This is a genomic window from Desulfurivibrio modestus (assembly GCF_044068625.1).
Lineage (GTDB): Bacteria > Desulfobacterota > Desulfobulbia > Desulfobulbales > Desulfurivibrionaceae > Desulfurivibrio.
Map to the genome: position 1 here is coordinate 1 of NZ_JBIPKH010000012.1, position 93,906 is coordinate 93,906.

65 protein-coding genes and 3 tRNA genes are annotated in these 93,906 nt (G+C 62.6%); 41 read left to right on the forward strand and 27 right to left on the reverse strand.

Annotated elements, in window-relative coordinates:
- The first annotated feature begins 520 nt into the window (after positions 1-520).
- A complete protein-coding gene (locus ACHHRT_RS08535) occupies positions 521-2,155 on the forward strand; it encodes a hypothetical protein (RefSeq protein ID WP_395499346.1) in 1,635 nt (544 codons plus the stop codon).
- Positions 2,156-2,190: 35 nt separating this feature from the next.
- On the opposite strand, the gene ACHHRT_RS08540 is transcribed toward ACHHRT_RS08535, so the two are convergent.
- The 4 genes from ACHHRT_RS08540 to ACHHRT_RS08555 form a co-directional block, all read right to left on the reverse strand.
- Entirely contained in the window at positions 2,191-4,182 is a 1,992-nt protein-coding gene (locus ACHHRT_RS08540; RefSeq protein ID WP_395499347.1) for a fibronectin type III domain-containing protein, read from the reverse strand.
- A 28-nt stretch (positions 4,183-4,210) separates the two neighbouring features.
- Positions 4,211-9,610, reverse strand: a complete 5,400-nt coding sequence (locus ACHHRT_RS08545; RefSeq protein WP_395499348.1) for a hypothetical protein — start codon at positions 9,608-9,610, stop codon at positions 4,211-4,213.
- A gap of 80 nt (positions 9,611-9,690) precedes the next feature.
- Entirely contained in the window at positions 9,691-10,923 is a 1,233-nt protein-coding gene (locus tag ACHHRT_RS08550) for a hypothetical protein (protein ID WP_395499349.1), read from the reverse strand.
- A 24-nt stretch (positions 10,924-10,947) separates the two neighbouring features.
- Positions 10,948-13,200 carry a hypothetical protein gene (locus ACHHRT_RS08555; protein WP_395499350.1) on the reverse strand — a complete coding sequence of 751 codons (2,253 nt, stop codon included), beginning with the start codon at positions 13,198-13,200 and terminating at the stop codon, positions 10,948-10,950.
- Positions 13,201-13,595: 395 nt separating this feature from the next.
- Between ACHHRT_RS08555 and ACHHRT_RS08560 the strand changes: the two genes are divergently transcribed.
- The 4 genes from ACHHRT_RS08560 to greA all read left to right on the forward strand — a co-directional run bounded on the left by ACHHRT_RS08560 (position 13,596) and on the right by greA (position 20,539).
- Positions 13,596-14,603: a sigma-70 family RNA polymerase sigma factor gene (locus ACHHRT_RS08560; RefSeq protein WP_395499351.1), complete on the forward strand. Its 1,008-nt coding sequence runs from the start codon at positions 13,596-13,598 to the stop codon at positions 14,601-14,603.
- Between the two features lie 5 nt (positions 14,604-14,608).
- Positions 14,609-15,817 (forward strand): DegT/DnrJ/EryC1/StrS family aminotransferase, encoded by a 1,209-nt coding sequence (locus tag ACHHRT_RS08565; RefSeq protein WP_395499352.1) that lies wholly within the window; start codon positions 14,609-14,611, stop codon positions 15,815-15,817.
- Entirely contained in the window at positions 15,814-19,911 is a 4,098-nt protein-coding gene (locus tag ACHHRT_RS08570) for a tetratricopeptide repeat protein (RefSeq protein ID WP_395499353.1), read from the forward strand. The genes ACHHRT_RS08565 and ACHHRT_RS08570 overlap by 4 nt, the downstream gene beginning before the upstream one ends.
- 142 nt (positions 19,912-20,053) lie before the next feature.
- Positions 20,054-20,539 carry a transcription elongation factor GreA gene (gene greA / locus ACHHRT_RS08575; RefSeq protein WP_395499354.1) on the forward strand — a complete coding sequence of 162 codons (486 nt, stop codon included), beginning with the start codon at positions 20,054-20,056 and terminating at the stop codon, positions 20,537-20,539.
- Here greA and ACHHRT_RS08580 read toward each other — a convergent pair.
- The gene (locus ACHHRT_RS08580) at positions 20,517-21,119 is read right to left on the reverse strand and encodes a TetR/AcrR family transcriptional regulator (RefSeq protein ID WP_395499355.1); all 603 of its coding nucleotides are present in this window, start codon (positions 21,117-21,119) and stop codon (positions 20,517-20,519) included. The genes greA and ACHHRT_RS08580 overlap by 23 nt on opposite strands.
- A gap of 252 nt (positions 21,120-21,371) precedes the next feature.
- On the opposite strand from ACHHRT_RS08580, the gene purD reads away from it, so the two are divergent.
- Genes purD through ACHHRT_RS08605 form a run of 5 tightly spaced genes read left to right on the forward strand, consistent with a single transcriptional unit; the run spans position 21,372 to position 26,335 of the window.
- A complete protein-coding gene (gene purD, locus ACHHRT_RS08585) occupies positions 21,372-22,664 on the forward strand; it encodes a phosphoribosylamine--glycine ligase (protein ID WP_395499356.1) in 1,293 nt (430 codons plus the stop codon).
- Positions 22,657-23,361: an L-threonylcarbamoyladenylate synthase gene (locus ACHHRT_RS08590; RefSeq protein WP_395499357.1), complete on the forward strand. Its 705-nt coding sequence runs from the start codon at positions 22,657-22,659 to the stop codon at positions 23,359-23,361. Before purD ends, ACHHRT_RS08590 begins: the two co-directional genes overlap by 8 nt.
- A complete protein-coding gene (locus ACHHRT_RS08595; protein ID WP_395499358.1) occupies positions 23,361-23,687 on the forward strand; it encodes an Hpt domain-containing protein in 327 nt (108 codons plus the stop codon). Before ACHHRT_RS08590 ends, ACHHRT_RS08595 begins: the two co-directional genes overlap by 1 nt.
- A 19-nt stretch (positions 23,688-23,706) precedes the next feature.
- Positions 23,707-24,552 carry an HDOD domain-containing protein gene (locus ACHHRT_RS08600; RefSeq protein WP_395499359.1) on the forward strand — a complete coding sequence of 282 codons (846 nt, stop codon included), beginning with the start codon at positions 23,707-23,709 and terminating at the stop codon, positions 24,550-24,552.
- On the forward strand, positions 24,545-26,335 hold the full coding sequence (locus tag ACHHRT_RS08605; RefSeq protein WP_395499360.1) for an ATP-binding protein: 1,791 nt from the start codon (positions 24,545-24,547) through the stop codon (positions 26,333-26,335). Before ACHHRT_RS08600 ends, ACHHRT_RS08605 begins: the two co-directional genes overlap by 8 nt.
- 32 nt (positions 26,336-26,367) lie before the next feature.
- Here the strand turns inward: ACHHRT_RS08605 and tsaE are convergent, their stop codons facing one another.
- From tsaE to ACHHRT_RS08620, 3 genes are read right to left on the reverse strand one after another with little or no spacing between them, the layout of a single operon-like run.
- Entirely contained in the window at positions 26,368-26,847 is a 480-nt protein-coding gene (gene tsaE, locus ACHHRT_RS08610) for a tRNA (adenosine(37)-N6)-threonylcarbamoyltransferase complex ATPase subunit type 1 TsaE (RefSeq protein ID WP_395499361.1), read from the reverse strand.
- Positions 26,848-26,872: 25 nt separating this feature from the next.
- Complete coding sequence (locus ACHHRT_RS08615; protein ID WP_395499362.1) at positions 26,873-27,145, reverse strand: hypothetical protein; 273 nt, start codon at positions 27,143-27,145, stop codon at positions 26,873-26,875.
- Positions 27,129-28,190 (reverse strand): NAD(P)/FAD-dependent oxidoreductase, encoded by a 1,062-nt coding sequence (locus ACHHRT_RS08620; RefSeq protein WP_395499363.1) that lies wholly within the window; start codon positions 28,188-28,190, stop codon positions 27,129-27,131. Before ACHHRT_RS08620 ends, ACHHRT_RS08615 begins: the two co-directional genes overlap by 17 nt.
- 232 nt (positions 28,191-28,422) lie before the next feature.
- On the opposite strand from ACHHRT_RS08620, the gene ACHHRT_RS08625 reads away from it, so the two are divergent.
- The 11 genes from ACHHRT_RS08625 to ACHHRT_RS08675 all read left to right on the forward strand — a co-directional run bounded on the left by ACHHRT_RS08625 (position 28,423) and on the right by ACHHRT_RS08675 (position 45,030).
- Entirely contained in the window at positions 28,423-29,799 is a 1,377-nt protein-coding gene (locus tag ACHHRT_RS08625; protein WP_395499364.1) for a M23 family metallopeptidase, read from the forward strand.
- 3 nt (positions 29,800-29,802) lie between these two features.
- On the forward strand, positions 29,803-31,653 hold the full coding sequence (gene mutL / locus ACHHRT_RS08630; RefSeq protein WP_395499365.1) for a DNA mismatch repair endonuclease MutL: 1,851 nt from the start codon (positions 29,803-29,805) through the stop codon (positions 31,651-31,653).
- Between the two features lie 57 nt (positions 31,654-31,710).
- On the forward strand, positions 31,711-33,912 hold the full coding sequence (locus ACHHRT_RS08635; protein ID WP_395499366.1) for an HAD-IIB family hydrolase: 2,202 nt from the start codon (positions 31,711-31,713) through the stop codon (positions 33,910-33,912).
- Positions 33,913-33,928: 16 nt separating this feature from the next.
- Complete coding sequence (locus tag ACHHRT_RS08640) at positions 33,929-36,319, forward strand: sucrose synthase (protein ID WP_395499367.1); 2,391 nt, start codon at positions 33,929-33,931, stop codon at positions 36,317-36,319.
- Positions 36,319-37,224, forward strand: a complete 906-nt coding sequence (locus ACHHRT_RS08645; protein WP_395499368.1) for a carbohydrate kinase family protein — start codon at positions 36,319-36,321, stop codon at positions 37,222-37,224. Before ACHHRT_RS08640 ends, ACHHRT_RS08645 begins: the two co-directional genes overlap by 1 nt.
- A 97-nt stretch (positions 37,225-37,321) precedes the next feature.
- On the forward strand, positions 37,322-38,215 hold the full coding sequence (locus tag ACHHRT_RS08650; RefSeq protein WP_395499410.1) for a phosphoribosylaminoimidazolesuccinocarboxamide synthase: 894 nt from the start codon (positions 37,322-37,324) through the stop codon (positions 38,213-38,215).
- A gap of 16 nt (positions 38,216-38,231) precedes the next feature.
- Positions 38,232-38,735 carry a hydrogenase maturation protease gene (locus ACHHRT_RS08655; protein ID WP_395499369.1) on the forward strand — a complete coding sequence of 168 codons (504 nt, stop codon included), beginning with the start codon at positions 38,232-38,234 and terminating at the stop codon, positions 38,733-38,735.
- Between the two features lie 23 nt (positions 38,736-38,758).
- Entirely contained in the window at positions 38,759-42,502 is a 3,744-nt protein-coding gene (locus ACHHRT_RS08660; protein WP_395499370.1) for a response regulator, read from the forward strand.
- On the forward strand, positions 42,487-43,332 hold the full coding sequence (locus tag ACHHRT_RS08665; RefSeq protein WP_395499371.1) for a CheR family methyltransferase: 846 nt from the start codon (positions 42,487-42,489) through the stop codon (positions 43,330-43,332). Before ACHHRT_RS08660 ends, ACHHRT_RS08665 begins: the two co-directional genes overlap by 16 nt.
- A gap of 38 nt (positions 43,333-43,370) precedes the next feature.
- Positions 43,371-43,991 (forward strand): chemotaxis protein CheB, encoded by a 621-nt coding sequence (locus tag ACHHRT_RS08670; protein WP_395499372.1) that lies wholly within the window; start codon positions 43,371-43,373, stop codon positions 43,989-43,991.
- A gap of 22 nt (positions 43,992-44,013) precedes the next feature.
- Positions 44,014-45,030 (forward strand): diguanylate cyclase, encoded by a 1,017-nt coding sequence (locus ACHHRT_RS08675; protein WP_395499373.1) that lies wholly within the window; start codon positions 44,014-44,016, stop codon positions 45,028-45,030.
- A 13-nt stretch (positions 45,031-45,043) separates the two neighbouring features.
- On the opposite strand, the gene ACHHRT_RS08680 is transcribed toward ACHHRT_RS08675, so the two are convergent.
- Positions 45,044-45,997, reverse strand: a complete 954-nt coding sequence (locus ACHHRT_RS08680; protein WP_395499374.1) for a DnaJ C-terminal domain-containing protein — start codon at positions 45,995-45,997, stop codon at positions 45,044-45,046.
- Positions 45,998-46,104: 107 nt separating this feature from the next.
- Positions 46,105-46,929, reverse strand: coding sequence for a septal ring lytic transglycosylase RlpA family protein (locus tag ACHHRT_RS08685; protein WP_395499375.1), 825 nt, complete (start codon positions 46,927-46,929; stop codon positions 46,105-46,107).
- Between the two features lie 238 nt (positions 46,930-47,167).
- On the opposite strand from ACHHRT_RS08685, the gene ACHHRT_RS08690 reads away from it, so the two are divergent.
- From ACHHRT_RS08690 to ACHHRT_RS08710, 5 genes are all read left to right on the forward strand, one after another.
- Complete coding sequence (locus ACHHRT_RS08690) at positions 47,168-48,823, forward strand: CTP synthase (protein WP_395499376.1); 1,656 nt, start codon at positions 47,168-47,170, stop codon at positions 48,821-48,823.
- A gap of 4 nt (positions 48,824-48,827) precedes the next feature.
- Positions 48,828-49,673: a 3-deoxy-8-phosphooctulonate synthase gene (gene kdsA / locus ACHHRT_RS08695; RefSeq protein WP_395499377.1), complete on the forward strand. Its 846-nt coding sequence runs from the start codon at positions 48,828-48,830 to the stop codon at positions 49,671-49,673.
- Positions 49,670-50,338, forward strand: a complete 669-nt coding sequence (locus tag ACHHRT_RS08700) for a KdsC family phosphatase (protein WP_395499378.1) — start codon at positions 49,670-49,672, stop codon at positions 50,336-50,338. Before kdsA ends, ACHHRT_RS08700 begins: the two co-directional genes overlap by 4 nt.
- Positions 50,335-50,901 carry an LPS export ABC transporter periplasmic protein LptC gene (lptC, locus tag ACHHRT_RS08705; protein WP_395499379.1) on the forward strand — a complete coding sequence of 189 codons (567 nt, stop codon included), beginning with the start codon at positions 50,335-50,337 and terminating at the stop codon, positions 50,899-50,901. Before ACHHRT_RS08700 ends, lptC begins: the two co-directional genes overlap by 4 nt.
- A gap of 71 nt (positions 50,902-50,972) precedes the next feature.
- Complete coding sequence (locus ACHHRT_RS08710) at positions 50,973-52,019, forward strand: rod shape-determining protein (RefSeq protein WP_395499380.1); 1,047 nt, start codon at positions 50,973-50,975, stop codon at positions 52,017-52,019.
- A 29-nt stretch (positions 52,020-52,048) separates the two neighbouring features.
- On the opposite strand, the gene ACHHRT_RS08715 is transcribed toward ACHHRT_RS08710, so the two are convergent.
- The 3 genes from ACHHRT_RS08715 to ACHHRT_RS08725 are packed head-to-tail and all read right to left on the reverse strand — an operon-like array spanning position 52,049 to position 58,278.
- On the reverse strand, positions 52,049-52,750 hold the full coding sequence (locus ACHHRT_RS08715; RefSeq protein WP_395499381.1) for a response regulator transcription factor: 702 nt from the start codon (positions 52,748-52,750) through the stop codon (positions 52,049-52,051).
- Positions 52,751-52,791: 41 nt separating this feature from the next.
- Positions 52,792-54,432 carry a sensor histidine kinase gene (locus ACHHRT_RS08720; RefSeq protein ID WP_395499382.1) on the reverse strand — a complete coding sequence of 547 codons (1,641 nt, stop codon included), beginning with the start codon at positions 54,430-54,432 and terminating at the stop codon, positions 52,792-52,794.
- Positions 54,433-54,447: 15 nt separating this feature from the next.
- Positions 54,448-58,278: a DEAD/DEAH box helicase gene (locus ACHHRT_RS08725; RefSeq protein WP_395499383.1), complete on the reverse strand. Its 3,831-nt coding sequence runs from the start codon at positions 58,276-58,278 to the stop codon at positions 54,448-54,450.
- A gap of 283 nt (positions 58,279-58,561) precedes the next feature.
- On the opposite strand from ACHHRT_RS08725, the gene ACHHRT_RS08730 reads away from it, so the two are divergent.
- Positions 58,562-58,969 (forward strand): bacteriohemerythrin, encoded by a 408-nt coding sequence (locus tag ACHHRT_RS08730; RefSeq protein ID WP_395499384.1) that lies wholly within the window; start codon positions 58,562-58,564, stop codon positions 58,967-58,969.
- 56 nt (positions 58,970-59,025) lie between these two features.
- Here the strand turns inward: ACHHRT_RS08730 and ACHHRT_RS08735 are convergent, their stop codons facing one another.
- Positions 59,026-59,937: a hypothetical protein gene (locus ACHHRT_RS08735; RefSeq protein ID WP_395499385.1), complete on the reverse strand. Its 912-nt coding sequence runs from the start codon at positions 59,935-59,937 to the stop codon at positions 59,026-59,028.
- A 186-nt stretch (positions 59,938-60,123) separates the two neighbouring features.
- On the opposite strand from ACHHRT_RS08735, the gene ACHHRT_RS08740 reads away from it, so the two are divergent.
- The 5 genes from ACHHRT_RS08740 (at position 60,124) to ACHHRT_RS08760 (ending at position 66,419) form a co-directional block, all read left to right on the forward strand.
- On the forward strand, positions 60,124-60,711 hold the full coding sequence (locus ACHHRT_RS08740) for a hypothetical protein (protein ID WP_395499386.1): 588 nt from the start codon (positions 60,124-60,126) through the stop codon (positions 60,709-60,711).
- A 7-nt stretch (positions 60,712-60,718) separates the two neighbouring features.
- Positions 60,719-61,657, forward strand: coding sequence for a GTP cyclohydrolase, FolE2/MptA family (locus ACHHRT_RS08745; RefSeq protein ID WP_395499387.1), 939 nt, complete (start codon positions 60,719-60,721; stop codon positions 61,655-61,657).
- A 15-nt stretch (positions 61,658-61,672) separates the two neighbouring features.
- The gene (locus tag ACHHRT_RS08750) at positions 61,673-63,229 is read left to right on the forward strand and encodes an HDIG domain-containing metalloprotein (protein WP_395499388.1); all 1,557 of its coding nucleotides are present in this window, start codon (positions 61,673-61,675) and stop codon (positions 63,227-63,229) included.
- A gap of 76 nt (positions 63,230-63,305) precedes the next feature.
- Positions 63,306-65,810: a glycogen/starch/alpha-glucan phosphorylase gene (locus ACHHRT_RS08755; RefSeq protein ID WP_395499389.1), complete on the forward strand. Its 2,505-nt coding sequence runs from the start codon at positions 63,306-63,308 to the stop codon at positions 65,808-65,810.
- A 27-nt stretch (positions 65,811-65,837) separates the two neighbouring features.
- On the forward strand, positions 65,838-66,419 hold the full coding sequence (locus tag ACHHRT_RS08760) for a flavodoxin family protein (protein WP_395499390.1): 582 nt from the start codon (positions 65,838-65,840) through the stop codon (positions 66,417-66,419).
- Here the strand turns inward: ACHHRT_RS08760 and cydC are convergent.
- The 13 genes from cydC to ACHHRT_RS08825 all read right to left on the reverse strand — a co-directional run bounded on the left by cydC (position 66,411) and on the right by ACHHRT_RS08825 (position 86,223).
- The gene (gene cydC / locus ACHHRT_RS08765; protein ID WP_395499391.1) at positions 66,411-68,051 is read right to left on the reverse strand and encodes a thiol reductant ABC exporter subunit CydC; all 1,641 of its coding nucleotides are present in this window, start codon (positions 68,049-68,051) and stop codon (positions 66,411-66,413) included. The genes ACHHRT_RS08760 and cydC overlap by 9 nt on opposite strands.
- Positions 68,026-69,702 carry a thiol reductant ABC exporter subunit CydD gene (gene cydD / locus ACHHRT_RS08770; protein WP_395499392.1) on the reverse strand — a complete coding sequence of 559 codons (1,677 nt, stop codon included), beginning with the start codon at positions 69,700-69,702 and terminating at the stop codon, positions 68,026-68,028. Before cydD ends, cydC begins: the two co-directional genes overlap by 26 nt.
- An 11-nt stretch (positions 69,703-69,713) precedes the next feature.
- Positions 69,714-70,739, reverse strand: a complete 1,026-nt coding sequence (cydB, locus tag ACHHRT_RS08775) for a cytochrome d ubiquinol oxidase subunit II (protein WP_395499393.1) — start codon at positions 70,737-70,739, stop codon at positions 69,714-69,716.
- Between the two features lie 56 nt (positions 70,740-70,795).
- Complete coding sequence (locus ACHHRT_RS08780; protein ID WP_395499394.1) at positions 70,796-72,118, reverse strand: cytochrome ubiquinol oxidase subunit I; 1,323 nt, start codon at positions 72,116-72,118, stop codon at positions 70,796-70,798.
- A 129-nt stretch (positions 72,119-72,247) separates the two neighbouring features.
- Positions 72,248-73,018: a DNA repair protein RecO gene (gene recO, locus ACHHRT_RS08785; RefSeq protein ID WP_395499395.1), complete on the reverse strand. Its 771-nt coding sequence runs from the start codon at positions 73,016-73,018 to the stop codon at positions 72,248-72,250.
- A 43-nt stretch (positions 73,019-73,061) separates the two neighbouring features.
- Positions 73,062-74,102, reverse strand: coding sequence for a helix-turn-helix domain-containing protein (locus ACHHRT_RS08790; protein WP_395499396.1), 1,041 nt, complete (start codon positions 74,100-74,102; stop codon positions 73,062-73,064).
- Positions 74,103-74,144: 42 nt separating this feature from the next.
- Complete coding sequence (locus ACHHRT_RS08795; protein ID WP_395499397.1) at positions 74,145-75,158, reverse strand: peptidylprolyl isomerase; 1,014 nt, start codon at positions 75,156-75,158, stop codon at positions 74,145-74,147.
- A gap of 39 nt (positions 75,159-75,197) precedes the next feature.
- Entirely contained in the window at positions 75,198-78,728 is a 3,531-nt protein-coding gene (gene mfd / locus ACHHRT_RS08800) for a transcription-repair coupling factor (RefSeq protein ID WP_395499398.1), read from the reverse strand.
- 57 nt (positions 78,729-78,785) lie between these two features.
- Positions 78,786-81,551: an outer membrane protein assembly factor BamA gene (gene bamA / locus ACHHRT_RS08805; RefSeq protein WP_395499399.1), complete on the reverse strand. Its 2,766-nt coding sequence runs from the start codon at positions 81,549-81,551 to the stop codon at positions 78,786-78,788.
- A 109-nt stretch (positions 81,552-81,660) separates the two neighbouring features.
- Positions 81,661-82,389, reverse strand: coding sequence for an ABC transporter ATP-binding protein (locus ACHHRT_RS08810; RefSeq protein ID WP_395499400.1), 729 nt, complete (start codon positions 82,387-82,389; stop codon positions 81,661-81,663).
- On the reverse strand, positions 82,382-83,611 hold the full coding sequence (locus ACHHRT_RS08815) for a lipoprotein-releasing ABC transporter permease subunit (RefSeq protein ID WP_395499401.1): 1,230 nt from the start codon (positions 83,609-83,611) through the stop codon (positions 82,382-82,384). Before ACHHRT_RS08815 ends, ACHHRT_RS08810 begins: the two co-directional genes overlap by 8 nt.
- A 1-nt stretch (position 83,612) precedes the next feature.
- The gene (gene lysS / locus ACHHRT_RS08820) at positions 83,613-85,091 is read right to left on the reverse strand and encodes a lysine--tRNA ligase (protein WP_395499402.1); all 1,479 of its coding nucleotides are present in this window, start codon (positions 85,089-85,091) and stop codon (positions 83,613-83,615) included.
- 43 nt (positions 85,092-85,134) lie between these two features.
- Entirely contained in the window at positions 85,135-86,223 is a 1,089-nt protein-coding gene (locus ACHHRT_RS08825; RefSeq protein ID WP_395499403.1) for a uroporphyrinogen decarboxylase/cobalamine-independent methonine synthase family protein, read from the reverse strand.
- Positions 86,224-86,415: 192 nt separating this feature from the next.
- Here ACHHRT_RS08825 and ACHHRT_RS08830 point away from each other — a divergent pair.
- The 9 genes from ACHHRT_RS08830 (at position 86,416) to ACHHRT_RS08870 (ending at position 93,890) form a co-directional block, all read left to right on the forward strand.
- Positions 86,416-86,498: transfer RNA gene (locus ACHHRT_RS08830), tRNA-Leu, on the forward strand.
- A gap of 59 nt (positions 86,499-86,557) precedes the next feature.
- Positions 86,558-87,886 (forward strand): trigger factor, encoded by a 1,329-nt coding sequence (gene tig / locus ACHHRT_RS08835; protein ID WP_395499404.1) that lies wholly within the window; start codon positions 86,558-86,560, stop codon positions 87,884-87,886.
- A complete protein-coding gene (clpP, locus tag ACHHRT_RS08840; protein ID WP_395499405.1) occupies positions 87,886-88,488 on the forward strand; it encodes an ATP-dependent Clp endopeptidase proteolytic subunit ClpP in 603 nt (200 codons plus the stop codon). The genes tig and clpP overlap by 1 nt, the downstream gene beginning before the upstream one ends.
- 2 nt (positions 88,489-88,490) lie before the next feature.
- Positions 88,491-89,753, forward strand: a complete 1,263-nt coding sequence (gene clpX / locus ACHHRT_RS08845) for an ATP-dependent Clp protease ATP-binding subunit ClpX (RefSeq protein ID WP_395499406.1) — start codon at positions 88,491-88,493, stop codon at positions 89,751-89,753.
- A gap of 1 nt (position 89,754) precedes the next feature.
- Entirely contained in the window at positions 89,755-92,190 is a 2,436-nt protein-coding gene (gene lon, locus ACHHRT_RS08850; protein WP_395499407.1) for an endopeptidase La, read from the forward strand.
- Between the two features lie 86 nt (positions 92,191-92,276).
- Positions 92,277-92,352, forward strand: a tRNA-Val gene (locus tag ACHHRT_RS08855).
- 12 nt (positions 92,353-92,364) lie between these two features.
- Positions 92,365-92,441: transfer RNA gene (locus tag ACHHRT_RS08860), tRNA-Asp, on the forward strand.
- Positions 92,442-92,725: 284 nt separating this feature from the next.
- Positions 92,726-93,118, forward strand: coding sequence for a helix-turn-helix domain-containing protein (locus ACHHRT_RS08865; RefSeq protein WP_395499408.1), 393 nt, complete (start codon positions 92,726-92,728; stop codon positions 93,116-93,118).
- Complete coding sequence (locus ACHHRT_RS08870) at positions 93,111-93,890, forward strand: hypothetical protein (protein ID WP_395499409.1); 780 nt, start codon at positions 93,111-93,113, stop codon at positions 93,888-93,890. Before ACHHRT_RS08865 ends, ACHHRT_RS08870 begins: the two co-directional genes overlap by 8 nt.
- The last annotated feature ends 16 nt before the right edge of the window (positions 93,891-93,906 follow it).

Here is a 93,906-nt window from a genome sequence, read left to right on the forward strand (position 1 = left end):
AAAATTTATTTATTTTTTTGCCGACAGCTTTCAGTTGGGGCAGAATGTTAAAGTGTGAATTTCTAGTTTTTTGCCTAGGGCATTTTTTCGAAAAAAAGATGACGATTGATAATCCTAAATAACCGTTGTTTTTTTCACCCAAGTTCGGTTTCCCGAAAACCGAACTTAACGCAGTGGTATCCTGTAATCTTTAACCTCTGAATTAACCTCTTGTTTTCGGCAAGCTATTCCCAGTTGCGTGGCTGGACCGATAATTGCATGCGGGGACGTGGTTCGCAGATTCAAGGCCGGCTGCTGGTCTGGGGAGACGGTGGCAGACGGCATCATTGCGCGTGCTACCAGGTTGTATTTCCCCAGTGCTACCTGGTCGCAGCCAGATCCTGGGGGACTGCCATGACGGCTCCATGGCCGTTTGGCTTGACCCCATGGAAGTATGTGTCGTTAAAAGGTCTTTGAGTCTGGGAGGCGTGCCAAGAGGTAACTGGAGAGATTTTATAACAAAAAAGAGGAGGTTATTGCAATGAGTTGGGACAGTGGCAGGAAATTAACTACAGCGGTTTGCATGCTATCATGCTTGCCCGTCGTTGGCATTGGTTGGTCGCCGGCATCGGCGGAACAGGCCAATACGGTTGCCTATATTTCTCCGCAACACATTTTCTCGCTCAATGACGTCCAGGGAGATGGGTCTGGCTCCTACTATGGAGTCGATTGCCTGGAAATGAGCAAGGGGGAGCGGGATACCAAGGATGGCTTGATCTATTATGCCATTGATTCCGCCTATGGTTTTGATGTGAAAGATTTTGACCCCAGTGTGGCCATGGAGCCAAGAGCGGTTGATGGCAAACATGAAGAGGGCTGGGTAGCCAATATCTATGATGGAAGCGGTAAGATCATTGGGGTGAAGGCTAAAACCCCCGGGACTCCTTTTTTCAAAACTGGGGCCTTGAAAGGGGAATGGCTTGGCGGTCTGGGCGGCAACATGGTTAAGGCGTCTTCGGAGCACTATGTCGTCATGGACCACGTCCTCAACTCCCCCTGGATGCCGGATCTTGTTGAAGGTATGGACTATACCATCAGGTGGAAAGATGAGGGCCCTCTCTATAAATGGGGTAATTACACCAAGAAGCCCACCACAATACGTTTTTATGCCAATATTCCGCTGCCTGCAGCCTGGAAGGCTCCCGGAGCCAGCTATACGGTTACAGCGGCCAAACTAAGCATTAAACACACCACCACCAATAGCCCCAATGACCAGATTCGCCCGGAAGGTTTTGGTAACCACAACGCCACCGGCATTCTGCCCCGGTATACCATCGGCCCCGACGGGAGTTGGTTGTCGGCGGTTGCTGCCTACGAGGGTGACGGGCATTTTATCCCAGAGGGTACGGTGCTGCGCGACGCCAACGGTCAGTACACCAATGCCTGGTATACCACGCTGGACCGCGATCCTTTTGCCGGATCCAATCCGAGATGGCGGTTGAAGTCGGCGAAATATGGGCAGGATTTACCAGGGGTTGAGCTGCCGCAATATACCGTGGGGCAAATTACCACCACAACCATTGATTTGTTGGCGGATATGTCGGACCCCGAAACCGGGGAAATGATTCCGTCGGTCCTTAGAGACAGTAGAAACTGGAATGCCTATCTGGACCACTCGGGTGATGGTCTGGATGATGAAAATGGTATGAAATTGACGCCGGATTTTGACCTTAATGTCTATATCAAGGGCGAATACAATGGAGCGGAGCTTTACCACGCAACGCTCTATATTGAATATGAGGACCCCAACCTGGAAGGACCACCGCTTGCCGGCAATGATGTCACTATTGCGGAGCTTGATGCCCCGGTCACCATTAGAGAGGGTGACAGCGCCGATATAAGAGTGAGCGTAAAAAACAACCTTAGCGGTGAGGCTTCCGGGGTCTTGTTTCTCAAGGGGACGGTAATAAGGGGTAACAGAATCGAGGTGGTGGAGAGCGTGGAGATCGAGTTTACCACCCCTGCTGACTCTTCTGCCGCGGTGTTAAGCCATGGCTGGACAGCCCCAGACAGCCCTGGCGATATTCACTGGTCCGCCGTTGTGGTGGCCGATGATGATCGTGATTCCTCCAACAACGCCGCGACCGCCGTTACCAAGGTAACCAGGCTTAAATAACAGGGATAAACTGGATCTAATCTCATCGAGTCATTCTACCAGCGTACCTCCACCGGCTCCGAAGGATTGCCTTCGGAGCCGTTTTCCGTTTGCCAGACCAGGCGGTAGCGGGAGCTGCGGTGTTGGGGTGGGTTGGCGTCCACCAGCCGGCCGCTGCCGCTGACGCCGCTGCTGATGGTCAGCCAGGGGGCGTCGCTGCTTTCCTGGCGTTGCAGGGCCACCGTAAATGGCTTGGGCGGGGCCTTGAAGGTGATCTCCACGTGGGTAAAGGGGGTGGTCAGGGCTTTGGCTCTCGGTTTAGCGGGGGTGGGGATCTCGGGGGGGGCGACCATTACCAGGAGTCGCTGGCTGGCCTGGCTGGGCCGCTGCCTGGCGTCAACCGCCACCAGGGCATACCAGTAGCCCTGGCCCGGTTTGACCTCGTTGTCCACGTAGCGACGGGCCTGGGCCGGGAGATTCTCCTTGATCACCACCCCTTCCTGGCGGGATTCCAGGCCGCGCAGCAGGGTAAAACCGGCGGTTTTTTGCTCGGGGGGACCGGGTTCAAAGGTGATGATCACCTGCCCGTCGCTGCCGTCCAACCCGGTGACCCGGGGGCTGGGGGGTGGCGAGAGATCCTCCACCTCCACCACCACCTCCCGGCTGGGGGGGCTGAGCTGATTGTCGTAAGCCACCGCGATCACCCGGTAGAGGAAGGTGCCGTGGGTTTCGGGGCTGAGTTGATCACGGTATTCCCGCTCCGAGATGATCCGGGCATTGAGCCGCGACCAGCGGTCACTCTCCCGCTCGCGCTTTTCCACCAGGTAGCCGGCCACCGGGTATTGGGCGGCCTCCCAGCGCAGAATCACCTGGATCGGGTTGACGGCGGCGGTCACTTTGCCGGGGGCCGGTGGCGGCCGGCGGTTGAGGGGGGCGGCGATGGCCGGGGCCGACGGTTCCCCCAGGTTGCCCCGGGGTCCCACGGCTCGCAGGCGGTAGTGGTAGTTGACTCCGCCGATCACCGTGGTGTCGATGAACCTTTTGCTGTCGGGTTTTAAGCCTTGGGGGGTCAGGTTGCTGTAGAGCCCGTCATAACTGGTTGAGCGTTCCACGATATAGCCGGCGGTGTTGGGGGTGCCATCCGGGCGCCAGTTGATCACCACCCGTTCCGCCTCGGGGTGGGCCGTGATCTCTGAAGGAGGCTTGAGGGCCGCCAGGTCGGGGACGAAAAAAGAGGTGGCTGCCGGCTGGCTGCGGCGGCCAAAGAGGTCGAGACTGGCCACCTGATAGGTCACCTCCTGCTCCACCGGTACCAGGGGGTCCCGATGGGTCGGGTTTTCCAGATCCCACTCCAGACCGAGGATCAGGGTGGACTCCGGCAGTGGGGCCGGGATTCTGCCGCCGTCGAACCGTTCCAGGTGGTAGGCGATCACCGGCACCAGAGGATCCTGGGGGGGCGGCTGCCAGAAGAGCGCTACCCCGTCCGGTTCCACCTGGCCGCGCAGTTGCGCCGGTGGAGCGGGCAGCGGCGAGGCGACCCGGCTGTCCACCGGTGGGGAGGAGAGTACGGTCCGGCCGGCTGCGCCCTCCCCGGTCAAGCCGGTTACCCGGTAGGACTTAAGGCCGCCGGGGACATCCCGCAGCACCCAGCCCAGGCCCAGGGCCTGGGCCCGTTCAAAGGAACTCATGGCGTTGAGGCCCAGGATGGCATAGAGCAGATCCCGGCCCTCCGCATCGGTGGGGCCGGGCAGATTGGCGACCAGCTCCCTGATCTCTTCGATCTCATCCCGGCTCAGCACGGCCAGGGTGGTTTCCGCCAGAGGGACGATGCGCTCCACCAGCACCGTTTGGTCTTCACCCGTGAGCCGCCAGCCTCCCTCCGGCCATTGGCCCAAAGGGGGGAACCAGAAGAGGCGGACCTCGCCGCGGCCGTCGGAGACCGCCAGCAGGCCGCCGTCGGGCTCTTGCTTGGCCTGGGCCAAACCGCCAAAGGCCAGGCTTATGATCAGGGCCAGGCAGCAACAGATCAGATTATGCCAAAGCTTCATGGGTTGTCCCTCAGGTTACGATCCTTTTTTAAATACTGAAGCAGACATTGAGATCCCGGGTCAGCGGGAGCGGAATGGAGGTGCAGACGTCCAGTTTGACCGGCGGCGCTTCGACGTGGATCCTGAGCGAGCGGCCGATGGTCCCTTTTCTGCCGCCGCAGGGCACCCAGTAGCGCAGGCCAGCCGAGGCCTGGAAATCGGCGCTCAGGTGGGCGGAAGGCGAGATTCTGATTCCCACCAGGGCGTCGGCGTAGAGCTGGCCGGCCGCCACCTCGACGAAGCAGATCTTGGGGGTTTCAAAGGCGATCCCGCCGCCCACCGCGTAGCCCACCTTGGAACCAATATGCAGATAACCGTAGGTGTCCAGGATCAGCAGATGGGCTTTGACGTAGGGGCCGCCATAACGGCCGGCATAGATCTCCCAGTGGCTTTTGCTGAAATAGAGGCCCACGGTCCCCAGGTCGTTTTCGTTGCCCTGGGGAATCGAAACCTTGACGGTGCCGCCGAACATGCTGAAACCGCCCCAGACCTTGCCGTGGAAAATTCCGTTGCCGTACTGGAAATAGCCGTCGGCCAGGGCGATTCCCATCAGTTTTACCGGGCTGAAGCGCATGCGGTAAATGTTGTCGTTGGGGGAGACCGAAAGGCGGCCACTCATCTCAAAGACCCCCTGATCCGCCGAAACAACGGTGATCCCCGCCGAATAGACCTGATTGCCGCTCTGGTTGGGGATCGCTTTTAAGGGATCGCCTTCAAAGACCTTGACGTCGAAGCCATGGGCCAGGCCGCCGTTAACCATTTTCAGCACCACCCCGGGAAAGATGGGGGCGTTGACCGGCACCTTGTCGGCATGGGTCAGCCAGTACTCCTTGCCGTTGAAGGAGCCGTAGCGAAAGGTGGCCTCCACCGGACTGTCCATGCCAAACAGCTTGGCGCTGACCTTGCCGCCGAAACTGTCTTGGACCCCGCCGCCGGAATTGGCGGCCAGCAGCAGGGGCTCCAGGGAGGCGTAGCGAACCGGGCCCCCGGCCATGGCGCCGGGAGTGTGGAGCTGGGGGAGAACCTCGGTCTCCACCAGGGGATTGCCCGGGGGGAATGCCACCCCGACCTTGAAGGGGGTGTGGGTGGGGCCGCTGGCGGTAACCAGATAACCCGGCTTTTTAATTTCATAAAAGAGGGAGATGGTCGCTGAACTCAGCCCGGCCATGGTGATCCCGCCATCGAGCTTGAAGGAGAGCCGTTCCGCCGCCTGGACGTTCTGATGGGGGGTTACGCGGAGGCTGTTGAGCTCGAGTTTGGCGCCGCCAAACCCGGTACTCCGGTTCAGGGAAACCGTTTGCTGGCTCAGGTTGTGTTTAAGGGCGGCAAAACCGTCCATGGAGAAAAAGAGGTCGTCCAGCAGGGTCTGGGCAAAGGGCCGCTGGTCGTCCCGAAACTCAAAGGTGGTATCGGTGGTAATGCCCCAGCCCCAACTCCGGCGGCTGAAACTCTTTACCTGGCTGCTCATCTTGACGGGGCCGTAATCCTCCACCGCCACCAGGCCTTTGGTATCAAACTGAAAGTTGACTTCAGCACTGGCCTGGCCCTGGGCATAGGAGAGGGTGGCGTCCCCGCCGGTTATCTCGATCTCCGGCCAGGGCACCCGGACCCGCATGTTTTGGTATTTGGCGTCCAGCTGGTGGTTGGCGGCCAGCACCTCGATGGCCTCGAATTCGATGCTGCCGGCGCCCAGGGCATGGGAAAAGTTGCCGAAACGGGCCTGGCCGCAGACCCCCTGGTCGGCGATCCCCCAGTTGGCCACCGGCACGTTGAGATCGGCCAGATTGAAGAGGTAGGGATAAAGCCTGGCGTTCTCACCCAGGTGGACCCCCACCCATTGCCGGTTGGCCGCGGCGGCTGGACTCTCCTCGCCCCGGCCGGGTTTGGTGCCGGGGGAGGGAACAAAACCCCGGCGGCCGGCACTGCCGCAGGCCGCCTCGCCCTGCTCCCGGCTGAGATCGATCCGGACATCGTCGGACTCGATCTGAAAGAGGCTCCAACCGATCTGGGTCAGGGCCAGGGTCTGGCCGGCGGCGTACCAGCCGGAGTCGGGGATCAGCGGGGCGGTCAGGCCATTCCACCGGGGAGATTGGGCGCCGCCCATCCCCACCAGGCGGATGCCGCTGTCCGCCACCTGGATATCCAGGGTGGCCCGCAGCTCCTGACCGGCCTCTCCCGCCAGCCCCCGCAGCACCCCCTTGAGGCCCGGCAGGCCATCCAGCGGCTTGTTGAGGGAGGAGCTGTTGATGGTGCCGTGGGTCACGGTCAGGCCGTCGGGCACCTCCCAGTTGTTAAAGTCGATATCCACATAGTGCCGGCCCATGCCGCTGGGACCATCGGGCAGGGTGAAGAAAAGGGTGCCCCGACCGCTGTAGCGGCCGTTGTTGACCGCAATCCGCCCCTGCAGGCCGGAGATGATGAAATAGTTGCCGTCGGCCACCGGAAACTGGAAGGCGCAGGGCTCGCCGGGGTTGGGGGCCTTGACCAGATAGGTCTTGGGGGGGGCGACCACGCTTTCGGGCTGATCAAAGATGGGCACTTGCACCACCACCCCGCCCTGATGCTGCATTTCCCAACGGGTGATCACCCGTTCGCCGTCGCCGAGCAGGGCCTCCACGGTCAGGGTGCGTTTGACTCCCGCCGGATCCAGGGGCAGGGGGGGAGAGGTGAAGTTGATGCTGTCCGGCAGTGGGGCGTCGGTGTAGCTGCCCTCGGCATCGACCGCGGTTCTGATCGGGGAGGGACCCACCGTAAGCGAGCGCTCCTCGATCAGCACCCCATCCACCAGCCAGCGGAGAATGATGCCGCCCTGGCCGTAGTAGCGCAGCCGAGCCTGGGCGTAGAACGCCTCGTCACAGCTGGAGGCGGTGGCGTCGCCTTGGGCCATCAGCTCCCCGGCCAGGGAGGAGATGCCGGGCTCGGGGCTCACCTGCAGCTCCAGAGCCTCCAGGCCGCTTGGCTGCATTTGTTGGAGATGCTGGCCGCTCAGGGCCCCCGAAACCGTGCCGCCCTGGGGGGCAGCGCTCTGGTCCAGGCTGGTTTTGGCGGTGGGGCTGGGATCGGGCAGCGTCCCCCCCAGGCTTTGGACGTTGGGCAACGGCAGGGCCCCTCCGGTTTGGGGCTTATCCTGGCCGGAAAATTCGGTGATCTTCAGGTCCAGCAGGTAGAGAGGGCCGGTGGCGGCGGGATCGGCCTTGACGTCGATGATCTGGGCGTTGCAATAGACCAGGAAGGCCCGGCTCCCCGGCATTTTAAAACCCTGGAAAAAATCGGGACCGGAGAAATCTGCCACCACCGTTTCCAGGGAGGAAAGGAGCGGTTGTTCGGAGACGATCATGCCGCTGGCCGCCAGTAAAATCCCCTGGGGCCGGCCGCCGGCCAGCCCCGACCCGGCCGGCGGGGCCTGGGATGAGTGGGCCGAGGCTCCGCTCGCCTGGGGCATTTTGCCGGCCAGGACGATGGTGTCGATCATCCCCACATCCTCTTCCGGCAGAACAAAGAGCCGCACCGGGAACTTCTGGGAATAGAGATAGACGTGCTCCATGGCCAGGCTCAACATCCCCTGGGGCTTGAGATCGGAATGGGATCCCGCCGGGCCCACGATGGCCGGCGGGGTGGCGGTGGGGGGGGTGACGTAAGCATGGTCGTAGGTCCCGTCACCCCAGTCGACAAAGACGTTGCGTAGCCGCCAGCCCTTGACCGGGGTGCTGCCGAAATAGATGGAATGGTCGTCTTCGCTGCCGCCGCCGGGGGAGTAGGCGCCCCACTCCACATCATAGACCACCCCCCAGGGATTGCCGTCCAGAGAGAACTGGCCGCTGACTCGAACCCGATCCCCCACATAGATCGCGTGGTCGCTGATCGCGCCGCCCTGGTTGGTCTCGACCTTGCCGTAGGTGAGCTGGGTATTGGCGGCATCGCAGGCCAGGCCGGTGGGGCCGAAGGTGGGTAGCTTCAGGGGCCAGCGCTCGGAGGCGGCCACTTCGATCACGTGGCTGACAACCGCCCCGGTTTGGGGATCGGAGGAGCTGTAGCGCCTAAAACCGACCACCTCCCAGAAACAGTCGATCTCCTGCCAGTTATCGGCAATATACTGATCCCCGGGGGTCAGGGGGTGGACCTGCTCCTGCTGGCCCAGGGCCAGGGCCACCTGCGACCAGGAGACCAGGGACAGGCTGATGGCGCTGCCCTGCCCGGTGATGGCAGCCTGGCTGGCCGCCGCCTCTCCCCGCACCAGATCGAAAAGGGTCACCAGGAATTCCGGGTCGGGGATATAAAAGAGATCGGGCAGGGGCAGGCCGCCGATCTGCCGCTGGAGCAGCACCTGGCCCTGGTGGTCGAGGACGCGCAGCTCGAACCACTGGGAGGTTCCCGGGCTCTCCTCCCGCCAGCTGAAGCGGGTCTGATCGTTGCCCACCGGAATTCCATGGTCGCCGATGGCGTTTTCCATCATCAGGTATTTGCCGAACTCCGGCTTTTCCAGTTGGATTACCCCCGGGGCAAAAACAAGCTCGCCGAGGGCCGGGGCCTGGATGGTGGGGATGGTGGCGGTTTTCTTGGCCGGGGCCTGGACCAGGGCCTGGGTGGTGGAGGGCAGCCAGGGCTGGCCGCTGGCGGCCTGGAATTTGAGCGGGCGGACCCCGGGCAGGGCCTGGCCGGCCACGGTTACCTGCATGGTGGCCTTGGTCGGGGTTTCCACCAGAACTTTTTCCACCTTGATGCCGGGGCCGAAATCAAGGTTGAGGTTGGCGGGGAAGTTGCTGCCCACCAGGGCCACCTCATAGGTTTCGCCGGGATACCAGCGGTTGGGGTTGATGCTGAGCACGGTCACGGCGGGGGGGGCTTCCACTCCCGGCAATAACGGGGCCGAAGGAACCGGTACCGGGGTGGGAGTCGGCTTGGTGACGGAGGTTGCAATCACCACCGCCAGGGCCTGGCTCCGGCTCCAGGGGTGGTCCGGTCCGGGACGCAGCTCCAGCCGATGGGGACCCAGGGTGGCCTGGGCGGAAACGGTAACCTCCATGGTGGCCTGGCTGGCGCTTTTGACGCTCAGGTTTTTGATGTGAAAATCCTGGCCCAGGCGTACTTCCAGACCGGAACTCAGGTTGCTGCCCTGGATGGTCACCTGGTAGCTGGCTCCCTGCTCCCACTGGTTGGGAACCAGGGCGCTGGCGCTACTAACCGGCGGGGCCGTGGGCGGGGCGGGCCGTGGCAGGTCGATCAGGTCGCTGGCCGGCGGGGGGGTAATTGTGTCCACCGGGCGGACCGGGGCGGGGAGTTCGGGCAGCGGTTGTGACGGCATCCGTTGCGCCAGGGTCTGGAAAGGGGCAAAAATGAATAGTAGGGCGGTTAGCAATCCCGCCACCATCATGGTTGTGCGCTGGTCCATGGTTTACCCCTCTCTGCTGTTTCCGGTTAGCCGGAGAAAATGGTGTTGGGCTGAACTCCTTTTGAGCTGCCGCCGGGGGATCAGTCGGCCTGGATCGTCGGCTTAAGCTCTTCGGTCCCACCGCCACCGTGGTGCGCGAAGAAGATCAGGCGATGGTCGCTGGCGGCAACGAGCCGGTCGCCGGCGAAGGCCTCAACCTGCCAGGCATAAGGGGCCCCCGGGCTAATGCGGACTCTGTCGAATTCGGTCAGGGCGTAGGAGGTTTCTTTTGTTCTGGCGATGGTGAGCGGCGGTTGCTCTCCCGACGGCAGGGGGTTACGGGGGTCGAAGGCAAAGCGGTCGTCAAGGGGATGGAGGGTGAAGCGATAGATCAACCCCTCTCCCGCCGGGTGCCAGGAAAAGGTTGCTGGCTGTTCCGCAAGCAGCCGGAGCTGGGCCCCGGCCGTTGGGGTCTTGAGCTGCAGGGATTGCGGGAGCGGCTCCGGATGTTTCTCGCTGACGAAATAAAAGATCGCGGGCTGGGTAAAGCCGGGCTCGGGTGTAAGGAGTTCAAATTCCACCCGGTGCAGGCCGGTTTTGTAGGTGGGAAAACCGGGAAAGCTGGGGCTCTGGATTACCGCCACCCGCAGGCCGGGGGGGAGTTGCCTGGTGACGAAGTTTATGGGGCGGCCGTCAACTTTCCATTGTCCTTGCAGGATGCCGCCGCCGTTGTAGGTGATGGTGGCGGAGGCGGTAAGCCCGGGGGTGTTGCGGGGGATGGTGATCCGGCCGCCGCCGCTCCGGTTGTCGTCGGCCGCCAACTGGTTGAATCCCAGCTCCATGCGTACCAGGGAAAAGGTGCCGGCCGATGGGGGCACGATCTCCAGTACCACCGCCGTTTCGAGACCGATCTGGTCGAGATTGGGTTGAAAAAAACGGCGGAAGTAGATGCGGCCCTGCTGGGCCCGCAGGGCGGCGGCGATGATGGTGGGCGGCACGGTGAGGGCTTCGGCGGCCCGGCCCCGGCCATTGACATGACTGATGGCGACGGTTCGGTCAACCGTGCCCAGCAGCAAGCGGCCGTCGGCGCTTTCAAAACGGCCCTGGGTGGAGATGCTGGTGAAGGTGGCATCTCCCGCCATGGTTCCGGTGTAGAGCAGGCTGAGCACGTTGTTTTGGCCCGGCACAATCCGGGCGCTACCCGGCGCGACCCCGATCTCGTAAGCACCCACACCGGCCGGCAGAGCCAGCAGAGAGAGCAGGGCCAGCAGGAGCGTCAGCCGCTGGGGTGAAGCGGCAGCCGGGATCGATTTTTTTTGGCCATGATTTTGCATCGCAGCTCCAGATGGAAACTTTGGTTAGGGGATGGCCAACGGAATGCCGAGGGTGAAGAGCAGGTAAAGCGCATACTCCTCGGTGGCGGTGTCGGCGACCCGATCCCTGTTCCGGTCGTAGAGGCCTCTCAGGGAAACCGTTTTCTGTCCCCCCTTGGCCGAGGTGGTGGGCAGATGGTAGTTGTGCTGGCCGACGACATTGTAGGTTGAGGTGTGCAGCGAGCCATCTTCCACGCGGAGATCCAGCAGGGAGCAGGTCAGGTTGAAATTCTGGCTCTGGGTGAACAGCATGGTGGCGGCCAGGGTGCCCTGCCAGGTCTTGGTGACCAGTCGGTCGGCTTCGGTCCAGATCCGGCTGTAGGCGGCCAGGGGGCTGATGGAAAGTTTGTCCAGGGGTTGCCAGCTGATGGCCACGGAAAGATTGTGGATGTCGCTGTCGTTGTTCTGGTGGGCCCGGTCCTGGTGATTGGTGAAGGTATAGCTGGGAACCAGGCTCCAGCGGTCGCGGGCCAGGGAAAAGCCCCCTCCCAGGGTACTGGTGACATTCTCTATCCGCTCCAGGCCGGCGGGTTCGTTGCTGCTCTCCTGCCAGGTGTTGTTGCCGGTCAGGAAAATGATCGGCCAGGCGGCCCGATAAAAAGTGAGGGCCAAGCCGGCATCGCTGTTGCGGATCTCCGGCAGCAGGGGGTCCTGGGTCACGTTTTCCCGGTTGTGCAGCAGGTTGAGGGAGAGGCTCATCTCCTCGAAGGCTTTGGTGCCGTACAGGGTGTAATCTTCACGGTTGTTGGCGGCGGTGGGGGTGACGATGGACTGGAAGTCGCGGTCCAGATATTTGTAGCCCCCGCCATAGTCGTAATTGCCGGTGCGGCCCGAAAATTTCAGTAACCAGGCTTTTCCGCCGGCGGTGCCCGCCTCATCGTTGATGTCCGGGGTGTAGTCGCTGATTCCGTACTCGCCGATTATCCCCAGGCGCTCGCCCAGGGGACGGCTTTGGACCTGCAGGCTGTAGACTCGCCCCTTGACCCCGGCGGTCAGGGAACCGGCGTTGTAATCGTCGGGATTTTGGTTGCGGCCGCCGATGGCGGTGGCCCGGAGCAGCAGTCGGTCCGCCCCCAGCAGCTCCCTTTGGAGGGAGGCCCCCAGCAGACGTTGATCACCGTCGTCAACCGCCGCCATCCGGTCGAAGCCGGTGACCGCGTTGCTGCGCAACATAAAGGCCTGGGCTTCGGTTTCGGCGATATCCAGGGTTAACAGGCCCCCCCGGCGGGCAATGGATTCACCGGTGAGCTCGGTCCCGCTGACCTGGAGATCGCCGAAGGCGAAGCGCTGCTGGTTGTATTCCAGCTGCAAGAGGTAGTCGTTCAGGTTCAGTTTGTCGTCAAGGGGGTCCGGACCCTGCTGTTCGATATACCAGATGCCCGCGTCCAGAGAAGCTTTGACCCCGCCGGCCTCCACGACGCCGCTGATGGTGGTGTTGACCTGGGCGGTCCAGTGGGGGCTCTGGTCCTCCGAGCTGGAGAGTAGCTTCTGGCCGACTTCGGCGTCCACCCTGGCGCTGGCCGCGGCCTGGTCGAAATGTTCCGATTGGGGCACGACAAAGGTCCAGGATCTGACCGGCAGGATGGTGCCGTCGGCCCCCATCGCTTCCAGGGAGATCGAGTGGCGGCCGTAAGCCAGATCGGTTTCCGGAGTATAGATGATGGCCTGATCGGTCAGGGTGGAGAGGGGGGTGACATCCTCGCCATCCAGCAGCAAGCGCACGGTGCGTGGCGGTGGCGATTGGGGGGTGGGGGTAAGGGGGACCGTGATCAGCGGCCGGCGACCGCTGATCCTGACCTTGTCCATGGCCGGAAAGAGCAGGGACTCGGCGGCGGGATGGTCCAGGCGGACCTCCAGCCGGAGAGGGTTGGCGCGGGGGTCCTGGGGCGGATGGGTGAAGAGTCGGCGCTGGCCATCCTCGACCACGTAAAAATACTCGACTCCCGGGGGCAGGTTGTGGCGGCCTTCCAGAATGAGGGAGTGTTCAATTTCAGTGTCCCGATTCATGGCCAGGGCCTGGAACTCACCGGCTCCGATCCGGCGATAAAAGAGGGTGGCGCCGGTTGGCGGGATCATCCTTTGGGTGTTGACGCGGAAGATGATGCTCTGGCCGGCGTAAACCGGCCCCGTTGGCGAGATGGGCTGGATCGGGTCATTGGCCAGGGCGGAGGTCGCCAGGAGGAGGATGGCCAGGATGGTGAACAGAAAGATCAGGGCGTTGCGGGTCCGCATGGTCATCCGTTACCACATGTGGTGGCAAGGGTTTATGCGGCGGCGTCCGGGCCAACCGGGCGTGGGCGGCACAAGCCCTTAGATTTATGGGGGGCTTCATTAACCTGGCAACTATAACTCCCAGTAAATGAATCGGACGGTCGGTGTCAAGGTAAATTTGGGCTTGCGGCCCGGACCGCCTCCAGCGCCGCGTTGGGGCCGGCAGCCTGTTCCTTGGGCGCCAGTAGCGGCTTTCCCTGAGCTAAAAAAGCCGGGGAGGTTGTGGATGGTGGGATGCGCCTTTCAGGTAATCGTGGTAGAATTTCGCCAAATAAGGTAAGAGGGTGGGGCCCTTGGCGGGCTGAATTTTGCTTTTCCCCAGCTGCCTTTTTATCCTGCCATCGATCTAGGTTTGTGCGCCCATGAAGAAAGCTGATCCCGAACTGCTGCTGAACGGCGAGGAGCCGGAACTGCTCGAGGCCGGTCCGGATCCCGAGGAGGGGGCGCAGGATTTCCATCCCCTGGTCAGTCTGGGCGAACAATCCCATCTGCCTGTCGTCGGCAGTGACGCCTTGCACCGCTATCTGCAGGAGATCAGCCAGCACCGGTTGCTGAGCCGGGAGGAGACCGATGAGCTGGCCCGTCGGTTCAAGGAGACCGGTGATCCGGAAGCGGCCTATAAGCTGGTTACCGCCAACCTGCGGTTGGTGGTCAAGGTGGCGATGGATTTTCAGAAATACTGGATGCAGAATTTTCTCGATCTGATCCAGGAGGGGAATATCGGCCTGGTCCAGGCGGTGAAAAAGTTCGACCCCTACCGCCAGGTCAAGTTTTCCTATTACGCCGCTTACTGGATCCGGGCCTACATCCTTAAGTTCATCATGGATAACTGGCGGCTGGTCAAGATCGGCACCACCCAGGCCCAGCGCAAGCTCTTCTTCAGTCTCAACAAGGAACGGAAGTTGCTGGAGTCCCAGGGGTTCAGGGCCGAGCCCAAGCTGCTGGCCCAGCGCCTCAACGTCAAGGAGAGCGAAGTTATCGAGATGAGCCAGCGCATGGACAACTGGGATGTCTCCCTGGAGAGCCCCATGCGCGACGATTCCGGTGATGAGCGCAAGGATTTTTTGCCGGTGGCCGGCCCCAGCGTTGAGGAGCGGGTGGCCGAGGATGAGGTGCGGGAGTGGATGGGAGCGATTCTCGACAAACTGCGCCAGACCCTTAATGAAAAGGAGCAGTTGATTCTCGATAAGCGGCTGCTCAGTGATGAACCGCTCACCCTGCAGGATATTGCCGACCGTTTCTCGATCTCCCGGGAGCGGGTACGCCAGATCGAGGCTAATCTGCTGAAGAAGATGCGGCTCTATCTTGAAAATGAAGTGCCCGATATCAAAGATTTTCTCGACGATTTCTTTAATCCCTGGAGGGGATAGAACCCATGGCCGTGCCTTTACTTGATTTGCAGCCCCAGCTTGCCCCCCTCCGGGAGGAGATTCTGGCGGCGGTGACCGAGGTGATCGATTCCTGCGGCTATATTATGGGGCCCAAGGTGGAAAGCCTGGAACGGGCGGTGGCCGATTACTGCGGCGTGGAGCATGCCATCGGAGTTGCCAGCGGCACCGACGCCCTGCTGGTGGCGCTGATGGCCCTGGATATCGGGCCCGGAGATCTGGTCCTGACCACCCCCTACAGTTTTTTCGCCACCATGGGCAGCATTCTGCGCCTGGGAGCCAGGCCGCTTTTTGTCGATATTGATCCGGTGACCTTTAATATCGATCCGCTGGCGGCTCGAGAACTGCTGGAGAGCCGGCCGGAGCTGGCGGCCCGGGTCAAGGCGATTATTCCGGTTCACCTCTATGGGCAATGTGCCGAGATGGCCCCCCTGCTGGAGTTGGCCCAACGGTTTGGCCTGGCGGTGGTGGAGGACGCGGCCCAGGCCATCGGGGCCCTCTATCCCCCGGCCCGGGCGGCCGACAAAGCTGGGTGGCGCCGGGCGGGCAGCATGGGGGACGCCGGTTGTTTCTCCTTTTTCCCCAGCAAGAATCTGGGGGGGATCGGAGATGGGGGCATGGTGATTTGCCGGGACGCGGCCCTGGCCGAGAAGATTCGTATTCTCCGGGTGCATGGCAGCGCCCCCAAATATCATCACGGCCTGGTGGGCGGTAATTTTCGCCTGGATCCGATCCAGGCGGTGGTGCTGGAGATCAAGCTGGGCCACCTGCCGGCCTGGCATGCCGCCCGCCGGAACAACGCCGAGGGCTACCGGCGGCTTTTTGCCGACTCCGGCCTGCTGGAGGATGGTTCCGTTCTCCTGCCCGCCGCCGTTTATCGGGAGCAGGCCCAAGCGGCGGGGATCGATGACTACCATATCTATAACCAGTTCGTCCCCCGGTTTGCCCGCCGTGACCAGCTGCTGGCCCATCTGCGGCGGGTCGAGATCGGCTGCGAGGTCTATTATCCGGTGCCGTTGCATAAACAGGGTTGTGTGGCGGAACTGGGCTACCATGAGCAGGTCTTTCCGGAAGCGGAACGCGCCGCCGGCGAAACCCTGGCCCTGCCCATCTATCCCGAGCTGACCGAAGAGATGCAGCGGGAGGTGGTGGCCGCCATCAGCTCGTTTTACCGGGGGGAACGGCGGGGGGGATGATACGCCAGCGCTGGTCGCCATGGCCGTTGCCGGGAGGGAGTAGAAGGCTGGCGGTTTGGGCCTTGGCCCTGCTGCTCCCGGTCGGCGGAGGTTACTCCCCGGCTGGGGCGGCCGCCCCCCTGGTGCCGGAGCGGGAAATCGTTCTACTGGAGGCGATGATCCCGGCCTGGAAACTGCGCTGGGATGAGGCTCGCTCCCTGGTCCGCCAGGGGCGGCTGCCGCAGGCGGCCCAGCTTTATGAGGAGCTGCTGGCCGGGGAGATGCCGTCGCACCAGGCCCGCTGGGAACTGGCCCGGGTCTGGCAAAGTCTGGGGGAGCACGATCGCGCTCTCCAGCATTTTGAGTTGCTGTGGGAAGCCAATCCGGAAAATTCTGAATACAACCAGGGGTTGGCTTTTGCCTTGCTGGCCACCGGGCGTTTTGGTCGCTCCGCCGAGTTGCTGGCCGGCCTGTTGAGCCATAATCCCCAAGAGCCCCGGCTGCTGGCGGCCCTGGTTGAGGCCCAGCTGGCCATGGGCAATGGGGCCAAGGCCCTGCCGGCTTTGGAGAAGCTGGTGGGGTTGGCTCCGGATTATCCCGGTTTTGCCGGCGAGCTGGCCCCGGGGGCGACCGCCAGTGAGAGCCTGGCCCGGCTCTACCGCAGGCTGGGTCAGGTGGATCGGGCCCGGGATTTGAGCCGGCGATTGGCCGAACCGGTTGGGGCTGATCCCAGCTTGCTGATTCTGGCCGCGGATATCCACGAAGAGCTGGGCTTGCGCCGGCAGGCGGCGGCCTATTGGCGGCGGGTCGTGGCCAGCGGTTTGGCCTATCCCCGGGCCGCCGCCCGCCTGGATGCCTATCTCCTCGACGAAGGTCACGGTGAGGAGGCCCTATCCCGGCTGCTGCCTCGGTTGGCGGCCAATCCCGATGACCATCAGCTGCTTCGGCGCACCGCCCAGGTATATTTGGGGATGACCCTCTTTGAGCAAGCCCTGCCCCACCTGGAAAATTACCTCGAACTGAACCCCACCGACCGGGAGTCCCTGCTGCTGCTGCTGGATATCTATAACGCCCTGCATAAAGAGGCCGAGGCCCTGGTTACCCTGGAGCGGTTGTTGGCCCTGGAGGGGGAGACGGCCCCGGACAAACTGATCCAAGCGGCCCTGCTCTACGAGGAGCGGGGCGAGAAGCTGCGGGCCCTCGAGCTTTATGGCCGGGTTTTCGCGCAGCGGCCCGGGGAGCCGCGGCTGCTGGCCAGGCAGTTGCGCTTACTGCAGCTGCTGGGGCGGGACGCCGAGGTCCGGGAGATCATGGCTCGGTCTGAAAACGCCCGTCGAGCCGCCGATATTCTGGCGGCCTGGCACCAGCTGGACCCCGACAATCATCCGGTGACGCTCTCTTTGGCCCTGGTGTACCTGGAGGGGAGCCGGTTGGCGGAAAGCGCGGAGCTGCTGGCGGGCCTGGAGAGAGCCGGTTACGAACAGCCGCAATTTTTCTGGGCCCGGGCTTTGCTGCGGGAGCGGCAGCAGCTTCCCTACGCGGCCTGGCAGGATTATGAGCGGCTCCTGCTCCTGGTTCCGCAAAGAGAGGAGGCTCGGCGGCGGGCCCTGGTGCTGGCTGTCCGCTTGGGCTTGCCCGAGAGGGTGGCTGAGCATTCCCGGCATTTGGCCGCCACGGCGGCGACCGATCTCGCCGCCACCCTGGAACTGGTGACGGCGAGGATTGAAGTTTTGGATCTGGCCGGTGCCCATCAGGCCTTAATTTTCCTGCAATCGGAGGCGGCGGCCCCCGAAGAACGGGTTTGGCTGCTGCTGGCCCAGGCCCGACTTTTCGCTGTGGCTGGCCTGGTCCCGGAAGCGGAACAGGCCTTGCGCCTGGCGTTGCTGGAGGGGGTGGAGGAGGTGGAGGTTTACCGGGCCCTTTTTGAGTTGGCCCTGGCTGCTGGTCGCCCGGCGGAAGCCGTGATCTGGCTGACCGCCCTGGAGCAGCGGTGGCCCTCTTTCCCTCTTGATTCGCAGCAGATCGGTGATCGGGGGCTGACCATGGGGGAAAAGGAGGCCCTGCCCGAGCTGATGCGGGTACGGCTGGGGCTGGCTGAAGGGGATTACCGTCAGGCCTTGCGCCTGTTGCGCCGGTTGCCGCGAGAGGGCGCGGGCATGGAGCGATTGCTGGCGGCCGCGGTTGGCAGGCTGCTGTCTGACGATCTTTTGTGGCAGGCCGAAAGTTTGCTGCAGGAGGAACTGCTTAACCGGGAGGAGGCTGGGCCGGAGGCCCTGATTCTGGCCGCCCTGGTCAGCGAACGGCGGGGCCGGCTGGAGGAGCGGGAAGATTTCCTGGCCCGGGCCGGGGAGTGGGCCCTCCTTGATCCCGGACGGGTCCTGGCCTTGGCTGAAATCCTGGCCCGTTACGGGTTGCACCAGGAGGCGGTGACGGTGCTGGATTCATTGGCGGAGCCTTTGCCGCGTTCATTGCGGGGAGGGTTGCAGCTGGCCGATTCCCTTACGGCCGCCGGTCGGAAGAGCGCCGCCCTTGCCCAATTGGATCAGCTGCTGGAGGTCTATCCCGACCTCTTTGTGCTCCAGTCCCGGCGGTTGCGACTGCTGTTTGAGGCCGGCCGCCTGGATGAGGTGGTGGAGTTGGCGGATGGGTTGGCCCTCTCCCATCCCTGGGCCGGGGCTGATCTGGCCTTGACGAAAGTTCACGCCCTGTGGATGCAGCGGCAGTGGCAACCGGCTTTAAATGAACTGGCTGAGAGGCTGACGCCGACGGTGAACGCCCGGTTCGCCGCGGCGGCTGAAGAGGCGCGGTTATCGGTGCCGGCTGATGAGCCGCCGTCGCCTTGGGGCCGGCTGGCCGGAGCGATCAACCCCCTGAGCGCCTTCATTGACAAGATCATGACCCCGGTCTATGCCGCGGCACTGCAACCCGGTGATGATCAGGCGCGCCGGCTGGCGGCGCCCCTTTATGCCGAATACCGCCGTCAGCAGCGTTTCGCCATGGAGCTGCAGGCCCGGCAGGCCGTGGAGCGGCGGGAGTTTTTTGCCGCCCTGCGGGCCTTTGAGCGCTTGGCCCAGGAATATCCCGATGAGGGGCCGTTGCTTTATGATCTGGCCGGCCTCTACAGCCGGTTGGAGAGGCTGGAGCCGGAAGCGGCCATTTATCGGCAACTAACCGCCGATCAGGTGCAATACCCGGGGCTCACCGGGGCTCGTCTGCGCAACGAGTTGAAACGCCAACCCCGCTCATCCCTCCACCATGAGTATCGTCGGGAAGAGGGGAGGGACGGCCATAAAGCCCTGGTCAGCCACCGCTGGACCGCCTCCCACTGGTTGGCACCCTACCTGGGGCATGAGTTTGATCTGGCCGTCTCCTATTGGCGTTACCGTGATCCCGATACCCCGGAAACCGCGCGTGGGCGGCAGGCGGAGTTGCTTTATCGCCGGGACGCTTTTGCCGAAGTGGATCTGCTGCTCGGGATCGGAGCCTGGGGCCTGAATGATGGGCCCGAGTACCTGCTGGGCCGGGCCGAGATCGCCGGTGATTTCGGGGATCGCTTCTGGGGGAGGCTGGCCTACCGGCGGCAGCTGGTGGAGGATACCCTGGAAGCCGTTCGGCGGGGGATTCGAACCGAATCCTATTCGGCGGCGGCGGTAATCGATCTGTTGCCGCGCCTGGAGGCGGGGGCCAGCTACGGTTTTCTGGACTATTCCGATGGCAATCGCACCCACGGTTATGACCTCTGGGCCGGATACACCATTTTCACCGACCCGACCCTGCTGAGCGTCCGTTACATCTATGATTTTAAGGATTCATCACAAGGGGCACCCACGGGTGATCACCCCTATTGGGCTCCGGCCAATTATTGGCGTAAACTCGTGGAGTTCTCCTTCCGCCACCAATTGAGCGACGACCCGTTTCTGCGTGATATTCCCCGCTACTACACCCTGCGTTACGCCACCATCTACGACTCCGACGGCTATGCCCACCAGGAGCTGGCGGGTTCCCTCTTCCTGGAGTGGAGTCCCAAACTGATTCTGGAGGCCGGGGTGGAATTGTCCAGTGCCCCCAGCTATCGGCGGCGCCAGTTCAGTACCACGCTTACTTACCGTTGGTAGAGCCCCCGCCACACGGGGTTGCAATCCCTGATGTGGTATGGTAATAAGCTGGAAAGTCAGTTGGTTTGATCTGCGCCGTTTCGCCTGGCCGCTTGCCGGGGGAAACGGCGTGATTTTTTATGCATAAAGGAGAAAGAGAGTGATGGTTGAGCGCATCCCCATGACCCGCAGCGGCCACGAAAAGCTTCGTCTGGAACTGAACCATTTGCAACGGCAGGAGCGGCCCCAGGTGATCAAGGCGATCGAGGTGGCCAGGGAACACGGCGATCTCAAGGAAAACGCCGAATACCACGCGGCCAAGGAGCGGCAGAGCCATATTGAAGGCCGGATTATGGAGCTGAAGGATAAACTGTCCCGGGCTGAAGTGATCGAAATTGCCGATCTGGACTGCGAGCGGGTGGTTTTTGGCGTGGTGGTTAAGCTGGTGGATCTGGATACCGACGAGGAGGTCAGCTATCAGCTGCTGGGCCCGGAGGAGGCCAGGGTTGAGACCGGCAGCATTTCGGTGCTCTCACCGCTGGGGCGGGCGATGATCGGTAAGTCGGTGGGGGATGAGGTGACGGTGAAGACCCCCGGCGGGGTTAGGCAGTTTGAGGTGCTGGAGATTACTTTGCCGCCGGCTGAATGATCCCGTTGATGAAGATCGCCGAGATCTGCTCGGCAGTCTCCTGGATGGAGTAACTGTGGTCGGGGGAGAGGACCCAGAGTCGGGCGGTTTCGTCCAGGGCCCCGAAAAAGGCCCGCTTGAAAACCCCGGGCAGAACATCCGGCCGGAATACCCCCAGCTCCTGCCCTTTTCTGACAATGCCGGAGATGATGTCGAGATACTCGCTGAATTTGGTGTTGCGGTATTCTCGCATGAACTTGTTGCTTTGCCGCAACTCCATCTGCAGCACTTCCGCCAGCTCCCGGCGATCATCCATCATCTGCAGGTGATGGGTGGCGAAAATTCGCAGCATCTCCCGGGGATTGTCGTCGGCCTTCGACTCAAGCAGCAGCTTGACTTCCATGATTATCTTGCCGATCTCCTCTTCGAACAGTGAGATCAGGATATCGTATTTGTTGTTGAAGTACAGGTAGATGGTGCCGTCGGCCACCTGGGCTTCCTTGGCGATATCGGAGATCCGGGCATGGAAGAATCCCTTGCGGGAAAAAACTCTGATTGCCGCCTCAATAATTTTGGAATGCTTGTCTGCGGTGCGGATCATGGTTATTATGGCAGGGTTCAGGAAACGTAAAGGGGCGGCTCGCCGCCCCCCCGGATCAGCTAAAGTTGGCTGAATGCTCATTCATTATTCCCGACATCTTATTCGGAACTGCGGATCGGTGTCAAGGACAATATGTCACATCGTATATCCACTGATCCCGTTTGCACAGCTTGACAAAAGCGAGGCTAAAACGGTAACCTGCCGGTGAACATTTAGCCTTCCACCATCGTTAATATTCTGCAAGGGAAGAAGATGAAAATATTGATTGTCGGTTCGGGCGGGCGTGAGCATGCCCTGGCCTGGAGTATGGCCCGCTCGCCGCGGGTAAGCGCGGTCTATTGTGCTCCGGGCAATGCCGGAATCGCCGCAATTGCCACCCCGGTGGCGCTTGCGCCCAACGACAGCGGGGCTTTGGCCGATTTTGCCCAGCGGGAAGGGATCGACCTCACCGTGGTGGGCCCGGAGGGTCCCTTGAGTCAAGGCCTGGTTGACCTTTTCCAGGAGCGGGGCTTGCGGGTTTTTGGACCCACCCGGGGGGCCGCCGCCCTGGAGGGCAGCAAGGTTTTCATGAAGAACCTGTTGCGGAAATATGAGATCCCCTCGGCGGCCTACGCGGTGTTCGACCGCCGTGAACAGGCGGTTGCCCATCTGGACACCCTTGAGTTTCCGGTGGTGGTTAAGGCCGACGGTTTGGCGGCCGGCAAGGGGGTTATCATTGCCGCCGACCGGGCGGAGGCCGTGGCCGCCCTTGACCTGATCATGGGGGATCGGGCCTTTGGCGAGGCCGGCAATCAAGTGGTGCTGGAGGAGTTCCTGGCCGGTGAAGAGGCCTCCTTCATCGCCTTTACCGACGGGAAAACCGTGTTGCCTTTGCCCAGCTCCCAGGATCACAAGGCGGCCTTTGATGGTGATCAGGGGCCCAATACCGGGGGGATGGGGGCCTATTCCCCCGCTCCGGTGCTGACCCCCGAGTTGGAACGCCAGGTGATGGAAAAGGTGATGTACCCCACGGTGGCGGCCATGGCGGCGGAGGGGCGACCTTACAAGGGGATGCTCTATGCCGGGTTGATGATCCGCGATGGTGAGGCCAAGGTGCTGGAGTTCAACTGCCGTTTCGGCGATCCCGAGGCCCAGCCGCTGCTGCTGCGCTTGCGCGGCGATCTGGTGGAGGTGTTGGAGGCGGTGATCGATGAACGGCTGGATCAGGTCACTCTTGATATCGATCCCCGGCCCACTGTTTGCGTGGTGATGGCCTCCGGCGGTTATCCGGGGGAATACAGCGTTGGGCACGAGATCAGCGGCCTGCCGGCGGCGGCAGCGGTTGAAGGGGTGGAGATCTTCCATGCCGGAACCCGGCTGGAGCAGGGGAAGCTGGTCAGCGCCGGCGGCCGGGTCCTGGGGGTATGCGCCATCGCTGCAACCCTGGAGTCGGCCATCGCCCGGGCCTATCAGGCGGTGGATTTGATCTCCTGGCAGGATTGTCGCTATCGCCGCGACATCGGCCGCAAGGCCCTGCATCGATCGGGGGGACCCGCCGATGGTTGAGAGTGATCGCCCCCCCGGTGGCGACCCCCTAAGGTCTTTTCCGGTAGTGGAAAATGGAGTTGGGGAGGGTGAGCTTGCCCGGGCGGTGGCGGTGATCCGGGCAGGCGGCATGGTGGCTTTTCCCACCGAAACCTATTACGGGTTGGCCGTGGACCCCTTTAATCGAGAGGCCCTCTCCCGTCTCTTTGCCGTCAAGAGACGGGCGCCGGACAAGCCGATCCTCTGCCTGGTCCACGAGCGTGGTCAGTTGGAACTCCTGGCCCGACGGGTGCCCGCTTCTTACGAACCCCTGATCACCGCGTTCTGGCCGGGCCCCCTTACCCTGATTTTTGAAGCACGGGAGGAGGTGCCCTTGGTCCTCACCGGCTACAGCGGCACGGTGGGGATCCGGATCTCCTCCCATCCCCTGGCCACCCGCCTGGCCGCGGCCTTTGGCGGACCGATCTCCGCCACCAGCGCCAATCTCTCCGGTCTGCCGGCGGCGGCTTCCGCCGCCGAAGTAACCGCCCAGCTCGGGCCCGATGTGGACCTGGTGCTGGATGGCGGCGCAACCCCCGGGGGGAGAGGTTCCACCCTGGTTGGCCTGGCCGGTGACGAGCCGGTACTGATCCGGCCCGGGGTGATCTCCCAGGAAGAGCTCATGGAGAAAAGCGGTCGGGAGATCTGGCCCATGGTTCCCCAGGGAGGGGAAAAGTGATGGTTGAGTTTCAGTGGGACCGGGCCTTTGCCCTTGAGCAGGCGGGAGACGATGAAGAACTGCTGGCTGAACTGCTGGCCTTGCTCCGTGATTCGGCGGCCTCCGATCTGGAGCTGATTCGAGCGGCGGCGGCGGCCCGAGACGGGGTGGCCCTGGCGGACGCGGCTCATAACACCAAGGGGGCGGCCGCCAGCCTGGGCATGGAGAATCTGCGCCGGGTGGCCCACGAACTGGAGCAGGCCGGGCGGGGCGGAGATTTGGCCGGGGTGGAGAGCCGGATTCTCCTGCTGGAGCGGCTGCTGGCCTGTCTCCAGGATCTGCGTTGAGGCCGGCTTGCCCACTCCCATGATGGACGCCAAAACCATAGTCCGCAAGTTCAGCGATTTCAAAACCCTGCCCCATGTCGCGCTCCGGGTGGCCCAGCTGGTCAACCAAGAGCAGGCCACCATGCACGATTTTGAGGAGGTGATCAGGCTGGACCCGGTGCTGGTTACCCGGCTGCTGCGCCTGGTCAACAGTCCCTATTTCGGTTTGGCCCGCAAGGTGGAATCGATCTCCAAGGCCGTGGTCTTCTGCGGCATCAAGCAGTTGCGCAACCTAGTGGCGGTGGAGGCCCTGCGCAGCATGTTCAAAGGGGAAGACAAACGTTTTTCCCGGGAACAGCTCTGGCTCCACTCGGCCACCGTGGCCATCCTGGCCGAGATGATTGCCAAGCGGATCTTCGGTCTGGCCGGAGATGAGGCCTTCTTGGCCGGGATTATCCATGATGTCGGCCTGGTGGCCGAGGATCAGGTGGCCGGCGAGGAGTTGCGGCTGGCCGCCGATGATTTGCGCCAGGGCAAAGGTTCGCTGACTGAGTGTGAAAGGCGCCGCCTGGGGACCGATCACTGTGAGGTTGGGGTGCTGCTGGCCCAGGAGTGGAAACTCCCCCCCGAGGTACTCAAGGCGATTCGGTTTCACCATGATCCGGAGAAAAAGTTCGCCATCCCCAGTCTCTCGGCCATTATCGTGCTGGCCGACTTCATGGCCTTTAAAATGCAGCACAATCCGGTGCCCGGCGCCCCGGTGCCCGCTCTTCCCCCCCCTCTGGCCCGGCATGTCAAAAGTATGATGGTCAACTACAAGATCATCGTCCGTGATCTGCCGGCGGAGATGGCCAAAGCCAGGGAACTTTATCACAGCGATGATTGACTCCGGCTTTGACCAAATATTTGCCGATCTGATCGACGAGCTGCGGCCCCGGGAGCTTTTTCTGCGCACCCTCTCCAACATCGTCCCCGGTGGTGGTCTGCTGCTGCTCTCCCCCGGCGGTGAGCGGTTGCGGGAAGGGGTCGTTTTTGGACTGGACGCGGAGTTGGAGGAGGAACTGGCGGCGGCGGTCGCTGCCACTTCTACCCAGAGCCAGTTCCCAGGAGTGCCGCCGGCCCGGCGGGTTGCCGCCGGCTGGCTCTACGCCTTCGCGGTGCCGGAATTCAGCGCGGTTCTGTTCTGGTGGCTGCCCGGCGAGGTTGATCTGGGCCGCGAACCGGCCGGAGCGGCCCTTTTGGTTCACGCCTTGCACTATGCCTTGCGGGCGGAGGAGCGAGAGGAGGCGGTGGCCCAGGAGGAGCAGTATCGCCGCCAGATCGAAGTGCTCAAACGCCAGCATAGCGAGCTGATCGAGGACAACTACCGCCAGTACCGCATTCATCAGGAGCGGGAGCAGGAGTACGCCCGCAACCTGGAGAGCGAAATCGCCAGGCAAACAGCCGAGTTGCGTAAGACCAACGCCCGCCTGGAGGAGATCAGTCGCCATAAGAGCGAATTTCTGGCCAATATGAGTCACGAGTTGCGGACACCGATGAACGCGATCATCGGATTTGCCGAGCTGCTGGCCAATACCCCCTTAAGCGGGGAGCAGGATGAATATTGCCGGACCATCCGCCAGGCCTCCGCCTCTCTGTTGACCCAGATTAATGACATTCTGGATCTGGCCAAGATTGAGGCCGGCAAGCTGGAGCTTGCCCCGGCCCCTTTCAATCTCGATGAGCTGCTGGCCGGGGTGACGGCGATCTTCGCCCTGAGCGCCAAAAGCAAGGGGATCAATCTCAGCGTTTATCGTGATCCTGCCCTGCCGGTGCAGCTGCTGGCCGACGGTCACCGTTTGCACCAGGTGCTGCTCAACCTGCTGGGGAACGCGGTGAAGTTCACCGAACGGGGAGGGGTTGAGCTGCGGGTCGAGCGGGTCGGGGGTGACACCGCAGGCGGACCGCTGATCCCCCTTCGTTTTGTGGTCCAGGACAGCGGGATCGGGATTCCCGCCTCCCGCTTGCGGGCGGTGTTTGAAAAGTTTACCCAGGCCGATGGCTCCACCACCCGCCGGTTCGGTGGCACCGGTTTGGGGCTGGCCATCAGCAAGCAACTGGTGGAGTTGATGGGAGGTGGCATCCAGGTGGAGAGCCGGGAAGGGGTGGGCAGCACCTTCAGTTTCGCGATCAGCCTGGCTCCGGTGGCCCAAGTTGCCCCGGGCAAGGCTCCCCGGCGGCCCATTCCCGCCTCAACCGCCGTCCCCGCCATTGTAGGCGGGCGGATTCTGCTGGTGGAAGACAATCCGGTCAATCGCCGGTTGGCTTCCCTGTTGATCGGTAAGCTGGGTTATGAGGTGGAGACGGCGGTTGATGGAGTGGAGGGTTTGGAGGCCATGCGGGAGAGCCGGTTCGATCTGGTCTTCATGGATGTGCAGATGCCGCGCATGGATGGGATTACCGCCACCCACCGGATCCGCGCCCTGGAAAACGATCCGGCCGACCGGAGCCAATACGCCACCCTGGCCGACCGCTCTTCCCCGTTGCCCATCGTCGGTCTCACCGCCCATGCCCGCAAAGAGGATGAGGAGAGCTGCTACGCCGCCGGGATGAGCGCCTTTCTAAGCAAACCCATCGATCGCCAGAAAATGGCGGCCATTCTGGAGCGGTTGCTGGCCGGCCAGGGGTGACGATGGGCCGGGGTTTGCCGCTTGCTGTTGCTTTATAGCCCGGCCAGCCGCGAGCGCCAGGAACTGCCGAAAGCGATCAGGGTGAGCCGGCGGCCGCTGGCGCCATGGAACTCCAAGGCCACCTCCAGGCGGCGATTTGGGATGAGGCCGCCCAGGCGCCCCGGCCATTCGATGACACAGACCCCCTCACCGTAAAGGTACTCCTCGATCCCCAGTTCCAGCAACTCCTCCTCGCCGCCGTCCAGACGGTAGAGATCCAGGTGGTAAAGGGGCAGCCGGCCCTGATGTTCATGGATGATGCCGAATGTGGGGCTGGTGACGAACTGATCGGCCGGTACCGCCATTCCGGCGGCAATCGCCTGGGTCAGGGTGGTCTTGCCCACCCCCAGCGCTCCCTCCAGGGTGATCACATCTCCCGGTATCACCAGTTCCCCCAGACGCCGCCCCAGATCATTGAGGCCGGCCAAATCGGCCGGTTCCAGGACCAGTTTTGGGGCCCAGTTATCGTTCATCGCAGTTTTTCCCCGGGTTATCCCGCTAAAAATCCCGCTTGTGGCAGAGGAGGCAGCGGTAGGTGGGGGGGTGGGTTTCGGGCAGGGGCCTTATTCCATCGGGCTGGTGGCAGTTTTCACAGAACTTTTCCGCCTCCTTTTTGTCCATGGCGAAGAAGGGCTGGTGGTTGTCGTCATGGGGCAGCCGGGGCGTGGTTTCCGGCGGCGCGTTCCAGAGCAGGAGAAAGATGCCCAGGCAGACGACGACAAAGATGACGTTGAACAGCCAGATCTTACCTTTGCTACTTTTTGTTCCCATGGTGGTCTCCATTGTGTGCTTTTGGCGGCAGCAGCTCCAGGGTGCCGTGATCGAGCAGGCGCCAGCGTAAGGCCCAGGCCAGGGCGTTGATGATCACCCGACTGCAAAGGGGGCGATTGGCAGTGATGGTCGTCAAACGGCGATGCATGAAGTGACGCCGTAAAAGTGCGGAAAGTTCCGGCTGATGTTGCTCGCCGGCCAGAATCGCCCGGGCCGCCGCCCGCCCGGAGTAGAGGGCGGCGGCGATCCCCTCGCCGGTGAGTCCGGAAGCCAGGCCGGCTGCGTCCCCGGCCAGCAGGATATTGCCGAAGCGGGCTCCACGATAGTCAAAGCTGACCAGGGAGGCCCGGGGACGGTCCTGGGTCAGATCCAGGCCCCGCCGGGCGGACCAGGCCCGGAACCGATCATGCAGCAGGTGGGAGGGCAGCCCGCCCCGGTAGGCGTAGACCCCCACCGAGGCACTGTCGCGGTGGGGGAAGATCCAGGCGTAGCCGTTGCCGAAAAGATCCTGGTTTAAATGCCACTCCATCTCGGGAAAGTGGCCGGAAAGCTGATAGGTGATGCCGACTCCCGCCAGTTGCAGGGGCAGGCCCAGGTGGCGGCGAACCAGGGAGTTGCTGCCGTCGGCACCCACCAGATAGCGGAACTTGAACACCCCTTGGTCGGTGTGCAGCCGTTGTTCCGTGATCCGCCGGGCCCGGACCCCGCAGAGGATTTCGGCCCCGGCGGCTTCGGCCCGTTGCCGCATCCAGTTCCCCAACTTCTCGCGGTTGATGGTGGAGATGATGGGTGAGTCGGCAGTGAGCTGAAAGTCCTGGCAGCCGGTGACCACCCGCTGGCGCTTAAAACTACGTTCAAGCAGTTGGGGGGGCAGGGCGGGGTCGAGGCTGGTGCAGGGAATGCCGCCGGCGCAGGGTTTGGGGCCCACCTGGTCCTGCCGCTCCAGGACCACCACCTCCACTCCGGCTCCGGCCAGGGTGGCGGCCGCCGCCAGGCCCGCCGGGCCGGCGCCGACGATCAGGGTATGGACGGAAGTCGAGCTCATGGCGCAGGGTGGTAGTAGCTCTGGGCGACCAAAGTCGAATTTCACCAGCGAAAAATGACCGATCACCAATTTAAAAAGTGCATCAATACACTATTTCCCCGGCAACGCAAAAGGAAAATAGCCACTGCACCCTACCTTTTCATGGGCGGCTGTGTTAGAATCCTGCCAGTTTGTGCGTTAAACATTTTTTTCATCCCGCCCTCAACCTTTATTCCTTGTCCTGGAGTGTGTCATGAGTCTTGAGCCCATCGAAAAACGGGGGAGTAAAACCTACCCTTCCCTCGCGTTCTATATTCTGTTGATCCTGGCGGTTTTGTTGGTGCCCTTGCTGGTGCTGCTGGCTCGGCTGCATGAGGGGGAGCCGCCCCGGCCCGCCCTGGCTGGGGAGCTGACCCGCCTGGGCCTGAGCGGTGAAATTGCCGTGCAGGCCGACGATACCGGCCGGGGTCTGCGGCAGGTGACGGTATTTCTGCGCCAGGGGCAGCGAGAGGTTGAGTTGTTACGGCGGGATTTTCCCCGGCGCAGCTGGATATTTCAGGCCGGACCGGAGAGTTTCAGTGAGGTGATCGAGGTGGCGCCCCGCGAACTGGAGCTTGGCGACGGTCGGGCCGACCTGATTTTGCGGGCCGTGGATCACTCCTGGCGCAACTGGCTGGCCGGCAACCGCAGCGAGACCATCATTCCCCTGGTGATCGATACCCGACCGCCGGTGATCAGCGTGGGCCAGGCGACCCGCTATGTGCGGGCCGGCGGCAGCGGTCTGGTCCGCTACACCATCGACGAGGAGGTGGCCGGCCACGGGGTGATGCTCAACGGCCACTTCCACCCCGGCTTTCCGCTCTCGGCCGAACGCGCCGGCGAGTATCTGGCCTATATCGGCCTGTCCTATGATACCGAAGAGATCAGCGAAGCGGTGGTGGTGGCCGAGGATCTGGCCGGCAACCTGGGGCGGGCCGGCTTTGGTATCAACCTGCGCCGGGTGCAGCAGACCGCTGACCGGATCAATGTTTCTGAAAACTTTCTCCGGGCCAAACTGCCGGAATTTGCCGATCATTACCCGGAGCTTGCCGGCTCCTATCTGGAACAGTACCTTTATGTCAACCGGACGGTGCGGCAGATGAATGATCAGAGAATCGCGGAACTGTGCCGCGACTCCCATCCGGAACGGCTCTGGGAGGGAGGTTTTTCCCGGATGGCCCGCAGCAGTCAGCGGGCCGGCTTTGCTGATCGGCGCAGCTACTTTTATGATGGACGGAAGATCGACGAACAGGTCCATCTCGGGGTGGATCTGGCTTCGGTTCGCCACGCCGAGATCGAGGCGGCCAATAACGGCATCGTGGTCTTTGCCGAATATTTGGGAATTTACGGTAATGTCGTCATCCTTGATCATGGCCAGGGAGTTTTCAGCCTCTATTCCCACTTGAGCCGGATCAGTGTCGAGGTGGGCCAGCGGGTTGAACGGGACGATCTCCTGGGCTACAGCGGGGTCACCGGGATGGCGGGGGGGGATCATCTCCATTTCAGCATGCTGGTTAACGGAGTTTTTGTCGATCCCGTCGAGTGGTGGGATCGCAACTGGGTCAACAACCAACTTACCGTGGGGCGGTAACACTTGTCGGCGATCAGAATTCTGTCCGAACAGCTGGCCAATCAGATCGCCGCCGGCGAGGTGGTGGAGCGACCCGCCTCGGTGGTCAAGGAGTTGCTGGAAAACGCGGTGGACGCCGGAGCCCGGACCATCACCGTTCAGGTGGAGGGCAACGCCACCGCCTGTATCCGGGTGATCGACGACGGGGGCGGCATGGACGCCGACGATCTGCTGCTCTGTCTGGAGCGCCATGCCACCAGTAAGCTCCGCGATCAGGCCGGGATGACCGCCATCAAGACCCTGGGCTTCCGGGGCGAGGCTCTGCCCAGTATCGCCTCGGTCAGCCGGCTGCGGATCGTTTCCCGCCCTGGGGGGGCTGATCTGGGTGGCCAGGTGGAGGTCAGCTTCGGCACCGTGCGCCGGGTGTTGGAGGCGGGAGCTCCCCGTGGCACCAGTATCGAGGTGCGCGATCTCTTCGGCAACGTTCCGGCCCGCCGTAAATTTCTGAAAACCCCGCGCACCGAACTCTACCATGTGGAGGAGTGCGTTAAGAATTGCGGCCTGGCCTTCCCCGCCATTGGCCTGCACTATCAGGTGGATGGCCGCACGGTCCTGCAGTGGCCGGCGGAGGTTGATGACGCCGCGGCCCGGATTCGCCGGCTGCTGGCTGCGGGGGGAGGTGGGGACCTGATCACCGTCGAGGTGGGGGAGGAGATCGAGGTGTTCGGCTTGCTGCTCCTGCCCGAAGAGACCCCGGCCACCGGGGGCAGGCTGCGAGTTTTTGTCAACGACCGACCGGTGCGGGATCGGATGATCGGCCACGCGGTGGCTGAAGGGTTGCGGAATCAGCTGGCCCGGGGCCGTCAGCCGGCGGGAGTCATTTTTATCCGCCTTGATCCGGCCCTGGTGGATGTCAATGTTCATCCCACCAAGCAGGAGATCCGTTTTCAGCGGGCCCCTGCCGTTCATGACGCGGTCCGCCAGGCGGTGGCCGCCGCCGTCGGCCGCCATGAGCAACAGCGGCGTCGGACCCTTTTCGGCCCCCCCGGGGGTAAACCGGCCCCCGCCCGGCCCCTCGCCGAGGAGGTCGCGCCGGTGGACCAGGGACAAAAGGCGGAACCGCGGCCCCTGGTATCCCGCCACCTCCCCTGGTCGGCCTCCGTCCAGCGGACCGACGAACAGGTGGCGGAAAGCTTGCCCGATTTTGCCGTCGCTCCGGCGGCCCCGGCCCGTGGCACCCAGTCGGTACCGGCAAGGCAGGTTGTCGAGGTTGGGGAGCTGGCCGCGGATGCTGAGCAACCGGGGCCGCCCCGGCTACTGGGCCAGGTACTCGCCTCCTATATCCTTTGTGAAAGCGGAGGGGGGCTGTTGGCGGTGGATCAGCACGCCGCCCATGAGCGACTGCTCTTTGAGCGCTTGCGCCGCCAGTACGGGGAGCAGGGGCTGGCCCGTCAGGCCCTGCTCTTTCCGGTGGTTCTCGAGCTCAATCCCGCCGAGGCGGCGGTGGTGGAAAATCGGGCCGGGGAGATCACCCGCCTGGGCCTGGAGCTTGCCCCCTTTGGCGGCAACAGCTACCTGGTCAAGGCGGTGCCGGCCCTGTTGGCCAGGAGAGCGCCGGCGGAGATAGCGGCGGGAGTGCTGGCCGGTTTTCTGGAGGATGGCCCGGCCAAGCAGAGCGAAGCCACCCTGGAGCAGGTGCTGGCCGGGATGGCCTGTCAGGCGGCGATCAAGGCCGGGCAACGCCTGGAGCCCGAGGAGATGGAACGGTTGCTTCTGGAGATGCAGACGGCCGGAATCTTCTCCCGTTGTCCCCATGGGCGTCCGGTTTTTCGCCGCTTTGAACCCGAGGAGATGAAGAGATGGTTTCATCGCTGAGTTGAAAGGGGAGGGGCCAACGGCCGCCTACCCGACTTCCGCGGCAAGGAGCAGCTTATGACCGGAAAGCAGGAACTTTACGTCCAGATGTTCAGCGTCCACGGCTTGGTTCGGGGGGAAGCCCCGGAGCTGGGCAGAGATGCCGATACCGGCGGGCAGGTCAAATATGTGCTCGAATTGGCCCGGGCCCTGGGCCGACGGCCCGAGGTGGGGCGGGTTGAGTTGGTCACCCGGCTGATCGATGATCGGGCCATCTCCCAGGATTACGCCCGCCCGGTGGAGCCGCTCAGTGCCGAGGCTCGGATTGTCCGGGTTCAGTGCGGTGGCCGCAAATATCAGCGTAAAGAGCTGCTTTGGCCCCATCTTGACGAGATGGTGGACAAAACCGTCAAGTACATCAAAAAACAGGGTCGGATCCCCGATATCTTCCATGGCCATTACGCCGATGGCGGATATGTGGCCCGGGAGCTGGCCTCCTTTTTCGGTACCCCCTTCGTGTTTACCGGTCACTCCATGGGGGCCCACAAGAAGGGCAAGCTGTTGAGTGAGGGGCTGAGCAGCGACGAGATCAACCGCCGTTATCACATCGATCACCGGATCGGGGTGGAGGAGCGGGTGATCCGCGATTCGGAACAGATCATCGTCAGCACCCGCCATGAGATCGACAAACAGTACTCCCTCTACGAAAGTTTCGCCGCCGGCAGTTATAACGTGGTTCCCCCCGGCATCGATATCGAAATTTTTTACCCCTATTACCACAATCAGCTCGATCAGCAGAACGGCGGCGATGAGCTGGCCCGGCAGGTCAGGGCCATGCTGCTGCGGGAGTTGCAGCGTTTCTGGAACTCCACCCACAAGCCGATCATCCTGGCGTTGTGCCGCCCCGACCAGCGCAAGAATATCGCCGGCCTGATCAAGGCCTACGGTGAGGACAAGGATCTGCAGGCCATTGCCAATCTGGCGATTTTCGCCGGCATTCGCAAGGATATTTCCACCATGGAGGAGAATGAGCGCAATGTCCTGACCGAGATGCTGCTGCTGATGGACACCTATGACCTCTACGGCAAGCTGGCGATTCCCAAAAAACATAATTTTTCCCTGGAGGTGCCCGAGCTTTACCGGCTTTGCGCCGACAGCCGCGGGGTCTTCGTCAATCCCGCCCTGGTGGAGCCCTTCGGCCTGACCCTGGTGGAGGCGGCTTCCACCGGCTTGCCCATTGTCGCCACCCGGGATGGAGGGCCCTCCGATATCATCGCCAACTGTGAGAACGGTCTGCTGATCGACCCCACTTCCAGCGCGGAAATCGCCGAGGCCTGCAAGCGGATCCTGGTGGACCGGGAGCTGTGGGACAAGTTCTCCCGCAACGGGATCATCGGGGTCCGCAATCACTACTCCTGGGAATCCCATTGTGCCACCACTGTCGAGGTCTATGATCAGGCCCTGGCGGCCATGCCCCGGATCAGCCCCGAGGCGGCGGCCCAAAAACCCCGGGCCATCGGGAAGCGGCTGGCCGAGGTGGATCGCTTGCTGATCACCGATATTGACAACACCCTGGTGGGGGATGAGCCGGCCATGCGGGAGCTGTTGGAACTGCTGGATCAGCATCGGCAAAAAGTGGCCTGGGGTCTGGCCACCGGCCGGAGTCTGGAGGCCACCCGGCTACTGTTGACCGAACATGATATCCCGGCCCCGGATATCATCATCGCCGCAGTGGGAACCGAGATCTACTACGGCCCCGATTTCGGGGGCGACAATGGCTGGCAGCAACACTTGAGCCACCAGTGGAAACCGGCGGCCATTCGCAAGGCATTGGCCTCCCTCTCCTTCCTCGACCCCCAGGAGGGGGAGAGTCAGCACCCCTTCAAGATCAGCTACTTCATGGCCGATGACCGGGAACAGCTGGCCAGGGTCCATTTCGCCCTCCAAAAGAGAAAGTTGCACTACACCCTGGAGTTTTCCCACGGCCAGTTTCTCGACATCCTGCCCTACCGGGCCTCCAAGAGCAAGGCGCTGCGCTATCTCAGCTACAAATGGAACATCCCTTTGCCCGGCATCATGATCTGCGGTGATTCCGGCACCGACGCCCAGATGCTGCGGGGCGATACCTGCGGGGTGGTGGTTGGCAACTATAGCAAGGAGCTGGAGTCGTTGCGGGGCCAGCGCAAGATGTATTTCAGTAAAAAGGAGTATGCCGCCGGGATCCTGGACGGCATCCGTCACTACCAGTTCCTTCAGGAACCGGTCAGTAAAGAGAAATAACGGGAGTTAAAGATAGATGGCTGACGATCTAAGCAGTTTTGTCGAGGAGCAGGAGATCCCGCAGTTGCGCGAATTTTTGCTGGGCCTGGAGCCCCCCGAGCCGCCCCTGCTGCTGCGCAACGATATCCTGATGGCCTTCCACGCCTATTGCGAGCAGCATCCGGAGGCCGGTGACTTGGCCGGTTCCTGGCGTTTTTTGCGCAAAACCCAGGAGATCCTCTTTGCCGCCGATCTGCTGATCATCATCTATCGCCACCGGCGGGCCAACTGCCGGATCTTTGCCTTGAGCCCGGAGAACGATCAGCTCACGGCGCTCTCGGTCCTCGATTTTCTGACCCTCAAGGAGCGGTTGCTCCGGCCTGAACTGCCGCCCCAGCAGCGCACCCTGGCCCTGGATCTGGCCCCTTTCTACGATTATGGCCCCGGCTTGAAGGACCCCAACACCATCGGCCAGGGGATCAAGTTCCTCAATCGTCACATGTCGGGCAACCTGGCCAACCATCCGGAGAAATGGAACCGCTCCCTCTACGAATTCCTCAAGCTGCATCAGTTGCACGGGGTGCAGCTGCTGCTCAACGGAACCCTGGTGGGCAACTCGGAAGGGCTGGAAGCCGCCCTGGGGCAAGCGATGGATTTCCTCGAGCGTTGTCGCTATCCCGATGATCTGGCCAGAATCTACCAGCGGCTGGCCAAGTTCGGTTTTCTGGAGGGTTGGGGGGATTCCCTGCCTCGGATTCTGGAGACCATGCATCTGCTCCAGGATATCCTGGAGCAGCCCGATGAAGCCAATCTGGAGGAGTTTCTCTCCCGGATCCCCATGGTCTCCAAGGTGGTGCTGCTCAGCCCCCACGGCTGGTTCGGTCAGGATAACGTGCTGGGCCGGCCCGATACCGGCGGGCAGGTGGTTTACGTGCTGGACCAGGCCAAGGCCCTGGAAGAGTTCCTGACTGGGGACCTGAAGAGCGCCGGCCTGGATATCGAACCCAAAATATTGATCATCACCCGGTTGATTCCGGAAAACGAGGGCACCACCTCCGATCAGCGTCTGGAGAAGGTGAAGGGCACCGCCAATGTCTGGATTCTGCGGGTGCCCTTCCGCTATCCCGACCAGAGCGTGGTGCCCCACTGGATCTCCCGCTTCCGGATCTGGCCCTATCTGGACCAGTTCGCGGTGGATGCCGAGGAGGAGCTTCGTCGGGAACTGGGGGGGCGGCCGGATCTGATCGTCGGCAACTATTCCGATGGCAACCTGGTGGCCACCCGGCTCTCCAAAAGCATGGGGGTGATTCAGTGTAACATCGCCCACGCCCTGGAAAAATCCAAGTATCTCTATAGCGACCTTTACTGGCATCAATTTGAGCAGGATTACAACTTTTCCATTCAGTTCATGGTTGACCTGATTGCCATGAACCAGGCCAACTTCATCATCACCAGCACCGCCCAGGAGATCACCGGCACCGACAACAGTATCGGTCAGTACGAATCCTACCAGTTTTTCACCATGCCGGGACTGATCAACGTGGTCAGTGGGATCAACCTCTTTCATCCCCGGTTCAACGTGATCCCTCCCGGGGTCAGTCAGGAGATCTATTTCCCCTACAACCGCAAGCGTTCACGGCCGGCCAAGATGCGCAAACAGGTCAGCGATCTGCTCTTCAGCACCGAGGATGGTGATTGCCTGGGCCGGTTGGCCGAACCGGACAAACCCCCGATCTTCACCATCGCCCGTCTGGACCGGATCAAGAATCTCACCGGTCTGGTGGAGGCCTATGGCCAGGATCAGGAGCTACGGCAGCGGGCCAACCTGGTCATGGTGGCCAGCGTGGTGGATCCGGAGCGCTCCAAGGACGCCGAGGAGGCGGCGGAGATCCGCAAAATGCACGGCCTGCTCGACCAGTATCAACTCCATGGCCAGGTGCGCTGGATCGGCAAGTTCCTGGGCAAGCGGGAGACCGGCGAGGCTTACCGGATTGTGGCCGACCGGGGAGGGATCTTTGTCCAGCCCGCCCTCTTCGAGGCCTTCGGCCTGACCATCCTGGAGGCGATGCATTCGGGATTGCCGGTTTTTGCCACCCAGTTCGGCGGACCCCTGGAGATTATTGAGCATGAACACTCGGGTTTTCTGATCAACCCCGCCGATCCGGCCTCGATGACCGCCCGGTTGAACGAATTCTTCCGTCACTGTGCCGAGGATTCCCGCCATTGGCAGGGTTTTTCCCGCCGGGCCCTGGAGCGGGCCCAGTCCCGCTTCACCTGGCCCCTGCACTGTCGGAAACTGACCAGGCTGACCAAGGTTTACGGCTTCTGGCGCTACTCCATCTCCCAACAGGCCAAGACCCGGCTCAACCAGTACAGTGAACTTCTTTATCACCTCTACTTCAAGGAGCGGGCCGGGCGCCTGTCGTGATGATGATTGTCTCGGTTGGTGAAGTGGTGTGGGATATCTTTCCCGAGCGGGAGGTGCTGGGTGGCGCCCCGATCAATGTGGCTTACCATCTGGCCGTCCAGGGCTTACCGGTACGGGTGATCACCCGGGTGGGCCGGGATCAGCTGGGTGAGGCCACCGTTGCCCGCCTGGCGGAGTTGGGGCTCCCCCTGAAGGGAGTGCAGCGGGATGAGGGGCTCCCCACCGGCCGGGTGGTGGTGAGCTTCGGCCCGGACCGGGAGCCGTCCTATGAGATCGTCTCCCCCGCCGCCTGGGACAATATCGAGCCCGCCGCCGCCCTGGCCGCCGCCGGGCGGGAGCCCTTTGCCCTGGTGTTCGGCACCCTGGCCCAGCGCGATCCCTGTTCCCGTCGGGCCATCCAGGCCCTGGCCGCCGCCGCCCGCTTCTGTTTCTACGATGTCAACCTCAGGCCTCCCTTCACCTCCCGGGAGCTGGTGCTCGACTCTTTGCAGCATGCCGATCTGGTCAAGGTTAACGGTGCTGAGTTGGAACAGCTGGGGGCTTGGCTTGGGTTGGCCACCGCCGACTCCGTCGACCCTGCCGGCCGGCGGGAGCTGGCGGTGGCGATCCGGGAGCGCTACCGGTTGGCGGCCCTGGTGGTCACCGAGGGGGCGGAGGGGGCCTGGGTGGTGGCCGCCGCCGGTTTTTTTGCCGGAGCCGGGGAACCGGCGCGGGTGGTGGACACGGTGGGGGCGGGAGATGCCTTCTTCGCCGCCCTGATCGCCGATTACTCCGCCCATAACCCGGGTTGGACCGACTTGTCCGCCGCCATCCCCTGGTCGGAGATCCTGCGGCGGGCCAATCGCCGCGGAGCCTACGTGGCGTCGCGGCCAGGCGCCACGCCCCCCATGCCCGCCGATCTCTGACCGGTTTGGCCGGCGGTTAACTGTTTACGCCGCGGCGGTTTGGCGTTATCGTGCCCCAAACAGCCGTCGACCCCCCAAACAACCCATGGAACCAGTGATGAACGACCCCGTCTATGAAACCAGTTTTGCCGGCCTCAAACTGCTGCACCGGGGCAAGGTCCGCGATCTTTACCAGGTGGAAGAGCACCTGCTGATGGTTGCTTCCGATCGGATCTCCGCCTACGACGTGGTGATGAAGGAGCCCATTCCCGGCAAGGGCGAGATTCTCACCAGGATGTCCCTGTTCTGGTTTGATTACCTCAAGGATATCCTGCCCAACCACCTGCTCAGCGCCGATCCGGCCGCCTATCCCGCCGCCTGTGCCCCATATCGGGAGCAGTTGCGGGGCCGGAGCATGCTGGTCAAGAAGGCCCGGCCCCTGCCGGTGGAGTGTATAGTCCGGGGGTATCTCTCCGGCAGCTTCTGGCAGGCATATCGACAGAACCCCACGGTTTGCGGTTTTAAGCTCCCCGCGGGGATGGAGGAATCGGAGAAGCTGCCCGAACCGCTCTTCACCCCTTCCACCAAGGCCGCTTTGGGCAGCCACGATGAAAATATCTCCCTGCAACAGATGGAGGAGCTGCTGGGCCGGGAGCTGACCGAGCAGGCCCGGCGGGCCAGTCTGGCGCTTTACCGTCGGGCCGCGGAGTACGCTCTCAAGCAGGGGATCATTATCGCCGACACCAAGTTCGAGCTGGGGCTGGATGAAAATGATCGCCTGATCCTGATCGATGAGGTCCTCACCCCCGACTCATCCCGCTTCTGGCCGGCGGATCGCTATCGGCCGGGAGCTGGGCAGCCCAGTTTCGATAAACAGTATCTGCGGGATTATCTCAGCTCCCTTGACTGGCCCAAGTCGCCCCCGCCGCCGCCGCTGCCCGCGGAGATCATTGCCAAAACCGCCAGCCGTTACCGGGAGGCCCTGGAACGGCTTACCGGCGGGCGGCGGTAGGCTTTCCCGGCGGCAGATGGCGAATACCATCGTGATCGGTCTGGGCAATCCGCTGCTGGCCGACGATGGGGTTGGTCTGCAGGTTGCCGGGTTGCTGCGGGATTGTTTGCCTCCCGGTGCCGGCGTCCGGGTGGTCACCGCCGGGAGTGGCGGGTTGGGGCTGCTGGAATTGATGGTGGGTTACCAGCGGGCCCTGATTATCGACGCCATGTTGAGCGGAACCCGGGCGCCGGGGAGTGTGGCCCGGTTGGCGGTGGCTTCCGCCGGGCCGGCGCGTCATCTTGCCGGTAGCCATGGGGGGGATCTGGCCGCCCTGCTCCGTTTGGGCCGCTCCCTCGACCTGGCCCTGCCCGAGAGGGTCGAGCTGATCGGGATCGAGGCCGCCGAGGTGGACCGGTTCGCGGAAGAGCTGAGCCGGTCGGTGGCGGCGGCCCTCCCGGTGGCTTTGTCCCTGGTGCGTGAACTGCTTGCTTTGGAGCGACCGAGTCCTTGGGTGACCGGCCAGGTCGATCAACCGTAAACCAACGATCAGGGTGATGACGGATGAAGCTCTCCCTTTACTATCGGGTCTTGCTGGCCGCCCTGGTTTCGGCCCTGGTCGCCGTGTTGCTGGCGGTGCTGGCGGGTTCCTATGGCGCCGCTCCGGCGCCGCTGGTCTGGGTGGCGACCCTGCTGCTGGTTGCCGGTGCGGCCGGGGGGATCTCCTGGTTTTTCGTGGCCCCGGTTTTGGGGGATCTGCGGAAAATGGGCGACTGGCTGACCGCTTTTGCCCATGGTGATGAACCCGAGGAGCTGGCTGCGGTTGGTCTCGGGGACTGTGCCGGGGCCCTGGCCGGTTTTCACCGGTTGGCGGCCTGGCGGCGGGAACTGCTGGAGGTCTGCTGGGCGGCCCGGGAGGGGGATCTCAGCCGTCGTCTGACGCCGCTGGGAAGCGGGGATCTGCTGGCTGACGGTTTCAACGGGGTGCTCACCGATCTGCACCAGGCCAATCTCCAGTACGCCGAGGCGATCAGCTACCTGCACGCCATTCCGACCCCCATCCAGGTGGTGGGTCGGGAGATGAACATCCGGTTCATCAACCAGGCCGGCGCCCGTTCGGCCCGGTTGGCGGTGGGCCAGTGCATCGGGAAAAAGTGCCACGAGCTTTTCCGCACCCGGGACTGCAATTCCGATCGCTGCCGGGTGGCGCGGGCCATGGTGCAAAATCGGGCCCTGACCGGGGAAAATATAATTGTTACCCCCAAGGGCGATGCCCCCTACCGTTACACGGCCGCGCCCCTTAAGGATGATAACGGCCGGATCGTGGGGGCGGTGGAATATATCGTCGATATCCGGGATGAAATGCGGGTGGCGGCCATGGCCGAGGCGATCTCCCAGGGAGATTACCAGATCAGCATCGAGCCCCGTTCGGAAGATGATCGCTTGAGCCATGCCCTCAACCGGATGGCCGCCACCCTGCGGGAGCTGGCCGGCAAGCAGGTGGAAGATCGCTGGCTGAGCAATGGGATAACCACGGTGGGGGACCGTTTGCATGGGGAGCATGACGCCCTCAGCCTGGCCCACAACATCCTGGAGGCCATGGTCGAGGTGCTGGACGTCCAGGCGGCCGCCTTCTATCTGGCCCAGGACGCGGAAAATCTCCGTTTAATAAAGACCCATGGCGCCGGCGGCGAAGTCGCCGCCCGGCAGAAGGTGCATTGTGGCGAAGGCCTGATCGGCCGGGCCCTGCAACAGGGGCGGGTGCTGATCGTCAACGATCTGCCGCCGGGTTATCTCAAGATCTCTTCCGCGCTGGGGGAGGCCGATGCCACCGCTTTAGCGGTGATGCCGGTCTATTTTGAAAATGAACTCCGCTGCCTGATCGAGCTGGGAACCCATCGGGCCTTCAGCCCCCGTGAGGAACTGCTGCTCCAGCGGGTGGCGGAAAATATCGGGGTGGCGGTGCATACCACCGACGCTCGGCACCAATTGGCCCGGTTGCTGGAGACCACTCAGGAGCAGGCCGAGAGGCTGCAGGTCCAGCAGGAGGAGCTGCGCCAGACCAATGCCGAACTCCAGGAACAGGCCCGGGCCCTGGCCGCTTCCGAGGGGCAACTGCAGGTTCAACAGGAGGAGTTGCGGGTTACCAACGAGGAGTTGGAGGAGCGCGGCAAAGTCCTGGCCGAAAACAACCGGGAGCTGCAGCTGGCCCGTAAACAGCTGGAGGAAAAGGCCCGCGATCTGGAGACCTCCGGGCGCTACAAGTCGGAGTTTCTGGCCAACATGAGCCATGAGCTGCGAACCCCCCTCAACAGTATTCTGATCCTCTCCCAGCTGCTGGCCGCCAACAAGGAGCAGAACCTGCTGCCCAAACAGGTTGAGTTTGCCGCCACCATCCATAACTCCGGCTCCGATCTGCTCCACCTGATCAACGAGGTCCTTGATCTTTCCAAGATCGAAGCCGGGCGGATGGAGATCAGTCCCGAGGATGTAAACCTGAAGAGCATGCTCAACTCGCTGCTGGGGATCCTCCAACCCCTGGCCGAGCAGAAACGGTTGCGTTTGGTCAGTGAACTGGCGGGGGAGCTTCCCGAGGCCATCTTCACCGATGAGTCCCGGCTGCGGCAGATCTTGAAAAATCTGCTCTCCAACGCCCTCAAATTTACCGAAGCGGGGGAGGTCAGGCTCCAGGTCGGCCGTCCCCGCCCGGAGGAGCTGCCGTCGGGTTTGGAGTTGCCCGCCGAGCGGGCGCTCTTTTTCCGGGTGAGCGACAGCGGCATCGGGATTGCCGCCGATAAACTGGAGGTGGTTTTCGAAGCCTTCAAGCAGGCCGACGGCGCCACCAGCCGCAAGTTTGGCGGTACCGGCCTGGGGCTTTCGATCTCCCGGCAGTTGGCCCAGCTGTTGGGAGGGGCCCTGACCGTGACCAGTCAGGAGGGCAAGGGCAGCGCCTTTACCCTTTGGTTGCCGGAAACCCTGGAGTCGCGGCGGGAACCGGCCCCGCGGCAGGGGCCGACCCCGCGCCAACGGCCGGTCGAAGTGGTGGCGGCGGCCGGAGCCGGCGGGGAGGAGCCGCCGGCTCCGGCCGCCACTCCCTTGGTCCCCGATGACCGCCGTTCGGTGGCCCGAGGCGACAAGAGTCTGCTGATCATCGAAGATGACGAGGCCTTCGCCTCGCTGCTGCTCGATCTTGCCCGGGAGCGGGGCTACAAGGGGCTGGTGGCCGAGGATGGGGAGACCGGTCTCCATCTGGCCGATTACTACCGTCCCAGCGGGATCATTCTCGACATGGGACTGCCCGGCATCAGTGGCCGGGAGGTGATGGACCGGCTTAAGAAAAACCCTGAAACCCGGCACATCCCCGTCCATTTTATCTCCGCCAGCGATCAGAGCCACGACGTGATGCAGCTTGGGGCCATCGGCTTTCTCACCAAACCGGTGAGCGTGGAGAAGCTGGAGCAGGTTTTTGGCCGCATCGAAAAACTCCTGGAGAGCTCGGTCAAGAGATTGCTGGTGGTGGAGGATGATCCGGTCCAGCGTCAGGCCATTCTGGCCCTGATCGGTGCCGGGGGTGATGTGGAGGTGGTGGAGGCGGCCAACGGCGAGGAGGCTTACCGATTGCTGCAGAACGAGCATTTCGATTGCGTTATCCTCGACCTGGGGCTGGGCGACATGAGCGGTTTTGAGTTGCTGACCATGGTCAAGGAGAATGAGCGGATCTCCCGGATTCCCATCGTGATCTACACCGGGCGGGAGATCGACCCCGACGAGGAGGAGCGTCTGCAACAGTATGCCGACTCGATCATCATCAAAGGGGTGCGCTCGCCGGAACGGCTGCTGGATGAAACCACCCTTTTCCTCCATCGGGTGGAGAAGAGCCTGCCCAGCCAGCAGCAGGAGATCCTCAACTCTCTGCACTGTCGGGGGGCGGCATTCAAGGGCCGGACCGTACTGCTGGTCGATGACGACATGCGTAATATCTTCGCCCTTTCCAGTGTGCTGGAGGAGAACGGGCTGGAGATCGTGGTGGCCCGCAACGGGGTTGAGGCCCTGGCCAAGCTGGCGGAGCACCCGGAGATCGACCTGGTGCTGATGGATATCATGATGCCCGAGATGGACGGCTATGAAGCGATGCGGCGGATCCGCCTCGATCCCGCCCGGGGTGAGCTGCCGATCATCGCCCTCACCGCCAAGGCGATGCGGGGTGACAAGGACAAATGCCTGGCGGCCGGGGCCAACGACTATCTGGCCAAGCCGGTGGACACCGAGCGGCTGCTCTCCCTGCTGCGGGTATGGCTCTATCGATGAAGGATCAGGCCCAGGAGATAGAAGATCTGGAGATCTCCCTGCTGCTGGAGGGGATCTTTCGCCATTATGGCTACGACTTTCGCGACTACTCGTTGGCCCATCTCCGCCGGCGCCTGCGCCATCGCCTGGAGCTGGCCGGCCTGGCGGACCTGGGGGCCATGCTGCACCGGGTCCTCAGTGACCGGGGCTTTTTTGAACTGCTGCTGCGGGATCTTTCCATCAACGTCACCGAAATGTTTCGTGATCCCACATCCTACCGGCGGATTCGTGAGGATGTGGTGCCCCTGCTCAAAACCTACCCCTTTGTCAAAATCTGGCATGCCGGCTGCGCCACCGGGGAGGAGGTCTACTCCATGGCCATCCTGCTCCACGAGGAGGGGCTGCTGGAACGGTGCCGGCTTTATGCCACCGATTTCAACCAGGTGGCGCTGAAAAAAGCTGCGGCGGGGATCTATCCCCTGGAGCAGGCCCGCCTCTATTCGGCCAATTACCAGAAGAGCGGCGGCCGGGGATCGTTGAGTGATTACTACCAGACCGATCATGAAAACATCCTGCTCAAAAGCTGGTTGCGTAAACGGGTGGTTTTCGCCGACCATAATCTGGTGACCGACAGCGTTTTCAGCGAGGTACAGCTGGTGGTTTGCCGCAACGTGGTGATCTATTTCAACCGGGAGCTGCAGGAGCGGATTTTCCGCACCTTTCTGGACAGTCTCTGCCCCGGCGGCCTGCTCTGGCTCGGCTCCAAGGAGTCTTTGAAACTGCTGAAGATAGCGGATCGTTTCAAGGAGTTGTACCCGGCGGAAAAGATTTTCAAGAAACGCTTGCAATGAGGTCGGTGGTCCAGTTAATGAAAGATCAGGGGAGCTTGATGCTTGCCGGTCGGCCGCCCCGCTTTTACCGGGCGGTGGTGATGGGGGTTTCCGCCGGGGGCCTGGCGGCTCTGCGAACCATTCTGGCCGAGCTGCCGGCCGCTTTCCCGGTGCCGCTGGTGGTGGTCCAGCACCGGGGTCCCGAGGATGACGGCTTTTTGGCCCACTACCTGGACCAGCATTGCCCCCTGCGGGTCAAGGATGCCGAAGATAAGGAGCCGGCTGTTCCCGGCACGGTCTATCTGGCCCCGGCCAATTATCACCTGCTGCTGGAAGATGATGGTAGTTTCGCGTTATCTCTGGAAGGGCGAGTCAAATTCGCCAGACCCTCTATCGACCTCCTTTTTGAAAGCGCGGCGGATGTATATGGCGCGGCCCTGGTGGCCATTGTCCTGACCGGGGCCAACGATGACGGCAGCCGGGGGCTGGCGGCAGTCAAGCGCCGAGGGGGGCTGGTGGTGGTCCAGGACCCGGCCACCGCCGAAGCCGTCGCCATGCCGGAGGCGGCCATCAAAACGGTCGCGGTGGATTTTGTCCTGCCGTTGCCGGCCATTGGCCCACTACTGGTCAAACTTTATACCGCTGCCCGTGATAGTCAGCGGGGCTGGTCCAATCTTTAAGGTGAGCAGAGGGGACAACTCAATGCCGGATACCCCGAAAATCCTGATCGTCGACGATACCCCGGCCAATCTCCTGGTGATGGAGAGCTTGCTGGAGGGGGTGGGGGCGCAACTGCTCACCGCCACCTCGGGGCAGCAGGCCCTCTCGCTGATGCTGGAGCATGAGTTCTCCCTGGTGTTGCTCGACGTCCAGATGCCCGACATGGATGGCTTTGAAACTGCCACCCTGCTGCGGGGGCGTAAGCAGACCCGCCATCTGCCCATCATCTTCGTCACCGCCATCGGCAAGGATGATGGCCAGATCGCCCGGGGTTACGAGGCCGGAGCGGTGGACTATCTGTTCAAGCCGGTCAATCCCCATATCCTGCGCAGCAAGGTGGAGATCTTCCTGGAGCTTGATCGCCAGCGCCGGTTGCTGGCCAGAAAAAGTGCCGAGCTGGACCATAAGGTTAAGGAACTGCTGGCCCTGAAGAAGCAACTGGAGGCAGCCAATCGCCAGCTGAATGAGTTGTCCCTGACCGATGCCCTGACCGGCCTGGCCAACCGCCGCTGCTTCCAGGAGGCCCTGCAGACCGAGTGGCGGCGGGCCATGCGCTGCGGTCAGCCCCTGACCCTGGTGATGGCCGATATCGATTTCTTTAAACAATTTAACGATATCTACGGCCACGTGGCGGGGGATGAGTGCCTGGTCAAGGTCGCCGCTGTGGCGCGCAGCCCCCTGATGCGCCCCGCCGATCTGGCCGCCCGTTACGGGGGAGAGGAGTTCGTGCTGCTGCTGCCCAACACCGACCTGGAGGGGGGAGTATGCCAGGCCGAAGAGATCCGCCTGGCCGTGGAAAAACTGGCCATTGTCCACGAAGGTTCGACCATCGGGCCCCACCTGACCATGAGTTTCGGGGTGGCTTCGGTGGTGCCGCGTCGGGAACTGGACCCCATGGACCTGGTCTGCGTGGCCGATAAGGCCCTCTACACGGCCAAGGAGCGGGGGCGCAACCAGGTTGACGTCCAAGGGCGGGGGGCTTTCGGGTCCGGGGCTTGAGCCGGCCCCACCCTTACAGTCCCAGTTCCGCCAGCTCCTCCACCAGCTTTTTCTGCTCCTTGGTCAGCTTTTTGGGGAGCTGCAGGTTTACTTTCACCAGCAAATCGCCTTTGGAGCCGCGGGTTCCGGCGGGCAGGCCATGACCTTTGAGGCGCAAACGGCCGCCCGGTTGGATCCCAGGCGGGACCTTGACCTTCAGTTGCCGGCCCTCCAGGGTGGGCACCGGCACTTCGGTACCCAGCAGGGCGCTGCTGAGGGGAATCTCCTTCTCGGTTACCAGGTTGCTGCCTTCGCGGCTGAAGAGGGGATGGGGTTGCACGCTGATCAATAACAGCAGATCCCCGGGGGGCCCGGCCATGGGGGAAGGGGCGCCCTTGCCGGCCAGCCGCAGTTTTTTCCCGCTTTCGATCCCCGGGGGGATTTTGACCGCTACCTTGTCGGCCTGGCCGCCCCGGCCCAGCGAAATGGTCTTTTCGCCACCCCGCAGAACCTCCTCCAGAGTTATCGGCAATTCCAGGCTAAGATCGTTGCCTCTGACCATTCGCGGCTGTTGCGGGCCCTGGCGGAACTGGCGAAAATCGGCCTGCTGGCCGCCCATCCCGCCTCCCACTCCGAACAGATCGTCGAAAAAACCGCCCCCGCCGGGGCCGGTGCGGAAGGTGGTCCGGCCACCGCCCAGATTGATGCCGAACTCCCGCAGAATATCGTTGATATTGGTGTTGCGGAAAATATCCTCCTGGGAGTAGCGCTGCTGGAAGCCGGAGGCCCCGAAGGTGTCATACTGCTTGCGCTTTTCCGGATCGGAGAGGACCGCGTAGGCCTCACTGATCTGCTTGAACCTCTCCTCCGCCTCCTTGTTGCCCTGGTTGCGGTCGGGATGGTATTTCAGGGCCAGTTTGCGGTAGGCTTTTTTGATCTCCTCCGGTCCGGCGCCTTTGCCCAGTCCAAGTGTCTCATAGTAGTCCATGGTTGCTGAAGTTCCCCTTTATGCTGACAAATTCCATAGTGGATGGCTAAATCCCGGTCCGGGGCAGATTATAAGCATCTCTGCTCCCTTTGGCAAGGCGGTGGGAGCTAACGGGCAACCACGAAGGCATCGGCAAAGCCGGCCTCCATCATCACCCGCTCCAGGCGAAGAGCGCCGCTCATGGTGTCGCCGGCGCTGACCTGGACCCGATAGAAGAGCTGGCCGCCGTGGTCATATTCCCTGACCACGGCGCTCCTGCCCCAAGCATCGAGCTGTTGCTTGAGGCGGCTGGCGTTCTCCTGTTGGGTAAAGGCTCCCACCTGGACATAGAATTCGCCGTGTTCGAAGTCCGGGGTGGCGGCGAACCGCTCCCCGCTGCGCCCATCCTCCACGTAACGCACCGCCTGGCCCAAAGCGGTGATCTGGACCCGGGCCAGACCCTGTTCGGCCATGCCCAGCTCCCGGGCGGCCCGGTAGGAGAGGTCGATGATCCGACCCCGGACAAAGGGGCCCCGGTCATTGATGCGCACGGTGATCTCCCGGCCGTTTTCCAGATTTTTCACCAGCAGGTGGGTGTTCATCGGCAGGGTTTTGTGGGCGGCGCTGACGGCGTACATGTCGTACACTTCCCCATTGGAGGTGGGGCGACCGTGAAATTTGGCCCCGTACCAGGAGGCGAGACCGGTCTCGGTGAACCCGTGGGCCGAGGGGATGGGATAATAGGTTTTACCCTTGATCTGGTACGGCCGCTGGGTGGCCGGAATGCGGGTTGCCTCCGGGGGGCGCTTGCCGGTCTCCGGAGGCGGGGTTTCCGTCCGGGTTTTACCGGTGGGGGTCGCCAGGAGGGTGGGATGCTTGGCGCAGGCGGCGGGCAGCAGAGCCAGGGCCATGACCAGGGCGATGGCCGCCCGGCGGGTGGGGTCGAATTTCATGCTTCTCTCTGGGGTGTTGGGCCACAATTCCGGGGCCGGATCATGCGGTTGGCGGTCCTTGGTTTTCCGCTTCGCGCCTACTTTAGCCAGCTTGGGGGAAAAAGTCCCGGCTTTTTACTTTGCCTTCCCCCGACTTGGTGCTATAGTCGGCCCTTGGATGTTCACGGTTTTTTCGCCCGGCCTGTAAGCCGCTGGCCGCGAAACCAGTTATTAACCCCATACCCCACCTGAAAGACGCATGAAACCTGCCAAACAACAGAGATCGCGCACCAAGTTTATTTTTATCACCGGCGGGGTGCTTTCCTCGCTGGGCAAGGGGCTGGCCGCCGCCGCCATCGGTGCCCTGCTGGAAAGCCGGGGGTTGAAGATCACCTTCCAAAAGCTGGACCCCTACATCAATGTCGACCCCGGCACCATGAACCCTTTTCAGCACGGCGAGGTTTATGTCACCGACGACGGGGCGGAAACCGATCTTGATCTGGGCCACTACGAGCGTTACACTTCGGTCAGCCTGGGCCAGCGGAACAACTATACCTCGGGCCGGATCTACCATACGGTGATCAGCAAGGAGCGGCGGGGAGAGTATCTTGGCGGTACCGTCCAGGTTATTCCCCATATCACCGACGAAATCAAGAAGGCGGTCCGCCAACTGGAGGATGAGGTCGATGTGGCCATTGTTGAGATCGGCGGCACCATCGGCGATATCGAGTCCCTCCCTTTTCTCGAGGCCATTCGCCAGCTGCGCACCGATCTGGGTCGGGAAAACACCATCTATATCCATGTCACCCTGGTCCCCTACATCAAGACCGCCGGCGAGGTCAAGACCAAGCCCACCCAACACAGCGTCAAGGAGTTGCGGGCCATCGGCATCCAGCCCGATATTCTGCTCTGCCGTACCGAGACCACCTTGAGCGATGAATTGAAGGATAAGATCGGTCTCTTTTGCAACGTGGAACGGGACGCGGTGATCACCGCCCGCGATGTGGATGATATTTACGAGGTCCCCCTCTGTTTCCATGCCGAGGGTCTGGATGACAAGATCCTCAAACTGCTCAATATCTGGACCGGGGCCCCCCGGCTGGAGCCCTGGCAGGAGCTGGTGGCCAAGATCAAGAATCCGATTCGTGAGGTACCCATCGCGATCATCGGGAAGTATGTCGAGCTGAAGGAGTCCTACAAGAGCCTGCATGAGGCGCTGGTCCACGGCGGAGTGGCCAATGATGCCCGGGTGGTGCTGCACTACGTCAGCGCCGAGGATATCGAGGCCCAGGGGCCGAGCCAACTGCTGGCCCATTGCCACGGGATTCTGGTGCCCGGGGGCTTCGGTGGCCGGGGGGTGGCGGGCAAGATCATGGCCATCACCCATGCCCGGGAACAGAAGGTGCCTTTTTTCGGAATCTGCCTGGGCATGCAGCTGGCGACGGTTGAGTTCGCCCGGAACATTGCCGGGTTGGCCGATGCCGACAGCACCGAATTCAATCCCGGCTCACCCCATCCGGTGATCTACTTCATTAAGGAGTGGTACGACTATCGGACCAGCCGGGTTCAGATCCGGGAGGAGAGCGGTGAGCTGGGCGGTACCCTGCGCCTGGGTAGCTACCCCTGCACCCTGCGGGAAAAGACCTTCGCCCGGGCGGCTTATGGGGTTGAACAGGTTGATGAGCGCCATCGTCACCGTTATGAATTCAACAATGAGTATCGAGAGAGGCTGGTTGAGGCCGGTCTGGTAATCAGCGGCACCTCGCCGGATGACAAGCTGGTGGAAATTGTTGAGCTGGCCGATCATCCCTGGTTCCTGGGTTGCCAGTTTCATCCCGAGTTCAAGTCCCGGCCCATGCGGCCCCACCCACTGTTCGCCGCCTTTATCAAGGCGGCGCTGGACCACCAGGGGTAGGGCCATGCAAAGTGTCGCCGTGGGTGAGCGTTTTCGTGTCGGCCCGGGCCAGCCCCTGTGCCTGATTGCCGGACCTTGCGTGATTGAGGATCAGGCGGTGATGCGGGAGATCGCCGCCACCCTCAAGGATGTCACCAGCCGTTTGGGGATCTCCTTGATCTTCAAAGCCTCCTTCGACAAGGCCAATCGCACCTCACTGGCCTCCTTCCGGGGGCCGGGGCTGGCAGAGGGGCTTGAGATGCTTAGTGCCATCGGCCGGGAGTTCGACCTGCCCTTGATCTCCGATATCCATGAGGTTGCCCAGGTGGAGCCGGCCGCCCGGGTCCTGGACCTGCTGCAGATCCCCGCCTTTCTCTGCCGCCAGACCGATCTGCTGGTGGCGGCGGCGGCCACCGGTAAACCGGTCAACTTAAAGAAGGGGCAGTTCGCCGCGCCCTGGGATATGGCCCACGCGGTGGCCAAAGTTCGGGCCGCCGGCAAGGGCGGCCTGCTGCTTACCGAACGGGGCAGTACCTTCGGCTACAACAACCTGGTGGTGGATATGCGCTCCCTGCCCCTGATGCGGGAGTTGGGCTGCCCGGTGATCTTCGACGCCACCCACAGCGTCCAATTGCCCGGCGGGGCCGGCGGCAGCTCCGGCGGCCAGCGCCAGTTTGTTGCCACCCTGGCCCGGGCGGCGGTGGCTGTCGGGGTTGATGGTCTCTTTATGGAGGTCCATCCCGATCCCGATCATGCCCGTTGCGACGGTCCCAACTCCCTGCCCCTGGCCGAACTGGAAGGAGTTCTGCGCCAGCTCCTGGCGGTCAGGCAGGCGGTTGCCCCCTTCGTCGAGCAAGGGGCGGCCGGATGAGCTCCGAGGCCGGCTATCCTTCCGATTGCGAGATCACCGCCGGGTTGCGGCAGCGGTCGGCCCTGCGTGGCCAAGCCCGGGAAGAGCGCGGTTACGCCTGGAAGAACTGCCTGCCCCGGGCCCGGGAGATCAGTTTGCTGCTGCTGGATGTGGATGGAGTGATGACCGATGCCTCCATTCTTTATACCGACAGCGGGACTGAATTTAAGGCCTTTTCCACCCGGGACGGCCTGGGTATTCGCTTATTGCAGGAGGCCGGGGTGGAGGTGGGGGTGATCACCGCCCGCAGTTCGGAGGCGGTGCGGCGGCGGGCCGCCGATCTGGGCCTGACCCATGTGGTGCAGGGGGCCCGTGACAAGCTGGTGGCCTATGAGCGGATCTTGCGGGAGCAGAATCTGCAGCCGGCCCAGGTCGCCTACATGGGTGATGACTGGCTTGATCTGCCCCTGCTGGTCCGGGTTGGTTTGGCGGCCACGGTGGCGGACGCGGTGGCTGAGGTGAAGGCGGTGGCCCACTATGTTACTCGCCAGCCGGGGGGCAGGGGGGCGGTGCGGGAGTTGTGCGAACTGCTCATCGAGGCCCGGGGGGGGCATGAGCAGCTGCTGGCCCGCTACTGTCCCGAACATCCCTCCCTTGGCGGAGGCGGCGAGGGGGCAAGCCGATGATGGCTGGAGCCCGTAATCTGCTCTGGCTGATCCCCCTGCTGCTGCTGCTGGGCTGGCCCCTGTATGGCGGCGGGGTGCGGGCGTTTCTGGCCCCGCCGCCCTGGGATGAGGGCGGTGGATCCCGCCGGACCGAGGAGCCGCCGCAACGTTTTGTGCTGGAGGGGGTTAGTTTTTACCAGGATGAAGCCGGGGTCCGCCGGCTGCGGATCGACACCCCCAGCCTGCGTACCGACCCCCAAAGCGATAAACTGTTGCTGGCGGCCATCGCTGGCGTGCTGTTCCGGGAGAGGGGGGAGGATCTGACCTTTACCGCCGGCCGGGGCTACTATGATCCCCCCGGCGCAATGCTTTACCTGGAAGAGGATGTGCGGTTAAGCGAGGCCGAGGGCCTGCGGCTGACCACCCCGGCCCTTAGTTACCAGGAGCACCAGCGGCGGGTGAGCAGTCAGGCCGGGGTGGAGATCTTTGCCGAAGAGCTGGCGGTACGGGGCCAAAATTTCGATTATGATCTGGAAAGTGGAGATTATCTGCTGACCGGTCAGGTCCATTTTGTTGTCCGTTAAGCGGGCGGTGGCGACACTTGGGGGCCGGTCGCCGCTTTCTGACAGCGCCCCCTGATGATATTCGCGAAGATATGCCAGCCTTGCTGAACCAGATATTAGCCAGGCCAGCGGTGGCCATCGACCTAGGTACCGCCAATACCCGGGTGGCCTCCGCCGATGGCGACCGCCTGGTCGAAGGCCCTTCCCTGATCCGCCATGTCCAGCAGTGCCGGCCCGAGCAGGGTGAGGATGAGTATATCTCCTACATCAACAACAAGCTGGTCTCTTCCCCCCTGCGGGGCGGGGTGATCATCGATGTTCGCAATGCCGCCAATCTGATTCGTCCCCTGCTCAAAAAGGCCGCCGCTTCCTGGCGGGCCCCCCTGGTACTCTCCTGCGCGCCGACCGACAGCTCCGACAATGAGCGCCGCTTTCTGGTCGAGGCGATCAGCCGGGCCGGGGCCAAAAGGGTGGTCATTATTCCCGAGGTCTGGGCGGCGGCGTTGGGGGCGGGGATCAATGTTGATGGCAATGAGGCCAGCTTGTTGCTCGATATCGGCGAAGGGGTTACCGACATGGCGGTTATCCGGGAGCGGCGGGTGGTGTTCGCCACGGCGGTCCGTACCGCCTGCGCCGACCTGCAGCGGGCCGTGCGCAATGTCGCCATCATCGGCCACAGGGTCTCTCTTTACCCCCACGAGGTGCAGCGGCTCACCCAGGCGGTGGCCGGTCGGGCCATCGCCGATGAGCCCCCTGGGGAGGAAAAAATCAAAGTTATGGGGATGGGGATTGTGAACAGCCGCGAGGTGAGCGTGGAGATCTCCCAGCGGGAGTTGATTGGCGCCATGGAGCCGGTACTGGGCCGGATTCTGCTAATGATCGAGGTGGGGTTGCGGCGCTTATCTCCGGAGTTGACCGCCGAGATCGCCCGCTCGGGGATCTGTCTCAGCGGGGGAGGGGCCTGCATCAGGGGAATGGACGCCATGATTGCCCGGCGGACCGGGCTGGCCGTGCGCCTGGCCCCGGAACCGCTGAACTCGGTGATCGATGGGGCCCGGAGCGCTCTGGGGCAGTGGCGGCGGCAAGATGGCTGGTGGAAAAAAGTGGTCTGGCCCAACATCCCCCAGGTCAGCCCCTGACCTGTTCTCTTCCGGTCGTTCGACCGCTTTCACTCTTCGAAACGGTAACCTCGGCCCGGGACCGTGATGATATGACGGGGCTTGCTGGGGGTCTGCTCCAGCTTCTGGCGCAGGTGCTGGATATGGACGTCGATCACCCGGCTCCAGGAGTAGATTTTGGAATCGCTCCACAGCCGTTTGCGGATCTCATCCCGGGTCACCAGGTTGTTGCGGTTTTCCACCAGGCAGGAGAGCAGTTGGAACTCCTTGGCGGTGAGATAAACCTCTGCCCCGGCCACGGTTACCGTCTGATTGCGCTGGTCGATCTCCAGAGCGCCGGCCTTCAGGAGTTGTTTGCGCTCGGCGGGAACCACTGCCGAGCGCAGCCGGGCCTTGATCCGGGCCAGCAGTTCGCTGGTTTCAAAGGGTTTGACCATATAGTCGTCGGCCCCCAACTCCAAGCCCACCACTTTATCGGAGATCTTGTCCCGGGCGGTGAGCATGATCACCGGCAGTTGGGGGTGGAGCGATTTCAGGGAGCAGCAGAACTCCAGGCCATCGCCATCGGGCAGCATCAGATCCAGGATCACCAGGTCGGGGCGTCCCGCCTCCAGCAACTTGCGGGCTTCGGCCAGGGAGGCGGCGGTTTGCAGCTTGAAGCCGTGCAGCTCCAGGTTTGCTTTAAGCACTTTGAGAATGTCCGGGTCGTCGTCAATGGCCAGTAGCGTGGCCGGTAAGCTCCGTTCTTCCATGGGTTTGTCTCCCCTCTTATTCCCTTTTAGTTTATTCCCTTTTAGTTTCGTGGCAGTTTGAAGTAGAAGCAGGCGCCATGGCCGATGGGGTTTGTGCGCAACCCGATCTCTCCGCCGTGGGCTTCAATGATACTGCGGCAGATCGCCAGTCCCAGGCCGCTACCCTCCTTGTCTCCCAGTTTATAGAATTTTTCAAAGATCTTCTCCTCTTCGCCGGGGCGCACCCCCGGACCCTGGTCGCAGATCTCCACGGTCAGCCGGTTGGGCTCTTGCTCCAGGTTGATGGTGATTTCCGAATTTTCCGGGGCGAATTTGACCGCATTTGCCAGCAGGTTGGTCAACACCTGGCGCAGCCGGTCTTCGTCGGCCGTCACCGGCAGATTGGCCGGGGCGGTCTCCCCGATCACGATCCCGCAGGCGGCGGTGGTGGGGGCAAACTCCGCGATGCTCTCCCGGATCACCTGGGCCAGATCGCATTCGGTCCAGTTCAGCGAGGAGACGGTGCCCATTTCGATCCGCTCGATATCCAGCATGGTGTTGACCATGCGGATCAGCCGGTCGGTATTCTTACGGATTAGGTTAATAAAATCCAGCACCTCTTCGCAAAGCTCTTCCCCCTTGGGCTGCGACGGCATGGCGGTCAGCCGGGCGGTGACATACTCCATCCCCCCCTTGATCGAGGTCAGAGGGGTCCGCAGTTCGTGGGAGGCCCGGGCGATGAAGTCGGATTTGCGTTCACCGGCGGCCACCAGCAGGCGATTGGTTTCCGCCAGTTGCCGGTTGCTCAGGGCCAGGTCCCGGGTGGCGGCCTGGATCTTCTCCTCCAGTTCGTAATGATATTGGCTTAGTTTGGTCGCCATCTGGGCAAAGGAGCGGGAAAGGTCCTCGAATTCGTCGCCGGTGGCCAGCACCGTGGCGTCTTCCCGGTGGCCGCTGCTGGAAAAACGTTGCATGGAGTCCGCCAGGGTCCGCATGGGGGTCAGGACCAGAAAACGGATCATCAGCAACAGGGTCGCCCCCAGAATCAGCACCACCAGCGACATGGAGACAAAGAGGATCTGCCGGTTCTGGGCCGCCTCGGCGAAGGTTTTGCTCAAGGGCAGGGAGACACTGATCGCCCCCCGCAGATCGTCGACCTGGTAGTCCTGGTGGCAGCTGATACAGACGGTTTCGGTGTAGAGAGGCGATATATAGCGCAGATAGACATCGCGGCCAATGGTTTCCATGGCGATGAACTCGGTCAGACTCTCCTGCTCGAAGGCGGCCAGGGCTCTGATCTCCAGCTCATCGGGCCGGTTGGCCGGGTTGAGGGGGTTGAGGCTGGTGATATGAAACCAGTAGGCCTCCTCCTCCTTGGCGTAATCGGCCAAGGCCTTGGTGACCATGGCCGGAGTTTCACGGGTGAAAAGGCGGCCGTGCTGATCGATGATCTCGGCATCGCTGATAAAAGGAGTTGGTTGGGCGCCGGGTTGGGAGCGTCTCTCCACCAGAACTCCACCATGGTCGGCCACCCACTTGCGGGTGATGACGATCTGGCGAAAGATGGTGCGGGCCTCGTTTTCCGCCTGGCGGATGATCAACTGCTCCTGCCGGAGATTGATAAGGTGGAAGGCGGCCCCCATGGTGACCAGCAAAGTCAGGCTGCAGCCGATGACCAGTTTCCAGGTTAGACTTATTTTCACATTGCTCCTCCCGCGTCAGCGGTCTTGCAGCAGGGCCAGCAGTTCGGCGCTGCTTTGGGGTGGTCCCGGCCGGTTGCCGTCCAGCAGCTCGGTGGAGAGTCGTCGTTTCTGCCGGTGCAGGGCCAGGATTTTCTCCTCGATGGTGCCGGCCGTAATCAGCCGGTAGACGGTTACCGGTTTTTTTTGGCCGATGCGATGGGCCCGATCCGAAGCCTGCTCCTCCACCGCCGGGTTCCACCAGGGGTCCAGGTGGATCACATAATCGGCGGCGGTGAGATTGAGGCCCAGGCCGCCGGCCCGCAGGCTGATCAGAAACAGGTCGCCCTGGCCCTGCTGAAAGGCCCGCACTCGCCGTTGTCTGGTGGCCGGCGGGGTGGCCCCGTCCAGGTACTGGTAGGAGATCTCCCGGCTATCCAGCAGTTCGCGGACGATGGCCAGATGGTCGACAAACTGACTGAATACCAAAATTTTATGCCGGTTTTCCAGCAATTCCGTCACCACCTTGGCAAAAAGATCCAGCTTGGCGCAGGGCAACCGGCTCTCCGGCAGTACCAGCCGGGGATGGCAGCAGGCCCGGCGCAGTTTCATGATCTCGGCCAGAATCCGCAGGGGGGAGTCGCGGCGCTCATGGCCGGCTTCCAGGTTGACCAGGGCCCGCCGGCGCAGGGCCTCGTACAGGGCGCGCTCCTCCCGGTGCATCTCCACCCGCAGGGTAACGTCGGTACGGGGCGGCAGTTCCTTTAAAACCTCACCCTTGAGCCGGCGCAGGACAAAGGGGATCAGCAGCTTTTTCAGCCGTTTGCGGACGACGGCATCGTTGTGCTGTTCGATGGGGACGATGAAGCGCCGGTTGAAGTGGTCCAGGGAACCCAGCAGGCCGGGGTTGATAAAACGGAAGAGGGTCCACAGTTCGGCCAGATGATTTTCCAGGGGGGTGCCGGTGGTGATCAGCTTGAAATCGCCATTTAGCTTCATGGCCGCCCGTGAGCGTTTGGCCAGAAAATTCTTAATCGCCTGGGCTTCGTCCAGGACAATGGTGCCCCAGTGGGGGCCGGTGATCACTTCGGCGTCCCGCTGCAACAGGCCGTAGCTGCAGATCACCAGATCAAAGGGTTGGAAGTCGCGGGGCAGCCGATGGCGGTCCGGGCCATCGTAGCTGATGACCCTGAGGGTGGGGGCGAAGCGGGCCGCCTCCTCCTGCCAGTTGCGGCAGACCGAGGTGGGGGCGATCACCAGGCTTGGGCCCTGGGGAGCCCGGTGCAGCAGCAGGGCCAGGGCCTGAATGGTTTTGCCCAGGCCCATGTCGTCGGCCAGACAGGCCCCGAAACCCAGTTCGGCCAGGCGCAACAGCCAATGATAACCCTCAAGCTGGTAGGGGCGCAATTCGGTGTTGAGGGTGCCGGGAGGGGGCGGGGGCTGGAGATCGGTTCGGTTCAGTTCGGCCAGAAAATCCCGCCAGGAGTGATCGGTTTCCAGTTGCGGGGCCGGGCCGTTGCCGGGGGGGTTGTCGGCGCCCAGCAGCAGCCGCGCCGCCAGGGGGTGGAGCCGCACCTCGCCTCGACGAATCTCGGCGTAGGCTTCGATCTCATCCAGCTTGCGCCGGAGTTCGGCGCTTAAGCTAAGAAAACGGCCGTTTCCCAAAGGGATAAAGCGACCGGGGCTGGCGCTGGCGGCCCGCAGCAAGCGGCCCAGCTCCAGGATCAACCCATTGTCCAGGCGCAGGCTGCCTTCCAGCTCGAACCAGTTGTTTTTTTTGCCGATTCGAAGATGAAGTCGGTTAATCCCGGCGGTTGGGCTGAGGGAAAAACCTTCGCCCTCCGGCCACTCCAGGGGGGTGGCCGGGGAGCGTTCCCGAATCCGGGCCAGGAAATCCAGGCAGTGCCGGGGGGCGGTCAACAGCCAACTGGCGGGCTCTTCCCTGCTTTGGCCGGACTCTTGATTTTGCGGGGAGAGCCCCCCCAAGGCAGCCAGTTGGTCGGCGGCGGCTTTTTCCGCCGCCAGATCGCGGGTTACCCGGCGGCGCACCCCGTTGCTGGTGGCCCAGATCGCCGCGGGGCCATGGCCGGGCGGCAGGCAGGGCCCGTCGGGACCCAGGGGGCGCACCCGCAAGCGGAGCCGTAAGCCACTCCCGGTGGGCATCAGTTGGGCCACCACCTGCTCATCGGGAGAGGCTGGAGCCGCGGCCAGGGGGAGCTGGTCCAGCTGGGAAAAAACAGTCAACTCTTGAGGCAACTCCCCCAACTGATTGAACAGGTCCTTGACGCCGGCTTCGGCCGGCAGGTGCAGCCCGTTTGGCCCCAGCCGGGCGGCCAGGGCTTGTAGCCCCCGGTTGCAGGCAATGACCTGGAAGTCGGCCGGACCCTGGCGAACCAGGAGCTGGCGCTGGGGGTCGGGAAAGGGGAAGAGCCTGGCCCGCAGGGTATGGTGTTCGCCCTTTTCGATCAACAAAACCGGCTGGCTCGCCTCCAGTTTAACCCTGGTTTCAGGCTGGCCGGCCAGGAAAAGGTGGGGGTGGCCGACCAGCAGGATCAGGTCCGGGCTCAGCTGAAAGCTCTCCCCGCCCGGGCCGGCTTCCCGGGTGATGGCGGCCCGCAGCCCCCGATCGCGGCGGTCAACCAGGACCGAGCGGCGACCATCCTTGAGCTCGCCGCCGGCCAGCAGCCGTTTTAGCGCCAAAGGGCGCCCTCTGCTCCATTGGCCTCCCGGTCGACGGTGCTGAATCACCGGCTTCAAGCGGCAGGTCAGTTCCACCTCCCGGTAGTCCAGGTGCCAGGCCAGCCGCCGCTCCGGTTGGTCGGCAGAGGGCTCGGGGGGAGGGAACTCCTGGTCCATGGCCAGCAGGGCGTGTTGCCAGGGCTCCCGGCTTTGAATTGCGGTGGCCAGTGAGTTTCGAGTCTCACCGCTTTTGGGCCCGGCCGCCAAGGGATCGGGCTGCAGATCTTCGATGGTGGTTGCCAGCCAGTGGTGGGAGTGCTGACGGGCCTGTTTACCCAGGTCGCGCAGGGGTTCGGCCAGGCGGAGGGGGATGCCGCCGCTCAGCCAATGATGGGCCAGACCGTGCCAGACCAGGGCCACGGCATGATCCGACGGTGGAGGCAGGGAGAGGACGCGGCGGGCGGCCTCGGGACGGTTTTCCAGCATGGCGATAACCCCGTCCAGGACGTGGTAGGCTGGGAGCAAAGGGTTTTGGGGCTGATGTCGGTCCAGGGCGGCCAGGATCTCTTTGAGCAGCGGCAGATGGCGGTGGGTATGGTCGGCCAGCAGGACGATGGGGAACAGTAGGCCTTCGAAGCCGGTGAAATAGGCGGCGGGGGTGGCTTCCCGGCGGCGCAGGGTTTTGAGGTCGTTTTTGAAGGCCCGAATGGCCCCGGTCCCATCCCCGGCCAGAAACAGCAGCCAGCCCCGGAGGCCGTAGCCGGCCAGCTTGCGCTGCTGGTGCCGGTAGATCGCTTCCGCCGTTTGGGTCCGCCCCTGGAGCAGCAGCCCCACCACTCGCAGGTAGATGAAGGGAGGGTGGTGTTGGGGGGGGACATTGGCCAGGGCGGCGGGCTGGTCCAGAAACTCAAGCTGGGGGGTCAGGTCGGCAAGCCGGATGATCCCGTGGCGAAAGATGGCGTTCAAGGCGTAGAGCTTGATTGGGGGCGGCAGGGCGGCGAAAGCGGCCGGGACAAAGGGTTGGGCGCAGACCTCCAGGATGGGGTCTGCGAGTGGATCCGGTGAGGGGATCAGCTCCTTGAGATTGAACCAGGAGAGCAGAACGCTCTGAAAGCGGTCCAGATCCCCGGCCTGGACGGCTGCTCGCATCTCCTGGATAATTGTTTGGTATTCACTGAGGCTCTCTGCCAATGTCGCCTCCCTGGGGCCACGATTCCGCCCTGTTGCCTGGTAGCGGCTGGCGGGAAAACAACATATTATAGTATAGTTATCAGCGACAGGCGACGATAAATTGATTTTTTTGTTCTCGGCTCGCTGGAGTACAGGTATTTATCCTGTTTTCAGGAATGATTCTTCTTGCATGAGGGGAGTAGCTGACATAATATGGGTCACCACGGCCGGGGCGCAGGAGCAGCGATCGGCAGGGTGGATAAGTTCAGGGTAAACTCTCAATATTCCTAGAGGAGGTATCAGGATGGCACTTTTCAGCTGGAAGGAGGAGTACAGCGTCAACATCAAGGAGATTGACGATCAGCACAAGGAGCTGGTGGCCATGATCAATGAGCTGCATGAGGCGATGATGCAGCAGCGGGCCAAGGATGTTCTGGGTAAAATCCTCAACAAGCTGGTTGCATATTGTGCCGGTCATTTTGCCACCGAGGAACGGCTGATGCAGGCCAATGGCTACCCCGATTATGCCGCCCACAAGGTCAAGCACGACAAGATGACCGCCAAGGTGCTGGCCCTGCAAAGTGATCTGAAGGCCAACAAACTCAATCTCACCGTCGAGGTTTCCCAGTTTCTTCGGGATTGGCTGGATAAGCATATCCTGGGGACCGATAAAAAATACTCGGCCCATCTTAACGCCAAAGGGGTCAAGTAACCGTTTTATCCCGCCGCCGGAGCTGAAAGGGTCCGGCGGAGCCTGGCCTTTGCCGGTCAATGTCCGTATTGTCGTTGGTACTTGTCCTGGAGCTCGTTGAGGGTGGCAAGATATTCATCACGCATCCGCAGGGCCTGCTGGGGCAGCATCTCCGCCAGCAGGCCGTTGATGGTGGGCCGGATATCCAGGCCGTGGCGGTTCAGGCCGGCGTCGTTGGCCCGGTCCAGGGTCAGGGCCGAATAGTATTTGACCAGCGACCGCACCCGTGATTCACGGCGGAACAGGTAGGAGCGTCCCCCCAGGGTGTTGAGGAAAAAACCGGCGTATTCGTAGGTGGCCGGCAGGGGCAGGTGGATGCCGAGGCCGGTGGGGGGGCAGTCGTGGGCGATCTGGGACCAGCGGTAGAAGAGGGCCATGATCTTTTCCAGTTCGGTCCCTTCGTGGTCCAGGATATCCTTGATCAGCAGCAGGTCTTTTCTTTGCAGCACCCGGTAGAAATGGGCGGTGTTGTTGAGGATGGCGAAGAGACTGTCGGTTTCGCCGCTGACCACCGGGGGATTGGCCAGCAAACGGTCGATCAGGCGGCCCAGGATAACCTGGGTGCCGTCGGCCTCCTGGCGGGCCTGGATATAATCGCGCTGGTCCAGCTCCTGGAAAAAATCGGTCAGCTGCTGGCTGACCAGGGCGCATTCATCCACCGGCGGGACGGGCTCCAGGGTAATCTGGTCCTGGGAGGGCGGGGCGGCCAGGTCGGGTCGGCCCTCCTCCGGGTGGAGGGTGGCGGTGGGCGGGGCGGTTGCGGGCGGGGTGGCGACGGGTGGCTGGAATGATACCGCCGGTTCCCGGGGAGCCAGGGCGAACTTCCACAGCAGCAGGCCCATGAGGGCGGCCAGAACCACCAGGACCAAAATGATCGGCAGGGATGATTTCTGCCGCGGTTTAATCGCACGCTTCTCCGGATCAGCCATGGCCGCCCCCATTTTTTCCAATTGAAACCCTCAAACCATATCTTGGCCAGAATAGCGCGACATTTGGGGTCGGTCAATGGAAATCATTTTTTTACCCTGTGATTTCCGTATGTTGGATCTTTTCTGGCATAATTGGGGCAAGGATGGTAAAGAGTGGGTAACGGTTTGGTAAGGCAAGGAGGTTAGATGATGCAACCGGCGGCAAAACGGGGATCGAGATGGCTGGAACGTTATATGCCCTTTGTGGCCCGCAGCCCGGAGATGCAGGTGGAGTGGCTGCTGCAGGCCCTGCAGCGTCAGGTGTTGGCCTCCCACGAGATCACCCCCTATGTGCGGCTGCTGCTGGAAAACGAGGCGCCGGAGGTGGTCGCCCGGGTCCGGGCCGCCCTGGGAGAACTGCCCTCCTGGGCGGTAGAGCGGCTGGTGGAAGCGGCCGACATCTACGATACTCCCAAACTTTTTGCCCTGTTGCCCGAGTGCAGTGCCGAGCAGATGGTTTTGGCCCTGGGCAAGGAGGTCCCCCCCTATGAACAGAATCCCCGGCTGGTGAGGGATCGTCTCTTTTACGCGGTTTATTCCCGCGATCCGCAACTATTCGCGGTGGCGGTGGAGATGCTGGCCAGCCGCCAGGCTGCCCCCGCCGATTTTGCCGAAGCCCACGCCCGCTTCCAGGAGTTGCTGGAAGATGAAAAATTACTCAGCGCCCTTTATCCCAAGGCCCGGACCAAAGGTGATATCGACCTTAAGGATCTGGAGGCGCTCTCTATCCTGTGAGATCATAATGTCTTCAAACCCTTTTTTCTCCCCGGAAAGTCATCGGCGGGTGCTGGCTGACTGTCCCGATGTTCCCCGGCAGCGCCCCTCATTCCCCATCGCGCTGGACCGGGTGGGGATCGGCGCCAAGACCGTCTGGGTCAGGCTGCCCGCCGGTTTTCTCCCCTTTTCCCTCAAGCTTTCGGTGGCTCTGGCCGCCGAGCTGCGGGGGATTCACATGTCCCGCCTGGAAGAGGCGATCAGCGCCCTGCATCAAAGGGAATTTACCCAACTGCAGGAGTATGCCCTGGAGCTGACCGGGCTGATTATGGCCGGCCAGCAGGCTTCCCGGGGCCGGGTCGAACTGACGGGGAGCCTGCCGCGACTGAGCCAAACCGGGGTCAGTGAGTTGAGTTCGCTGGACGGTCTCGATCTTAAGGTAACGGTGGAGGGGGTGGCCGGAGCGGCCGGCCCTGATTGTGCCGTGCGTCTGGAGGTGGGGGTTTATCATATCACCGCCTGTCCCTGTACCCAGGCCTACAATCGGCTGCTCTTTCCCGGGGCCGGCGGCGCGGTTGCTCCGGGGCGGGATTCGGCGGGCGATCTGATCCTGCCCTTGCCTACCCACTCCCAGCGATCCCGAACCCGGTTGGCCCTGACGGTGCCCGCCGGGGAGCAATGGCCGGATCATGAACAGTTGCTGGCCTGTCTTAATGGGGCTCTCCACCTGAGCCAGGATCTGCTCAAGCGTCCCGACGAGGCGGAACTGGTGTATGCCGCCCACCATCGGCCCCAATTCGCCGAAGACGCGGTGCGGGAAACCGCCCGGGTTACCGGTGAGATGCTGGGATCGCGCCTTTCACCCGCCACCCGGGTGGAGATTGAAACCGTGGGTTTTGAAAGCATCCACATCCACGATGTCCACTGCCGCCTCGATACCACTCTGGCCGCTCTTTACCATGGGTGAGCGTAAAGGAAGACGATGGTCGCCCCCCTCGCTCACCCCGTCCTGCGCTCCTATCCGCTCCATCTGACGGAGGCCCTGCTCGCCACCCTGCAGGCCACCGCTTCCCCTCCACCGCCGCTCTTTATCGCCGGTGGGGCGGTGCGGGATTGGCTCTGCGGCCGTTTTAGCCGGGATCTCGATTTCACCCTCCCAACCGGGGCGGTGGCTTTTGCCCGCCGTCTGGCCGACCAGCTGGGCGGTACCTTGGTGCCGCTCGATGCCGAATATGATGTGGCCCGGGTGGTCTGGCGCGAGTTGAATCTTGATTTTTCCGGTTTTCGGGAAGGGGCACTCTCCATCGAAGAGGATCTGGGGGAGAGGGATTTTACCATCAACGCCATGGCGATCCCCCTGCCTTTGTCCGGGGCCGCTGCTTGCCAGGGGGAGGTGATCGATCCCCATGGCGGCCGGCGGGATTTGCAGGCCGGGGTGATTCGGGCGGTCAATGCCAGGGTGTTTGTCGCCGATCCCCTCCGCCTGTTGCGGGCCTACCGCTTCCTGGCCAGCCTGCCTCCGCCCTCCGGCGGGGAGGTGGCCGGCGCCGCCGTTTTTAAACTGGCGGCGGCAACCGTCGAGTTGATCGCCCAAGGGGTGGCCGCCGGCCTGATTGCCGGGGTGGCCGCTGAGCGGATCCGCAGCGAAATGGATGCCATTCTGGCCGGAGCCCGGGGGGCGGCGGCCTTGACCGCCATGGCCACCGCCGGAGCCGGGGCGCCACCGGGATCCGGCCTGCTTTTTCAGGTGCTGCCGGAACTGGCCGCCGGGGCAGGCTTGCGGCAGCCCGACAGCCACCATCTCGATGTGGCCGCCCACTGCATCGAGGCGGTGGCTACCTTGGAACGGGTACTTGCCGCCCCGGTCGATTTTTTCCCGGAATATCACCCCGAGCTTTCCGCCTACCTTGCCGATCCGGCCCACCCCGATCGGGCCCTGACCCTGCGCTGGGCGGCCCTGCTCCACGATCTGGGCAAGGCCGCCGCCTGCCAGGTGCGGGAGGGGAGGATCATCTTTCATAATCATGACCGGATCGGGGCCGAGCTGTGCCGGGAGGTGGCCCGGCGTCTGCGCTTCAGCCGTCGGCGCCGGGAGTTGCTGCAACGGCTGGTGGCCCATCATATGTGGCCCTTTCATCTGGTTAACGCCAGTCTGCGCCAGGGGATCGGGGTGCGGGCCTGTTTGCGGCTGGTCCGGTCCCTGGGAGATGATCTCCCCGCCCTTTTCCTGTTGGCCATGGCGGACAGCCTGGCCGGCCGCGGTCCCGGCAAGCCGGTGGCCATGGAACAGAATCTGGCCGCCCTTTACGCCCAAGTGACCCGGGTGGCCCGGGAGCGGATCGGGCCGGTGCTGAGCCTGCCCCCCTTGCTGGACGGCCATGACCTGCAGAAGCTTTGTGGCTTGTCGCCGGGCCCGGTCTTCAAAGAGATCCTGGCGGGGCTGGCCCAGGCCCGGGTGGAGGGCGTGGTCAACAGCCGGGAGGAGGCGCTGGCCTGGGTGGCCCGATTTACGGCCCGGCGGGGGCGGCCGGTTGGTTAAATCGATTGACCATGTTGTTAGGTCACGGTAACTTGGTCCTAAATAATAGAGAAAAAAGCTGGAGGAGATTCGACCAATGCCAAGCAAGGAACGTGATATCCCCCTGCGCGATCATCCCGCCCCCACCGGGCCCTACTGCAGTTTCGGCGGCAGCCTGGGCGATGACGACCTGCTCAAGACCATCCATCATCATCTGCTGAGCTTTTTGGGCCGCGACCCCATGCGGGCGGGCAATCGCGAGATTTACAAGGCCCTGGCCTACACGGTCCGCGATTTTCTGATCGAGCGCTGGGTCAAGACCCAGAAGGATTTTTACGCCCACAACCGCAAGCGGGTCTATTATCTCTCCCTGGAATTCCTGATCGGTCGTTCCCTGGGCAACAGCCTGATCAATCTCGGTCTCTACGATAAGGTGGCCGGGGTCCTGGAGCAGATGGGCTACGATCTTGACGAGGTGCGTGAGGAGGAGGAGGACGCGGCCCTGGGCAACGGCGGCTTGGGCCGGCTGGCCGCCTGTTTCATGGACTCGATGGCCACCCTGGGGATCCCCGCTTACGGCTACGGAATCCGCTATGAGTACGGTCTTTTCTACCAGCGCCTCCTGGATGGCTTCCAGGTGGAACACCCCGACAACTGGCTGCGTTACGGGACCCCCTGGGAGTACGACCGCCCCTGGAATCTGTACCCGGTGAAGTTCCACGGTCGGGTACACCGCTACCATGATGCCGAGGGCAAACTGCGCCATGAATGGGTGGACACCAGCGAAGTGATGGCCATGGCCAACGATATTCTGGTGCCGGGATTCCGCAACGATTCGGTGATCAATATGCGGCTGTGGTCCGCCAAGGCTTCCCGGGAACTGGATCTGATCTCCTTCAATCGCGGCGATTACGTGGCCGCGGTGCAGAGCGTGGTGGAGTCGGAGACCATCTCCAAGGTCCTCTATCCCTCCGACGATATCCGGGAAGGCCAGGAGTTGCGCTTCAAGCAGCAATATTTCTTCGTCGCCGCCACCTTCCAGGATATCCTGCGCCGTTACAAGAAGCAGCACGGCACGGACTTCGGGCGCTTTACCGCTGAGATCGCGGTCCAACTCAACGATACCCACCCGGCCATCGCCATCCCCGAATTGATGCGGCTGCTGCTGGATGAAGAGGGGATGACCTGGGAGGATGCCTGGGGGATCTGTGTGCAAACCTTTGGCTATACCAACCATACCCTGATGCCCGAGGCCCTGGAAACCTGGGCGGTCGATCTTTTTCACCGGGTGCTGCCCCGCCATCTGGAGATCGTTTACGAGATCAACCGCCGCTTCCTGGAGGAGGTGGCGGCCCTTTATCCCGGGGATGAGGAGCGGTTGCGGCGGATGTCCATGATCGATGAAGGTCCGGTGAAGAAGGTGCGGATGGCCCATCTGGCCATTGTCGGCAGCCACTCCACCAACGGGGTGGCCAAACTGCATACCCATCTGCAAAAAACCAGAATATTCAACGAATTTTACGAGATTTATCCCCAGCGGTTCAATAATAAAACCAACGGGGTTACCCAGCGTCGCTGGCTGCTCAAGAGTAATCCCGGTTTGGCCGCCCTGATCACCGAAAGCATTGGGGGTGACTGGGTGACCAAGTTGGAGTTTCTGCGCAACCTGGAATCCCTGGCCGGCAATCGCTCCTTTCAGCGGCGCTGGCTGGCGGTTAAGCGGCAAAACAAACAGCGGCTGGCGGCCTTGATCAAGAGCGATTGCGGGGTGGCGGTGGACCCCGACTCGCTCTTCGATGTCCAGGTCAAAAGGATGCACGAGTACAAGCGCCAGCTGCTCAACATTCTCCACATCATCATCCATTATCAGCGCCTGGTGCGGGGAGAGCGGCAGGAGGCACCGGCCCGGACCGTGGTTTTTGCCGGCAAGGCGGCCCCCTCCTACGCCCAGGCCAAGCTGATCATCAAGCTGATCAACTCGGTGGGGGAGACCATCAACCGCGACCCCCGGGTGGCTGACCGGCTCAAAGTGATCTTTATCCCCAATTATGGGGTCTCCCTGGCGGAAAAGATTATTCCCGCCGCCGATCTCTCCGAGCAGATCTCCACCGCTGGCACCGAGGCCTCCGGCACCGGCAATATGAAGTTCGCCTTGAACGGGGCCCTGACCATCGGCACCATGGATGGGGCCAATGTCGAGATGTGTGATGAGATCGGCCGGGAAAACATGTTCATCTTCGGGATGGATGCCGACCAGGTGGAAGCGGTCCGCCGCGATCCCTTGCGCACGCCCGAAACGGTCTATCAGAATAACCAGGAGGTTCGGGCGGCGGTGGACGCCATCACCGCCGGCGAATTCAGCCGGGGGGACACGGCCCTGTTCACCCCCATTGTCCGGGCCCTGCTCAGTCCCGATGATCCCTATCTCTTCCTCCTCGATCTGGAGGATTATCTCCGCTGTCAGGAGGAGGTGGATCGGGAGTTTCTCAACCGGACGGGCTGGGCCCGGAAATCGATTCTCAACGTGGCCCGGATGGGAAAATTCTCCACCGATCGGACCATTCGCGAATATGCCGAAGAGATCTGGGGGATCAAGGTTTAACTAGCAATAACACCAAGGAGGTGGCTGATGAAGGTTGTGGCTTTCAGTGGCAGCGCCCGCAAAGGCGGGAATACGGCAACCCTGCTTAACGGAGTGCTGGCCGAATTGACGGCGGCGGGGATCGAGACCGAATTGGTGGAGCTGGCGGGAAAGCCGGTTTCCGGCTGTATCGCCTGTTATAAATGCTTCAAGAACAAGGATCGCCGCTGCGCGGTGGGCAAGGATATCATCAACGACTGCCTGGCCAAGATGGAGGCGGCCGATGGCATCATTCTGGGTTCCCCCACCTATTTTGCCGATGTCTCGGCGGGGATGAAGGCCCTGATCGAGCGTTGCGGCATGGTGGCCCGGGCCAACAACGACATGTTCAAGCGTAAGGTCGGGGCCGGGGTGGTGGCGGTGCGCCGGGCCGGCGCCTATCATGTCTTCAGCTCACTTAACGCCTTTTTCCTGATCGGGCAGATGATCGTGGTGGGTTCCTCCTACTGGAACATCGGGATCGGCAGGGAGGCCGGCGAGGTCAGTCAGGACCTCGAGGGGATCAAGACCATGAACGATCTGGGCAGGAACATGGCCTGGCTGCTCCAGCAGCTGCATGGGTCAAAGTGAGATGGTGCGGTCCATATACTCCAGGCCGGCGGGCCGGTGGGAGATCAGGATCACGGTGCGCTGAGCCATCACCGGAGCCAGGGTTTGCCACAGGGCCTGTTCGGTGGCGGCGTCCAGCCCCTCGGTGGGCTCATCGAGAATCAGCAGGGGGGCTTTTTTGAGGATGGTCCGGGCCAGGGCCAGGCGGCGGGCCTGGCCGCCGGAGAGTTTGAGCCCGGCTTGGCCCACCTGGGTGTCCAGGCCGGCCGGAAGCCCGCGGACGAACTCCTCCAGCCGGGCGCTGGCCAGGGCCCGGTGGAGCAGCTCTTCGTCGGCATCCGGGTCGGCCAGCAGCAGGTTTTCCCGGATGCTGGCGTTGAAGAGATAGGTTTCCTGGGAGATCACCCCCAGCCAGGACCTTACCTGTTCCGCCGGGTAACGGCTGATCGGTTCGCCGCCGATCAGAATCTCGCCGCCGTTCAGGGGGTAAAATTTGAGCAGCAGGTTGACCAGACTGCTCTTGCCCGAGCCGGTGGGTCCGATAATTCCCAGTTTCTCCCCGGCCGCGACCCGAAAATCAAGGTTCTCCACCACCGGTCGCGCTCGCCCGGGATAGGTGAAGGTTACCCGGCAAAACTCCAGGCTCCACTCCCGGGGTGGAGCGGCGCCCGGGGGGGGATCGGGCAGGGGTGGGGCCTGGTCGATCAGGCTGAAAAGGCGTTGGGCGGAGGTCCGGATCCGTCCCCAGGCTTTGAGGGCCACCGGGAGTTGTTGAACTCCTTCGAAGCTGATCAGGGTCAGGATCGCCAGCATCGGCAGGTTTGCCCCGGCCAGGCTCCCTCTTTCCACCAGCGGGATCAGCAGGAGCAGGCCACCGGCCATGGCCAGGCCGATCCCCAGGGTCATTGCCGCCTCCGCCAGGGCCGCGAGCCGGACAAATCCGGTTTGGATCGCAGCCTGTCGCCGACTCTCTCGGGCCAGTTCCCGGCGCAACTTAGCGTTTTGACCAAAGATGACCAGTTCCTCCAGGGCCCGCAGGAGGTCGATGGTGATGCTGCGCATCCGGCTCAGGGAGTGGACCTGGTTGACCCCATCCTGATAGCCCAGTTGTAGCAGGACCAGGGGCAGGGCGATGCCGGTCAGACTCCACAGCAGGGCCAGGTAAAGGGCCAGGGGGGGGCTGAAGTGATAGACAAAGGCGAAAATCAGGGATAAGCCCGCGGTGGCGGTGACCAGCGGCAACAGAAAACGTAGATAGAACTCGTCCAGATGGTCGATGTCGGCCTTAAGCCGGGAGAAGAGGTCTCCGCTGTGCAGGTGGCCGAGGCCGGCCGGGGCCAGGGGCTCCAGGCGGCGGAAAAACCAGACCCTGAGTGAGCCGAGCAGCCGGAAGGTGGCGGCATGGGAGAAGTAGCGCTCGGCGTAACGGCCCAGGGTGCGGATGATGGCCAGGGTGCGGATGCCGGCGGCCGGCAGATGATAGTTGTAGGGCGTTCCGCTGATTCCCGCCAGGGCCATGCCGGCCAGAAACCAGGCGGCCAGGCTGAGCAGGGCGGCGTTGGCCAGCAGGGTGAGCAGGGCGCAGCCCACTCCCAGCAGCAACCAGGGCCACTGGGGCAGGGTCAGTTTAAGCAGTCGGATAAATTCCTTCATCGAGCCTGATTACCTTGTCGGCCAGGGGCAGGAAATGGTGGTCATGGGTCACCATCACCACCGTTCTGCTCCGGGCCAGTTCCATGATGGTCTGCCGCACCAGTTCGCTGCTGGCCTGGTCCAGGCCGGCGGTGGGCTCATCCAGCAGCACCAGGGGGCGGCTGTCGACCAGCACCCGGGCCAGGGCCACCCTTTGCCGCTGGCCACCGGAGAGATCCTGGCCCTCCTCCCCCAGCAGGGTGTCGTAACCGGCGGGCAGCGCCGCCAGCTCCCGGTCGATGCGGGCCGCGGCGGCGGCCCGTCTGATCTCGGTCAAGGTGGCTTCCGGATTGCCGATTTTAATGTTCTCCCGCACACTGCGCTGGAGCAGGTGGGGTTTTTGCGGCAGATAGGCCAGTTGCCGCTGCCATTGACTCAGCTCCACCCGGCCCAGATCGCTGCCGTTGATCAGGACTCTGCCCCGCTGGGGCTTGAGCAGCCCCCCGATCAATTTTAGAATCGTGCTTTTGCCGCTGCCGCTGGGCCCGTAAAGACAGCTCAACCCCCCGGCGGGCAGGGTGATGGACAGATCCCGCACCGCCTCTCTGCCCGCCTCATACCCGTAAGAAACCCCGACCAGGGTGACCTGATAGCCGTTGGGACCCTTTGCCGGGGCAGGTAAATCCCGATCGGCCCCGGGTTGTTCGCGCAAGGGCAGGCGCAGCAGCCGGAGCATCTTTTCGGCGGTGGTGATGGCGGCGGCCCGGGCATGGAAATTACTCCCCAAGTTGCGCAGGGGCAGATAAAATTCCGGGGCCAGGATCAGGATAAGAAAGCCGGCCTCAAAGGTGAGATCGCCCCAGAGCAGTTTGAAACCGACGATCACCGCCACCAGGGCCACGCTGATCGTGGCCAGAAACTCCAGGGCCAGAGCGCTTAAAAAGGCCACTCGCAAAACCGCCAGGGTGCTTTGACCGTATTGGCGGGAGATCTCCGCCACCACCCGGGCTTCCCGGTGGCCGGCGTTGAAGATCTTCAGGGTGGTCAAGCCCTGGATGGTGTCGAGAAAGCGGTGGCTTAACCGGGTGGTCTGGTGCCAGAAACGGCGGTTGAGCTTTTCGGCCCGCCGCCCGATCATCACCATGAAGAAGGGGATCAGGGGGGCGGTAAAGAGCAGGATCAGGGCGGTAACCAGATCCAGGGGGAAGATGAAGCCCAGGATGGCGGCCGGCATCAGGACGGCCATGGCCATCTGGGGCAGATAGCCGGAGAAATAGCCATCCAGGAACTCGCTGCCGTCCACGCTCAGATCCACCAGTTCGCCGGGGGCACTGGCGCTAAGCCCGACGGGACTGGCCGCCGCCAGGTGGTCAAGGAGATCCCGGCGGACCGCCTCCTTGACCCGGACGGCGGCCAGCCCGCCGCAGTAGCGGCCAGCCCCCGCCAGCAGGGCCCGGCCCCCGACCAGGGCCATGATCGGCCAGATCAGGGGCAGCACCTGGGCCAGGCCCTGGCCGGCAAAAACCACCTGGGTCACCACCCGGGAGAGCAGGGAGGCTTGAATGATCAGCAGGATTCCGGCCGTAAACCCCAGCCCCACGGCCAGGAACAGCAGGGAGCCGGCGTGTTTCCGATGGCCGGCCAGCCAGGCCAGGCCGTTTGCCTCCGTCAAGAGCAGCTCCCCTAGTAAGCCTCTTCATACTCCAGGTCTTCGGCAGTGATCTTGTGGCCGAACCGGTAGTGGCTCCAGGCCTGGTAGGCGATGACCACCGGGACACAGAGCAGCGCCACTCCCAGCATGATCTGCAGGGTCAGGGTGCTGGAGGCGGAGTTGGCGATGGTCATGCTGTAGGCCGGGTCAATGGAGGAGGGCAACAGCTTGGGATAGAGCCCGATCACTCCGAACATGGTGACCCCGATGATCCCCAGGCCGGAGGCGCCCCAGGCCTGCCATTGGGCCTGCCGGGTCAAAAAAACTTTAGCCATGACCAGGCCGCCCACCGGCAGGAGCAGCAGGAGTAAAAGAACCGGGTTCACCAGATAGTTGTGAAAAAGGTTGGTGTAGAAAACACTCAGGGCCAGAAAAATGACCACCATCGCGACCACGGCATACCAGAGCTTGTGGGCCAGGGCTTCCGCCCGTTCCATCAGGGCGCCCTGGGATTTAACCGCCAGCCAGAGGCTGCCGTGGAGGGAGAAGAGCAGCACGAAGAGGATGCCACCGGCCAGCCCATAGGGGTTGAGCAGGGAGAGCAGGTTGCCTTCGTTGATCTGCTGGGCGTTTAAGGGGATCCCCATGAAGATGTTGGCGAAGGCCACCCCGAAGAGCAGGGCCGGCAGCAAGCTGCCCAGTACGTTGCAGCCATCCCAGAATTTTCGCCAGGAGTCACTGTCCACCTTGCGGCGGAATTCGAAGGAGATCCCCCGGAAGATCAAGGCAAAGAGCAGCAGCATCAGGGCGCTGTAGAGGCTGCTGAACATTACGGCGTAGGTGGCCGGGAAGGCGGCGAAGGTCACCCCGCCGGCGGTGACCAGCCAGACCTGATTGCCATCCCAGAAGGGGCCGGCGGCGTTGTAGATGGTCCGGCGGTCGGTTTCGCTGGTCGCCAGCAGGGGCATGTTGATCCCCAGACCGAAATCATAGCCGTCCAAGGCAAAATAGACCGCCCATAAAATTCCCCACAATAAAAACCAGGTAAGCTCAAGCATGGGTTACCTCCATTTGGTAACTGAATTGGATCGTTGATGGCGATAAACTGGAAACCTCAAGCCTTGGCCCGGGGTGGCGCTTCCGGGCCCAGGCGGCTGTATTTACCCAACAGAAAGATATGCAGAGCAACCAGCATGGCGTAGATGGCCACAAACCCGGCCAGGCTGCCCACCACCTGGCTGACGCTGATCCCTGGCGAAACCGCGTCGGCGGTTCGCATCACGCCGTAAACAATCCAGGGCTGGCGGCCCACCTCCGCCACCAGCCAGCCGAACTGGATGGCCAGGTAGGGCACCGGAATCATCCAGGGCAGGAGTTTGAGCATGGTGGCGGAGCGCCGGGGATCGTGGCGGTTCTTCCAGGCCCAGGCCGAGAGCAGCAGCAGGGCCATGCCGAAGCCGACCATGGTGCGGAAGGAGAAGAAGGTGAGCCAGACCGGGGGGCGATCTTCCGGGGCGAAATCCTTGAGGCCCTGGACCACCGCGTTGGGGGAGTGGTAGGCCAGCAGGGAAAGACCGGCGGGAATCGGCAGCAGTTCCAGGCGGTTACCCTCCCGGGCCGGGTCGGGGACCACCACCAGATACTGGGGGGCCCGGGGCATGGTTTCCCAGTGGGATTCCATGGCCGCCAGTTTGGCCGGCTGGTGTTTGGCGACATTGGCGCCATGGGAATGGCCATGGATCACCAGCACCAGGGCAAAGACCAGGGTGAAGGGGGCGGCGATCCGGAAGGAGCGGTTGAAGAAATCGACGTTGTTGCCCCGGGCCAGGTGGTAGGCCGAGATCCCCATGACAAACATCCCGCTCAGGACGTAGGAGGCGGCGAGGACATGGATGAACTGGTGCCAGGCAAAGCCGTTGGTCACCAGGGCGCCAAAGCTGGCCAGTTCCGCCCGCCCGTCGGCCAGCAGGTAGCCCACCGGATTCTGCATCCAGCCGTTGGCCATGATGATCCAGAAGGCGGAAAGACTGGCAGCCAGGGCAACCAGCCAGATGCTGGCGTTGTGCATCTTGGGGGAAAGCCGCTGCCAGCCGAAGATCCAGATCCCCAGGAAGGTGGATTCGAGGAAGAAGGCCAGGGTGGCCTCAATGGCCAGCAGGGAACCGAAAATGTCACCCACATAAGCGGAGTAGCGGGCCCAGTTGGTGCCGAACTGGAACTCCAGGGCGATACCGGTGACCACCCCCAGGGCAAAGTTGATCAGAAAAAGCTTGCCCCAGAACTTGGTCATCCGCTTGTAGATCTCCTCGCCGGTCCGGACGTATTTGCTCTCCATGTAGGCGACCAGCAGGGAGAGGCCCAGGGTCAGGGGGACGAAGATAAAGTGGACAAAGGTGGTCATGGCAAACTGCAGTCTGGATAGTAACAGAATATCCATGGGCGTTCTCCCGCTGTGGTCTGTGTCGTCAGCGACGATTCTGGAAAAAGATAAAAAAGACTTTTTTTGTCCTATATCGTATCTCTCCCCTCAACGTCAATCAATTTTATGGGGCGGAGCTCTTTTTTTTCAACAACAAAGTGCCGTGAAACAGCTCCGGGAGTTAATTTCCCGCTGCAGGAGATGACGGCTGTACTGCTGGAGAAAATGCTGGGCCTCACGGTGGCCGGCGGTGGGAAGCTGCAGGCGATTCAGTTTGGCCAAATCAAGCTCAATGGCCCTGGCCAGCAGGCGGGCGGTGGCCAGGGAGAGGGGGATCAGGCCGTGCTGCTGTTGGTGATTGCAGGAGCGGCAGATCAGGCCGCCCTGGCCCAGACTGAAGTGATAGGGGCGGGCGCCGGCTGCCAGGGTGCCGCACTGGCGGCAGCCGGTGAGGTCGGGGCGATAGCCCAGGAGGTCCAGCAGTTTGGCCTCAAAAAAGATAAGGAGGGGAGGGAGCTGCTCCATGGGTTTTGGGCCGGCGGCGATCCCGGTCAGGGCCCAGTGGAGCAGCAGGAAGATCCGGGGATCGGCATCAGCCTCCCTGGTCCACTGCCCCACCAGCTCTCCGGCCAGGCAGGCCGCCGCATAACGGTGGTAATCGCGGCGGATCGGCCCAAAGGGCTCCAGCAGTTCCGCCTGATCGATTCTGACCAGGCTGCTGCGGTTTCCCTCCTGGTAGCTTATCTCCAGCAGGGAGAAGAGTTCCAGCTTGTTGACGAAGCGGACCCGGCTGCGATTGGCTCCTTTGGCGATGCCGCTGATTTTGCCGGTATCTTGGCCATAAAAGGTGACAATCTTGTCGGCTTCGCCGTGGTTCTTAACCTCCAGCACCACCGCGGTTGTTTGTTTGGGAATCATACGTGCGCCGGTGAGCCCTCCGGCCTGCTGCCGGAAACATCCCTCAGGGAAAACTCAGGTCGACAATCTGGCCGCTGCGGCCCAAGGGAGCCACAGGGCTGTCATTATAGGCGAGCTCCACCCCGCCGGCGTTGCCGATCCGGATCTCCACCCTCTCCCTGGCCCGCCAGACCCGGAGGTCGCCGGGCTGGAAAAAGAGCTGACGGGGCGGCTGGTCATCCACCTGAATCCGCACCCAGGTCTCTTCGATGAAATGGGCGGCCAGAACATGGGTGGGGGTAGCCGGGGGTTGGGCCGCCAAGGCTTCCGGGCGGGGTGGCTCAACCCGGACCGGTTGGAACGCCGTTGGCTCGGGCCGGGGCGACTCGACGCGGGCCGGGGCCGGGGGCTGAACCGGGGCCGGATAGCCGGGGGCTGCCGCCTCCCGGTTTGCCGCGGGGGGTGGAGGACTGGTTGGCGCGGCTGGGGCGGCCGGAACCGGCGATTCAACCTCTGCCCTCTCCAGGAAGGGGGGAGGAGGCTCCGGGGGCGGCGCGTTTTCGTCGGGGTAAGCGCCCAGCTCTGTCTCCGGTGCCAACGTGGTCACCGGCGGCAGGGGCCGGAAATAACTGTTATAGCCCCAGTAGGCTAGAAAACCCAGAACCAGCAGCAACAGCAGAATAAAAACGTGGTTGCCGGTCAGGCCGCGGGGAGCCTCCGCCATATCCTCGGCGGCCAGCAGCTCCTGGATGTTGATCTTATCGGTGGTGGTCGTGGTGGGCAGGCCCTGCTCCTCGATGTGAAGCCGCAGGGCCTGGTCGGGATCAAGGCCCAGGTAGTTGGCATATATTCTGACAAAACCCCGGGTAAAAACCGGCGCGGGGAGGTGGCGGGTGGGTTTCCCCTCCAATGCCTCCAGCGAAGAGAGGTGGATCCGGGTTGCCGCCGCCGCTTCCTCCAGGGAAACGCCTTTGGCGGAGCGGGCCCGCCGCAGTTTTTCACTCAGAGTGGGCTTCCCCTCAGAGTCATGGGAGGAGCCGGGGGCCAGATCCTGCTTCGGCACCGTGCTGTCCGGGGGGCGGCGTTTGTTTTGCTCGGAAGTCATGGCGATCCACCTTGATATTGGCCCATAATGATCCGGGTCGGCTTACAGAATGATCCTGATATAGGCCTCTTCACGCAGGCTGTTCACCCACTTGGTGAACTGCTCTTCCAGGGCCTGATTGTAGAGCTTTTCCCGGATTTCATCCCTGGCCTCTTCATAGGGCAACTGGGCGTGAAGATCGCCGCGATCGGAGAGAAGCATGAAAAACTGATAACCGGCGGCGGTTTCAATTAAGGGGGAGATCTCTCCCGGGCTCAAGGTCGGAATATGCTCAAGCATCAATCCGGCCAGCTCATCCCGGTGGAAAACCCCCAAATCACCGCCGTCGCGGGCCGACGGCAGGTCGGAATGGGTCCGGGCCAGCTCCCGGAAATCCCCACCGGCCAGAACCTCCGCCCGGGCCGCCTGGGCTCGGCGGCGGGCCTCGGCGTTGGCGTCAGGGGCAGCGCCCTGCCAGGTGAACCCCATCTGCAGGATATGGAAAGCTTCCTCCTGCCGGCGACCGACATAATTATCCTCATAATACTGCCTGATCCGGCTTTCCGGAATCACCACCCGCTCCCGTACTTCCAGGCTGAGCAGTCGCGACTGTAGAATCTGGGCGCGCAACTCCTTGCGGTAATCGGCCAGGGTAGTATTGAGCCGTTCCAGATCCCGCTCCAGTTCGGCCATGGTTAGCTGGTTGTCGCTGATGATTCGAGCGATGGCGTCGTCGATCTCCCGTTCACCCACCTGGATCCCCCGCTTGGCGGCATGCTGTTCCACCAGCAGGCGGTCAATCATCCCGGCCAGGAGCTGCTGGCGGGCCTCGGTCAGGGCGTTTTCCCGTTCACTGGCCCTCACTCGGCTCAAAACCTGCTCCTCCACCCCCGCCAATTCCCGGTTAAGCTGCGACAGGGTGATAATCTCGCCGTTAACCTCGGCCACCACCCGGTCCAGGATTCGCACCTGAGCCTGACCGGGGCGGACCGATGGCCCCAGCAGCAGGCAACAAACCGTAATGACCAGCAGGAGTGGGTAGGGAGATGGTGGGAAGAGACGGTTCAAATGGCGCATTATTCCTCTGAACTGGTTGGTTAAACAATGAAAAAACCTCTAGAGAGAGATATCATCCCCCATGAGCGCGTGCAACAACTTTTTGATTTCATTGAAGAGAGCGGCGGGGGAGGGTTTGGGGGGCAGGGGACAGATCAGCCGGGCCGCCGGGGTGAAACGAATCCCCTTTTTGGGCTGGTTGACCAGGGCCAGAATCCGTTCCGGCGGCACCGGGGTGGAGGTGTGGAAACTGAAGACCAGGGCGGCCGGGCCCTGTTCGAGCTTGCTGACCTTCATGGCGGCCAGGCGGTTTTTCAGGGCGATCACTTCAAACAGATTGTCGGCTTCCGGGGGTAGCGGTCCGAACCGGTCGCCGAACTCGTCCCGGATGTCGGCCAGGGCGGTATCGTCGGCGGCCGCCGTGATCTTGCGGTAACAGAGGTAGCGCTGGTTGACGTCGCTGACATAGCTTTGGGGGATGTGGGCGGCGATGGCCAGCTTGATCTCCGGTTCAATCTCTTCCTGCAGTTCATCCAGGTTGGGATCGACCCCGCTCCCTTCGCCGCGCCGCTTGAGGTCGATAACAGTTTTTTGTAGTAGGTCAAGGTACATATCGTAGCCCACCGCCGCGATATTGCCGCTTTGCGATTCCCCCAGGATATTGCCGCCGCCCCGGATCTGCAGATCGCTCAAGGCCAGTTTGAAGCCGCCTCCCAGCTCGTTGTAATCCATCAGGGCCTGGAGCCTGCGCCGGGCTTCGCCGGCCAGATCTTCCAGGGCCGGCACCAGCAGGTAGGCGTAGGCCTGTTGACTGCTGCGGCCCACCCGGCCCCGCAACTGGTAGATCTCCGCCAGCCCCAGCCGTTCAGCCCGGGTGATGATGATGGTGTTGGCGCTGGGGATATCCAGGCCCGATTCGATAATGGTGGTGCAGATCAGGACGTTGATCTCCCGGCGGACAAAGCGGACCATGATCTCCTCCAGCTGCTTGGCCGGCATCTGACCGTGGGCCACCGCCAACCTGGCTTCGGGCACCAGCTGCTGCACCCGGGTCGCCACCTCGTGGATGCTTTTAACCCGGTTGTGGACCAGGAAAACCTGGCCGTCCCGGCCCAGCTCCCGGTGGATCGCCTCCTTGATCACCAGATCGTCGTGGCGGGCGATGAAGGTTTTCACCGTGCGCCGCAGCTCGGGCGGGGAACTGATCACCGAAAGGTCGCGGACCCCCAGCAGGGAGAGCTGGAGGGTGCGGGGGATGGGGGTGGCGGTGAGGGTCAGCACATCCACCCCGGTGCGTAATTTTTTTAACTTCTCCTTGTGGGTCACTCCGAAGCGGTGCTCTTCGTCGATGATCAGCAGGCCCAGCTTTTTGAACCTGACGTCGGCGGAGAGCAGGCGGTGGGTGCCGATGATGATGTCGATCTTACCGGCGGCCAGCTCGGCCACGATCCTCTTCTGTTCGCCACTGCCCCGGAAACGGTTGAGGCTGTCCACCCGCAGGGGGAAACCGGCCAGCCGTTCGCGGAAAGTGGCGGCATGCTGCTCGGCCAGGACGGTGGTGGGTACCAGCACCGCCACCTGGGCGCCATCTTCCACCACCTTGAAAGCGGCCCGCACCGCCACTTCGGTTTTGCCGTAACCGACATCGCCGCAGACCAACCGATCCATGGGGCGGTCGGAGCAGAGGTCCTCCATCACCTCGCCGATCGCCTTGAGCTGGCCGGGGGTCTCATCGAAGGGGAAAGACTCTTCCAGCTCATGGTAGAGCTCACCGGGGTTGGAGAAGCGAGTTCCCTGGGCCAGTTTTCGTTTGGCGTAGAGGTTGAGCAGCTCTCGGGCCACCTGCCAGACCGCTTTTTTGATCCGGTTGCGGGTGGCCAGCCAGGTCTTGTCGCCCAGTTTATCCAGATTGGGTTTCTGGTCGGTGAGCCCTTTGTATTTGCCCACGCTGTTGATCTGGTCCACCGGGATGAACAGCTTGTCATCGCCCCGATAGAGGATCTTCAGGTAATCGTTGGTGATGCCGTTGAGCTCAATGGGGACCAGACCCTGATAAATCCCGATGCCGTGGCGGCGATGGACCACCAGGTCGCCGGGGTTGAGTTCGTCAAAGGAGCCGATCTTTTCACTGGGGGGCTGGCGCCGGGTTTTGCCGGAGCCGGGCAGGCGTTCGCCGAAAAGTTCGGTCTCCGAGAGGAAGTGGAGCTTGGCGGCGGGCAGGTCAAATCCGCTGCTCAATGGTTGGGGGACCAGTAGCAGGCGGGGAGGGGCGGTCGGGGTAATCGTCGCTTCGGCCGTCATCGGCGGGCGTTCCACCACCAGGGGGTCAAGCTGGTGCTGGCTGAGCAGTTCAGCCATGCGGGCGGCGTGGCGGGGTGAGCGCGAGGCCAGCAGGACCTGCTCTCCCTGCTGCAACCAGTCCCGGATCTGGCGGGCCAGGGGAGCGAGCAGGCCCTGCTCGTGGCGTTGCAGGTCGATCTGTTGCTTGAGCAGAACGTGGTTGCCGGTGGGGATGGCGAAACTTTGGCGCTGGTCGGGCTCCGCGGGCGAGAGGGGCAAGAGGCGGGCTCCGGGGCGTTCGGCAAGTTGCCCCAGCAGTTGCTCGGGGGTCAGAAAAAGCTCCGCCGGAGCCAGGGCCGGTTTGGTTGCCGCCACCATTTCCCGGTAGTTGGCCAGCACCCGCTCCCCATGCAACTCCAGGCTCTGGGCCAGGCGGGGATGATCCACCGTGATGATCAGGGTCTCGGTGGGCAGGTAACTTAAGGGGAATACCGCCGCCGGTTGCAGCAGCGGCAGAAAAAAACGGTCACCGGTGAAGGGCCGGCGGTGGCTCAAGCAATCCCGCAGGCGAGCACTCTCATCCCGCCGCCACCCCTCCGCTTCCTCCAGCCGGCGGAAACGGGTCAGCAGCTCCCGGTGGCCGAGGGAGGCGGCGGGGGGGTAGAGGCAATCGGTGGCGGGCAGCAGAACCACCTCCTCCAGTTCGCCGATGGAGCGCTGGCTGATGGGGTCGAAACGGCGGATGGACTCCACGGTGTCGCCGAAAAAATCCAGGCGCAGAGGATACTCCTGGCCGGGAGAGAAAATATCGATAATCCCACCGCGGATACTGTATTCCCCCACCTCCTGGACCAGGGCCACCTGCTCATAGCCGCCGGCGCTCAACCGCTCCGCCAGTTGCCGGGGATCGGTCTCCTCGCCTTGGATCAGCAGTTCGGCCAAGTCCCCCAACTGCTCCGGGGGTATGGTTTTGCTGGTCAGGGATTTGATGGAGGCCACCAGAATAAAGGGCTCCCGGGCGCTCATCATCTGGTAGAGGGCCGCCAGGCCGGCAGCGGTGGTGGCCGGATCGGTCCGGAGAGGGGCGTAGGGGGGGACCTCCGGGTCGGGGTAGTGGATCACCGGACGGTCGCTGAAAAGGCTAAGGTCGGCGGCCAGCCGCCGGCCCTCATCCTCCTCGGCGCAGAGGGCAAGGAGAGGGGCGTGGGTCTGGGCCACCCGGCCGATAAACCAGGCGGCGCTCCCCCCCCGGGGTCCGTAAACCTCCAGGGGTCGGGGGGAGCGCCGCAGCGCGTCAATTAGCTGTTTCATCAGAAATTACTGGGATCTTATCGTAAAAATGGTGGCTTGTCGGCTCAACCGGTGGTTTTAGAAGACGCCGCCCATGGAGAAATCCCACACCGTTCGTTTCTCGTCATCTTCGGGGTCGAGATTGTAACCCCACTCCAGCCGCAGCGGGCCCAGGGGGGAAAGCCAGCGAAAGCCGAAGCCCACACTTTTTTTGAGATTATCGGTCCGCCAGTTGTCCGACTTGGTGTAAACATTACCGGCATCGAAGAAGATCAGGCCCTTGAGGCCGATCTCCGCCGAGATGGGGAAGATCCATTCACTGTTCATATACCACATCTTCTCGCCGCCGATCCGGTAGAGATCGTCATCGGGATCCCGGGGACTGATGGTGGCGGTTTCGAAGCCCCGCATGGTCCGTAGCCCCCCCAGGAAAAACTTTTCGTAAATCGGCAGCTTGTCGGTTTCGTTTTCCCGGATATATCCCATGGAGCCCTTGAGCCGGAAGGTGGTGCTGTTCAGCCAGTTGCTGCGGGTTTCCTTGAGCAGGGGGATCTCATCCCAGGGGAAGAAGCGGGTGGCGGAACTCTCCAGGCGGGTAAAGGCGGTATCCCCGCCCAGAAAGCCCCCGGCGTGTTTCAGGCCGATATCAAAAATCGAACCACGGGTGGGGTCGAGGCGGTTATTACGGGTGTCACGCACCAGGCCCAAGCGGAGAAAACTGTTTACATGGAGGTCGATGGAGTCGGTGATCGCCCGGGGGGCGCCGGGGCTGACGTCACTGAGGGTGCTGTCTTCATAGCCGTAACCCCAGTAGAGGTTCCACCTTTCCCCCAGGGGATAGCCGAAGCGCAGGGCGCCCCCGGTGGATTCCTTGGTGTAATCGATATACTCCCGTTCCCAGTTGTAGAGGTCAATGCCGAAGAGCAGCTTGGAGTCGGCCAGCCGGGGCTCGGTGAAGCTCAGATTGTAGTGGGTGGCGTTGGCGCTCAGATCGGCCTGCAGGGAGAGGCGCTGGCCCTTGCCCATGAAGTTGTCCTGGCTGATCTGGCCCATGAACATCAGTTTGTCCATGGAACTGTACCCCGCCCCGATGCTGAAGGTGCCGGTGGGTTTCTCCTTGACCTCGATCTGGAGATCCATCAGGTCATCCCGCATCAGGGCCGGCTCGGGCCGGACATCGATCTCTTCGAAGAAACCCAGCTGCTGCAGGCGTTCCATGCTTTTCCGGATGGCGGAGGTATCCAGAATGCCTCCCTCCTGCACCCGGATCTCCCGGCGGATCACCTTGTCCCGGGTGCGGGTGTTGCCGCGAATGGTGATGCGGTTGATGTGGACCAGGGCGTTTTTCTCCAGCTGGAAAACCACGTCGATCCGCCGGGTCTCATCGTCCCGGCTGACCATGGGCTCAACCTCGGCAAAGGCGTAGCCATCCTGGGCGTAACGGTCGCTTAAGCGCATCATGTCGTCCCGCAGCACCTGGCGGCTGAAATACTCCTCACCCCGCAGTTTGATCAACTCCAGCAACTCCTCCTCCGGAGCGATCAGCTCTCCCCGCAGCCCGATCTCCCCCACGGTGAAGCGCTCACCCTCCTCGATATTGAAGGTGATGAAGAGGCGGTTCTCCTCCCGGCTGATCTCCGGGGCCCCGACCCGGGCGTCGATGAAGCCCTGGTTGTGGTAGAAGGCGGCGATCCGGGCCCGGTCCTGCTCCAGGATGTCAGTCTGGAGCCGACCGGAGCGGGTGAGCCAGGAGAAAATGCCCTTGGTTTTGGTGGTCATCACCTTACGGATCGCCCGGGGGCGGAAGGAGTCGTTGCCGGTGAACTTGATTCTTTTAATATAAATCCGCTCCCCCTCCTCGATCTCAAAACGGACATCGACCAGGCCGGCGGCGGTTTCGGTTGTGGCGGAGGTCACTTGGCTGTTGTGGTAGCCCTTCTCCTTGTAAAGCTGGACGATGCTCTCCTCGGCCTGCTGTACCAGCCGGGTATTGATGATGGTGTTGGGCAGCACCGCGATCACTTCCCGGATATCACTCTCCTTGAGTTTCCGGTTGCCGCTGATGATTACCTGGCCGATCACCGGTTTTTCGGTGACGACAAAGGTCAGTTTGGTGCCGGTGGCGCTTTCCTCGGCCTGCACCTGGATGTCGTCGAAAAAGCCCATGGCGAAGATCGCCTTGATATCCTCCTGGAGCCGGGCGGGGTCGAGGGGCTCGCCGGCCTTGCTGGAAACCCGGCGCAGGATCGCCCCGGAACCGGTTTTGACGTTGCCCTGGATATGGACCGCGCTGATCAGGTCCGCCGCCGGGGCCGGGGGCAGAATCTGGCGACTCAGCTCCTTAAGGCCCGGGGAGAGCTGGGCCAGGGATGGGGCCCCACTGGTAAAATAGCGGACGGGCTCCTCCTGGTTAAGGTCGAAAAGGCTAAGATCGATGCTGAACTGCTCGCCTAGACGGGTCAGACTGCCCACCGCCAAATAACGAATAGGGGCCGGCCGCTCCAGGGCCTGGAGAGCCGGGAGGGGGGGAGGCCAACCGCCGGGGGCGTTCATTAATTCGGCCACCATGGCCCGGTCGGCCAGGCTGCTTCCCAGCTCTTGGAGAATGGCCGCCAGGGCGGTGTCGCTTGCGGTCGCCAGCTCCTCCTGGCCGGTGGGGGCCAGAATCTGCAGGGGCAGAAACAGGGTGTTGGCCGGGGTTGGCCCTGCCGCGGCCGCAAGCGGCAGCGACCAGGTCAGGAGCAGGACTGAGAGCTGGCGGAAGAGACGGCCCGTGATCTGGCGGAGAACTCTGGAGTTTGGTACGACCTTAAACAAGTAGCCGGGCCAGCTTTGCGGCTTCATTGGGTACCTGACGGGTTTTGATTTATATTGCGCTGAACTCCGGGCAGCGGCCGGGAGCGGAATCGAGAATGCTTAGCAGGCATCACCACTGCTGTCAAGGGACAAGACACTACAGCGAAGGCAGCTGGTCGGCGGAGATCTCCCGCAGGAGGCCCCCTTCCAGGCGCAACACCCGGTGCAGACGGGCGGCCAGCCGATAGTTATGGGTCACCATCACCAGGGCCAGTCCCAGCTCCCGATTCAGCTCCCGGAGCAGCTCGAAAACCGCCTCGCCGGTTTTGGGGTCCAGGTTGCCGGTGGGCTCGTCGGCCAGCAGGAGCCGGGGTTGCATGGTCAGGGCCCGGGCGATGGCCACCCGTTGCTGCTCCCCCCCCGAAAGCTCCCCCACCCGGTGGCTGGTACGGGCTGCCAATTGCACCTGTCCCAGCAGCTCAACGGCCCGTTCACGGGCCGCCCGGGGGGGCAGGCCGGCGATCAGGCCGGGGAGCATCACGTTTTCCAGGGCGGAAAACTCCGGCAGCAGATGGTGGAACTGGAAAATAAAACCGATGGTCCGGTTGCGAAAGACGGCCAACTGCTCGGAAGACAGGGCGAAAACGTCGCGGCCCTGATAGAGGACCCGGCCCTGGGAAGGGCGGTCCAGGGTGCCCAGAATATGGAGCAGGGTGGTTTTGCCGCTGCCGGAACTGCCCACCACCGCGATGGTCTCCCCGGCGGCGATCCGCAGGTCGGTTCCCCGCAAAACCTCCAGGGAGGAGGGGGGCGGAAAGCGTTTGCCGAGCTGTTGCAACTCCAGCAGCGGGGCGGCGGCGTCGGGTTGACGGTGGAGGTTATTCATAACGCAAGGCCACGGCGGGATCGATGCGGGCCGCCCGCCAGGAGGGGTAGATGGTGGCGGCGAAGGTGATCAAAACCGCGCCGGTGGCGATGAGGCTCACATCCAGGGGCAGCACCTGGACCGGCAGGGTGGAGATCGGGTAGATCTCCGGCAGCTCGATAAAGTGGTAGCGGCTCAGGATCTCGCACAGCAGCAGGCCGGTGGCCACCCCCAGGCCGGTCCCCACCAGGCCGATCACCAGCCCTTCATACATGAAGATTCGCATGATGCTGCCGTTGGTGGCGCCCATTGCCTTCAAAATGGCTATATCCTTGGTTTTTTCCATCACCACCATGATCAGGGTACTGACGATGTTGAAGGCGGCCACCATCACCACCAGGGTCATGATCACCGACAGGGCCGCTTTTTCCAGGGCCAGGGCGGAGAAGATATTGCGGTTCATGTTCATCCAGTCCCGGGCACTGTAGGTTGCTCCCAGTTCGCGGTTGATCTGGGTGGCGATTCGGTCGGCCCGATTGATATCATGGACCCGGACCTCCAGGCCATGGACCGTCTCCCCCAGGTCCATGAAATCCCGGGCGGTGGCCAGATCGAGATAGGCCAGGGATGAGTCGTATTCATACATTCCGGAAGCGAAGATCCCCACCACCCGGACGGTCTTGATCTTGGGCAGCACCCCCATGGGGGTCAAGGGGCCGGCGGCGGAGATCAGTTTGACCCGCTCGCCCACCAGCACTCCCAGGTGGGCGGCCAGATCCTTGCCCAGGATAATTCCCGGGGCCTGGCGGCTGCCCGGCGGCACCGCCAGATCGGCCAGGGCCCCCACCTCCAGGTATTCGGTCAGCTTGAGCACCTGGTTGACCGTTTCGGGATCGATCCCCCGGATGATGGCGCCGGTGCCTCCCACCCCGCCGGTGATCATGGCCTGGCCGTAGATATAGGGGGTAACGCCGGTTACCCCGGCAATTCCGGCGATTCGGGCGGCGGCGGTGGGGTAGTCGCTCAGTTCCACCCCGGGCCGCTGGACCACGATATGGGAGTTGATCCCCAAAATCTTATCCCGGAACTCGGCGGTAAAACCGGTCATCACCGCCAGCACCACGATCAGAGCCGCCACCCCCACCAGCACTCCGGCCACCGAGATCAGCGAGATCAGAGAGATAAACCCCTTGCTGCGCTTGGCCTTCAGGTAGCGCCGACTGACAAACCACTCGAATCCCATGCTACTTTTTTTCCGGTCGCAGATGGGGGAAAAGGATAACGTCGCGGATTGAGGGGGCGTCGGTGAGCAGCATCACCAGCCGGTCGATGCCGATCCCTTCCCCGGCCGCCGGCGGCATGCCGTACTCCAGGGCCCGGAGGAAATCGTCATCCAGCTCGGGAAAGACCTCCTCATCGGCCCCCCGCTCGGCGATCTGCTTCTCCAGGCGCTGGCGCTGATCATCGGGATCGTTGAGCTCGCTGAAGGCGTTGGCGATCTCCCGGCCGGTGACAAAAAGCTCGAAACGGTCCGTTATTTCGGGGTTGTCGGCGTTGCGGCGGGCCAGGGGAGAAACCTCGGTGGGGTAGGCGGTGATGAAGGTGGGATCGATCAGTTTTTCCTCCACCAGCAGCTCGAAGAGTTCGGTCTTGACCTTGCCGATCCCGGCCTGGGGTTGCAGCTCGATCCCCTTGCCCACGGCCAGCTCTTTCAGGGCCGTGAAATTGGTCAGCAGCCCCCGGGACAGGCCGCCCACCTTTTCCAGGGCCTCATCCATGGTGTAGCGGCGCCAGGGGGGAGCCAGGTCCACCTCCCGGCCCTGATAGCCGATCTGCATGGTGCCGCAGACCTCCATGGCCACCCAGGAGATCATCTCTTCGGTCAGCTCCATCATATCCTCGTGGGTGGCGTAGGCCTGATAGAACTCCAGCATGGTGAACTCGGGGTTGTGGCGGGTGGAGAGTCCTTCGTTTCTGAAGTTACGGTTGATCTCAAAAACCCGCTCAAACCCCCCCACCAGCAGGCGTTTGAGGTAAAGCTCCGGGGCGATGCGCAGATAGAGGTCCATCCCCAGGGCGTTGTGGTGGGTTTTGAAGGGCTTGGCGGTGGCCCCGCCGGCGATGGGTTGCATCATCGGGGTTTCCACCTCGAGAAATCCCCGATTGGTGAGAAAGTCCCGCACCAGGCGGATGATCTCCACCCGCTTGCGAAAGGTGTCGCGCACCTCGGGGTTGACCATCAGGTCGACATAGCGCCGCCGGTAGCGGGTTTCGATATCGGTGAGACCGTGGAACTTCTCCGGCAGGGGCAGCAGTGATTTGGTCAACAGTTTGAGGGAGATGGCCTGGATGGTGACCTCGCCGGTCTTGGTCCGGAACAGCGGCCCGGTGAAGGCGGCGATATCGCCGATATCCAGTTTTTTGAAGATGGCATAGGCGGCATCTCCCACCTCGTCCCGTTTGACGTGCACCTGGATCCGACCGGTGCCGTCCTGGAGGTGCAGAAAGGCGGCCTTGCCGAAACGGCGCAGGGCCATGATCCTTCCGGCCACCGACATGGTGCCGGCGCTCAGGGGGGCGTCGTGGTCGAAATCGTCGGCCGGCAGCAGATCGATGATCCGATGACCGGGCTTGAAATCGTTGGCATAGAGGGTTACTCCCCCCTCGGCCAGTTCGCCGGCCTTCTGGCGGCGCTGGGCGATGATCTGGTTGCTCTCTTCCATGGTTTTAGCGGGTTCCGTCTTTAGCTTAAGGGATTAGTTTTTTCTAGCGAGGGTATTTGTCGCGTAAAATTGAGGAAACTTCAGAGGTTAAGGTCAAAACCCGTCCGGCGGCTTCCGGGCTCAGGGAGCCGGTGCCGCAACTGGGGGTGATCAGGCTGCGGCTTAAAAGTCGGGGCAGATCCCAGCGGTGGTCGGTCAGTTGCCCGGCCTGTTCTTCCCAGCGGGCAACCAGGGCCGGGGCCGTCTCCCGAGCAATCTGCTCCTCCTCGGCGGTGGGGACCAGGCCCCAGGCGATGATGCCGCCCCGCTCAAGGAAGGCATGGAGGGCGGCGCGGCTGCCGATGAGGCGTTCGAAGTAAGCGTAGGCGTCGAAACTCAGGATGTCGAGCTTTAAGGAGAGCAGGAAGTCCCAGTCGGTATTGGCACAGACATGGATGCCGGCCAGTCCCCCCGCCCCATGCACCGCCGCGATCACCTCGTTGAGGTCGTCGCCGATCTCAGCCAGTGAAACGGTAATATAAGATGAGGAGCCCAGGCCGGCCAGGGCCGGCTCATCGAGGAAGAGCAGCACCGGCACCCCGATCGCGGCCAGAAAACGGGTCTGCCAGGCGGCCTTCATGGCCAGACCCTTGACCACGACTTCATGGAGGGCCGGATCGTACCAGGCATCCTGCTGGTTTTCATCCTTGAGTCCGGTCAGCAGGGTGAAGGGACCGGTGATCTGGCCTTTCACCGCCCGCAGTTGAGCCGGGGGGCTGGCCTGGAGGTGATCCCGCAGGCGGTAGAGGCCGGGAACCCGCTCCGGGCTGCCGGCAAAGAGGGGGCTTTCCAGTCGGCGGGGGTCTTCGCCGGCGGCCAGGTATTCTTCGAAAAAAGCCAGCTGGCGCTCGGGGAAATCGGGGCCGCTGCTCCGGAAAAAGGTGCGCTCATGCTCCCGGCAGAACCCCGGCAGGTTTTCGGAAAACTGGCGCAGCATCCCCCCCTCGGCGGGATTGCCCGGCAACTGGGGCCAGAGGGGAATCTCCGGGGTGTGGGTCAGGATCAGCTCCAGGGCCTGGTCATAGTCGTGGAGGGGTAAACTGCCGATCAGGGTAGCGTTACCCGCCGGCGAAAAGGTTGTTTCCTCGCTCATGGGAAAATATCCGTTTGGTTTCCGTGTCAATGATGACGGTGACGGTCGCCATTGTGGCGACGGCAGCCGAATAGCTAGCAATAATGCGGTGAAAAGTCAATCTGATTCAGCTCCGCCTGCGTGGCCCGCCGGTGGCATCACGCTTGACGCCATGGGGAAAGTTGAGTAACATCAAAAGGTTTTTTTGCGCCCGCGAGAGTGGCGGAACTGGCAGACGCACTGGACTTAGGATCCAGCGGGCAACCATGGGGGTTCGACTCCCCCCTCTCGCACCAGTCGCAATCATGGTTTTTTGCATAAAATCTTACCAACCCAATACCAACAGGAAGGAAATATGGAAGTTCGCATCGAGGAAGTAGGTTCATTAACCCGGAGATTGGAGGTGGTTTTGCCCAGCGAGATGGTGAGCAAGGAGCTGGAGGCCGCCTACGACAAGCTCAAGGGGGAGATCAACCTGAAGGGTTTTCGCAAGGGGAAGGTGCCGCGCAAGGTGCTGGAGAAGAATTACGGGCCCAAGGTGGAGTATGATGTGGCCGATCGTCTGATCCAGGAGAGCTATTTTGATGCCCTGGAGGAGGTCAAGCTTGACGCGGTGGTCCATCCCGAGGTGCGGGAGCATCGTTTTCAGGATGATGGCACCTTTTTCTATCAGGCCGAGGTTGATGTCCGGCCGGTTTTCGAGCTGGGAGAGTACAGGGGGGTCGAGGTTGAAATGCCCGAGCTGGTGGTTAGTGACCAGGATGTCGAGGCCGAGCTGGAAAAGTTACGGCGGGAGCTGGCTCCCCTCCGCAGCGTCACCGACCGGGAGATCGCCAACGGTGATATCGCGGTGATCGACTTCGAGGCCTATGACCAGGGCGTGTTGATGAAGCATGTCGGGGGCAAGGATTATTCGGTGGATGTGGGCAGCGGCCAGGTGGGTCCCGAATTCGAGGAGAAGCTGGTCGGGCTCAAGGCCGGCCAGGAGGCCACGGTGACCATCGATTTTCCCGCCGGTTTCTCCAACCCGATCCTGGCCGGCAAAAACATCGAGTTCAGGATCACGGTTAAGGAGGTCAAGGAGCGGGTGATGGCTGAGCTGGATGATGAGTTCGCCAAGGATGTGGGGGAGGGGTTCGCCTCCCTGACCGATCTGCGCGGCCATATCCGGGGGCAGCGGCTCAAGGCCATGGAGGAGCGGCAACGGGGCGATCTGGTGGATCGGGTGATGGCCGAAATTCTCAAAAGACATGAGTTTGAAGTCCCGCCGCGGCTGGTGGCCCATGAGATCAGCGCCATGATCAAGGAGCTGGAGAACAACCTGGAAAACCGGGGCCTGAGCCTGGAGGCGGCGGGAATCACCCGCGAGTCGATGATCGAGAAATATCAGGACGGGGCGGCCAAGCGGATTCGGGGTGACTTTATCCTGAAGAAGATCGCCGAACAGGAAGAGATCAAAGTGGCGGATGAAGATATCAGTAAGGGTTTTCAGCGCATTGCCGATCAGTACAACATGCCGGTGGCCGAGGTGCAGAAATACTTTCACAGCCGTAACGAGCTGCTGCCCTTCATGCACGAGTTGCTCACCGAAAAGATTCTTGATTTCCTGGTGGGCTCAGCCAAGGTCAAGACGGTGGCTCCGGTTGCCGCCGCCGCTAACCCCGATGAAAAAGAGGATAACTGATGAGCCTCATTCCCTTTGTGATCGAGCAGACCCCCCGGGGCGAACGCTCCTACGATATTTACTCCCGGCTGCTCAAGGAACGGATCATTTTCCTGGGTACCGGTGTCAATGATGAGGTGGCCAATGTGATCATCGCCCAGATGCTCTTTTTGGAGGCCGACGACCCGGATAAGGATATTACTTTTTACATCAATTCGCCGGGGGGGGTGGTCACCGCCGGGTTGGCGATCTATGATACCATGCGTTATGTCAAGTGCGATATCGCCACCCTCTGCCTGGGGCAGGCGGCCAGTATGGCCGCCGTTCTCCTGGCCGCCGGCACCGCGGGTAAGCGCTACTCGCTGCCCAACTCCCGGATTTTGATCCATCAACCCATGGGCGGTTTCCAGGGCCAGGCCTCGGACATCGATATCCACGCCCGGGAGATTCTGCGGATGCGCCAGGAGTTGAACAAGATCCTGGCCCACCACAGCGGTCAGAAATTAAAAAAGATTCAGACCGACACCGAACGTGATTACTTTATGAGCGCGGAGGAGGCCAAGGATTACGGCCTGATCGACAAGGTTCTGCTTGAACGGACCAGCACCAGCGAGGAGGTCTGATAATGGCGAAAAAGAAGAGCGACGAAAGCGAAATCTCCTGCTCCTTTTGCGGCAAGCAGCAGAGTGAGGTCAAGAAGCTGATCGCCGGTCCCACCGTCTATATCTGTAACGAGTGCATCGAACTCTGTAACGAGATCGTCAGCGAGGATCTCCAGAATGAGGAGGCGGCCGGTCAAGGCGCCCCCAAGATGCTCAAGCCCATGGAGATCAAGACCCTGCTTGATGAGTATGTGGTTGGCCAGGAACGGGCCAAGCGCAATCTGGCGGTGGCGGTCCACAACCACTACAAACGGGTGGAGGGTGAGGTTCAGGCCGAGTATCAGGATGTGGAGCTGCAGAAGAGCAACATCCTGCTGATCGGCCCCACCGGCAGCGGCAAGACCCTGCTGGCCCAGACCCTGGCCCGGCTGCTCAACGTGCCCTTCACCATCGCCGACGCCACCACCCTTACCGAAGCCGGTTACGTGGGGGAGGACGTGGAAAATATCCTGGTCAACCTGCTGCAGGCCGCCGACGGCGATCCCCAGCGGGCCAGCCATGGCATTGTCTATATCGACGAGATCGACAAGATCGCCCGTAAGTCCGACAGCGCCTCCCTCACCCGTGACGTTTCCGGCGAGGGGGTTCAGCAGGCCCTGCTCAAGATCATCGAGGGCACGGTGGCTTCCATTCCCCCCAAGGGGGGGCGCAAACACCCCCAGCAGGAGTACATCAAGCTGGATACCTCCAATATCCTCTTCATCTGCGGCGGGGCTTTCGTGGGCCTGGAGCAGGTGATCCGCCAGCGGGTCGGCGCCAAGTCCTTGGGCTTCGGGGCCAAGGTGGTGGGCAAGAGCAAGAAGAAAACCGGGGAGATCCTGGCCCAGGTTGAATCGGCCGATCTGCTCCGCTTTGGTCTGATTCCCGAGCTGCTGGGCCGCCTGCCGGTGGTGGCGACCATGGAAGAGCTGGAGGAGGAGGATCTGATCCGTATCCTGCGCGAGCCGAAAAACGCCCTGACCCGCCAGTATGAAAAGTTGTTCGCCTTCGACGGTATTCGCTTGCGGTTCACCGAAGGGGCCCTGTCGGCCATCGCCCGGGAGGCGATCAAGCGCAAGGCCGGGGCCCGGGGATTGCGCTCGGTGATGGAGGAGGCGATGCTGGATGTGATGTATGAGCTGCCCTCCCAGGAGAGCGCCCGGGAGTGTGTGATCAGCGAGCAGGTGATCACCAGCCGCGATTATCCGGTGGTGCTTTACGACAATGAAGAAAAGAAAACGGCCTGATATGACCGATACCGTTACCGGCCACAAGACCTATCCCCTGATGCCCCTGCGGGATATCGTGCTGTTTCCCCACATGGTGGCCCCCCTGGTGGTGGGGCGGGAGCGCTCGATCAGGGCGTTGGAGGAGGCGATGGCCTCCGGGACCGAGATCTTCCTGGCCACCCAGCAGGACTCCTCCGAGGAGGAACCCAGCGAAGAGGGGGTACATGGGGTGGGCACGGTGGCCGTGGTGATGCAGTTGCTGCGGCTGCCCGACGGCACCATTAAGGCCCTGGTTGAGGGTAAGCGGCGGGCCCGGGTGGTCCGTTATCTGCCCCATGCCGAAATCTTCATGGTGGCGGTGGAGGAGCTGCCGGAGCTGCCCGACTCACCGCCGGTGGCCATCGCCTTCCTCCGCGAACTGCGCGAGACCTTTCAGGAGTACATCCAGCACTACAAGAAGGTGCCCGGGGAGGTGAGCAAGTCCCTGGGCCGGATCGAATCACCGGCCAGGTTTGTCGATGTCCTGGTGGCCCACCTGCCGATCAGCATCGAGGAGAAGCAGCAGGTTTTGGCCACCAGCGATCCGGTGGAGCGTTTTGAGCTGGTGCTCAACCTGCTCCATAAGGAGATTCAGGTTGCCCAGCTGGAGGTCAGTATCCGGGGCCGGGTCAAGAAGAAGATGGATAAGACCCAGAAGGATTACTATCTGGCCGAGCAGATGCGGGTAATCCAGAAGGAGATGGGGGTCAAGGACGAGGCCGCCTCCGACCTGGTGGAGCTGGAGAAGCGGATCAAGGCCAAAAAACTGCCCCAGGTCGCCCTGGAAAAGGTGGAGCATGAGTTCAAGAAACTCAAGTTAATGCCGGGGATGTCGGCCGAGGCCACCGTGGTCCGCAACTATATCGACTGCATCCTCAGCCTGCCCTGGCAGGAGCGCAGCGACAGCAGCCTGGATATCGCGGCGGCGGAGCGGATCTTGAACGAAGACCACTATGGTCTGGATAAACCCAAGGAGCGGATCCTGGAATACCTGGCGGTCAAGTCCCAGGTGGCCAAACTGAAGGGCCCCATCCTCTGTCTGGTGGGGCCGCCGGGGGTGGGCAAGACCTCGATCTGTAAGTCGGTGGCCCGGGCCATGGGTCGCGACTTTGTCCGGCTCTCCTTGGGGGGAGTGCGAGATGAGGCGGAGATTCGAGGTCATCGCCGCACCTATATCGGGGCGATGCCCGGCAAGATTTTGCGTTCCATGCAGCGGGCCAAGGTGGTCAATCCGGTTCTCTGCCTGGATGAAGTGGATAAGATGAGCACCGATTTCCGGGGTGATCCCGCCGCTGCCCTGTTGGAGGTGCTGGACCCGGAGCAGAACCACAGCTTCAGCGATCACTATCTGGATCTGGAGTACGACCTCTCCGACGTTTTTTTTATCACCACCGCCAACACCCTGGCCGGCATCCCCGCGCCGCTGCAGGATCGGATGGAGATTATCCGGCTCAGCGGCTATACCGAAGAGGACAAGGTCAATATCGCCAGTGGCTTCCTGGTTCCCCGCCAACTGGAGGCCAATGGCTTCGCCCCCGATGATATCCGGTTCTCCGATCAGGCCTTGCGGGAGATTATCCGTCATTATACCCGGGAGGCCGGGGTCCGCAATCTGGAGCGGGCCATTGCCGCCATCTGCCGCAAGGTGGCCCGCGATCGGCTGCGGCAGAAAAAGGGCGCCAAGAAATACCGCCTGACCCCGGCGGCGGTGGCCGCCCACCTGGGGGTGGCCAAGTATCGCTACGGTTTGGCCGAAGAACAGGATCGGGTGGGACTGGCCACCGGTCTGGCCTGGACCGAGGTGGGGGGCGAGTTGCTGCAGATCGAGACCGCCCTGATGCCCGGCCAGGGCAAACTCACGGTCACCGGCAAACTGGGTGAGGTGATGCAGGAGTCGGCCCAGGCGGCCTTGAGCTACGTCCGTTCCCGGGCCGAACGTTTGGGGTTGGCCCCCGACTTCTATCAGAAAATCGATATCCACGTTCATGTGCCCGAGGGGGCGATTCCCAAGGATGGGCCATCGGCGGGGATCACCATGGCCACCTCCATGGTTTCGGCTCTGACCAAAATGCCGGTGCGCCGGGAGCTGGCGATGACCGGGGAGATCACCCTGCGGGGGCGGGTGCTGCCCATCGGCGGGCTGGCGGAAAAACTGCTGGCCGCCAAACGGGGCAACATCCGCCGGGTTTTGATCCCCAGTGAGAACGAGCGTAATCTGGAGGAGATCCCGGCCAAAATCCTCAAGGATCTCCAGATTGAGCCGGTGGAGAATGTTGACCAGGTGCTGGAATGCGCCCTGATCTACCCCGCCGACCGCCCGCTTTTCCGCGATCTTCCCGATCCCAACGGGGGAGGGGAGTCCCGGCCGGTGCCCCCGCCGTGTCTGCCGCCCCTGGAGTACCACCCGCCCCAGTAATTTTCTTTGGCCCCTGCCGGGGGCCGGCGGTTATTTTTGCTTGACGAATTGCAGCCCCTGTGGTTAATAGGGGGCCTCATCGGGATGGGCGAATAGCTCAGCTGGGAGAGCATCGGCCTTACAAGCCGAGGGTCACAGGTTCGATCCCTGTTTCGCCCACCATTCCGATATCCAGGGGTTGTAGCTCAGCTGGTTAGAGTGCTGGCCTGTCACGCCAGAGGTCGCGGGTTCGAGCCCCGTCAACCCCGCCAGAAAAAACAAAGGGAAATCAAGCATCTAGGCTTGGTTTCCCTTTTTGTTTTTTGCCAGTCAGTTGGTCCAAAAACCGGTCGTTTTTATTTTTTGTGGTCCATAATTGGTCCAAATGGTCCCGATTTTTCCCAATGATCCCCGTTGCGATTATTTACCTGTTGGTCCAAGAGTGGTCCACGATTGATCTGGGTGAGTTTTTTTGTCATTGTCGGCATGGCAAGCATCGGATAAGCTCCCAATGCTGATTTGAATTTCTTCGCAGACCGTAGCCAGGAGGGGGGCGATGTCCGAAGATTCGCCTGTCTATAGGGTGCGAGCCAGGCCCGATAAAAAAAATCCAGCCGGACACTCTGAAGGCCCCGCTGTCAATCAGGTTGCCGTTCTCCCATCGCGTATTTTCTTCGACCCCAGGATTGGGCCGGCACCACTCCGCGTTTTCGGTTTACTGGCCTCTGTGGCTGACCACGACGGCTACCGCTACGTCCATGTCAGGTGGCTGGCCGAGTGTCTTGGGCTTTCATTGAGGTCCATTCAGCGCCACCTGAGCCTTCTGCGGGCAACAGGGTACATTGTCACCGATCCCACCTTCGAAGAAGGGACCAACCGGCAAGGAGTCAACCGTTACCGGATTGTCCTTGATGGCGTTATCCCGGAGGAGGGTAGGCAGGATGCGTGAATTTTTCTGCCTGCTGGCTCTTGGCTTTTCTTTCGCCCTTGTTTTTCCTTCGCTTGCCCCCGCTGGTAGTGTTTCGACGCAGACCCTTCATGGGTTGATTGACAATATCCAGGGCCATGAGGTCACCGTGCTTGGTGAACATCACGGACGCCCGGAGTCTCCCAGGCTTCTTGTCGAGCTGGCCGAGGCCATGACCAGGGGTGGTGAATGCCTCGGTGTCGGCCTGGAGATCTACTCAGATCAGAATGAGTCGCTGGCCGGATTTATGGCCGGCGATGGGCCGGTCGGTGCCATTGCTGTCTCGTCGGTGATCGACCATGCCGGGTTCCGGGAGATGCTGGTCGAACTTCGACGGCTTGTCCGGGATGATCGCTGCCTGGAGATCCGGGCGGTGGATTTGCCCAGGCGCTTATGGGGCGGAGAGATGACCCGGGATGAGTGGATGGCTGATCAACTGGCCGCCATGGTGGGCAATGGTCCGGTGGTGGCGTTACTGGGCAACGCCCATGCCATCAAGAGTGTCCGCTGGGAGGACGGGGTTGACCGGCCTTATGTTGCCGAGCTACTTGGTCGGCAGGCTGTGGAGGTTTTTTCGGTCATGCAGTATTGGCCGGCCGGGGTGGAGTGTGAGGGCCGGTTTGGGCGTTGGTATGATCGTTGCCATGGATGGGCTCAGGCGGCGTTTGAGAGTGTTTTGAGGGTGCGGTCTGTGGTTGAGCAGGATGATGTTTCTGGGATTGGTGACGGGGTGGTTGTTTGGGAATGTGGGTGATCAATCTCGTTATGCC

What these genes read in the sequence shown, in the direction of transcription:
- ACHHRT_RS08535 (WP_395499346.1), top strand. Translation starts at nt 521, where the DNA reads ATGAGTTGGGACAGTGGCAGGAAATTAACTACAGCGGTTTGCATGCTA.
- ACHHRT_RS08540 (WP_395499347.1), bottom strand. Translation starts at nt 4,182, where the DNA reads ATGAAGCTTTGGCATAATCTGATCTGTTGCTGCCTGGCCCTGATCATA.
- ACHHRT_RS08545 (WP_395499348.1), bottom strand. Translation starts at nt 9,610, where the DNA reads ATGGACCAGCGCACAACCATGATGGTGGCGGGATTGCTAACCGCCCTA.
- ACHHRT_RS08550 (WP_395499349.1), bottom strand. Translation starts at nt 10,923, where the DNA reads ATGCAAAATCATGGCCAAAAAAAATCGATCCCGGCTGCCGCTTCACCC.
- ACHHRT_RS08555 (WP_395499350.1), bottom strand. Translation starts at nt 13,200, where the DNA reads ATGACCATGCGGACCCGCAACGCCCTGATCTTTCTGTTCACCATCCTG.
- ACHHRT_RS08560 (WP_395499351.1), top strand. Translation starts at nt 13,596, where the DNA reads ATGAAGAAAGCTGATCCCGAACTGCTGCTGAACGGCGAGGAGCCGGAA.
- ACHHRT_RS08565 (WP_395499352.1), top strand. Translation starts at nt 14,609, where the DNA reads ATGGCCGTGCCTTTACTTGATTTGCAGCCCCAGCTTGCCCCCCTCCGG.
- ACHHRT_RS08570 (WP_395499353.1), top strand. Translation starts at nt 15,814, where the DNA reads ATGATACGCCAGCGCTGGTCGCCATGGCCGTTGCCGGGAGGGAGTAGA.
- greA (WP_395499354.1), top strand. Translation starts at nt 20,054, where the DNA reads ATGGTTGAGCGCATCCCCATGACCCGCAGCGGCCACGAAAAGCTTCGT.
- ACHHRT_RS08580 (WP_395499355.1), bottom strand. Translation starts at nt 21,119, where the DNA reads ATGATCCGCACCGCAGACAAGCATTCCAAAATTATTGAGGCGGCAATC.
- purD (WP_395499356.1), top strand. Translation starts at nt 21,372, where the DNA reads ATGAAAATATTGATTGTCGGTTCGGGCGGGCGTGAGCATGCCCTGGCC.
- ACHHRT_RS08590 (WP_395499357.1), top strand. Translation starts at nt 22,657, where the DNA reads ATGGTTGAGAGTGATCGCCCCCCCGGTGGCGACCCCCTAAGGTCTTTT.
- ACHHRT_RS08595 (WP_395499358.1), top strand. Translation starts at nt 23,361, where the DNA reads ATGGTTGAGTTTCAGTGGGACCGGGCCTTTGCCCTTGAGCAGGCGGGA.
- ACHHRT_RS08600 (WP_395499359.1), top strand. Translation starts at nt 23,707, where the DNA reads ATGATGGACGCCAAAACCATAGTCCGCAAGTTCAGCGATTTCAAAACC.
- ACHHRT_RS08605 (WP_395499360.1), top strand. Translation starts at nt 24,545, where the DNA reads ATGATTGACTCCGGCTTTGACCAAATATTTGCCGATCTGATCGACGAG.
- tsaE (WP_395499361.1), bottom strand. Translation starts at nt 26,847, where the DNA reads ATGAACGATAACTGGGCCCCAAAACTGGTCCTGGAACCGGCCGATTTG.
- ACHHRT_RS08615 (WP_395499362.1), bottom strand. Translation starts at nt 27,145, where the DNA reads ATGGGAACAAAAAGTAGCAAAGGTAAGATCTGGCTGTTCAACGTCATC.
- ACHHRT_RS08620 (WP_395499363.1), bottom strand. Translation starts at nt 28,190, where the DNA reads ATGAGCTCGACTTCCGTCCATACCCTGATCGTCGGCGCCGGCCCGGCG.
- ACHHRT_RS08625 (WP_395499364.1), top strand. Translation starts at nt 28,423, where the DNA reads ATGAGTCTTGAGCCCATCGAAAAACGGGGGAGTAAAACCTACCCTTCC.
- ACHHRT_RS08635 (WP_395499366.1), top strand. Translation starts at nt 31,711, where the DNA reads ATGACCGGAAAGCAGGAACTTTACGTCCAGATGTTCAGCGTCCACGGC.
- ACHHRT_RS08640 (WP_395499367.1), top strand. Translation starts at nt 33,929, where the DNA reads ATGGCTGACGATCTAAGCAGTTTTGTCGAGGAGCAGGAGATCCCGCAG.
- ACHHRT_RS08645 (WP_395499368.1), top strand. Translation starts at nt 36,319, where the DNA reads ATGATGATTGTCTCGGTTGGTGAAGTGGTGTGGGATATCTTTCCCGAG.
- ACHHRT_RS08650 (WP_395499410.1), top strand. Translation starts at nt 37,322, where the DNA reads ATGAACGACCCCGTCTATGAAACCAGTTTTGCCGGCCTCAAACTGCTG.
- ACHHRT_RS08655 (WP_395499369.1), top strand. Translation starts at nt 38,232, where the DNA reads ATGGCGAATACCATCGTGATCGGTCTGGGCAATCCGCTGCTGGCCGAC.
- ACHHRT_RS08660 (WP_395499370.1), top strand. Translation starts at nt 38,759, where the DNA reads ATGAAGCTCTCCCTTTACTATCGGGTCTTGCTGGCCGCCCTGGTTTCG.
- ACHHRT_RS08665 (WP_395499371.1), top strand. Translation starts at nt 42,487, where the DNA reads ATGGCTCTATCGATGAAGGATCAGGCCCAGGAGATAGAAGATCTGGAG.
- ACHHRT_RS08670 (WP_395499372.1), top strand. Translation starts at nt 43,371, where the DNA reads ATGCTTGCCGGTCGGCCGCCCCGCTTTTACCGGGCGGTGGTGATGGGG.
- ACHHRT_RS08675 (WP_395499373.1), top strand. Translation starts at nt 44,014, where the DNA reads ATGCCGGATACCCCGAAAATCCTGATCGTCGACGATACCCCGGCCAAT.
- ACHHRT_RS08680 (WP_395499374.1), bottom strand. Translation starts at nt 45,997, where the DNA reads ATGGACTACTATGAGACACTTGGACTGGGCAAAGGCGCCGGACCGGAG.
- ACHHRT_RS08685 (WP_395499375.1), bottom strand. Translation starts at nt 46,929, where the DNA reads ATGAAATTCGACCCCACCCGCCGGGCGGCCATCGCCCTGGTCATGGCC.
- ACHHRT_RS08690 (WP_395499376.1), top strand. Translation starts at nt 47,168, where the DNA reads ATGAAACCTGCCAAACAACAGAGATCGCGCACCAAGTTTATTTTTATC.
- kdsA (WP_395499377.1), top strand. Translation starts at nt 48,828, where the DNA reads ATGCAAAGTGTCGCCGTGGGTGAGCGTTTTCGTGTCGGCCCGGGCCAG.
- ACHHRT_RS08700 (WP_395499378.1), top strand. Translation starts at nt 49,670, where the DNA reads ATGAGCTCCGAGGCCGGCTATCCTTCCGATTGCGAGATCACCGCCGGG.
- lptC (WP_395499379.1), top strand. Translation starts at nt 50,335, where the DNA reads ATGATGGCTGGAGCCCGTAATCTGCTCTGGCTGATCCCCCTGCTGCTG.
- ACHHRT_RS08710 (WP_395499380.1), top strand. Translation starts at nt 50,973, where the DNA reads ATGCCAGCCTTGCTGAACCAGATATTAGCCAGGCCAGCGGTGGCCATC.
- ACHHRT_RS08715 (WP_395499381.1), bottom strand. Translation starts at nt 52,750, where the DNA reads ATGGAAGAACGGAGCTTACCGGCCACGCTACTGGCCATTGACGACGAC.
- ACHHRT_RS08730 (WP_395499384.1), top strand. Translation starts at nt 58,562, where the DNA reads ATGGCACTTTTCAGCTGGAAGGAGGAGTACAGCGTCAACATCAAGGAG.
- ACHHRT_RS08735 (WP_395499385.1), bottom strand. Translation starts at nt 59,937, where the DNA reads ATGGCTGATCCGGAGAAGCGTGCGATTAAACCGCGGCAGAAATCATCC.
- ACHHRT_RS08740 (WP_395499386.1), top strand. Translation starts at nt 60,124, where the DNA reads ATGATGCAACCGGCGGCAAAACGGGGATCGAGATGGCTGGAACGTTAT.
- ACHHRT_RS08745 (WP_395499387.1), top strand. Translation starts at nt 60,719, where the DNA reads ATGTCTTCAAACCCTTTTTTCTCCCCGGAAAGTCATCGGCGGGTGCTG.
- ACHHRT_RS08750 (WP_395499388.1), top strand. Translation starts at nt 61,673, where the DNA reads ATGGTCGCCCCCCTCGCTCACCCCGTCCTGCGCTCCTATCCGCTCCAT.
- ACHHRT_RS08755 (WP_395499389.1), top strand. Translation starts at nt 63,306, where the DNA reads ATGCCAAGCAAGGAACGTGATATCCCCCTGCGCGATCATCCCGCCCCC.
- ACHHRT_RS08760 (WP_395499390.1), top strand. Translation starts at nt 65,838, where the DNA reads ATGAAGGTTGTGGCTTTCAGTGGCAGCGCCCGCAAAGGCGGGAATACG.
- cydC (WP_395499391.1), bottom strand. Translation starts at nt 68,051, where the DNA reads ATGAAGGAATTTATCCGACTGCTTAAACTGACCCTGCCCCAGTGGCCC.
- cydB (WP_395499393.1), bottom strand. Translation starts at nt 70,739, where the DNA reads ATGCTTGAGCTTACCTGGTTTTTATTGTGGGGAATTTTATGGGCGGTC.
- ACHHRT_RS08780 (WP_395499394.1), bottom strand. Translation starts at nt 72,118, where the DNA reads ATGGATATTCTGTTACTATCCAGACTGCAGTTTGCCATGACCACCTTT.
- recO (WP_395499395.1), bottom strand. Translation starts at nt 73,018, where the DNA reads ATGATTCCCAAACAAACAACCGCGGTGGTGCTGGAGGTTAAGAACCAC.
- ACHHRT_RS08790 (WP_395499396.1), bottom strand. Translation starts at nt 74,102, where the DNA reads ATGACTTCCGAGCAAAACAAACGCCGCCCCCCGGACAGCACGGTGCCG.
- ACHHRT_RS08795 (WP_395499397.1), bottom strand. Translation starts at nt 75,158, where the DNA reads ATGCGCCATTTGAACCGTCTCTTCCCACCATCTCCCTACCCACTCCTG.
- mfd (WP_395499398.1), bottom strand. Translation starts at nt 78,728, where the DNA reads ATGAAACAGCTAATTGACGCGCTGCGGCGCTCCCCCCGACCCCTGGAG.
- bamA (WP_395499399.1), bottom strand. Translation starts at nt 81,551, where the DNA reads ATGAAGCCGCAAAGCTGGCCCGGCTACTTGTTTAAGGTCGTACCAAAC.
- ACHHRT_RS08810 (WP_395499400.1), bottom strand. Translation starts at nt 82,389, where the DNA reads ATGAATAACCTCCACCGTCAACCCGACGCCGCCGCCCCGCTGCTGGAG.
- ACHHRT_RS08815 (WP_395499401.1), bottom strand. Translation starts at nt 83,611, where the DNA reads ATGGGATTCGAGTGGTTTGTCAGTCGGCGCTACCTGAAGGCCAAGCGC.
- lysS (WP_395499402.1), bottom strand. Translation starts at nt 85,091, where the DNA reads ATGGAAGAGAGCAACCAGATCATCGCCCAGCGCCGCCAGAAGGCCGGC.
- ACHHRT_RS08825 (WP_395499403.1), bottom strand. Translation starts at nt 86,223, where the DNA reads ATGAGCGAGGAAACAACCTTTTCGCCGGCGGGTAACGCTACCCTGATC.
- tig (WP_395499404.1), top strand. Translation starts at nt 86,558, where the DNA reads ATGGAAGTTCGCATCGAGGAAGTAGGTTCATTAACCCGGAGATTGGAG.
- clpP (WP_395499405.1), top strand. Translation starts at nt 87,886, where the DNA reads ATGAGCCTCATTCCCTTTGTGATCGAGCAGACCCCCCGGGGCGAACGC.
- clpX (WP_395499406.1), top strand. Translation starts at nt 88,491, where the DNA reads ATGGCGAAAAAGAAGAGCGACGAAAGCGAAATCTCCTGCTCCTTTTGC.
- lon (WP_395499407.1), top strand. Translation starts at nt 89,755, where the DNA reads ATGACCGATACCGTTACCGGCCACAAGACCTATCCCCTGATGCCCCTG.
- ACHHRT_RS08865 (WP_395499408.1), top strand. Translation starts at nt 92,726, where the DNA reads ATGTCCGAAGATTCGCCTGTCTATAGGGTGCGAGCCAGGCCCGATAAA.
- ACHHRT_RS08870 (WP_395499409.1), top strand. Translation starts at nt 93,111, where the DNA reads ATGCGTGAATTTTTCTGCCTGCTGGCTCTTGGCTTTTCTTTCGCCCTT.